At 36.6% G+C, this 115,343-nt stretch carries 124 protein-coding genes and 7 pseudogenes (2 of these 131 running past the window's edge); 118 read left to right on the top strand and 13 right to left on the bottom strand.

The annotated features are described in order from the left end of the window. Both LB888_RS04540 and LB888_RS04535 read left to right on the top strand, forming a co-directional pair. On the top strand, nucleotides 1–967 hold the 3' portion of the coding sequence (locus tag LB888_RS04540; RefSeq protein WP_318753754.1) for a neutral zinc metallopeptidase. 8 nt of this gene lie to the left of the window's left edge; 967 of the gene's 975 nt are visible here — the last part of the coding sequence; its start codon lies off the left edge, out of view; the stop codon is at nucleotides 965–967. Nucleotides 968–1,093: 126 nt separating this feature from the next. Beyond that, complete coding sequence (locus tag LB888_RS04535; RefSeq protein ID WP_318753753.1) at nucleotides 1,094–2,389, top strand: RNA polymerase subunit sigma-54; 1,296 nt, start codon at nucleotides 1,094–1,096, stop codon at nucleotides 2,387–2,389. 103 nt (nucleotides 2,390–2,492) lie between these two features. Here the strand turns inward: LB888_RS04535 and LB888_RS04530 are convergent, their stop codons facing one another. Beyond that, the gene (locus LB888_RS04530; protein ID WP_318753752.1) at nucleotides 2,493–3,188 is read right to left on the bottom strand and encodes a hypothetical protein; all 696 of its coding nucleotides are present in this window, start codon (nucleotides 3,186–3,188) and stop codon (nucleotides 2,493–2,495) included. A gap of 161 nt (nucleotides 3,189–3,349) precedes the next feature. Here LB888_RS04530 and LB888_RS04525 point away from each other — a divergent pair, with 161 nt between their 5' ends. The 9 genes from LB888_RS04525 to LB888_RS04485 all read left to right on the top strand — a co-directional run bounded on the left by LB888_RS04525 (nucleotide 3,350) and on the right by LB888_RS04485 (nucleotide 12,500). After that, a complete protein-coding gene (locus tag LB888_RS04525) occupies nucleotides 3,350–3,793 on the top strand; it encodes a MarR family winged helix-turn-helix transcriptional regulator (protein WP_311920632.1) in 444 nt (147 codons plus the stop codon). Nucleotides 3,794–4,293: 500 nt separating this feature from the next. Beyond that, nucleotides 4,294–5,001: a vancomycin high temperature exclusion protein gene (locus LB888_RS04520; protein WP_318753751.1), complete on the top strand. Its 708-nt coding sequence runs from the start codon at nucleotides 4,294–4,296 to the stop codon at nucleotides 4,999–5,001. Between the two features lie 361 nt (nucleotides 5,002–5,362). Further along, on the top strand, nucleotides 5,363–6,325 hold the full coding sequence (locus LB888_RS04515; RefSeq protein WP_318753750.1) for an ABC transporter substrate-binding protein: 963 nt from the start codon (nucleotides 5,363–5,365) through the stop codon (nucleotides 6,323–6,325). Between the two features lie 10 nt (nucleotides 6,326–6,335). After that, nucleotides 6,336–7,292 carry an ABC transporter substrate-binding protein gene (locus LB888_RS04510; RefSeq protein WP_066126702.1) on the top strand — a complete coding sequence of 319 codons (957 nt, stop codon included), beginning with the start codon at nucleotides 6,336–6,338 and terminating at the stop codon, nucleotides 7,290–7,292. Between the two features lie 267 nt (nucleotides 7,293–7,559). Continuing rightward, nucleotides 7,560–8,474 (top strand): ABC transporter permease, encoded by a 915-nt coding sequence (locus LB888_RS04505; RefSeq protein ID WP_245631302.1) that lies wholly within the window; start codon nucleotides 7,560–7,562, stop codon nucleotides 8,472–8,474. Beyond that, on the top strand, nucleotides 8,471–9,271 hold the full coding sequence (locus LB888_RS04500; RefSeq protein ID WP_078755462.1) for an ABC transporter ATP-binding protein: 801 nt from the start codon (nucleotides 8,471–8,473) through the stop codon (nucleotides 9,269–9,271). Before LB888_RS04505 ends, LB888_RS04500 begins: the two co-directional genes overlap by 4 nt. 14 nt (nucleotides 9,272–9,285) lie before the next feature. Then, nucleotides 9,286–10,743: an SLC13 family permease gene (locus tag LB888_RS04495; RefSeq protein ID WP_318753749.1), complete on the top strand. Its 1,458-nt coding sequence runs from the start codon at nucleotides 9,286–9,288 to the stop codon at nucleotides 10,741–10,743. Nucleotides 10,744–10,756: 13 nt separating this feature from the next. Then, on the top strand, nucleotides 10,757–11,035 hold the full coding sequence (locus tag LB888_RS04490) for a chorismate mutase (protein ID WP_318753748.1): 279 nt from the start codon (nucleotides 10,757–10,759) through the stop codon (nucleotides 11,033–11,035). A 181-nt stretch (nucleotides 11,036–11,216) separates the two neighbouring features. Continuing rightward, nucleotides 11,217–12,500, top strand: a complete 1,284-nt coding sequence (locus LB888_RS04485; protein ID WP_311920616.1) for a uracil-xanthine permease family protein — start codon at nucleotides 11,217–11,219, stop codon at nucleotides 12,498–12,500. An 81-nt stretch (nucleotides 12,501–12,581) separates the two neighbouring features. Here LB888_RS04485 and LB888_RS04480 read toward each other — a convergent pair whose 3' ends face one another. Beyond that, nucleotides 12,582–13,208, bottom strand: coding sequence for a hypothetical protein (locus LB888_RS04480; RefSeq protein WP_318753747.1), 627 nt, complete (start codon nucleotides 13,206–13,208; stop codon nucleotides 12,582–12,584). Nucleotides 13,209–13,402: 194 nt separating this feature from the next. On the opposite strand from LB888_RS04480, the gene LB888_RS04475 reads away from it, so the two are divergent. The 58 genes and pseudogenes from LB888_RS04475 to LB888_RS04190 all read left to right on the top strand — a co-directional run bounded on the left by LB888_RS04475 (nucleotide 13,403) and on the right by LB888_RS04190 (nucleotide 55,600). After that, nucleotides 13,403–14,281 carry a branched-chain amino acid ABC transporter permease gene (locus LB888_RS04475; protein ID WP_078755549.1) on the top strand — a complete coding sequence of 293 codons (879 nt, stop codon included), beginning with the start codon at nucleotides 13,403–13,405 and terminating at the stop codon, nucleotides 14,279–14,281. 9 nt (nucleotides 14,282–14,290) lie between these two features. Further along, on the top strand, nucleotides 14,291–15,259 hold the full coding sequence (locus LB888_RS04470; RefSeq protein WP_078755467.1) for a branched-chain amino acid ABC transporter permease: 969 nt from the start codon (nucleotides 14,291–14,293) through the stop codon (nucleotides 15,257–15,259). Further along, nucleotides 15,256–16,032: an ABC transporter ATP-binding protein gene (locus LB888_RS04465; protein WP_318753746.1), complete on the top strand. Its 777-nt coding sequence runs from the start codon at nucleotides 15,256–15,258 to the stop codon at nucleotides 16,030–16,032. The genes LB888_RS04470 and LB888_RS04465 overlap by 4 nt, the downstream gene beginning before the upstream one ends. Beyond that, a complete protein-coding gene (locus LB888_RS04460; protein ID WP_318753745.1) occupies nucleotides 16,032–16,736 on the top strand; it encodes an ABC transporter ATP-binding protein in 705 nt (234 codons plus the stop codon). The genes LB888_RS04465 and LB888_RS04460 overlap by 1 nt, the downstream gene beginning before the upstream one ends. 7 nt (nucleotides 16,737–16,743) lie before the next feature. Beyond that, complete coding sequence (locus tag LB888_RS04455; protein ID WP_276647353.1) at nucleotides 16,744–17,391, top strand: CBS domain-containing protein; 648 nt, start codon at nucleotides 16,744–16,746, stop codon at nucleotides 17,389–17,391. A 225-nt stretch (nucleotides 17,392–17,616) separates the two neighbouring features. Beyond that, nucleotides 17,617–18,033 (top strand): 30S ribosomal protein S12, encoded by a 417-nt coding sequence (rpsL, locus tag LB888_RS04450; protein ID WP_078755471.1) that lies wholly within the window; start codon nucleotides 17,617–17,619, stop codon nucleotides 18,031–18,033. Between the two features lie 52 nt (nucleotides 18,034–18,085). Further along, complete coding sequence (gene rpsG / locus LB888_RS04445) at nucleotides 18,086–18,556, top strand: 30S ribosomal protein S7 (RefSeq protein ID WP_066124410.1); 471 nt, start codon at nucleotides 18,086–18,088, stop codon at nucleotides 18,554–18,556. 101 nt (nucleotides 18,557–18,657) lie between these two features. Next, on the top strand, nucleotides 18,658–20,748 hold the full coding sequence (fusA, locus tag LB888_RS04440; protein ID WP_318753744.1) for an elongation factor G: 2,091 nt from the start codon (nucleotides 18,658–18,660) through the stop codon (nucleotides 20,746–20,748). 128 nt (nucleotides 20,749–20,876) lie between these two features. Next, nucleotides 20,877–22,064 carry an elongation factor Tu gene (gene tuf, locus LB888_RS04435; RefSeq protein WP_318753743.1) on the top strand — a complete coding sequence of 396 codons (1,188 nt, stop codon included), beginning with the start codon at nucleotides 20,877–20,879 and terminating at the stop codon, nucleotides 22,062–22,064. A gap of 301 nt (nucleotides 22,065–22,365) precedes the next feature. Continuing rightward, nucleotides 22,366–23,592, top strand: a complete 1,227-nt coding sequence (locus LB888_RS04430) for a mechanosensitive ion channel (RefSeq protein ID WP_318753742.1) — start codon at nucleotides 22,366–22,368, stop codon at nucleotides 23,590–23,592. Between the two features lie 290 nt (nucleotides 23,593–23,882). Then, complete coding sequence (gene rpsJ / locus LB888_RS04425) at nucleotides 23,883–24,191, top strand: 30S ribosomal protein S10 (RefSeq protein ID WP_066124402.1); 309 nt, start codon at nucleotides 23,883–23,885, stop codon at nucleotides 24,189–24,191. 25 nt (nucleotides 24,192–24,216) lie between these two features. Next, nucleotides 24,217–24,852, top strand: coding sequence for a 50S ribosomal protein L3 (rplC, locus tag LB888_RS04420; protein ID WP_318753741.1), 636 nt, complete (start codon nucleotides 24,217–24,219; stop codon nucleotides 24,850–24,852). 26 nt (nucleotides 24,853–24,878) lie between these two features. Beyond that, the gene (gene rplD / locus LB888_RS04415; protein WP_318753740.1) at nucleotides 24,879–25,502 is read left to right on the top strand and encodes a 50S ribosomal protein L4; all 624 of its coding nucleotides are present in this window, start codon (nucleotides 24,879–24,881) and stop codon (nucleotides 25,500–25,502) included. Then, entirely contained in the window at nucleotides 25,502–25,798 is a 297-nt protein-coding gene (locus LB888_RS04410; protein ID WP_071407915.1) for a 50S ribosomal protein L23, read from the top strand. The genes rplD and LB888_RS04410 overlap by 1 nt, the downstream gene beginning before the upstream one ends. A gap of 36 nt (nucleotides 25,799–25,834) precedes the next feature. Further along, nucleotides 25,835–26,665 (top strand): 50S ribosomal protein L2, encoded by an 831-nt coding sequence (gene rplB / locus LB888_RS04405; protein WP_066124395.1) that lies wholly within the window; start codon nucleotides 25,835–25,837, stop codon nucleotides 26,663–26,665. A gap of 42 nt (nucleotides 26,666–26,707) precedes the next feature. After that, the gene (gene rpsS, locus LB888_RS04400) at nucleotides 26,708–26,989 is read left to right on the top strand and encodes a 30S ribosomal protein S19 (protein ID WP_066124393.1); all 282 of its coding nucleotides are present in this window, start codon (nucleotides 26,708–26,710) and stop codon (nucleotides 26,987–26,989) included. 16 nt (nucleotides 26,990–27,005) lie between these two features. After that, on the top strand, nucleotides 27,006–27,362 hold the full coding sequence (rplV, locus tag LB888_RS04395) for a 50S ribosomal protein L22 (protein WP_066124391.1): 357 nt from the start codon (nucleotides 27,006–27,008) through the stop codon (nucleotides 27,360–27,362). 3 nt (nucleotides 27,363–27,365) lie between these two features. Then, the gene (gene rpsC / locus LB888_RS04390) at nucleotides 27,366–28,019 is read left to right on the top strand and encodes a 30S ribosomal protein S3 (RefSeq protein ID WP_078755475.1); all 654 of its coding nucleotides are present in this window, start codon (nucleotides 27,366–27,368) and stop codon (nucleotides 28,017–28,019) included. 3 nt (nucleotides 28,020–28,022) lie between these two features. After that, nucleotides 28,023–28,457: a 50S ribosomal protein L16 gene (gene rplP, locus LB888_RS04385; RefSeq protein ID WP_066124386.1), complete on the top strand. Its 435-nt coding sequence runs from the start codon at nucleotides 28,023–28,025 to the stop codon at nucleotides 28,455–28,457. Continuing rightward, the gene (rpmC, locus tag LB888_RS04380; RefSeq protein WP_066124384.1) at nucleotides 28,447–28,641 is read left to right on the top strand and encodes a 50S ribosomal protein L29; all 195 of its coding nucleotides are present in this window, start codon (nucleotides 28,447–28,449) and stop codon (nucleotides 28,639–28,641) included. Before rplP ends, rpmC begins: the two co-directional genes overlap by 11 nt. A 27-nt stretch (nucleotides 28,642–28,668) precedes the next feature. Beyond that, a complete protein-coding gene (gene rpsQ, locus LB888_RS04375; RefSeq protein ID WP_066124382.1) occupies nucleotides 28,669–28,935 on the top strand; it encodes a 30S ribosomal protein S17 in 267 nt (88 codons plus the stop codon). Nucleotides 28,936–28,967: 32 nt separating this feature from the next. Then, nucleotides 28,968–29,336 (top strand): 50S ribosomal protein L14, encoded by a 369-nt coding sequence (gene rplN, locus LB888_RS04370; RefSeq protein WP_318753739.1) that lies wholly within the window; start codon nucleotides 28,968–28,970, stop codon nucleotides 29,334–29,336. A 26-nt stretch (nucleotides 29,337–29,362) separates the two neighbouring features. Next, entirely contained in the window at nucleotides 29,363–29,665 is a 303-nt protein-coding gene (rplX, locus tag LB888_RS04365) for a 50S ribosomal protein L24 (RefSeq protein WP_066124377.1), read from the top strand. A 25-nt stretch (nucleotides 29,666–29,690) separates the two neighbouring features. After that, entirely contained in the window at nucleotides 29,691–30,233 is a 543-nt protein-coding gene (gene rplE, locus LB888_RS04360) for a 50S ribosomal protein L5 (protein ID WP_066124374.1), read from the top strand. Nucleotides 30,234–30,251: 18 nt separating this feature from the next. Continuing rightward, nucleotides 30,252–30,437 carry a type Z 30S ribosomal protein S14 gene (locus tag LB888_RS04355; protein ID WP_066124372.1) on the top strand — a complete coding sequence of 62 codons (186 nt, stop codon included), beginning with the start codon at nucleotides 30,252–30,254 and terminating at the stop codon, nucleotides 30,435–30,437. Nucleotides 30,438–30,470: 33 nt separating this feature from the next. Next, the gene (gene rpsH, locus LB888_RS04350; protein WP_066124370.1) at nucleotides 30,471–30,869 is read left to right on the top strand and encodes a 30S ribosomal protein S8; all 399 of its coding nucleotides are present in this window, start codon (nucleotides 30,471–30,473) and stop codon (nucleotides 30,867–30,869) included. Between the two features lie 41 nt (nucleotides 30,870–30,910). Further along, entirely contained in the window at nucleotides 30,911–31,447 is a 537-nt protein-coding gene (gene rplF, locus LB888_RS04345) for a 50S ribosomal protein L6 (RefSeq protein WP_318753738.1), read from the top strand. Between the two features lie 53 nt (nucleotides 31,448–31,500). Continuing rightward, the gene (gene rplR / locus LB888_RS04340; protein ID WP_078755479.1) at nucleotides 31,501–31,854 is read left to right on the top strand and encodes a 50S ribosomal protein L18; all 354 of its coding nucleotides are present in this window, start codon (nucleotides 31,501–31,503) and stop codon (nucleotides 31,852–31,854) included. A 21-nt stretch (nucleotides 31,855–31,875) separates the two neighbouring features. After that, entirely contained in the window at nucleotides 31,876–32,379 is a 504-nt protein-coding gene (rpsE, locus tag LB888_RS04335; RefSeq protein ID WP_318753737.1) for a 30S ribosomal protein S5, read from the top strand. A 12-nt stretch (nucleotides 32,380–32,391) separates the two neighbouring features. Beyond that, complete coding sequence (rpmD, locus tag LB888_RS04330) at nucleotides 32,392–32,571, top strand: 50S ribosomal protein L30 (RefSeq protein WP_066124361.1); 180 nt, start codon at nucleotides 32,392–32,394, stop codon at nucleotides 32,569–32,571. A 32-nt stretch (nucleotides 32,572–32,603) separates the two neighbouring features. Further along, nucleotides 32,604–33,044 carry a 50S ribosomal protein L15 gene (rplO, locus tag LB888_RS04325; RefSeq protein ID WP_078755480.1) on the top strand — a complete coding sequence of 147 codons (441 nt, stop codon included), beginning with the start codon at nucleotides 32,604–32,606 and terminating at the stop codon, nucleotides 33,042–33,044. A 1-nt stretch (nucleotide 33,045) separates the two neighbouring features. Then, the gene (gene secY, locus LB888_RS04320) at nucleotides 33,046–34,338 is read left to right on the top strand and encodes a preprotein translocase subunit SecY (RefSeq protein ID WP_318753736.1); all 1,293 of its coding nucleotides are present in this window, start codon (nucleotides 33,046–33,048) and stop codon (nucleotides 34,336–34,338) included. A gap of 19 nt (nucleotides 34,339–34,357) precedes the next feature. Further along, nucleotides 34,358–35,008 carry an adenylate kinase gene (locus LB888_RS04315; RefSeq protein ID WP_071407922.1) on the top strand — a complete coding sequence of 217 codons (651 nt, stop codon included), beginning with the start codon at nucleotides 34,358–34,360 and terminating at the stop codon, nucleotides 35,006–35,008. Nucleotides 35,009–35,063: 55 nt separating this feature from the next. Further along, the gene (infA, locus tag LB888_RS04310) at nucleotides 35,064–35,282 is read left to right on the top strand and encodes a translation initiation factor IF-1 (protein WP_023391463.1); all 219 of its coding nucleotides are present in this window, start codon (nucleotides 35,064–35,066) and stop codon (nucleotides 35,280–35,282) included. Between the two features lie 33 nt (nucleotides 35,283–35,315). Then, on the top strand, nucleotides 35,316–35,429 hold the full coding sequence (gene rpmJ, locus LB888_RS04305) for a 50S ribosomal protein L36 (RefSeq protein WP_022155406.1): 114 nt from the start codon (nucleotides 35,316–35,318) through the stop codon (nucleotides 35,427–35,429). 21 nt (nucleotides 35,430–35,450) lie between these two features. Further along, a complete protein-coding gene (gene rpsM / locus LB888_RS04300) occupies nucleotides 35,451–35,816 on the top strand; it encodes a 30S ribosomal protein S13 (protein ID WP_066124353.1) in 366 nt (121 codons plus the stop codon). A gap of 31 nt (nucleotides 35,817–35,847) precedes the next feature. Beyond that, nucleotides 35,848–36,240, top strand: a complete 393-nt coding sequence (rpsK, locus tag LB888_RS04295; RefSeq protein WP_066124351.1) for a 30S ribosomal protein S11 — start codon at nucleotides 35,848–35,850, stop codon at nucleotides 36,238–36,240. 80 nt (nucleotides 36,241–36,320) lie between these two features. After that, on the top strand, nucleotides 36,321–37,265 hold the full coding sequence (locus LB888_RS04290) for a DNA-directed RNA polymerase subunit alpha (protein WP_066124350.1): 945 nt from the start codon (nucleotides 36,321–36,323) through the stop codon (nucleotides 37,263–37,265). A gap of 31 nt (nucleotides 37,266–37,296) precedes the next feature. Further along, nucleotides 37,297–37,677 carry a 50S ribosomal protein L17 gene (gene rplQ / locus LB888_RS04285; protein WP_078755482.1) on the top strand — a complete coding sequence of 127 codons (381 nt, stop codon included), beginning with the start codon at nucleotides 37,297–37,299 and terminating at the stop codon, nucleotides 37,675–37,677. A 276-nt stretch (nucleotides 37,678–37,953) separates the two neighbouring features. Continuing rightward, complete coding sequence (locus LB888_RS04280; RefSeq protein ID WP_318753735.1) at nucleotides 37,954–38,793, top strand: energy-coupling factor ABC transporter ATP-binding protein; 840 nt, start codon at nucleotides 37,954–37,956, stop codon at nucleotides 38,791–38,793. Next, nucleotides 38,763–39,641: an energy-coupling factor ABC transporter ATP-binding protein gene (locus tag LB888_RS04275; protein ID WP_318753734.1), complete on the top strand. Its 879-nt coding sequence runs from the start codon at nucleotides 38,763–38,765 to the stop codon at nucleotides 39,639–39,641. The genes LB888_RS04280 and LB888_RS04275 overlap by 31 nt, the downstream gene beginning before the upstream one ends. After that, nucleotides 39,634–40,437 carry an energy-coupling factor transporter transmembrane protein EcfT gene (locus LB888_RS04270; protein WP_318753733.1) on the top strand — a complete coding sequence of 268 codons (804 nt, stop codon included), beginning with the start codon at nucleotides 39,634–39,636 and terminating at the stop codon, nucleotides 40,435–40,437. Before LB888_RS04275 ends, LB888_RS04270 begins: the two co-directional genes overlap by 8 nt. Nucleotides 40,438–40,447: 10 nt before the next feature. Further along, complete coding sequence (gene truA, locus LB888_RS04265; RefSeq protein WP_078755486.1) at nucleotides 40,448–41,224, top strand: tRNA pseudouridine(38-40) synthase TruA; 777 nt, start codon at nucleotides 40,448–40,450, stop codon at nucleotides 41,222–41,224. A 388-nt stretch (nucleotides 41,225–41,612) separates the two neighbouring features. Continuing rightward, nucleotides 41,613–41,927, top strand: a complete 315-nt coding sequence (locus tag LB888_RS04260; protein ID WP_000420682.1) for a YdcP family protein — start codon at nucleotides 41,613–41,615, stop codon at nucleotides 41,925–41,927. Nucleotides 41,928–41,942: 15 nt separating this feature from the next. After that, nucleotides 41,943–42,329 carry a YdcP family protein gene (locus LB888_RS04255; protein WP_000985015.1) on the top strand — a complete coding sequence of 129 codons (387 nt, stop codon included), beginning with the start codon at nucleotides 41,943–41,945 and terminating at the stop codon, nucleotides 42,327–42,329. 28 nt (nucleotides 42,330–42,357) lie between these two features. After that, nucleotides 42,358–43,743 carry an FtsK/SpoIIIE domain-containing protein gene (locus LB888_RS04250; RefSeq protein WP_000813488.1) on the top strand — a complete coding sequence of 462 codons (1,386 nt, stop codon included), beginning with the start codon at nucleotides 42,358–42,360 and terminating at the stop codon, nucleotides 43,741–43,743. A gap of 2 nt (nucleotides 43,744–43,745) precedes the next feature. Further along, nucleotides 43,746–43,896, top strand: a pseudogene (locus LB888_RS04245) (conjugal transfer protein). 22 nt (nucleotides 43,897–43,918) lie between these two features. Then, complete coding sequence (mobT, locus tag LB888_RS04240) at nucleotides 43,919–45,124, top strand: MobT family relaxase (RefSeq protein ID WP_318753732.1); 1,206 nt, start codon at nucleotides 43,919–43,921, stop codon at nucleotides 45,122–45,124. Nucleotides 45,125–45,166: 42 nt separating this feature from the next. Then, nucleotides 45,167–45,388, top strand: a complete 222-nt coding sequence (locus LB888_RS04235; RefSeq protein ID WP_001009056.1) for a hypothetical protein — start codon at nucleotides 45,167–45,169, stop codon at nucleotides 45,386–45,388. A 116-nt stretch (nucleotides 45,389–45,504) separates the two neighbouring features. Then, nucleotides 45,505–46,002 (top strand): antirestriction protein ArdA, encoded by a 498-nt coding sequence (locus LB888_RS04230; protein WP_000342539.1) that lies wholly within the window; start codon nucleotides 45,505–45,507, stop codon nucleotides 46,000–46,002. Nucleotides 46,003–46,090: 88 nt separating this feature from the next. Continuing rightward, a pseudogene (locus LB888_RS04225) lies at nucleotides 46,091–46,482 on the top strand (conjugal transfer protein). Beyond that, nucleotides 46,466–48,913 (top strand): ATP-binding protein, encoded by a 2,448-nt coding sequence (locus LB888_RS04220; RefSeq protein ID WP_000331160.1) that lies wholly within the window; start codon nucleotides 46,466–46,468, stop codon nucleotides 48,911–48,913. The pseudogene LB888_RS04225 and the gene LB888_RS04220 overlap by 17 nt, the downstream one beginning before the upstream one ends. A 2-nt stretch (nucleotides 48,914–48,915) precedes the next feature. Then, nucleotides 48,916–51,092 (top strand): annotated as a pseudogene (locus tag LB888_RS04215) (CD3337/EF1877 family mobilome membrane protein). Next, nucleotides 51,089–52,090 carry a lysozyme family protein gene (locus tag LB888_RS04210; RefSeq protein ID WP_000769868.1) on the top strand — a complete coding sequence of 334 codons (1,002 nt, stop codon included), beginning with the start codon at nucleotides 51,089–51,091 and terminating at the stop codon, nucleotides 52,088–52,090. The pseudogene LB888_RS04215 and the gene LB888_RS04210 overlap by 4 nt, the downstream one beginning before the upstream one ends. Continuing rightward, complete coding sequence (locus LB888_RS04205) at nucleotides 52,087–53,019, top strand: conjugal transfer protein (RefSeq protein ID WP_001224319.1); 933 nt, start codon at nucleotides 52,087–52,089, stop codon at nucleotides 53,017–53,019. The genes LB888_RS04210 and LB888_RS04205 overlap by 4 nt, the downstream gene beginning before the upstream one ends. 313 nt (nucleotides 53,020–53,332) lie before the next feature. After that, nucleotides 53,333–53,380, top strand: a pseudogene (locus LB888_RS12150) (hypothetical protein); the annotation flags it as partial. 15 nt (nucleotides 53,381–53,395) lie between these two features. Beyond that, a pseudogene (gene tet(M), locus LB888_RS04195) lies at nucleotides 53,396–55,314 on the top strand (tetracycline resistance ribosomal protection protein Tet(M)). A gap of 118 nt (nucleotides 55,315–55,432) precedes the next feature. Beyond that, nucleotides 55,433–55,600 (top strand): cysteine-rich KTR domain-containing protein, encoded by a 168-nt coding sequence (locus LB888_RS04190; RefSeq protein WP_318753730.1) that lies wholly within the window; start codon nucleotides 55,433–55,435, stop codon nucleotides 55,598–55,600. 59 nt (nucleotides 55,601–55,659) lie between these two features. Here the strand turns inward: LB888_RS04190 and LB888_RS04185 are convergent, their stop codons facing one another. Further along, nucleotides 55,660–56,013 (bottom strand): helix-turn-helix transcriptional regulator, encoded by a 354-nt coding sequence (locus LB888_RS04185; RefSeq protein ID WP_001227347.1) that lies wholly within the window; start codon nucleotides 56,011–56,013, stop codon nucleotides 55,660–55,662. A 502-nt stretch (nucleotides 56,014–56,515) separates the two neighbouring features. On the opposite strand from LB888_RS04185, the gene LB888_RS04180 reads away from it, so the two are divergent. Further along, nucleotides 56,516–56,938 (top strand): sigma-70 family RNA polymerase sigma factor, encoded by a 423-nt coding sequence (locus LB888_RS04180; protein WP_000804885.1) that lies wholly within the window; start codon nucleotides 56,516–56,518, stop codon nucleotides 56,936–56,938. Then, nucleotides 56,935–57,165 (top strand): helix-turn-helix domain-containing protein, encoded by a 231-nt coding sequence (locus LB888_RS04175; RefSeq protein WP_000857133.1) that lies wholly within the window; start codon nucleotides 56,935–56,937, stop codon nucleotides 57,163–57,165. The genes LB888_RS04180 and LB888_RS04175 overlap by 4 nt, the downstream gene beginning before the upstream one ends. 225 nt (nucleotides 57,166–57,390) lie before the next feature. On the opposite strand, the gene LB888_RS04170 is transcribed toward LB888_RS04175, so the two are convergent. Continuing rightward, the gene (locus tag LB888_RS04170) at nucleotides 57,391–57,642 is read right to left on the bottom strand and encodes a hypothetical protein (RefSeq protein ID WP_001845478.1); all 252 of its coding nucleotides are present in this window, start codon (nucleotides 57,640–57,642) and stop codon (nucleotides 57,391–57,393) included. Between LB888_RS04170 and LB888_RS04165 the strand changes: the two genes are divergently transcribed. The 4 genes from LB888_RS04165 to LB888_RS04150 all read left to right on the top strand — a co-directional run bounded on the left by LB888_RS04165 (nucleotide 57,626) and on the right by LB888_RS04150 (nucleotide 60,505). Next, the gene (locus tag LB888_RS04165; protein WP_000814511.1) at nucleotides 57,626–57,829 is read left to right on the top strand and encodes an excisionase; all 204 of its coding nucleotides are present in this window, start codon (nucleotides 57,626–57,628) and stop codon (nucleotides 57,827–57,829) included. The genes LB888_RS04170 and LB888_RS04165 overlap by 17 nt on opposite strands. Nucleotides 57,830–57,910: 81 nt before the next feature. After that, complete coding sequence (locus LB888_RS04160) at nucleotides 57,911–59,128, top strand: tyrosine-type recombinase/integrase (protein WP_001291561.1); 1,218 nt, start codon at nucleotides 57,911–57,913, stop codon at nucleotides 59,126–59,128. A 253-nt stretch (nucleotides 59,129–59,381) separates the two neighbouring features. After that, entirely contained in the window at nucleotides 59,382–59,963 is a 582-nt protein-coding gene (locus LB888_RS04155) for a xanthine phosphoribosyltransferase (RefSeq protein WP_318753728.1), read from the top strand. A 5-nt stretch (nucleotides 59,964–59,968) separates the two neighbouring features. After that, nucleotides 59,969–60,505 carry a TIGR00730 family Rossman fold protein gene (locus tag LB888_RS04150; RefSeq protein ID WP_318753727.1) on the top strand — a complete coding sequence of 179 codons (537 nt, stop codon included), beginning with the start codon at nucleotides 59,969–59,971 and terminating at the stop codon, nucleotides 60,503–60,505. A 119-nt stretch (nucleotides 60,506–60,624) separates the two neighbouring features. Here LB888_RS04150 and LB888_RS04145 read toward each other — a convergent pair whose 3' ends face one another. Next, a complete protein-coding gene (locus LB888_RS04145) occupies nucleotides 60,625–61,704 on the bottom strand; it encodes an iron-containing alcohol dehydrogenase family protein (RefSeq protein ID WP_318753726.1) in 1,080 nt (359 codons plus the stop codon). Nucleotides 61,705–61,882: 178 nt separating this feature from the next. On the opposite strand from LB888_RS04145, the gene LB888_RS04140 reads away from it, so the two are divergent. After that, nucleotides 61,883–62,734: an aldo/keto reductase gene (locus tag LB888_RS04140; RefSeq protein WP_311920566.1), complete on the top strand. Its 852-nt coding sequence runs from the start codon at nucleotides 61,883–61,885 to the stop codon at nucleotides 62,732–62,734. A gap of 105 nt (nucleotides 62,735–62,839) precedes the next feature. Here LB888_RS04140 and galT read toward each other — a convergent pair whose 3' ends face one another. The 6 genes from galT to LB888_RS04110 all read right to left on the bottom strand — a co-directional run bounded on the left by galT (nucleotide 62,840) and on the right by LB888_RS04110 (nucleotide 67,934). Beyond that, entirely contained in the window at nucleotides 62,840–64,327 is a 1,488-nt protein-coding gene (gene galT / locus LB888_RS04135) for a UDP-glucose--hexose-1-phosphate uridylyltransferase (protein ID WP_318753952.1), read from the bottom strand. A 167-nt stretch (nucleotides 64,328–64,494) separates the two neighbouring features. Further along, a complete protein-coding gene (locus tag LB888_RS04130; RefSeq protein ID WP_318753725.1) occupies nucleotides 64,495–64,647 on the bottom strand; it encodes a hypothetical protein in 153 nt (50 codons plus the stop codon). Nucleotides 64,648–64,993: 346 nt separating this feature from the next. Further along, nucleotides 64,994–66,055 (bottom strand): metallophosphoesterase, encoded by a 1,062-nt coding sequence (locus tag LB888_RS04125; protein WP_318753724.1) that lies wholly within the window; start codon nucleotides 66,053–66,055, stop codon nucleotides 64,994–64,996. After that, the gene (locus tag LB888_RS04120; RefSeq protein WP_318753723.1) at nucleotides 66,043–66,264 is read right to left on the bottom strand and encodes a hypothetical protein; all 222 of its coding nucleotides are present in this window, start codon (nucleotides 66,262–66,264) and stop codon (nucleotides 66,043–66,045) included. The genes LB888_RS04125 and LB888_RS04120 overlap by 13 nt, the downstream gene beginning before the upstream one ends. Before the next feature lie 105 nt (nucleotides 66,265–66,369). Beyond that, nucleotides 66,370–66,921, bottom strand: coding sequence for a biotin transporter BioY (locus LB888_RS04115; RefSeq protein ID WP_318753722.1), 552 nt, complete (start codon nucleotides 66,919–66,921; stop codon nucleotides 66,370–66,372). Between the two features lie 17 nt (nucleotides 66,922–66,938). Beyond that, nucleotides 66,939–67,934: a biotin--[acetyl-CoA-carboxylase] ligase gene (locus LB888_RS04110; protein ID WP_078755492.1), complete on the bottom strand. Its 996-nt coding sequence runs from the start codon at nucleotides 67,932–67,934 to the stop codon at nucleotides 66,939–66,941. Between the two features lie 516 nt (nucleotides 67,935–68,450). Between LB888_RS04110 and LB888_RS04105 the strand changes: the two genes are divergently transcribed. Further along, complete coding sequence (locus tag LB888_RS04105; RefSeq protein WP_318752279.1) at nucleotides 68,451–69,704, top strand: IS110 family transposase; 1,254 nt, start codon at nucleotides 68,451–68,453, stop codon at nucleotides 69,702–69,704. Nucleotides 69,705–70,082: 378 nt separating this feature from the next. Here LB888_RS04105 and LB888_RS04100 read toward each other — a convergent pair whose 3' ends face one another. After that, nucleotides 70,083–71,183, bottom strand: coding sequence for a Xaa-Pro peptidase family protein (locus LB888_RS04100; RefSeq protein WP_318753721.1), 1,101 nt, complete (start codon nucleotides 71,181–71,183; stop codon nucleotides 70,083–70,085). A 225-nt stretch (nucleotides 71,184–71,408) separates the two neighbouring features. Between LB888_RS04100 and LB888_RS04095 the strand changes: the two genes are divergently transcribed. The 7 genes from LB888_RS04095 to lepB all read left to right on the top strand — a co-directional run bounded on the left by LB888_RS04095 (nucleotide 71,409) and on the right by lepB (nucleotide 77,461). After that, entirely contained in the window at nucleotides 71,409–71,960 is a 552-nt protein-coding gene (locus LB888_RS04095; protein ID WP_318753720.1) for a TVP38/TMEM64 family protein, read from the top strand. 13 nt (nucleotides 71,961–71,973) lie between these two features. Next, nucleotides 71,974–72,222 carry a membrane protein insertion efficiency factor YidD gene (gene yidD, locus LB888_RS04090; protein ID WP_276647389.1) on the top strand — a complete coding sequence of 83 codons (249 nt, stop codon included), beginning with the start codon at nucleotides 71,974–71,976 and terminating at the stop codon, nucleotides 72,220–72,222. Nucleotides 72,223–72,508: 286 nt separating this feature from the next. Continuing rightward, nucleotides 72,509–73,360, top strand: coding sequence for a diadenylate cyclase CdaA (cdaA, locus tag LB888_RS04085; protein WP_276647391.1), 852 nt, complete (start codon nucleotides 72,509–72,511; stop codon nucleotides 73,358–73,360). Beyond that, the gene (locus LB888_RS04080) at nucleotides 73,360–74,463 is read left to right on the top strand and encodes a YbbR-like domain-containing protein (RefSeq protein ID WP_318753719.1); all 1,104 of its coding nucleotides are present in this window, start codon (nucleotides 73,360–73,362) and stop codon (nucleotides 74,461–74,463) included. Before cdaA ends, LB888_RS04080 begins: the two co-directional genes overlap by 1 nt. A gap of 32 nt (nucleotides 74,464–74,495) precedes the next feature. Beyond that, a complete protein-coding gene (gene glmM / locus LB888_RS04075) occupies nucleotides 74,496–75,854 on the top strand; it encodes a phosphoglucosamine mutase (RefSeq protein WP_276647395.1) in 1,359 nt (452 codons plus the stop codon). A 72-nt stretch (nucleotides 75,855–75,926) separates the two neighbouring features. Beyond that, nucleotides 75,927–76,811, top strand: coding sequence for a methyltransferase domain-containing protein (locus tag LB888_RS04070; protein ID WP_318753718.1), 885 nt, complete (start codon nucleotides 75,927–75,929; stop codon nucleotides 76,809–76,811). Between the two features lie 59 nt (nucleotides 76,812–76,870). Then, nucleotides 76,871–77,461, top strand: coding sequence for a signal peptidase I (gene lepB, locus LB888_RS04065; RefSeq protein WP_078755499.1), 591 nt, complete (start codon nucleotides 76,871–76,873; stop codon nucleotides 77,459–77,461). A gap of 293 nt (nucleotides 77,462–77,754) precedes the next feature. Here lepB and LB888_RS04060 read toward each other — a convergent pair whose 3' ends face one another. After that, nucleotides 77,755–78,111 (bottom strand): DUF6749 domain-containing protein, encoded by a 357-nt coding sequence (locus tag LB888_RS04060; protein ID WP_318753717.1) that lies wholly within the window; start codon nucleotides 78,109–78,111, stop codon nucleotides 77,755–77,757. A 309-nt stretch (nucleotides 78,112–78,420) separates the two neighbouring features. Between LB888_RS04060 and proS the strand changes: the two are divergent. From proS to alr, 34 genes and pseudogenes are all read left to right on the top strand, one after another. Beyond that, nucleotides 78,421–79,858, top strand: a pseudogene (gene proS / locus LB888_RS04055) (proline--tRNA ligase). Nucleotides 79,859–80,119: 261 nt separating this feature from the next. Further along, complete coding sequence (locus LB888_RS04050) at nucleotides 80,120–81,514, top strand: hemolysin family protein (RefSeq protein WP_276646073.1); 1,395 nt, start codon at nucleotides 80,120–80,122, stop codon at nucleotides 81,512–81,514. 167 nt (nucleotides 81,515–81,681) lie between these two features. Further along, nucleotides 81,682–83,076: a sugar transferase gene (locus LB888_RS04045; protein ID WP_318753716.1), complete on the top strand. Its 1,395-nt coding sequence runs from the start codon at nucleotides 81,682–81,684 to the stop codon at nucleotides 83,074–83,076. A 148-nt stretch (nucleotides 83,077–83,224) separates the two neighbouring features. Further along, nucleotides 83,225–84,358 (top strand): hypothetical protein, encoded by a 1,134-nt coding sequence (locus LB888_RS04040; protein ID WP_318753715.1) that lies wholly within the window; start codon nucleotides 83,225–83,227, stop codon nucleotides 84,356–84,358. Nucleotides 84,359–84,747: 389 nt separating this feature from the next. Continuing rightward, nucleotides 84,748–85,446, top strand: coding sequence for a metal ABC transporter ATP-binding protein (locus tag LB888_RS04035; protein ID WP_066123438.1), 699 nt, complete (start codon nucleotides 84,748–84,750; stop codon nucleotides 85,444–85,446). Further along, nucleotides 85,404–86,228, top strand: a complete 825-nt coding sequence (locus LB888_RS04030) for a metal ABC transporter permease (RefSeq protein WP_311920951.1) — start codon at nucleotides 85,404–85,406, stop codon at nucleotides 86,226–86,228. Before LB888_RS04035 ends, LB888_RS04030 begins: the two co-directional genes overlap by 43 nt. Before the next feature lie 164 nt (nucleotides 86,229–86,392). Further along, entirely contained in the window at nucleotides 86,393–87,226 is an 834-nt protein-coding gene (locus LB888_RS04025) for a hypothetical protein (RefSeq protein WP_318753714.1), read from the top strand. Between the two features lie 16 nt (nucleotides 87,227–87,242). After that, nucleotides 87,243–88,499 carry a UDP-N-acetylglucosamine 1-carboxyvinyltransferase gene (locus LB888_RS04020; protein ID WP_318753713.1) on the top strand — a complete coding sequence of 419 codons (1,257 nt, stop codon included), beginning with the start codon at nucleotides 87,243–87,245 and terminating at the stop codon, nucleotides 88,497–88,499. Nucleotides 88,500–88,545: 46 nt separating this feature from the next. Then, nucleotides 88,546–89,814: a transcription termination factor Rho gene (rho, locus tag LB888_RS04015; RefSeq protein ID WP_376713559.1), complete on the top strand. Its 1,269-nt coding sequence runs from the start codon at nucleotides 88,546–88,548 to the stop codon at nucleotides 89,812–89,814. 2 nt (nucleotides 89,815–89,816) lie between these two features. Beyond that, entirely contained in the window at nucleotides 89,817–90,275 is a 459-nt protein-coding gene (locus tag LB888_RS04010) for an aminoacyl-tRNA deacylase (protein ID WP_318753712.1), read from the top strand. A gap of 237 nt (nucleotides 90,276–90,512) precedes the next feature. Continuing rightward, nucleotides 90,513–91,187: an O-methyltransferase gene (locus LB888_RS04005; RefSeq protein WP_318753711.1), complete on the top strand. Its 675-nt coding sequence runs from the start codon at nucleotides 90,513–90,515 to the stop codon at nucleotides 91,185–91,187. Next, nucleotides 91,187–92,008, top strand: a complete 822-nt coding sequence (locus tag LB888_RS04000; protein WP_318753710.1) for a Cof-type HAD-IIB family hydrolase — start codon at nucleotides 91,187–91,189, stop codon at nucleotides 92,006–92,008. The genes LB888_RS04005 and LB888_RS04000 overlap by 1 nt, the downstream gene beginning before the upstream one ends. A gap of 92 nt (nucleotides 92,009–92,100) precedes the next feature. After that, nucleotides 92,101–93,483, top strand: coding sequence for a L,D-transpeptidase family protein (locus LB888_RS03995; protein WP_318753709.1), 1,383 nt, complete (start codon nucleotides 92,101–92,103; stop codon nucleotides 93,481–93,483). Between the two features lie 259 nt (nucleotides 93,484–93,742). Next, nucleotides 93,743–94,456: a response regulator YycF gene (gene yycF / locus LB888_RS03990; protein WP_276647560.1), complete on the top strand. Its 714-nt coding sequence runs from the start codon at nucleotides 93,743–93,745 to the stop codon at nucleotides 94,454–94,456. Between the two features lie 4 nt (nucleotides 94,457–94,460). After that, the gene (walK, locus tag LB888_RS03985; protein ID WP_318753708.1) at nucleotides 94,461–96,317 is read left to right on the top strand and encodes a cell wall metabolism sensor histidine kinase WalK; all 1,857 of its coding nucleotides are present in this window, start codon (nucleotides 94,461–94,463) and stop codon (nucleotides 96,315–96,317) included. Then, nucleotides 96,314–97,726 (top strand): hypothetical protein, encoded by a 1,413-nt coding sequence (locus tag LB888_RS03980; protein ID WP_318753707.1) that lies wholly within the window; start codon nucleotides 96,314–96,316, stop codon nucleotides 97,724–97,726. Before walK ends, LB888_RS03980 begins: the two co-directional genes overlap by 4 nt. Before the next feature lie 10 nt (nucleotides 97,727–97,736). Further along, the gene (yycI, locus tag LB888_RS03975) at nucleotides 97,737–98,576 is read left to right on the top strand and encodes a two-component system regulatory protein YycI (RefSeq protein ID WP_276647570.1); all 840 of its coding nucleotides are present in this window, start codon (nucleotides 97,737–97,739) and stop codon (nucleotides 98,574–98,576) included. A gap of 197 nt (nucleotides 98,577–98,773) precedes the next feature. Next, nucleotides 98,774–99,523 (top strand): tRNA (adenosine(37)-N6)-threonylcarbamoyltransferase complex dimerization subunit type 1 TsaB, encoded by a 750-nt coding sequence (tsaB, locus tag LB888_RS03970; RefSeq protein ID WP_318753706.1) that lies wholly within the window; start codon nucleotides 98,774–98,776, stop codon nucleotides 99,521–99,523. Next, the gene (rimI, locus tag LB888_RS03965; RefSeq protein WP_276647576.1) at nucleotides 99,492–100,070 is read left to right on the top strand and encodes a ribosomal protein S18-alanine N-acetyltransferase; all 579 of its coding nucleotides are present in this window, start codon (nucleotides 99,492–99,494) and stop codon (nucleotides 100,068–100,070) included. Before tsaB ends, rimI (LB888_RS03965) begins: the two co-directional genes overlap by 32 nt. A gap of 3 nt (nucleotides 100,071–100,073) precedes the next feature. After that, nucleotides 100,074–100,553 (top strand): ribosomal protein S18-alanine N-acetyltransferase, encoded by a 480-nt coding sequence (gene rimI / locus LB888_RS03960; protein WP_318753705.1) that lies wholly within the window; start codon nucleotides 100,074–100,076, stop codon nucleotides 100,551–100,553. Then, a complete protein-coding gene (gene tsaD / locus LB888_RS03955; RefSeq protein ID WP_318753704.1) occupies nucleotides 100,537–101,547 on the top strand; it encodes a tRNA (adenosine(37)-N6)-threonylcarbamoyltransferase complex transferase subunit TsaD in 1,011 nt (336 codons plus the stop codon). Before rimI (LB888_RS03960) ends, tsaD begins: the two co-directional genes overlap by 17 nt. Nucleotides 101,548–101,712: 165 nt before the next feature. Then, nucleotides 101,713–103,326, top strand: coding sequence for a peptide ABC transporter substrate-binding protein (locus LB888_RS03950; RefSeq protein ID WP_318753703.1), 1,614 nt, complete (start codon nucleotides 101,713–101,715; stop codon nucleotides 103,324–103,326). Between the two features lie 330 nt (nucleotides 103,327–103,656). Further along, nucleotides 103,657–104,505 carry an ABC transporter permease gene (locus tag LB888_RS03945; RefSeq protein ID WP_318753702.1) on the top strand — a complete coding sequence of 283 codons (849 nt, stop codon included), beginning with the start codon at nucleotides 103,657–103,659 and terminating at the stop codon, nucleotides 104,503–104,505. 2 nt (nucleotides 104,506–104,507) lie between these two features. Further along, on the top strand, nucleotides 104,508–105,431 hold the full coding sequence (locus LB888_RS03940; protein ID WP_318753701.1) for an ABC transporter permease: 924 nt from the start codon (nucleotides 104,508–104,510) through the stop codon (nucleotides 105,429–105,431). A gap of 11 nt (nucleotides 105,432–105,442) precedes the next feature. Then, on the top strand, nucleotides 105,443–106,501 hold the full coding sequence (locus LB888_RS03935; protein WP_318753700.1) for an ABC transporter ATP-binding protein: 1,059 nt from the start codon (nucleotides 105,443–105,445) through the stop codon (nucleotides 106,499–106,501). Next, a complete protein-coding gene (locus LB888_RS03930) occupies nucleotides 106,494–107,405 on the top strand; it encodes an ABC transporter ATP-binding protein (protein WP_078755523.1) in 912 nt (303 codons plus the stop codon). The genes LB888_RS03935 and LB888_RS03930 overlap by 8 nt, the downstream gene beginning before the upstream one ends. 95 nt (nucleotides 107,406–107,500) lie before the next feature. Then, nucleotides 107,501–108,055, top strand: a complete 555-nt coding sequence (locus LB888_RS03925) for a LemA family protein (protein ID WP_101813118.1) — start codon at nucleotides 107,501–107,503, stop codon at nucleotides 108,053–108,055. A gap of 246 nt (nucleotides 108,056–108,301) precedes the next feature. Beyond that, complete coding sequence (locus LB888_RS03920) at nucleotides 108,302–108,679, top strand: hypothetical protein (RefSeq protein WP_318753699.1); 378 nt, start codon at nucleotides 108,302–108,304, stop codon at nucleotides 108,677–108,679. A gap of 83 nt (nucleotides 108,680–108,762) precedes the next feature. Further along, nucleotides 108,763–109,050, top strand: coding sequence for a hypothetical protein (locus tag LB888_RS03915; protein WP_318753698.1), 288 nt, complete (start codon nucleotides 108,763–108,765; stop codon nucleotides 109,048–109,050). A 19-nt stretch (nucleotides 109,051–109,069) separates the two neighbouring features. Next, a pseudogene (locus LB888_RS03910) lies at nucleotides 109,070–110,157 on the top strand (D-alanine--D-alanine ligase family protein). A gap of 12 nt (nucleotides 110,158–110,169) precedes the next feature. Further along, nucleotides 110,170–111,585, top strand: a complete 1,416-nt coding sequence (locus LB888_RS03905; protein WP_318753697.1) for a UDP-N-acetylmuramoyl-tripeptide--D-alanyl-D-alanine ligase — start codon at nucleotides 110,170–110,172, stop codon at nucleotides 111,583–111,585. A gap of 571 nt (nucleotides 111,586–112,156) precedes the next feature. After that, nucleotides 112,157–113,773 carry a DEAD/DEAH box helicase gene (locus LB888_RS03900; RefSeq protein WP_318753696.1) on the top strand — a complete coding sequence of 539 codons (1,617 nt, stop codon included), beginning with the start codon at nucleotides 112,157–112,159 and terminating at the stop codon, nucleotides 113,771–113,773. Nucleotides 113,774–113,789: 16 nt separating this feature from the next. Further along, complete coding sequence (gene acpS, locus LB888_RS03895) at nucleotides 113,790–114,176, top strand: holo-ACP synthase (RefSeq protein ID WP_318753695.1); 387 nt, start codon at nucleotides 113,790–113,792, stop codon at nucleotides 114,174–114,176. Nucleotides 114,177–114,552: 376 nt separating this feature from the next. Then, nucleotides 114,553–115,343: the 5' portion of an alanine racemase gene (gene alr, locus LB888_RS03890; protein WP_318753694.1), read on the top strand. It continues 370 nt past the right edge of the window; only the first 791 of its 1,161 coding nucleotides appear in the window; its start codon is at nucleotides 114,553–114,555; its stop codon lies off the right edge, out of view.

Below are 115,343 nucleotides of genomic sequence, written 5' to 3'. Positions count from 1 at the left end.
GGAAGATGTTCGAAAGAGTAAGAATGTCCAGGACCGCCGTAATCAATCTAGAGGAACTTCTTTTCCAGGAACCTCAGGTAGTAGAGGAGGTTCTTCTGGCGGGGGATTAGGTGGCGGCCTAATATGGTTATTATTGTCTCGTACTTCAGGTAAGATGAAACTCATATTGTTAGTCTTGTTTTTATTTCTTACGTTTTTAGGGTCAGGTGGATTGGGAAATCTAAATAATAGTACGATTTATAATCGTGATATCATACCTTCAGAAGAAGTGAGTGTTGATAACTCAATCAATAGTACCAATACGGATAGCCAGACATTAAATGCTTCAGATGACGAAGTACAATTTTTCCAAGCGGTTCTAGCAACGACGGAAGATTACTGGCATAGTATGTTTGACTCAATGGGTAAAACTTATCGTGAGCCTAGTCTGGTTATTTATACAGACAGCATTTCTACTGGTGGTTGTGGTGTAGGTAGTACTCAAGCAGGTCCCTTCTATTGTCCAGCTGATGAAACGGTATATATTGACTTACAGTTCTATCGGGATTTAACCACTAAGTACAATGCACCCGGTGACTTTGCAATGGCTTATGTCATCGCGCATGAAGTAGGACACCATGTTCAAAAACTTGTGGGTACGATGGATGATTATAATAGTGTTCGTCAAAGAATGTCTACCAAACAAGCTAATGATTTAACAGTGCGTTTGGAATTACAAGCAGACTATTATGCGGGAGCATGGGCAGATTATGTAAAACGAGAAGGTTTACTAGAAATGGGCGATATTGAGGAAGCATTACAAGCTGCTCATAGTGTTGGCGATGATACTTTACAAAAAGAAGCTTATGGATACGTAGTGCCTGATAGCTTTACACATGGAAGCTCAGAGCAAAGAAGAACTTGGTTTTTAAGAGGTTTTGAATATGCTGACTTCCAACATGGAGATACTTTTAATACAGATATTTAATAACTTCGTTATTATATGTAAAACAGCTAATAACCGGTTTTTCCAAGTGAAAGGGAGATAGCCTTAACGCTGGGAAAACTGGTTTTTTGATTGAGAAAATATAATTATGGAATAGAGGTGTTATGATTGGAAAAAAGATTAAAAGAAAAGTGGCAAAGTTTATCAAAAATCACGACAAACGAGCTATTAAAAGACAATATTGAGAAAAGTCCAAATACAGATCAGTTATATGAAATTTTAGATTTGAATGCAGAACAATTAACCTATTATATTGAAGAAGCCATTATAGAAAATCCTTTTATAGAAATTGATTATGCACTTGAGACACGAGTATCCACAATAAAAAATGCTATTTACCAAAATATAGAAAATGAGGTAGAGCGTAATTCACCTGGGATGGCACAGAGCTTGATTATGTTTTTATTTGAACAAATTATGATGTATCGCCATACACCGATACGTGATGTTATGGTAAGATTAGTCGACTATCTAGATGAGAAAGGTTATTTACCTTATCGTTATCAAGAGTTAGCAACCAAACTGAATGAAGATGATATTTTAGTTCTTGATGCGATGACTTTGTTTAAACAGTTAGAACCAGCAGGTGTAGGTGCTTATGATTTACAAGAATGCTTAATGTTGCAAACAGAGCAAGATAGTCATGCTCCTAATATTGCATATCTTTTATTAGAAGAGTATTTTGATTTAGTTTCAAAGCAAGATGTTGAAGGCATTCATCAGGTGAGTGGTTTACCTAATGAGGAAATTGAAGCCAGCTTAAATTATTTTCATTCTTTAAGACCTGTACCAGCAGCCGTTTTTGACAAAGCGGATAAAGTGAATCTTATCCCAGATGTTTCGGTTCGTTATAATCAAGATGATATTGAACTACGTTATAATCGTCAATATTATCCAAGAATTATTTTTAATCAAAAATATTACGATGAGATGGCTCTCCAAAATGATACGCAATTATTCGAATACATTACAACTCATCGACAAAATTTTCAAGTATTAGCTTATAATCTTCGTGTTCGCGAACAATTAGTCTTAGCAGCAGTTAAAGCACTAGTATTGGCCCAAAAAGATTATTTAACGGAAATTAAAAACGAGAAGCGCCCTTATTTAATTAAAGATTTAGCGAGAGATTTGGATATACCCGAGGCACTAGCTCATTTAGTCGTTACGAATAAAAACCTTGAAATGAAATTTGGCATTATTCCATTAACTGATTTAATTAATGTTACTCATCATCAAGGACGTGGAGGGCTTAATACTGTTAATATTAAAGAAATTATGGCTAATATTATTGAGAATTCACCACAAGAACTTTCAGATAATGAAATAGTGTCCCAGTTAGCAGCACAAAAAATTATTATGAGTGAACAATTAGTAGCGGATTATCGTAAGGCTTTAGAATAGTTTAGTGGATAGTCTAGCTAAATAAAACTTCGAAATCAGTAGGTAGAAAAAGACCTTAATGTTAGTTTTATTCTAACATTTAAGGTCTTTATTATATCCAGAGTTACTCTTGAGTATATGTAAAGAGTGGTTTAGTCCAATTGGTTAAATGATAAACATAGAGTTCTTTCTCTTGAGGATTATAATAAGCAATCATTATTAATCGATTACCAATTTCCGTCATAACGTCTGATAGGATGTTAATATCATTATCCTCAGCAATCCTTTGAGCATTTTCATATGTTACAGGAACAATGACTCTAGGTATATAAACTTTTTCGTCGTCAAGATTCATAGTGACTTGGTCAACAGTTAAATCTAAGCCATTTAATGCATCTTTTTGATTTAATGCTTCTGTTAGGTTATCTAATTCAACGTCTGTTAAGGCTGTTTGGTTGGCAGCTTTTTCTTCTTCTGAATAATTAGCGATATAGTATTCGTTAATAGCGGTATAAATATCAACGTTTAGCAATTCTTCTGGTACATCTGCTTGAGGATAATCCCGATTATTAATAATCGCTTCGTTAAATAAAGAATCCACTGTCGTTTCAGCTTCAGATGGACTGGTCGTTTCAACTTCAGTAGATGCTATAGTGGTCTCAGATTCTGCTTGGTTGTCAGAGACAATTTCGACCTGCGATCCATTGGTATTATCGCTTAATGTTTTCATTTTATTTGAATTGAATGATTGAGGAATAAAGTTTATATATAATACACCGGCTAAGATAACCGTTAACAGTAATAAAATAAGTTTTTTCATAATAACACCTTTCTATCTATGTATCACACTATATTCTAACAGAAATTTACGAGACTTGTATCACATTTATGTAACAGTCTGATGTCAGAATATATGAGTTTACTTGAAATTTACCTACTTTTAACTTATTATTAAGGACGAAGGAATTCTGGAGGTATTACATGAAAGCAGAATTAATTAAAGAGGCATTTAAATTAAATTTAGACATTAGCCGATTGAGAAGAAAATTTTTTGATAGTAGTTATGAAATGTCTCGTAGTGAATTTGTATTATTAGATTATGTAGTGGAATTGGAAGAAAAAGACGAAAAACAAACCATTTCTGAAGTTGCAACGGAGTTGAATATTTCTAACGCTGCCGTTTCAAGAACAATTAAACATTTGTTAGCTAAAGGATGGTTGTTTAGAGAAACCTTAGAGGAGGACCGCCGCAATGGAATTATTAAAATCTCTGATGAAGGTCGCAAAATTTATGAAGTGACGAATGCAAGATTTAATAAACAAATTGAAGCAGGCTTTAAAAACGTTAAAGAAGAACAGTTAGAGCAGTTCATTGCGATAAGTCGTGAATTGATTGAGGGTTTAGGTAAATCAAGTGAGTGCTAAATTCATCTTGGGATATGGTTGAGCTTCAACTTGATTAATTCAATCAAGTTATTGTTCGTTAATTAAAAGCGCAGTGGTTGAGTGGCCTCAACCTGCGTCTTTCGACTTGTTTGAGGCCTACTCAACTTTGCGGGGGTGGACAGACGAAGCGAAAATCAATCGCTTTTCAACTTTTGGTCCACTCCCAACTTTGCGGGGGTAGGCTGACGAAGCGAAAATCAATCGCTTTTCTACTTCTGGTCCACTCCCAACTTTGCGGGGGTAGGTTGACGAAGCGAAAATTATTTCATTTTCAACTTCTGGTCCACCTCCAATGATGTTAGCAGTGATAAAGATAAAACTTTGGTTTAATTAAACTTAAAGATTGAATAAAATTATGCCTATTGAAATGGCCTTAATCAAAAAGGGAGTGGGTAGCGAGAGCGGAATTTATATTTTCGTTTGTTACCCACTTTTATTATTATTTGAAAAGGAGCGTTTTTAATAATAAGGGGAAAAAGATGAAAACAGTATGGAAATTTATCAAGGGGATTATTAAATTGATTTTATATGGAATGATAGCAGTTGGATTAGGCATAATCTTGATAAATGGCTTGGTCATTATAAAGGGAATGACGAATTTTCAAGAAATTGATACTCTTCAACAAGAACCGTTGATGCAAGATGAATCTGTTCCGGTATTAGTATTAGGGGCTGGGATTATTGATGCAGACACTCCTAGCACTATTTTAAAGTTAAGGTTAGATAAAGCAGTGGCGTTTCATCAGGCATTTCCGAATAATCCGATTATTATGAGTGGTGATCATATGGATATGTACTATAACGAGGTTGCCGTAATGAAAAAGTATGTAGTTAGTAAAGGGGTCAAGAGTGAAAAAGTCTATTTAGATCATGCAGGCTATTCTACTTATGACAGTTTATATCGATTAAAGCATGTTTTAAATCAAGAAAAAGTTATCATTATTACTCAAGGGTATCATTTGTCCAGAGCGTTATTATTAGCAGAAGGATTTGGTATGCAAGCGATTGGTATACCAGCTGATGAAGCAAGTTCAACACGATTCGAAAGAGAAACACGAGAATTATTAGCTAGAGTTAAAGATTTCTTCGTTGTTTATTTTAAATATGAATTACCGCAACCCGAATTAAATTATGGGTTTAATTTAAAAGATTCAGGTGATTTAACGAATGAAAAAGAGCTCTTATGAAATAAAGTTAAAATAAAATGAGATTTATGTTAAAAACCTATTGACTTTTATCATTTTATCTAATAAACTATGGATAAGAAATCAAAAGAAAGGTGATGTTAACGATGAATACGCACTTATTACAAAATGTATCATATTTTTACAGCTACTTTAGATAGTGTTTGTATCTACTATGGGTACAAACCGGAAACGAAAGTTTGTATCTATGGGAGCTGAAAAATTTTGATGCCCGCATAGATGTTGTAAAAATCTAAGCGGGACGTAATAAGAGAGCATCCAAGCATCTTTGTTTTGGTAGTGAGTCTTAAAAGACCTGTTTAGATTAACTAAACAGGTCTTTTAATTTTTAGGAGGAAATAAAATGAAAAAAGGTTATTATTATTTGCAGTTAATGAAGTTATTAGGAATTTTAGCTTTGGTGCTAGGATATGTTTCACCTGTTCTTGCAGAAGAAACTTTAAAGGTTGGTGTTTTACAATATGTTGAACATGAATCTTTAAATGCAACGTATCAAGGATTCATCGATGGATTAAAAGAAGCCGGTTATGAAGAGGGCAAAAACCTTGAAATTGATTTCTTAAATGCTGCTGCTGACAATGCTAATCTACAATCTATGAGTGAAAAATTAGTGAATAACAATGATGTACTTTTTGCGATTGCAACTCCTGCAGCTCAAGCATTAGCCAATGTAGCTGGAGATAAACCATTATATTTCTCAGCTGTAACGGATCCAGTCAGCGCTGGCTTGGTTGACAGTTTAGACAAACCAGGTAAAAATGTGACAGGTACCATCGATGCTGCCCCAATTGAAGAGCAAGTGAAATTATTACAAAAAGTTGCCCCAGAAGCAAAAACAATCGGTCTTTTATACAATTCAGGGGAGGCAAATTCGTTATCAGAAGCAGAGAACGCCAAAGAACAATTAACTGCAGTAGGGCTAAAGGTTGAAGAAGCAACTGTGACCTCTACTAATGATATTAGTCAGGTGATGGGTTCTTTAGTAAGTAAAGTGGATGCAATATTCACTGTAACAGATAATACTGTTGCGAGTGCAATGACCTTAGTAGGTGACTTAGCTATCGAAGCCAAGCTGCCAATCGTCGGTGGCTCAGAAGATATGATTAATGAAAATGGATTAGTAACATACGGATTAAATTATTATAACTTAGGTAAACAAACGGCAGCAATGGTTGTTAAACAGCAAGAAGAAAATTTAAATGTTTCAGAGGTGCCAGTAGAATCAGCGAGCGAAAATAATTTAATTATTAATGAGAAAGTTGCGGAAGCATTAGGGATTGATATTACAAATTTAAAAGTAGAGTAGGAGAATAAAGATGAAAACGAACAATAATTTCAGTCGATTTAGTTTAGTGGTGTTAGTTTTATTAAGTTTTATAACCGTGTTACCCTTACAACGAGTAACTGCCGAGGATACAATAAAAATTGGTGTTTTACAAACAGTTGAACATGAAGCACTAGATGCGGTATTAAAAGGGTTTGAGGAAACTTTAAATAACTCTGAATTAGCGGATAGAGTAGAAATCAATGTGCAAAACGCAAGTGGCGATATGGCAAATTTACAATCAATGAGTGAAAAATTAGCAAGAGAAAATGATTTGTTATTTGCTATTGCGACTCCTGCAGCTCAAGCTCTAGCTACGGTTGAGTCAACTAAACCTATTTTTATAGCAGCGGTTACTGATCCTGTTGAAGCAGGATTAGCAGAATCTTTGGAAAAGCCTGGACGCAATGTAACGGGGACGACCGATATGGCACCGATTGCTGAACAAGTGGCTTTATTACTCAATAATTTTCCCGATGTTAAAACTGTAGGGATGATTTTTAATTCGAGTGAAATTAATTCGGTAGTGTTAACCGACAAAGCGACTGAAGAATTTGAAGCCAAAGGTGTTAAGGTAGAAGTAGGGACAGTGACTAGCACTAACGATATTGCTCAAGTCATGGGCTCACTAGTTGAAAAAGTCGATGCGATGTTCATGGTCACTGACAATACCATTGATAGTTCAATCTCATTAGTGGGGGATTTAGCCAAACAGGCCGGAATTCCAACAATTGGTTCTTCCGATTCTGTGGTGCAAAAAAATGGCTTAGCAACTTTATCTAATTCTTATGAAGATTACGGCATTCAAACAGCAAATATGTTAATTAAGTTAGTTTCAGAAGATTTAAAACCTGCTGATATGCCGATTGAGACTGCTGACAAGTTACAATTAATTGTAAATGAGGAATTTGCACAAGCGATTGGCGTAGATCCAGATTCCATTAAATAAGTTATGAACAATTTACTCTCAACTTGTGGACAACCTGTGTATAACTAGCTTTTTTATGAAAAAGTTGTGCATAAGTTGAGAGAATTATGAAATAAAAGGAAAAATCTCAAATCGATATTGAAACTTAATCCACAAATGATTTACAATAAAACATAGAATATAAAACTTTTTTATAGATAGCACAGCTACCAAAAATAAAAACAGCTTCGTTTTTTGTGTTTAAGTTATTAAATGAATGATTTACTATGTGAAAGAAGGAAAAAAGAAATGTTGGAAATTATTACATCGAGTTTTACACAAGGTGTTGTCTGGGCCGTTATGGCTTTAGGCGTTTATATTACCTTTCGCTTGCTTGATATAGCTGATTTGTCTGCGGAAGGGAGCTTTCCTCTTGGTGCGGCTATTTGTGCTACCTTAATCACCAGTGGGGTACACCCCATTTTTGCAACCATTGCGGCTTTCTTTGGAGGCGGCTTAGCCGGAGTGGTTGCAGGGTGGATTCATACGAAATTAAAAATCCCTGCTCTATTGACCGGTATTTTACTGTTAACCGCGTTGTATTCCATTAATTTACATGTGATGACCGGCCGGCCTAATATAGCTTTATTGGGTCAATCAACCTTATATTCAATAGTTCAAGAAGCGACGGGATGGAGTAAAAATTTTAGTGTAACCGTGGTAACTTTATTAATTTTGGCAGTTATTATTATTTTACTAGTGACCTTTCTAAATACAGAGATTGGCTTAGCCTTAAGAGCCACTGGGGATAATGAAACGATGAGTTCGGCCAATGGCATTAATACTAAAAGAATGAAAACTTTAGGTTATATGCTAGGTAATGGGTTAATTGCGTTAGCAGGAGCATTGGTTGCTCAAAAAGATGGATTTAGTGATATTGGTATGGGAATCGGGACGATTGTCATTGGCTTGGCTTCTATTATTGTGGCTGAAGTCATCTTACCTAACAAACCGCTTGCTATTCGTATGATTTCGCTTATTTTAGGAAGTTTTGTGTATCGCTTAATCATTGACATCATTTTAAATCAGCAATTGATCAGTATTCGCGCAACAGACTTAAGATTATTCTCAGCAATCTTACTAACAATTGTGTTATATCTACCTGAGTTTCAAAGAAATCAGTTACAGAAAAAAGGTATTGCTAATGGAGGTCGTTCAAAATGAGTCAATTAGTTTTAAATAATATTCACAAAACTTTTGGGATGGGAACCGTGAATGAAAACCATGTTTTGAAAGGAATTGATTTAACCTTAGATAAAGGTGATTTCGTAACGGTTATCGGAGGCAATGGGGCAGGTAAATCTACTTTGCTTAATACCATTGCGGGTCATCATATTCCTGATCAAGGAACGATTATGATTGGAGAGGCGGATATCACTACTTTATCAAACCATCAAAGAGCTAATAAAATAGGCTATGTGTTTCAAGACCCTAAATTGGGGACGGCACGTCGTTTAACGATTCAAGAAAATATGGCACTAGCAAACCGTAGAGGGTTAAATCGTGGTTTATCATGGGGCGTAAAACGATCTGAACGCGAATTTATAAAAAATAAATTATCGTCTTTAGGTTTAGGGTTGGAAAATCGGTTAAATACAGATGTCGAATTTTTATCAGGTGGTCAAAGACAAGCCTTAACATTATTGATGGCCACCTTAAGAGAACCAGAATTATTATTGTTAGATGAACATACGGCTGCCTTAGATCCTAAAACGAGTGAAATGGTGTTAAACCTAACCGATAAAATAATTGCCGAACAGAATTTAACTGCCTTAATGATTACGCATAATATGGCGGATGCGATAAAATATGGCAATCGATTGATTATGTTACATCATGGAAAAGTCATTTTGGATGTTAAAGAGCATGAAAAGAAAAACATGACCGTGATTGATTTATTAGATTTATTTAAGCAACATAGTGGCGAAGCAGTAACTTCAGATGCAATGCTGTTAAGTTAGGAGAATCAAAACATATGAAAAAGAATAGTTTATTGCAAAAACTGGTTCTATTATTAAGTTTGATTATTTATTTAACCATTTTGGGTAATCAATACTTCAGTTGGAATTTATTAGGAATGAATCCGTTGACCCTTTCTATGTTAGGTATTTTTATCAGTAGCCTATTATTGTGGTTATTTATCGCAATTGATTGGCCAAGTCTCTTATGTTTATTTGGGATGGCTTTAATACCAGAAGTTGGATTCACAAAAATATTACCACTTTCTTTTGGTAATATAACCTTCGCATTTTTATTATTTACATTTTTATTGACCTATTCCTTGGAGCAAACTTATTTTATTAAACGAGTGACTGCATGGGCTCTTCACAGTCGATGGGCTCAAGCCTCCTCTTGGAAACTATTGATTGCCTTTTATTGTGTTATGTTATGTTTAGGCAGTTTTATTTCGCCGACTATTTTGTTTATGATTGCGTATCCTATTTTTGAAGAATTGGCTCATCAGTTCGGATTTGATAAAGGGAATCGCAATGCTGCGATTATGCTTTTTACATTATATACCACTATTGCAATAGGGACTGCAATGACACCGATTAATCATGTGTTTGCGATAACGGCCATTGGTTTGTATGAAGCTGCTTTTAAGGCTTCGATAAGTTATTTTCAATACATGATGATTGGTATTCCGACAGGTATCTTTATTTTTATCTTTTTATTAATTTTTATAAAATATGTTTGGAAATTAGAATTAGCAGAAGTCACAAGTCAACGTCTTGAATCACTAAAAAGTATTCCTAAAATGTCACGTGAAGAAAAATGGATTGTGACGGTTTTTGCAATGGTCGTAGCGATGTGGTTGTTACCAGAATTATTTGTGATGATTCTGCCTGGGCTTTCAGCTTTTTTTAAACAAGCAGGGATTGTGTTCCCGCCTTTAATGGGCGTGATTATGTTAGCAGTGATACGAATTTCAGGCAAACCGTTACTTGATATTAACAAGGCTATGAAAGAAGGCGTTTATTGGCCAAGTTTACTATTGGTGGCAGCCACTTTAGCGTTGGGGAGTATGCTCGCTAATGAGAATGTTGGGATTGTAGCACTCTTAAATAATGGGATATCTCCTATCTTTAATAATTTGTCAGGATTTGTAGTAGTATTAATTTTTGTTATTTGGGCAGGTTTGCAAACAAACCTAAGTTCCAATTTGGTTACCGTATCGGTTGTATCGGCAGTGGCCATTGCATTGGCTAATTCTTTGGATTTTAGCGCTAATTCAGCTTTAATTGCGGTATTTATTGGATTTATGTCATCGATGGCGATGATGACCCCACCAGCGATGCCTTATGTAGCCATTGCGATTGGTGAAAGATGGCTTACAAGTCGCCAGGCATTAATTATTGGTTTTTGGATACTGGTGGTGACGATTTTAAGCTGTATGTTAGTAGGATACCCAATAGGCAGTGGAATATTATGAAAGTAGGGATTGAATGTTAGAGCAACAACGTGCTGAAATTGATCGAATTGATCGCCAACTCGTTAAATTATTTGAAGAACGCATGAAAGTGGTCGAAGAAGTCATTGAGATAAAAATAGAATTGAATATGGATATACTTGATTCAAGTAGAGAATCAAAAGTAATTGAAACAGCAGTTAGTCGATTAGAAAACCCTGAACTAGCAAGTGAAACGCGCGAATTTTTTAGCGAGTTAATGAGTATATCCAGAAATTATCAGGCAAAAATCCGTCAAAATAAATTAAATTATTAATTGGACTAGTCAAGCTTTTGAATATATGATACACTATTGGAGATTTAAGGACTTTAAGGTGTACCGAGAGTATACTAAGGCTACATGTTAGTTAGCGATATTAGATCGTTAAAGCCCTTAAGCCAAAAATAAGGGCTATTTTTGTATGCATTTTTACGAAAATAGCGGAAAAGAGGGAAAGATGGAGACATCAACAAACAAACCATTATTATTAGACGTTCATGAAAAGCCGGCCTTTTTACCTGGAGTGTTGCTTAGTTTTCAACATGTATTTGCAATGTTTGGCGCAACAATTCTGGTGCCTTTAATACTGGGGATGTCAGTTTCTACCGCTTTATTTGCGAGTGGTATCGGGACGCTGATTTATATCTTTGCAACTAAAGCGCAAGTTCCAGTTTATCTTGGCTCATCATTTGCTTACATATCAGCCATGGCGATAGCAAAGGAAGCAATGGGTGGTGAAATAGATGCAGCTCAAACAGGGATTATGTTGGTGGGGATTGTCTATGTTTTAACGGCTGTATTAATTAAAAAAATTGGTAGCGAATGGGTTAATCGTATTCTTCCACCAGTCGTAATTGGTCCAATGATTATGGTAATTGGATTGGGATTAGCGAATTCAGCCGTAACCAATGCAGGGTTCGTTAAAGATGGTGATTGGCGCAATATTGTGGTTGCTTTGATGACATTTGGCGTATCAGTTCTGATTACTATCAAAGGCAAAGGCTTTATTAAAGTCGTACCTTTCTTAATTGCTATTATCGTAGGATACCTTTTTGCGATTGTTTTCGGATTAGTAGATTTTACTCCAGTGGTTAATGCCAATTGGCTAGCTATTCCTGACATAAGTTTACCTTTCGCGACTTCTTTTTCGAGTCTAAAACAATATAATCTTTATTTTGGACCAGAAGCTTTGGCAATTTTACCGATTGCTATCGTAACAGTTGCCGAACATATCGGCGATCATATCGTATTAGGAGAAATTACTAATCATGACTATGTTCAAAAACCTGGATTACACCGAACATTAATTGGTGATGGGGTAGCAACTTTTGTGTCAGCCTTAATCGGTGGACCAGCTAATACAACCTATGGTGAAAATACTGGCGTTATTGGTATGACTAGAATAGCGAGTGTGTCAGTTATTCGAAATGCCGCCGTAATTGCGATTATCTTAAGTTTCTTTGGTAAATTTACAGCCTTAATTTCAACCATTCCTAATGCGGTATTGGGTGGAATGGCCATCCTTTTATATGGGGTTATTGCAAGTAATGGATTAAAAGTCATGATAAAAGCAAGAACGAATTTTAATCACTCACGTAATCTTATTATTGCTAGTGCAATGTTAGTCATTGGTTTAGGTGGGGCTGTTTTAGAATTAGGATCAGCTTTAACCATATCAGGGACCGCTTTAAGTGCTATTGTCGGAGTTATTTTAAATCTAGTCTTACCAGCAGAAGATTAATAAAAAACAATAGACATTTTCTATTTGTCGCTATCTTAAGTTAGCGCGGTAGAAAATGTCTATTTTTGTATTTAGTATGATTCAGCGATGTCGCATTAAAATAAGCGCTGCTGCAATAGGGTCGAGTGGTAAACAAAGCTGTTCGAGGCTTTGAAGATTATAGAGTTTTAAACGATCTTGTTTTTGTAGCCAATCAATTAAAAGTGATTTGATAATAGGGATGGTTTTAACAACTCCCTCTACCTCAAAATGTAAGGTAGCGGCTAATGTTAAAGGAAACCAAGCAATGAGATTGAGTAATGATTGATGGATAATATATTCAGGCTCATCTTCGTGGATTACTAATAATTCATTACTTTTTAGTTGTTCTAGTCTCGTTTGTTGATGAAAAGAGTAGTGGTGAGAGAGTTTATGAAAATTTACAGGGAAATTATGATTTAGAAAAGATAATAACTCGTTAAAATATGATTGGCTTTCTATAATGAGATTTTGTTGGTAAGCAGTGACGATTTTAAAAATAGAACCGCTTAAAAAATCAACAGGTATTGAGTGGGATGGGTCTAGTAATTCTCGCTCAATAATTTTAGCATAAACCTCCAAGGTTTGTTTTAGTAGTAGATGTGTTGGAATCCCTATTTTGGATTGTGTCCCTTGCAACAAAGGATGAGTACTAATAGTGACAGCACAATTAACGATATGATGCGACATTCTCTAACCTCCTTAGGAAAACGTTTACTTTATTGTAATAAATTTAACAAAGGAAGTCTAGTCAGGAATTAATGACATGAAAAGGGTTTATTCCTTAAAAATGATAAAGTTTCTCATAATTCGATTGAATTAATTGCCGTTTTAAGGTATACTCCAACTACAAATTAAATTATAGTAAGAAGGGGTTAATGATTATGCAATTATTTATGCAACAACTCATAAACGGAATTGCCCTGGGGAGTATTTACGCGTTGGTCGCCTTAGGTTATACCATGGTTTATGGAACCATTAAATTAATAAACTTCGCTCACGGCGACATCTATATGGTGGGAGCTTTCTTTGGATATTATTTGGTCAGTGTTTTACAAATGAATGTTTATTTAGCGATGATTGTCGCAATGTTCTTTTGTGCCATTTTAGGAGTGGTGATTGAACGGATTGCGTATAAACCGCTGAGAAATTCAACACGTGTGGCAGCCCTCATTACTGCAATTGGTGTATCATATTTACTGCAAAATTCAATGATTTATTTCGTGGGACCTGAAGTTAAGGCCTTTCCAAGTACCGTTACGAACCAAATTTATAGAGTGTTCGGATTGGTAATTAATTCTAAACAAATACTTGTTTTTATCACAACCGTTATTTTTATGGTTTTATTACAAATCATTGTGAAATATACCAAGATGGGAAAAGCAATGCGTGCAGTAGCGGTTGATGCAGAAGCAGCTCAATTAATGGGCATCAATGTCGATCGGGTGATTTCTTTTACGTTTGCTCTTGGATCTGGTTTAGCAGGAATTGCGGGTGTATTAGTTGGTGTTTATTATAACTCAATTATCCCGACGATGGGGATTACGTATGGATTGAAAGCTTTCGTGGCAGCGGTGGTAGGTGGAATCGGTAGTATTCCCGGTGCGATGGTTGGTGGTTATTTGATTGGCTTATTAGAAACGATTGTAACTTTCTTAGGATGGTCAACTTATCGTGATGCGGCTGTTTATGGATTATTAATTGTTATATTATTAGTATTACCTTCTGGATTATTCGTTAAAAATGTGAGAGAGAAAGTTTAGGTGGTCAAGATGCAAAGATTACATTTAAAAAATATCATATGGTTACTGACCGCAATTTTAGGATTTGTATTATTGTCATTTTTAGTCAATAGAGGCATTATTAATCGTTTTTATCAAATTACCCTGGTTACTATTATGCTGAATATTATTTATGCTGTTGGACTAAATTTAGTCTTAGGAATTGCAGGGCAATTTTCTTTAGGACATGCTGCTTTTATCGCAATCGGTGGCTACTCCAGTGCCATCATTAGTAAATCATTCGAAAATAGTTTAATCGGCATGTTTGTAGGAATGGGGATTGGTGTTGTTTTATCTATTTTACTAGCTTTAATAGTAGGTATTCCGACATTAAGATTAAAAGGTGATTATTTAGCTATTGCGACTTTAGGTGTTGCAGAAATTGTTCGGGTAGTCATTAACAATATGAGAGATTTAACCAATGGGCCAGCAGGAATTAGTGGAATCCCTCTCGTTACAACATGGCAATTAGTTTATTTCTTTTTAGTTATAACGACCATATTTATTCTTAATTATGTCTATAGTAGTGCTGGGCGTGCGACAATGGCTATACAACAAGATGAAATTGCCGCTGAAGCAATGGGGGTTGATGTTACAAAATATAAAGTGCTAGCATTTGTCATTGGGGCAATCACCGCCAGTATCGCAGGGGCATTACAAGCGAATTATATTGGTATTGTGACGCCGAGTGATTATACTTTTGCTAAATCAATTGATATTTTAATTATTGTGGTGTTTGGTGGAATAGGTAGTTTTACCGGTACCTTTGTAGCCGCCATTATTCTAGGAGTATTAAATGTATTTTTACAAGATTTTGGCCAATTAAGAATGATCATTTATGGATTTGCGGTTATTTTAATCATGATTTTTAGACCTGGTGGTTTGTTAGGAACTTCAGAATTAAGAATCGGTCAAATAGTTGCTAATTTGTTTAATCGTCGTAAGGAGGTAGCTAAATGAGTTTATTAGAAGTAAATCAGTTGACTAAAAATTTTGGTGGTTTAGCAGCAGTCTCCAATGTATCGATGCATTTAGAAAAAAATGAATTAGTGGGACTTATTGGACCTAATGGGGCAGGTAAAACGACGTTTTTTAATTTGTTAACTGGCGTTTATGTGCCAAGCGAAGGCGAAGTGAAAATGCATACCCACCAAGGGGAGAAAATACTAAATGGACTAAAACCGGATAAAATAAGCAGTTATGGTTTAGCTAGAACATTTCAAAATATTCGTTTATTCAAAGATCAATCTGTAATTGAAAATGTCATGGTCGCCATGAATCGTGAACAAGGCAATTCGCTATTTTCAACGATCTTTAGAACCAATCAATACTACCAGACAGAAGTAAACTTAAGAGCCGAAGCAATGGAACTATTGAAGATTTTCAATTTAGATCAGTTAGCAAATGAAAAAGCAAAAAATCTCGCTTATGGACAACAGCGCCGATTAGAAATTGTTCGAGCGTTGGCGACTAAACCTAAAATTTTATTTTTAGATGAACCAGCGGCTGGAATGAATCCTAATGAAACCGCAGAATTGACCGAATTAATTGCACAAATTAGAAAGCAGTTTGATTTGACGATTGTTTTAATTGAACATGATATGTCATTAGTGATGAAAATCTGTCAAAGAATATATGTATTGGAGTATGGACGTTTAATCGCTCATGGTACTCCTGAGGAAATTAAACAGAATCCTGATGTTATCAGAGCTTACTTAGGAGGTGACGAATAATGCTTGTTGTAAATGATTTAGTTGTCAATTATGGTATGATTAAAGCAGTAACACAAGTTTCGTTTGAAGTTAAAGAAGGCGAAATCGTCACCTTAATCGGAGCAAATGGTGCTGGAAAGTCAACTATATTGAGAACAATCTCTGGATTGGTAAAACCTGCTTCGGGCTCAATGGTGTTTAACAATAGTGACTTGCTTAAAATGAGTCCACAAAATATTGTAAAAAATGGCCTAATACATGTGCCAGAAGGGCGTCACGTATTTAAAGGAATGACTGTTAAGGAAAATTTAGAAATGGGTGCTTTTCTAAGAAAGGATAAAGAAAACTTAGCGCAGGAAGTAGAAGAGGTTTTTGAGCGATTCCCAGTTCTTAAAGAGAGAATTAATCAAGATGCGGCGACCTTATCAGGTGGTGAACAACAAATGTTAGCCATGGGAAGAGCGTTGATGTCAAAACCAAAATTACTATTATTAGATGAACCATCAATGGGTCTAGCTCCGATTTTTATCCGAGAAATATTCAATATAATAACGGAAATTAATAAAAAAGGCACGACCATTTTATTAATCGAACAAAATGCCAAAATGGCTCTGTCCATTGCCGACCGAGGTTATGTTTTAGAAACAGGCAAAATTGTTTCAAGTGGAGCAGGTCAAGAGTTATTAGCAAGTGATGAAGTTCAAAAAGCCTATTTAGGAGGTTAAGTTAACGATGTATGTAAAAAATTATATGACCACCAATTTGATTGTGATTGGACCGGAAGCATCCATGATAGATGCAAATGATTTAATGAAGCAACATAATATTAATCGTTTGCCTGTAGTAGAAAATGAGCGTTTAGTCGGACTCATTACCCGCAGTATTATTGCTGAAAATTCACCATCAGGTGCGACAAGTTTAAGTAAGTTTGAACTCAATTATCTATTGGATAAAACAAAAGTGAAAGATATTATGGAAAAACAGGTTATCCAAATATCACCTGATCATCTGCTTGAAGAAGCAGCTGTCATTATGCGCAATTCAAATATTGGGGTATTAGTGGTAAGTGAAAACAACCAGATAAAAGGAATCATCACGGATAAAGATATTTTTAGAGCCTTTGCTGATATCTCAGGCTATAATATTCCAGGTTCTAGTGTCGTAGTGGCAGTGCAACAAGATCGTCGAGGGGTTATTGAGGAGATAGGTGATGCATTATTAGAATCAGATTCTAACCTGACAAACTTAGTGGTGTATCATACAGAGGATGGGATTCGAGTCGTTATTCACATTGATAGTGATAATCCTAGTGATTTAGTTGAAAAACTAAAAAATCGAAATTTAATCGTCAATTCAGTCCAAGTTAAAGAAATGGAATAGAAAAATGAGCATTTTTGCTCATTTTTCTGTTTTTTTAGTTGACGGCGCCTATAATTTATGATAAATTTATGTAGGTGTTTTTAATGACAGATTCCTGAATACCAGTCGTGCTGACTGCTTAAAAACCCTATCACTAGGAGGCAACAAAGGTTGCTGTAAATTTTTTATTCAAAAATGACACACTTGGATGTGTGGACTAAGATTTTAAGAGAGGAGGACCTTTAAATGCCAACAATTAATCAATTAGTTAATAAACCACGTAAGTCAAAATCAACTAAATCAAATTCACCGGCTTTAAATAAAGGTTACAACAGTTTCAAAAAAACCCAAATAGATACATTCTCACCTCAAAAACGTGGTGTTTGTACACGTGTGGGTACTATGACACCTAAAAAACCTAACTCAGCATTACGTAAATATGCCCGTGTTCGTTTATCAAACTTAATGGAAGTTACAGCTTATATCCCAGGGATTGGCCATAACTTACAAGAACACAGTGTGGTTTTAATCCGTGGCGGTCGTGTTAAAGACTTACCAGGGGTACGTTACCACATCGTTCGTGGTGCTTTAGATACAGCAGGGGTTAATAACCGTGCTCAAAGCCGTTCAAAATACGGTACTAAAAAACCTAAATCTAAATAATCAATTAAAATAGAGACTTAAATAAATACAATTTCAGAAAGGAGGATTTTGAATGCCTCGTAAAGGAGCAATCGCTAAACGTGAAGTTTTAGCAGATCCAATTTATAATTCAAAATTAGTTACCCGTACAATTAACCGTTTAATGGTTGATGGAAAACGTGGTAAAGCTGCAACAATCTTATATTCAGCTTTCGATATTATCCGTGAACAAACAGGCCAAGATCCATTAGAAGTTTTTGATCAAGCAATTGAAAACATTATGCCATTATTAGAAGTTAAAGCTCGTCGTGTCGGTGGTGCCAACTTCCAAGTACCAGTAGAAGTTCGTCCAGAACGTCGCTATACTTTAGCTATCCGTTGGTTAGTGAACTACTCACGTCTACGTGGTGAAAAAACAATGGAAACTCGTTTAGCTCGTGAAATCATGGATGCTGCCAACAATACAGGTGCTTCAGTTCGTAAACGTGAAGACACACATAAAATGGCAGAAGCAAATAAAGCATTTGCACACTACCGCTGGTAAGATTTTTATGTTAGAATTTTTAATGACAGCATTTTATTTAATGGTAAAATGCAGTCATTTGTTGACATCTACTCAGAAAATGAAAGAGGGGTATATTTCAGATGGCAAAACGAGAGTTTTCTCTTGAAAAAACACGTAATATCGGTATCATGGCTCACATCGATGCTGGTAAGACAACAACGACAGAACGTATCTTGTACTATACTGGTCGTATCCATAAAATTGGTGAAACTCATGAGGGTGGAGCTCAAATGGACTGGATGGAACAAGAACAGGAACGTGGTATTACCATTACTTCAGCTGCAACAACAGCTCAATGGAACAACCATCGTGTAAACATTATCGATACTCCAGGACACGTGGACTTTACTGTCGAAGTAGAACGTTCATTACGTGTATTGGACGGTGCGGTTGCATTATTAGACGGACAATCAGGTGTAGAACCTCAAACTGAAACAGTTTGGCGTCAAGCAAGTGCGTATAATGTTCCTCGTATTGTATTCGTCAATAAAATGGATAAAACCGGTGCTGACTTCTTATATTCAGTAGGAACAATCCATAACCGATTACAAGCGAATGCTCACCCTGTTCAATTACCTATTGGTGCTGAAGATAACTTCAGAGGTATCATTGATTTATTAAATATGAGAGCTTACGTATATAATAACGATTTAGGTACTGATATCGAAGAAATTGATATACCTGAAGAATACCAAGAATTAGCAGAAGAATGGCGTGGTAAATTAGTTGAAGCTGTTGCTGAAACAGATGAAGATTTAATGATGGCTTACCTTGAAGGTGAAGAGCTTGACGTGCCAACATTAAAAGCAGCCATTCGTAAAGCAACTGTAGCAGCAGAATTTTATCCAGTATTCTGTGGTTCAGCTTTCAAAAACAAAGGGGTTCAATTATTACTTGATGGTGTAATTGATTATTTACCTGCACCAGTCGATATTCCTTCAATTAAAGGAACTTTACCTGATACTGGTGAAGAAGTAGAACGTCATGCAGATGACTCAGAACCTTTCTCTGCTTTAGCATTTAAAGTTATGACAGACCCATTCGTTGGTCGCTTAACATTCTTCCGTGTTTACTCTGGAACTTTAGAAGCAGGTTCATACGTTAAGAACTCTACTAAAGGGAAACGTGAACGTGTAGGACGTATCTTACAAATGCACGCTAACTCTCGTCAAGAGATTGCAGAAGTATTCTCTGGAGACATTGCTGCAGCAGTAGGATTAAAAGATACAACGACTGGTGACACTTTATGTGATGAAAAAGAAGAAGTTATCTTAGAATCAATGGAATTCCCAGAACCAGTTATTGAAGTTGCAATTGAACCAAACTCAAAAGCAGATCAAGATAAAATGGGGATTGCTTTACAAAAACTATCTGAAGAAGATCCAACATTCCGTGCATCAACTAACCATGATACAGGACAAACAATCATCGCTGGTATGGGTGAGTTACACTTAGATATTATTGTTGACCGTTTGAAACGTGAATTTAAAGTTGAAGCAACTGTAGGTGCTCCACAAGTTTCATATCGTGAAACTTTCCGTGGTACTACTCAAGCAGAAGGTAAATTTGTTCGTCAGTCAGGTGGTAAAGGACAATACGGTCACGTATGGATTGAATTTACACCAAATGAAGAAGGTAAAGGATTCGAATTCGAAAACGCGATTGTTGGTGGGGTTGTTCCTCGTGAATATATTCCTGCAGTCGAAGCCGGCTTGAAAGATGCAATGGAAAACGGTGTGTTAGCTGGTTTCCCATTAGTTGACATTAAAGCTAAATTGTATGATGGATCATACCACGATGTCGATTCATCTGAAACAGCCTTTAAAGTAGCAGCGTCAATGGCGTTGAAAGCAGCTGCGAAAAAAGCTAATCCATCTATTTTAGAACCAATGATGGCAGTAGAAATTACCGTTCCTGAAGAGTACTTCGGTGATGTAATGGGTCACATCAACGCTCGTCGTGGACGTGTTGAAGGTTCAGAAATTCGTGGTAACGCACAAGTTGTTAAAGGAATGATTCCTTTAGCAGAAATGTTTGGATATGCAACTACATTACGTTCATCAACTCAAGGACGTGGTACATTCTCAATGACATTTGATCACTATGAAGATGTTCCTAAATCAATTGCTGAAGAAATCATTGCAAAATACGGTACTAAATCAGCTGAATAAGCCTGAATTAGCACACTAAAATCTAGAAGAACTGTATTATTGAAATTATGGTCCTTTCTAGGTATAATAATTATGATAGATTAATCATCTATAAAAATAGAACTCATTCTTAGGAGGAATTAACTAAAATGGCAAAAGAAAAATTTGACCGCTCAAAACCACACGTTAACGTTGGTACATTAGGACACGTTGACCACGGTAAAACAACATTATCAGCAGCAATCGCAACTGTGTTAGCAAAACAAGGATTCGGAAAAGCTCAAGCTTACGACCAAATCGATAACGCTCCAGAAGAAAAAGAACGTGGAATCACAATCAACACTTCTCATATCGAGTATGAAACAGCTAACCGTCACTACGCTCACGTTGACTGCCCAGGACACGCGGACTACGTTAAAAACATGATCACTGGTGCTGCTCAAATGGACGGTGCAATCTTAGTAGTTTCTGCAGCTGATGGTCCAATGCCTCAAACACGTGAACATATCTTATTATCACGTCAAGTAGGTGTTCCTTACATGGTTGTCTTCTTAAACAAAGTTGACATGGTTGACGATGAAGAATTATTAGAATTAGTTGAAATGGAAGTTCGTGATTTATTATCTGAATACGAATTCCCTGGAGACGACGTTCCAGTAATCGCTGGTTCAGCTTTAAAAGCTTTAGAAGGCGAAGAACAATATGAAGCTAAAGTATTAGAATTAATGGAAGCTGTAGATACATACATTCCAGAACCAGTTCGTGATACTGAAAAACCATTCATGATGCCAGTTGAAGATGTGTTCTCAATCACAGGTCGTGGTACAGTTGCTACTGGACGTGTTGAACGTGGACAAGTTAAAGTTGGTGACGAAGTTGAAATCGTTGGTATTGCTGAAGAAATTAGCAAAACAACTGTAACTGGTGTTGAAATGTTCCGTAAATTATTAGATTACGCTGAAGCTGGAGATAACATTGGTGCGTTATTACGTGGTGTTACACGTGAACAAATCCAACGTGGTCAAGTATTAGCGAAACCAGGAACAATTACACCTCATACTAAATTCGAGGCAGAAGTTTACGTGTTATCAAAAGAAGAAGGTGGACGTCACACTCCATTCTTCGCTAACTACCGTCCTCAATTCTACTTCCGTACAACTGACGTTACAGGTGTTGTAGAATTACCAGAAGGTACAGAAATGGTAATGCCTGGAGATAACGTAGCAATGACAGTTGAATTAATTCACCCAATCGCGATCGAAGATGGAACTCGTTTCTCTATCCGTGAAGGTGGACGTACTGTTGGTGCAGGTACTGTTACTAAAGTTGTTCAATAATTTTAATTAAATTATATAGGTGATTGATTTAGGTCAATCACCTTTTTTTACGCTTAAAGTTGAATCTCTCTGTAATGAGGAGGCACTTTCTTTATTGATACTAAAAACAAAAAGCTCTATTTCAAATGGTGTGGGTCAAAAAAATGACTCTGTTCACCCACACCAAAATGTATAGACATAAACAAAATTCGAATTAATAATTTCTTGCATCATGATTGAATATTTATAATTAAAACATGAGACGACTAGCAATTTATTGTTGGTATTGATATAATTGTTGAAGTTAGAAAGGAGCACCTATATGAAAATAAATGAACTATTTAATAAGATATATTCTGCATTACCAGGTCTTTTGGGCGCTGCCCTACTGTTAGTCATAGCCTTATTTATGGCTTTTTTAGCAAAAAAATTAACTACAAAAGGATTGGATAAAGTAGAGTTTGATAGCAAATTGCAAAAATGGGGAATGGCGAAGAATGACGAGGAATCGAACATCTTTATTGAAACAATAGGTTCTCTGGTATATTTTGTGACCATTCTATTATTTACACCTTTCATATTTACTGGCTTGAATTTATCTGGTGTAGCGGACCCTATTATTATAATGTTAAATAAATTTTGGGATTTTATCCCTAATTTACTAGTATCCGTGATGATTATTATCATCGGATCCTATTTATGTAAATTTATCAAAAAATTAAGTCGCAATTTATTCGAAGGAATTGACGTTGATCGTTGGTATAGAAAGTTAATCGGACAGCAGGAAACAGCAGAATTTGTAACAGAAACTCGGTTAGCTGATGTTTTATCTTCTATTATATATGTTTTAATTTACATCCCTATCATCACGGTAGCTCTACAAATATTAGGTGTATCGACCATCTCAGATCCCATTGTATCTGTTCTGAATCAAATTGTGAGTGTCATACCGAATGTATTGGCTGCGGTAGTTCTTGTAATCATTGGTAATTTTATTGCTAAATTGGTCGCTGACTTAATTGAGAGTATGTTAAAAACTTCAGGTATTGATAAATATTCTCAATATTTAAACTTTAAAGGCGAAACGAGTATTTTGATTTCAAATGTATCGGCTCAAATTATTCAAGCGGTATTGATGATATTTTTCATGGTTGAAGCCATTTCGGTTCTACAATTAGATGTATTAAACTCAATTGGCAATTCAATTATTGCCTACCTTCCTGCTGTGGTGAGCTCAGTTATTATCTTAGCAGTTGGGATCATTGGAGGGAATGTTTTAGCTACATTTTTAGCGAAAGTATCGGGCAGTAAATTGTTTGGAGAATTCATTCGATACGGTGTTATTATCTTTGCTGTTTTCATGACCTTGGATCAATTAAAATTTGCACAGACGATTGTCAATACTAGTTTTACCATGTTGCTCGGTGCATTTGCGGTTGCTTTTGCTTTAGCGTTTGGATTGGGTGGTAGAGACTTTGCGGCCAAGCAACTTGAAAAAGCAGATCGAGCTTTAAATAATGAAGCGGATCAGAATGAAGAGAATGAATAAATCAAGTAGAATAAGCCGATTAAAGGCTTATTTTATTTGATTAAAATTGAAAACGAAAACAAAAAAAGTTTAAAAAAGGCCTTGCTATTATACGTTGTTTTCCGTATAATAATAGCTGTGCCTATTTATAGGGATTATTATGCTCTAAAACAGGCCCCCTTATATAAGAGGGAAGACGGCAATGAAGCGAGAGGTTGTGACACACTAGGGTGAGTTGCCACGGCTTAGTTTAGTCAGAAATTCTTGTGGAGCAAGTCATATTAATTAAATTTGACGAAGGAGGAAACAAAATGGCAAAACAAAAAATCCGTATTCGTTTAAAAGCATATGAACATAGAGCTTTAGACGTATCAGCGAACAAAATCGTAGAATCAGCACAAAGAACAGGAGCGAAAACAGCTGGACCAATTCCATTACCAACTGAACGTTCTTTATATACTGTTATTCGTGCAACACATAAATACAAAGATTCTCGTGAGCAATTTGAAATGCGTACACACAAACGTTTAATCGACATTATTGAACCAACTGCTAAAACAGTAGATGCATTAATGAAATTAGACTTACCAAGTGGTGTGGACGTAGAAATTAAATTATAAAAATAAAACAAACGGAGGTGTACTCATGACCAAAGGAATCTTAGGAACAAAAGTAGGGATGACGCAATTCTTCACTGAAAATGGTGAATTAATTCCAGTGACTGTTGTCGAAGCTGCTCCAAACGTAGTTTTACAAGTAAAAACAGTTGAAACTGACGGATACGAAGCTATCCAATTAGGATATGATGATTTACGTGAAGTATTAACAAACAAACCTGCTAAAGGTCATGTAGCAAAAGCAAATGCTACTCCTAAGCGCTTCATTCGCGAATTTCGTGATGTTGAGCTTGGAGAATATGAAGTAGGGCAAGAAATCACAGTAGAAACATTCGCGGTGGGTGACATCGTCGATGTAACAGGAACATCTAAAGGGAAGGGTTTCCAAGGTGCAATTAAACGTCACGGCCAAAGTCGTGGACCAATGGCACATGGTTCTCGTTACCACCGTCGTCCTGGATCAATGGGTATGGCATCAGATGCTTCTAAAGTATTTAAAGGTAAAAAATTACCAGGACAAACTGGTGGCGAACGTGTAACAATTCAAAACTTAGAAATTGTTTCAGTTGACGTTGAAAACAATGTTATCTTAATTAAAGGTAATGTTCCAGGAGCTAAAAAATCTTTAGTAGAAGTTAAACAAGCTATTAAATCAGTTAAATAATATTGAGGAAGGAGGAACGAGATAAAATGCCAAAAGTTACATTATTTAAACAAGATGGTTCTACAGCGGGAGAAATCGAATTAAACGAAGCTGTCTTCGGTATCGAACCAAACGAAGGAGTTATGTTCGATGCGGTTATTATGCAACGTGCATCATTACGTCAAGGAACACACGCTGTGAAAAATAGAAGTGCAGTGCGTGGTGGAGGACGTAAACCATGGAGACAAAAAGGGACTGGTCGTGCGCGCCAAGGTTCTATTCGCTCACCACAATGGGTTGGTGGAGGAACTGTATTTGGTCCAACACCTCGTTCATATAGTTATAAATTACCAAGAAAAGTTCGTCGTTTAGCTTTACAATCTGTGTTATCACAAAAAGTATTAGACGGCAAATTAATTGTAGTTGATTCATTACAATTTGACGCACCAAAAACAAAAGAGTTCAACCAATTCTTAAATAACATTAATGTTGACTCTAAAACTTTATTAGTTTTAGAAGGAGAAAACACTAATGCGTTTTATTCAGCTCGTAACATCAATACTGTTAAAGTCATTGACGACAATAACGTTAACGTATTAGATGTCATGAATTACGATACAGTAATTCTTACACAAGCTGCACTTTCTACAGTAGAGGAGGCTTTAGCATAATGCAATTATCAGAAGTGATTTTACGTCCGGTTATTACTGAGCAATCAATGCGCTTAATGGATGAAAATAAATATACTTTCGAAGTTGATCGCCGCGCAGACAAACCTTATATTAAACAAGCGGTTGAAGCAATGTTCGAAGGAGTTAAAGTTGCTAAAGTAAACACTGTTAATGTTGATGGTAAATTAAAACGTATGGGCCGCTACCAAGGCTTCACCCGTAAGTATAAAAAAGCTATCGTAACATTAACACCTGATTCAAAAACAATCGAATTATTTGGCTCAGAAGCTGAATAATAATTAGTAAATATAGTAAAATAGGAGGGCATTTAAGTGGCTATTAAACATTACAAACCAACCTCTAATGGTCGTCGTAATATGACAGGCTACGATTTCTCAGAAATCACAACTTCAAAACCAGAGAAATCTTTATTAACTAGTCAAAAACAAAAAGCTGGTCGTAACAGTCAAGGTAAAATCACTGTTCGTCACCACGGTGGCGGTAACAAACGTGCATACCGTGTTATTGACTTCAAGCGTAATAAAGACGGTGTTGTTGGTACAGTTGCAACAATCGAATACGATCCAAACCGTTCAGCAAACATCGCTTTAATCCATTATGAAGATGGAGTGAAGACTTATATCCTTGCTCCAAAAGGTCTTAAAGTAGGACAAAAAATCCAATCTGGAGACGATGCAGATATCGTAATCGGTAACGCTTTAACATTAGCAAACATTCCAGTAGGTACAGTTGTTCATAACATCGAATTAAAACCTGGTAAAGGTGGACAATTAATTCGTTCAGCTGGTACAAGCGCACAAGTATTAGGACATGAAGGTAAATATACTTTAGTTCGATTAAATTCAGGTGAAGTACGTATGATTTTATCTACTTGTCGTGCAACAGTAGGTACAGTAGGAAATGAACAACACGAATTAATTAACATTGGTAAGGCAGGTCGTTCTCGTTGGTTATCTAAACGTCCAGAAGTACGTGGATCTGTAATGAACCCTAATGATCACCCACACGGTGGTGGTGAAGGTCGTGCGCCAATCGGTCGTCCAGCACCATTAACTCCTTGGGGTAAAAAAGCTCTTGGTATGAAAACTCGTGATGCTAAGAAAAAATCTAGCAAGTTAATCATTCGTGGTCGTAAAAAATAATAAATAGACAGTTTCGAAAAAATCGAAGGGAGGCTACACACTGTGAGTCGTAGTTTGAAAAAAGGACCTTTCGTTGATGCCCATTTAATGAAAAAAGTTGAAGAGCAAAACGAAAGCAGTAAAAAACAAGTAATTAAGACATGGTCTCGTCGTTCTACAATCTTCCCTAATTTTATTGGGTTAACTATTGCAGTATACGATGGACGCAAACATGTACCAGTGTATGTACAAGAAGATATGGTTGGTCATAAATTAGGCGAATTCGTACCAACTCGTACATATAGAGGTCATGCTGCCGATGACAAAAAGACTAAGAAACGTTAATTAAGGAGGAACTAAGATGTCAGAACAAATTACATCTGCAAAAGCAATCGCAAAAACAGTTCGTATTGCGCCTCGTAAAGTTCGTTTAGTAGTCGATCTTATCAGAGGTAAAAAAATTGGAGAAGCAATGGCTATTTTAAAATATACGCCAAAATCAGCATCTCCAGTAGTTGAAAAAGTTTTAAAATCTGCAATCGCGAACGCTGAACATAATTATGATTTAGATTTAGAAAACTTATATGTAAGTGAAGCTTATGTTAACGAAGGACCAACTATGAAACGTTTCCGTCCACGTGCAAAAGGATCAGCTTCACCAATTAACAAACGTACAAGCCACATTACAATCGTGGTATCAGAAAAAGAGGAGGCTTAATTAATGGGTCAAAAAGTACATCCAATTGGTATGCGTGTAGGCGTAATCCGTGATTGGGATGCTAAATGGTATGCAGATAAGCAATATGCAGACTTCTTACACGAAGATTTACGCATCCGCGAATTCTTATTAAGCAAATTATCAGAGGCCTCTGTATCAACTATCCAAATTGAACGCGCATCTAATCGTGTAGTTGTTTCAATTCATACTGCTAAACCAGGTATGGTTATCGGTAAAGGTGGTTCAGAAGTCGATGCAATTCGTGCTGAATTAAATAAATTAACAGGCAAAAAAGTTCACATTAACATTGTTGAAATTAAAAAACCTGAGTTAGATGCAAAATTAGTTGCAGAAGATATCGCAAAACAATTAGAAAACCGTGTTGCATTCCGTCGTGCACAAAAACAAGCAATCCAACGTGTTATGAAAGCTGGAGCACAAGGAGTTAAAACAATGGTTTCAGGACGTTTAAACGGAGCAGATATGGCTCGTACAGAAATGTATTCTGAAGGAACTGTTCCTTTACATACATTACGTTCAGATATCGACTATGCTTGGGAAGAAGCAGATACAACATATGGAAAATTAGGAGTTAAAGTATGGATTTGCCGTGGTGAAATCTTACCACAACGCAATACTGAGAAAGGAGGGAACTAATCAATGTTAGTACCAAAACGTGTAAAACACCGTCGTGAGTTCCGTGGGAAAATGCGCGGAGAAGCAAAAGGTGGAAAAAATGTAGACTTTGGTCAATATGGATTACGTGCAACAGAATCTTCATGGATTACCAACCGTCAAATTGAAGCAGCACGTATCGCGATGACAAGATTTATGAAACGTGGTGGGAAAGTATGGATCAAAATCTTCCCTCACAAATCTTATACATCTAAACCTATCGGAGTTCGTATGGGTTCTGGTAAAGGGGCACCTGAAGGATGGGTTGCACCAGTTAAACGTGGCAAAATCTTATTTGAAATTGCTGGGGTAAGTGAAGAAGTTGCACGTGAAGCATTCCGTCTAGCGTCTCACAAATTACCTGTCAAAACAAAATTCGTAAAACGTGAAGAATATGGTGGTGAATCGAATGCAAATTAAAGAAATTAGAGAATTATCCACTGCTGAAATGGTAGCGAAAGAACAAGAATTCAAAAAAGAATTATTTAACCTTCGATTCCAATTAGCTACAGGACAATTAGAAAACACTGCCCGTTTACGTCAAGTACGTAAATCTATTGCTCGTATCAAAACAGTCTTGCGTGAGCAAGAGTTGTCTAAGTAACCACAGGCAAAAGGAGGCATATAAACAATGACTGAAACACGCAATCAACGTAAAGTATACCAAGGTCGTGTCGTGTCTGACAAAATGGATAAAACCATCACAGTTCAAGTAGATACTCGTAAAACACACCCTAAATATGGTAAACGTGTAAAATACTCTAAAAAATATAAAGCACATGATGAATTAAACAGTGCAAAAGAAGGCGACATCGTACGTATCATGGAAACTCGTCCATTATCTGCTACGAAACGCTTCCGTTTATTAGAGATTGTTGAAGAAGCAGTAATCATCTAATATACAGTTAATCTGGAAGGAGGAAATCGAAAATGATTCAAACAGAAAGTCGATTAAAAGTTGCCGACAACTCAGGTGCACGTGAAGTTTTAACAATAAGAGTTTTAGGTGGATCTGGTCGTAAAACAGCTAATATCGGTGACGTAATTGTTGCGTCGGTAAAACATGCAACACCCGGTGGAGTTGTTAAGAAAGGTGACGTTGTTAAAGCTGTAATCGTTCGTTCTAAATCAGGAGCACGTCGTAAAGATGGTTCTTATATCAAGTTTGACGAAAATGCTTGTGTAATTATTCGTGATGATAAGAGCCCTCGTGGTACTCGTATCTTTGGTCCAGTTGCACGTGAATTACGTGATAACAACTACATGAAGATTGTTTCACTAGCTCCAGAAGTTCTGTAATACTAAACGAAGGAGGAAACCAAATTATGCGTATCAAAACAGGCGATAAAGTTCAAATTATAACTGGTAAAGATAAAGGTAAACAAGGTACAGTATTAAAAACTTTACCAAAGAAAGATCAAGTTGTAGTTGAAGGCTTAAATCTTGCTAAAAAACATGTTAAACCATCACAGACTGGTACAGGCGGAATCGAAGAATTCCCAGCACCAATTCACGTATCTAATGTTAAATTAGTAGACTCTAAAGGAGAGGCTACTCGTGTTGGATACCGCTTCGAAGATGGTAAAAAAGTTCGTTATTCTAAAAAATCAAACGAAACAATTAACTAATCTAAGAAGGGAGGAAAAATAATTTATGGTAAATCGTTTAAAAACTAAATTTACTGAAGAAGTAACACCAAAATTAGTTGAACAATTTGGTTATACATCAGTAATGCAAGTTCCAAAAGTTGAAAAAATCGTTGTTAACATGGGTGTTGGTGACGCTGTTTCTAATGCTAAAAACTTAGAAAAAGCTGTTGACGAATTAACCTTATTAACTGGTCAAAAACCAATTGTTACAAAAGCGAAAAAATCTATCGCTGGTTTCCGTTTACGTGAAGGTATGCCGATTGGTGCAAAAGTTACTTTACGTGGCGAGAGAATGTATGACTTCTTAGATAAATTAATCACAGTTTCTTTACCTCGAGTACGTGACTTCCAAGGTATCTCAAATAAAGCCTTTGATGGTCGTGGAAACTATACTTTAGGTGTTAAAGAGCAATTAATTTTCCCAGAAGTTAATTATGATAATGTAGATAAAGTGCGTGGTATGGACATTGTTATTGTAACTACCGCACAAACAGATGAAGAAAGTCATGCTTTATTAAAAGAATTAGGCATGCCATTTAAAAAATAATTAAGGAGGCGAATTTAATTGGCTAAAACATCAATGGTTCAAAAGAACAAACGTACACCTAAGTTTAAAGTGCAAGAGTATACACGTTGCGAACGTTGTGGACGTCCACACTCAGTTTACCGTAAATTCAAACTTTGCCGTATTTGCTTCCGTGAACTTGCTTATAAAGGTCAAATTCCTGGCGTTAAAAAAGCTAGCTGGTAATTTTTAAAAGTTAATATAGGAGGTAAACAAATTATGGTTATGACAGATCCAATTGCAGATTTTTTAACCCGTATTCGTAATGCGAATCGTGTGGGTCATAAAACTGTTTCTGCTCCATCTTCAAACATGAAAGTTGCCATTGCTGAAATCTTAAAAAATGAAGGTTTTATCAAAGGATACGAAGTAATCGAAGATGGCAAACAAAACGAATTGAAAATCCAATTAAAATACGGTCGTAATAATGAAAAAGTTATTACAGGTATTAAACGTATTTCTAAACCAGGTTTACGTGTATATGCTAAAAATGAAGATTTACCTAAAGTATTGAATGGTTTAGGTATTGCTATCGTATCGACTTCAAACGGTCTTGTAACAGATAAACAAGCTCGTAAAGAAGGTATCGGTGGTGAAGTATTAGCGTATGTTTGGTAATTTTAAATAAATAATTATAAAATAAAAGGAGGTGCAGCCCTGTGAGTCGTATCGGTAATAAACCAGTAACAATTCCAGCAGGCGTAACCGTAGAAGTAAAAGGTCATACAGTGACTGTAAAAGGTCCTAAAGGCGAATTAACTCGCGATTTAGTACCAAATATCCAAGTAGAAGTTAAAGAAAATGAAGTAGTTTTCACTCGTCCAAATGATTCAAAAACTAATCGTTCATTACACGGAACAACACGTTCTATCGTAAACAATATGATCGTTGGTGTTTCTGAAGGCTTCAAAAAAGAATTACAATTAATCGGTGTTGGGTACCGTGCTCAAAAATCTGGTAAGAAATTAACTTTAAACGTAGGTTTATCACATCCAGTTGAGTTCGAAGAATCTGAAGGTGTTGGATTCGAAGTACCAAACAATACTACTATTATTGTACAAGGATTTAATAAAGAAAAAGTTGGCGAATTAGCTGCTAACATTCGTGGCGTACGTCCACCTGAACCATATAAAGGTAAAGGTATCCGTTATGTTGACGAGTTTGTACGTCGTAAAGAAGGTAAAACAGGTAAATAATAAGCCTGTCTTACATATCATTTATACATATATTTTAATAAGAGGTGAAAATTGTGATTACTAAACCAGATAAAAATAAGTTGCGTAAAAAACGCCACGCTCGTGTAAGAAACCGTATCTCTGGTACTGCTGAGTGCCCACGCTTGAATGTATTCCGTTCGAATACACACATCTACGCTCAATTAATTGATGACGTAGCGGGTGTGACGCTAGCAAGTGCCTCTAGTAATGAAGAATCAATTTCCGGAACTAAAGTAGAACAAGCTACTGCAGTTGGGAAATTAATAGCTGAACGCGGAGCAGAAAAAGGACTTAAAGCTGTCGTATTTGATCGTGGAGGATATATTTACCATGGTCGTGTTAAAGCTTTAGCTGAAGCTGCACGTGAAAACGGCTTAGAATTTTAGAAAGAAGGAGGATGTCGATTCATGGTATTTATTAATCCAGCTAACTTAGAAAATTTAGAAGAACGTTTAGTTACGATTAACCGTGTTACTAAAGTAGTAAAAGGTGGACGTCGTTTACGTTTCTCTGCATTAGTAGTTGTTGGTGACCGTAACGGACATGTAGGATTTGGTACTGGTAAAGCTCAAGAAGTTCCAGAAGCTATCCGTAAAGCTGTCGAAGATGCTAAAAAGAATTTAATCGAAGTTCCGACTGTTGGAACTACAATTCCTCACGAAGTTATTGGTGAATTCTGTGGTGGTAAAGTGTTATTAAAACCTGCTACTGAAGGTTCTGGGGTTGCTGCTGGTGGACCAGTACGTGCCGTAATTGAATTAGCAGGGGTTGCCGATGTAACATCTAAATCATTGGGTTCTAATACACCTATTAACATGATTTCTGCAACTATTGAAGGATTAAAACAATTAAAAGTTGCAGAAGAAGTTGCCGCATTACGTGGGAAATCTGTTGAAGAAATTTTAGGTTAGGAGGACAATTTAATGGCGAATATTGAAATTACATTAAAACGTAGCCTAATTGGACGTCCTAAAAATCATATCGCTACTGCGAAAGCATTAGGATTAACTAAAACTTATAAAACAGTTGTTAAACCTGATAATGAGGCAGTTCGTGGAATGATTAGTACAATTAGTCATTTAGTAGAAGTTAAAGAAGCTTAATTATATAATTTAAAATAAGGAGGTGCCCAAGAATGCAACTACATACATTAAAACCTGTAGCTGGATCACGTAAAGAACGTAATCGTGTTGGTCGTGGACAAGGTTCTGGTAACGGTAAAACAGCTGGACGTGGTCAAAAAGGACAAAAACAACGTTCAGGTGGTGGGGTACGTTTAGGATTCGAAGGTGGACAACAACCATTATTCCGTCGTTTACCAAAACGTGGATTCACAAACATTAATCGTAAAGAATATGCGATTGTTAACGTTGAAACGTTAAACCGCTTTGAAGATGGCACAACAGTAACACCAGCATTATTAATTGAATCAGGAATCATTAAGAATGAATTATCAGGTGTTAAAATTTTAGGTGAAGGACAACTGGAAAGAAAATTAACTGTTCATGCAGCTAAATTCTCCAAAAGTGCAGAACAAGCAATCACTGCAGCTGGTGGATCTATCGAGGTGATCTAATATGTTTACAAACTTAAAAAATGCATTTGCGAACAAAGAAATCCGTAGTAGAATTCTTTTCACGCTTTTCATTTTTGCAGTATTCAGATTAGGTTCTCATATTCCAGTTCCTGGTGTGGATGCTTCGGCCATTCAACAATTAGCGTCAACCGGAGTATTAGGTTTACTTAATACTTTTGGTGGAGGAGCGCTTAAACGTTATTCAATTTTCGCTTTAGGTGTCTCTCCTTATATCACTGCGTCAATTATTATTCAATTATTGCAAATGGATATTGTCCCGAAATTTACTGAATGGGCAAAACAAGGTGAAGTTGGTCGTCGTAAATTGAATCAAGCAACAACCTACACAGGAATTGTTCTTGGCTTTATTCAAGCCTTTGGTTTATCCGCTGGATTTAACCAATTATCGGGCTTAGGCCTAATAAAAAATGCCACAATGACTACATATTTGACAATCGCTTTAGTCTTAACAGCTGGAACAATGTTTTTAGTGTGGTTAGGAGAGCAAATAACGCGCAATGGTATTGGTAATGGGGTCTCAATGATTATTTTTGCCGGTATCGTAGCAGAGGTTCCACAACAGTTTATCACTTATTTCCAAACTTATTTAAAAGGGGCAGGAAAAGAATTAAACCGTAACTTAATGTTATTAGGATTGTTAATTTTAGTCTTGATCATTTTAATTGTTATTGTAGTTATAATGGAACGTGCTCAATTACGTATTCCAATTCACTACTCAAAGAAAGCTTCAGGAGCTAAACAAACAGCACACTTACCATTAAAAATTAATTCTGCTGGGGTAATTCCAGTAATCTTTGCATCATCTGTTCTGACCACTCCGGCAACAATTATGAATTATCTAAATTTTGCCAACGATGGTGGATGGAAAGAAGTTGTCTTTAATTTATTTAACTTACAACATGTATATGGAGCAATCTTCTATACGTTCTTATTAATTGTATTTTCTTATTTCTATTCATTAGTTCAAGTTAATCCTGAAAAAGTAGCTGAAAACTTACAAAAATCAGGTGGTTATATTCCAAGTATTCGTCCAGGACATGATACTGAAAATTACCTTACAAGAACAATCAATAGATTGAGTGGTTTAGGATCATTATACTTAACATTAATTGCTGTCTTACCAATTGTCGGTGGGTTTTTATGGAACATTCCAAGTAATATTGCCTTAAGTGGAACAAGTTTACTTATCGTAGTGGGTGTTGCAATCGAAACAGCAAAACAAATTGAAGGTCGAATGGCTAAACGTCGTTACACTGGATTTTTACAATTATAAAAAAGGGTGCATAAAATCAATGAATATTTTATTAATGGGCTTACCAGGTGCTGGTAAAGGAACTCAAAGTGAATATATTTCTCGTGATTATGATATGATTCATATTGCAACAGGAGATATATTCCGTGAAGCAATTAAAAACGAAACCCCATTGGGTTTAAAAGCAAAATCATATACAGATCATGGAAACTTAGTTCCAGATGATATTACAAATGCTATTGTTCGCGAAAGATTAGCTCAATCTGATGTAACCGAAAATGGTTTCATGTTAGATGGTTATCCAAGAACAAGTGCTCAAGCAGAAGCTTTAGATACTAACTTAGAAGAATTAAATACTCAAATCGATGCAGTCATCTATATCGATGTGGATCAAGAAGTATTAAAAGATCGTTTGAGTGGAAGAATCATTTGCCGTAAATGCGGTGCTACATATCATAAGCTATATAATCCGCCTAAAGAAGCAGGTATCTGTGATCAATGTGGTTCAACAGATTTCTATCAAAGAGAAGATGACAAACCTGAAAAGGTTGCTCATCGTATAAATCTCCAAATGGAATCAATTCGACCAATACTTGATTATTATAACCAACGTGGAATTTTATATACCATTAACGGTGCTCAAGCTATTGAAGATGTTTATCGTGAAGTTCGTGCTATTTTAGAAAAATAGAGAGTTTGTTATAATGATTATCAGTATCAATTAAAGGTAAGAGGAGGAAGTATGAATGGCTAAAGATGATGTAATTGAAGTTGAAGGTACAGTCATTGAAACTTTACCGAATGCAATGTTTAAGGTTGAATTAGAGAATGGGCATGAAATTCTAGCCCACGTTTCAGGTAAAATTCGTATGAACTACATCCGAATCTTACCGGGGGATAAAGTTACGATTGAACTTTCTCCATATGATTTGACACGTGGTCGAATTACATACCGCTTTAAATAACCATTAGGTTAAAATTTAAGGAGGGAAATTAATATGAAAGTAAGAGCATCAGTAAAACCAATTTGTGAAAAATGTAAAGTTATCAAACGTAATGGAAAAGTTATGGTAATTTGCGAAAATCCAAAACACAAACAACGTCAAGGTTAAGAAAAGGAGGTATACTTAAATATGGCTCGTATTGCAGGAGTAGATATTCCGCGTGAAAAACGTGTAGTTATTTCTTTAACTTATATTTATGGTATTGGAAAAAATACTGCAGAGAAAATTTTAGCTGAAGCGAATGTTTCAGTTGATACTCGTGTTAAAGATTTAACAAACGATGAATTAGATCGTATCCGTGCTATTGTTGATGGCATTAAAGTCGAAGGAGATTTACGTCGTGAAGTTTCTTTAAACATCAAACGTTTACAAGAGATTGGTTCATACCGTGGTTTCCGTCATCGTCGTAATTTACCAGTTCGTGGACAAAATACCAAAAATAATGCACGTACTCGTAAAGGACCTAAGAAAATGGTCACAGGAAAAAGTAACTAATAAAATTTAGTAAGAAGGAGGTAAATAGTTCATGGCAAAGAAACAACAAGTTCGTCGCCGTCGTCGTGTGAGAAAAAATATTGAAAAAGGTGTAGCACACATCCGTTCAACATTTAACAACACTATTGTAATGATTACTGACGTTAATGGTAATGCAATTTCTTGGTCTTCAGCTGGATCATTAGGATTCCGTGGTTCAAGAAAATCTACTCCATTCGCAGCTCAAATGGCATCAGAAGTAGCAGCTAAAGGTGCTATGGAACATGGTATGAAGACAGTTGAAGTAACTGTTAAGGGCCCAGGTGCTGGTCGTGAATCAGCGATTCGTTCATTACAAGCTACTGGATTAGATGTTACTGCTATTCGTGATGTAACACCAATTCCTCATAACGGTTGCCGTCCTCCAAAACGCCGCCGTGTATAATGAGTTAGCTCATTAAGCTACATGTAATGCTACGATTTATCATTACAATTTGAACGTTTTGAAAGGGGATATATTAACCAATGATCGAGATTGAAAAGCCAGAAATTAGAACGATTGAAGTCAGTGACGATTCCAAATTTGGTAAGATCGTGATTGAGCCACTAGAACGTGGATATGGAACTACCCTTGGGAACTCATTACGTCGTATTTTGTTATCTTCGTTACCAGGAGCTGCTGTTACAAGCATCCAAATTGATGGAGTATTACATGAGTTTGCTACCGTTAATGGCGTTGTAGAAGACGTCCCAACGATGATTCTTCACTTAAAACAGTTAGCATTAAAACTACATTCAGACGAACCAAAAATTGTTGAATTGAATGTTGTGGGCCCTAAAACTGTTACAGCTGCTGATATTATCCATGATAATGAAGTGCAAATTTTAAACCCAGATTTATATATTTGTACTTTAGCTGAAGGTGCCGAATTAAACATGCAAATCAATGTATCGACTGGACGTGGATATGTTCGTGGAGAACATAATAAACGTGAAGATATGCCAATTGGAGTATTGCCAATTGATTCAATTTACACACCAATTCAAAAAGTGAATTATCAAGTTGAAAATACTCGTATTGGACAAAAAAATATCTATGATAAATTAACGATGGATATTTGGACCGATGGTTCAATTAGTCCTGAAAAATCATTAAGTCTTGCTGCGAAAATTTTAACTGAGCATTTAAATATCTTTGTTAACTTAAATGATGAAGCACGCCAAACTGAAATCATGGTTGAAAAAGAAGAAGCTGAGAAAGAAAAAATGTTAGTCATGACGATTGAAGAATTAGATTTATCTGTTCGTTCATACAATTGTTTAAAACGTGCAGGAATTAATACGATTCAAGAGTTAACTAACAAGACAGAAGCTGAAATGATTAAAGTTCGTAATTTAGGACGTAAATCATTAGAAGAAGTAAAACAAAAACTTGAAAATTTAGATTTAAGTCTACGTCAAGATGACTAGAATGTTGATAATGTAAAGGAGGAAACCAAGTATGGCATACCGTAAATTAGGACGTAAAAGTGCTCAACGTAAAGCTTTATTACGTGATTTAACTACTGATGTTTTAATTAACGAACGTATCGAAACAACTGAAGCTCGTGCTAAAGAAGTTCGTAAATTTGTTGATAAAATGATTACTTTAGCTAAACGTGGTGATTTAGCATCTCGTCGTCAGGCAGCTGCTTTCTTACGTAATGAAATTGCAGACGCACGTATTGAAGATGATGAAGTAGTGGTTGAACGCGTATTACAACGTTTATTCGACACATATGCTACTCGCTATGAAGATCGTAATGGTGGTTACACACGCATCCTTAAAAAAGGACCTCGTCGTGGAGATGGCGCACCAGTTGTTATTTTAGAGTTAGTTTAATAACAAGCTTTATGTAGATAACTTTTATGATGGGGAGCGTTATGATTGATGAATCATTCATTGGTCTAGCTCTATAGCACATAATACAAATGTATTATTTATGGCTAGGATAAGTTTTCCTAGCCGGGTGCTATTCATCGTAAAAGCTTTTTTTTGCGGAATTTTTCCGCTTTTTTTATTACCTTTTTCTGATAAAAAAGTACAAAATTCCCTAAGGATAATCATTATATGATATAATAGGCATTATGAAAATGACAAAGTAAAGGAGCAACAAATATGACTGAAAAGGTTATCGAAGTAAAAGATTTAACTTTTCGCTATTTTGAAAGTGAACAACTCGCTCTAAACAATGTATCTTTATCTATCAATAAAAATGAATGGGTAGCTATCATTGGACCAAATGGTTCAGGGAAATCTACACTTGCTAAAGTAATTAATGGATTGTTAGTTCCTGAAGCTGGGGAAGTTTATATCAATTCGCTTTTATTAAACGAAGAATCAGTTTGGGATATTAGAAGATTAGTAGGAATGGTTTTTCAAAATCCAGATAATCAATTTGTAGGGGCAACTGTTGAAGATGATGTTGCATTCGGGCTAGAAAATCATGGAGTAGAACGTGATGAAATGCTTGCACGTATCGAAGAGGCTTTGGAACAAGTTCGAATGACAGAGTACAAAAAAAGCGAGCCTGCTCGTCTTTCTGGAGGACAAAAACAAAGAGTCGCTATTGCTGGTGTATTAGCTTTAAGACCTGAGGTTATTATATTGGATGAAGCGACAGCGATGTTAGATCCAGTAGGACGCAAAGAAGTCATTGCAGCAGTGAAAGCTATTAAAGAGAAATATAATCTAACGGTGATTTCGATAACTCATGATATCGATGAAGCTAGTAATGCGGATCGTATTATTGTTATGAACCAAGGAAAACTAGTTCGTCAGGATGACCCGTATAATATTTTTATTTTAGGTGATGAGCTTATCAAAATGGGCTTAGATATTCCTTTTGCTCAAAAAATTCATATGGAGTTAGAACGAAGAGGAATTGAAGTGCCAAAAGAGTATTTATCAGAAGAGGAGTTATTTGAATGGCTAACAACATCGTATTTGACCAAGTAAGTTATACCTATAATGCTAATACGCCATTTGAATACACGGCATTACATAATATTAGTTTAGAAATACCAGCCAATAAAATAACGGCTATTGTTGGACATACAGGTTCTGGGAAGTCTACCTTATTGCAACATTTGAATGTTCTAGTGAGACCAACAGAAGGGGCAGTGACAATTGCTGGTGAACGAGTAACAGCTGATTCGAAACATCAATCATTAAAAGCCTTACGTAAAAAAGTGGGGGTTGTTTTTCAATTTCCAGAAGCGCAACTTTTTGAGGAGACCGTTTTAAAGGACGTGATGTTCGGTCCCTTAAATTTTGGTGCGACAGAGGCAGAAGCTGAGTCGATTGCTCGTGAAAAATTGACATTAGTCGGTTTAAATGAAAATTTATTTGAGCGCTCGCCATTCGATTTGTCCGGAGGACAAATGCGTCGTGTTGCAATTGCGGGTGTGCTAGCATTAGAGCCGGAAATTCTGGTGTTAGATGAACCGACCGCAGGACTAGATCCTCAAGGACATTTCGATATGCTCGAGATGTTTGTTGGTTTGCAAAAAGAACAGTCTTTAACCATGGTGATGGTCACGCATCATATGGAAGATGTTGTAAAATATGCTGAGCACGTGATTGTCTTAAATAAAGGGCATGTCATTCGTCAAGGAACGCCAAGAGAAATATTTGAAGATGAAGCTTGGTTAGATGAATTTCAATTGGGGTTACCTCAAACCTTGTCCTTCATTAAAAAAATTGAGGAACATTTAGGGGTTGATTATGAGGTTCATCCTTTAAATGTGGAGGAATTAGTGGATGTTTTAATTGAGATGAAGGAGGCGGAGAATAAAGATGCTTGATAAATTATTATTAGGGAGATATATTCAATCCGATTCCTGGATTCATCGTTTAGACCCTAGAACGAAACTTTTAGGAAGTTTTTATTTTATTGCCATTATTTTCCTGGCCAACAATATTTGGGGCTATTTATTGTTATTATTATTTACATTATTAACCATATCGTTAACTGGGATTAAATTATCCGTTTTTATTAATGGAGTAAAACCAATGTTGTGGATCATTGTATTTACAGTAGTGTTTCAAATGATTTTTACCACTGGTGGAGAAGTTTATTTCAAATGGGGACCTTTCACGGTCACCTCTTTAGGCTTATTAAATTCGTTTTATATCTTTATGCGTCTAGTGCTCATTATTATGATGTCAACGATTTTAACTTTAACGACGGCACCGCTTGAATTGACCGATGGTATTGAGCATTTACTAAGACCTTTATCCCGCTTTGGTTTTCCATCACATGAGATTGCGCTTATGTTATCGATTGCCTTAAGATATGTACCTACTTTAATTGATGAAGCTCAAAAAATTATGAATGCCCAACGATCAAGAGGGGTAGAATTTGATCAAGGTGGATTTGTCGATCGCATGAAGGCGATTATACCTATTTTAGTTCCATTATTTGTTTCTGCATTCAATCGTGCAGAGGAAATGGCGATTGCGATGGAAGCGAGAGGGTATCGTGGTGGTGAAGGTCGAACAAAATTCCGACACTTAGTGTATACGCGTAATGATCTGATTGCGGTATTGGCATTTATCGTGGTTACTGTGCTATTATTCTTGATTAGAATTTATCTATAAGGGGACTAGCATGCCGAAATATATCATTAAAATTCAATATGATGGGACCGGTTATGCTGGTTATCAAATTCAACCGAATGGCAATACGATTCAAGAGGAATTAGAAAAAGCGTTGAGATTGATGGCGAAATTGCCGAAGGGAGAGCATATTCCTACATCTAGCGCTGGTCGAACAGATGCTGGTGTACATGCACTTGGACAAGTCGTTTCTTTCGATTATCCAGCTAATATCGCACCCGATGCGCTTATCCGGGCGTTGAATAGTATTTTAGACGATTCTATTCGTGTGATTGATGCTAATCAGGTGGCGGATGATTTTCATGTTCGCTATATGGCAACGGCGAAAGAATATTGTTATCGCGTAGATATTAATCGTTTCCCTGATCCATTTAAACGCCTGTATACCACTCACCATCCCTATCGATTTAATTTAGAGGTGATGCAAGAAGCGATTCAAACAATTGTCGGAAAACATGACTTTACCAGTTTTTGTTCAACTAAAACAGACAAAGAATATAAAGTTAGAACAATCTATGAAGCGGAAGTAAATTTAGATACAAAGCAAAATGAACTGGTTTTTCGCTTTTACGGAGATGGCTTCTTATATAATATGATTCGTATTTTAGTGGGGACCTTATTACAAATTGGTGATGGTTTGAAACCGGTCGACGAATTACAAAGACTACTTTCAGTTAAAGATCGAAATCAAGCAGGACCGACTGCTCCACCACAAGGACTTTATATGATGCGAGTAGAGTATCAAGAGGATCCATTTAAAAAGCAATGATAATCAGAGCTTAAATTTTTAGAAGAGGACGAACGTTCCTCTTTTTTTATGTAAAAATAGCATAAAAATCTAGTTATCCGCATAAAAACTGGACTTATCACACTTTATCAAGGTCAAAACCACTCAATTTACTACTAATTTACTACTTATGAATGAGCTTTGATACGACGATTTATCCTTGAAAAGTGAAGATATAAAGATACTTCCAATAAAATTTGAATATTTAATAGGTAGACACTTCAAAAAATGAGGTGTCTATTTTTTTACCCGATTTTGAAAGGAAGTGAACTTATGAAAACAAAAAATCAAGAATCAAAAGGTCGTTCCCCACTCTTTAAGACCATCAAACATTCATTCAGCCAATAAAAAAGAAAGGATAGGTAAAAATATGGAACTTAAATTTGTGATTCCCAACATGGAAAAAACATTCGGCAATTTAGAATTTGCTGGCGAGGATAAAGTCGTTCAGCGAAGAATCAACGGACGGCTAACTGTCTTATCAAGAAGCTATAATCTCTATTCTGATGTTCAAAGAGCAGATGATATTGTGGTGGTGCTTCCTGCTGAAGCTGGCGAAAAACATTTCGGCTTTGAGGAACGTGTGAAGTTAGTCAATCCACGTATTACCGCAGAGGGCTACAAAATCGGCACTCGTGGTTTTACAAATTACCTTTTACATGCTGACGACATGATAAAAGAATAAAGAAAGAGAGGAAAAATGATGAGATTAGCAAATGGCATTGTATTAGATAAAGACACGACTTTTGGAGAATTGAAATTCTCTGCTCTACGTCGTGAAGTGAGAATCCAAAATGAAGACGGGTCGGTTTCAGATGAAATCAAGGAACGTACCTATGACTTAAAATCCAAAGGACAAGGACGCATGATTCAAGTAAGTATTCCTGCCAGCGTGCCTTTGAAAGAGTTTGATTATAACGCACGGGTGGAACTTATCAATCCCATTGCGGACACCGTTGCTACTGCCACCTATCAAGGAGCAGATGTTGACTGGTATATCAAGGCAGACGATATTGTGCTGACAAAGGATTCTAGTTCATTCAAAGCTCAACCACAAGCAAAGAAAGAACCGACACAAGACAAATAGTCGCTAGGTAGAAAGGAGACTTTTTCGCATGAAACAGCGTGGTAAAAGGATTCGCCCATCTGGTAAAGATTTAGTCTTTCATTTTACGATAGCGTCACTCCTGCCTGTTTTCCTGCTGGTTGTCGGACTGTTTCATGTGAAGACAATCCAGCAGATCAACTGGCAGGATTTTAACCTATCACAAGCAGATAAGATTGACATTCCCTATTTAATTATCAGTTTCAGTGTCGCAATTCTTATCTGCTTGCTGGTAGCGTTTGTATTCAAACGGGTTCGCTATGATACGGTTAAACAACTTTACCACCGTCAAAAACTGGCAAAGATGATACTTGAAAACAAGTGGTATGAATCTGAACAGGTCAAAACAGAGGGTTTCTTTAAAGATAGTGCTGGTCGTACAAAGGAAAAGATAACCTACTTCCCTAAAATGTATTATCGACTTAAAAATGGCTTGATACAGATACGGGTGGAAATCACGCTGGGAAAATATCAAGACCAACTCTTACACTTGGAAAAGAAATTAGAGAGTGGCTTGTACTGTGAGCTGACGGATAAAGAGTTAAAGGATTCCTATGTGGAATATACTTTGCTCTATGACACCATAGCCAGTCGTATTTCTATTGATGAAGTAGAAGCTAAAGATGGTAAACTTCGCTTAATGAAAAACGTATGGTGGGAATATGATAAGCTCCCTCATATGTTGATTGCTGGTGGTACAGGTGGCGGTAAAACTTACTTTATACTGACACTGATTGAAGCCTTGCTTCATACAGATTCAAAACTGTATATTCTTGACCCGAAAAATGCTGATCTTGCGGACTTAGGTTCTGTGATGGCAAATGTCTACTATAGAAAAGAAGACTTGCTTTCTTGCATTGAAACATTCTATGAAGAAATGATGAAACGTAGTGAGGAAATGAAGCAGATGAAGAACTATAAGACTGGCAAAAATTATGCTTACTTAGGTCTCCCGGCACACTTCTTAATCTTTGATGAATACGTCGCTTTCATGGAAATGCTGGGAACAAAAGAAAACACCGCAGTTATGAATAAGCTGAAACAGATTGTCATGTTAGGTCGTCAAGCTGGCTTCTTTCTAATACTGGCTTGTCAACGTCCAGACGCAAAATATTTAGGCGACGGAATCCGTGATCAGTTTAATTTCAGAGTGGCTTTAGGTCGTATGTCTGAAATGGGCTATGGCATGATGTTTGGCAGTGACGTACAAAAGGATTTCTTCTTAAAGCGAATCAAAGGTCGTGGCTATGTTGATGTAGGAACAAGTGTCATATCAGAGTTTTATACTCCCCTTGTACCAAAAGGATATGATTTCTTGGAGGAAATTAAAAAGTTATCCAACAGCAGACAGTCCACGCAGGCGACGTGCGAAGCGGAAGTCGCAGGTGTGGACTGATCTTGCTGGCTGGTGTGGCAATAGCCACGCCAGCACTTAACCCCCGTATCTAACAGGGGGTACAAATCGACAGGAAACAGTCAAAAAAACATTAGAAAATCCTTTGGTTACAAGGGATTTACAAAATTTCAGCGTATGTCAAATGGGCTTTAAAAGTTGACATACGCCTTTTTGATTGGAGGGATTTTTACTGAATGAACAAACTTGGTTACAGCATTTAAAAGAAAAACGCTTGGCTTATGGACTATCTCAAAACCGTTTAGCTGTTGCGACTGGTATTACAAGGCAGTATCTAAGCGATATTGAAACAGGAAAAGTCAAGCCATCAGAGGATTTACAGCAGTCCCTTTGGGAAGCTCTGGAACGCTTCAATCCCGACGCTCCCCTTGAAATGCTGTTTGATTATGTAAGAATTCGCTTTCCGACAACAGACGTACAGCAGGTGGTCGAAAACATCTTACAACTGAAACTGTCCTATTTTCTTCATGAGGACTATGGTTTCTATTCTTATTCAGAGCATTATGCTTTAGGCGACATATTCGTCCTTTGCTCCCATGAACTGGACAAAGGAGTTCTGGTGGAATTGAAAGGTCGTGGGTGCAGACAATTTGAAAGCTATCTTCTGGCACAACAAAGAAGCTGGTATGAGTTCTTTATGGACGTTTTGGTGGCTGGCGGTGTGATGAAACGCCTTGACCTTGCCATTAACGATAAGACAGGGATTTTAAATATCCCTGTACTCACTGAAAAGTGCCAACAGGAAGAATGTATCTCCGTCTTCCGCAGTTTTAAAAGCTATCGCAGTGGCGAACTGGTACGCAAAGAGGAAAAGGAATGTATGGGAAACACCCTCTATATCGGTTCATTACAAAGTGAAGTTTATTTCTGTATCTATGAAAAGGACTACGAGCAGTACAAGAAAAATGATATTCCCATTGAAGACGCAGAAGTAAAAAACCGTTTTGAGATTCGATTGAAAAATGAGCGTGCCTATTATGCAGTCCGTGATTTACTCGTCTATGACAATCCAGAGCATACCGCCTTTAAAATTATCAATCGGTATATCCGTTTTGTAGATAAAGACGATTCCAAACCTCGTTCTGATTGGAAACTGAATGAAGAATGGGCTTGGTTTATTGGGAACAATCGTGAACGATTAAAACTAACCACAAAACCAGAGCCTTACTCCTTCCAAGGGACGCTGAACTGGCTATCTCATCAAGTTGCCCCGACCTTAAAGGTTGCGATTAAACTTGATGAAATCAACCAGACGCAGGTTGTAAAAGACATTCTCGACCATGCGAAACTGACAGACCGACACAAGCAGATTTTGAAGCAACAGTCAGTAAAAGAACAGGACGTGATAACAACAAAAAAATAACTCAAATACAAATTCATTGAATATAGAGAGGAGAACATTTTTATGAATTTTGGACAAAACCTTTATAACTGGTTTCTATCAAACGCTCAATCACTGGTGCTTTTAGCAATCGTTGTGATTGGCTTGTATCTTGGCTTCAAGCGTGAGTTTAGCAAACTGATTGGCTTTTTAATTATTGCGATTATTGCGGTTGGCTTAGTCTTCAACGCTGCTGGAGTAAAAGACATTTTACTAGAGCTATTCAATCGCATTATTGGTGCTTAAATAAAACCGTTCTTTTGTGGAATATAAGTGGTTTTCTTATGTTCCGCAAAGGAATGGTACACCAAACGAAGTGCGGTAGGGATTTTTGAATCTCTACAAAGAAAGGACGTGAATATATGGACGATATGCAAGTCTATATTGCGAATTTAGGCAAATACAATGAGGGCGAATTGGTCGGTGCGTGGTTTACCTTTCCCATTGACTTTGAGGAAGTCAAAGAGAAAATCGGCTTGAATGATGAATATGAGGAATACGCCATTCATGACTACGAGTTACCCTTTACGGTTGACGAATACACTTCCATTGGCGAACTCAATCGACTATGGGAAATGGTATCGGAATTACCCGAAGAATTACAATCGGAGCTATCTGCTCTGCTCACTCATTTTTCAAGCATTGAAGAACTAAGCGAACATCAAGAGGATATTATCATTCATTCCGATTGTGATGATATGTATGACGTGGCACGCTACTACATTGAAGAAACGGGTGCTTTAGGCGAAGTACCAGCTAGTCTTCAAAACTATATTGATTATCAAGCCTATGGTCGGGATTTAGACCTTTCAGGAACGTTTATCTCAACCAATCATGGGATTTTTGAAATCGTCTATTAAATCTGTCGGTACATTACTACTGGCAGATTTTCTATTTTACGGGGTGGCTCAATCAGCTACCCCTATTTTTTATGAAAGGATTGATTACATGAAGAAAATACGAAGCTATACCAGTATCTGGTCTGTGGAAAAGGTACTGTATTCTATCAATGATTTTAGACTTCCGTTTCCCATAACCTTTACGCAAATGACATGGTTTGTCGTGTCACTCTTTGCAGTGATGATACTTGGCAACTTGCCCCCTCTTTCCATGATAGAGGGAGCATTTCTCAAATACTTTGGGATTCCTGTGGCTTTCACATGGTTTATGTCTACAAAAACTTTTGATGGTAAAAAGCCTTATGGATTTTTGAAGTCTGTCATTGCTTATGCACTGCGACCAAAGCTGACCTATGCAGGAAAAAAGTAACGCTTGGCAGAAACCAGCCACAAGAAGCCATTACAGCAGTTAGGAGTGAATTTTATGGCATATCCAATTAAATACATTGAAAACAATCTCGTCTGGAATAAAGACGGGGAATGTTATGCTTACTATGAGCTTGTTCCTTACAATTACTCATTTCTAAGTCCAGAACAGAAAATACAAGTGCATGATTCTTTCAGACAGCTTATCGCACAAAATCGTGATGGCAAAATTCATGCTTTACAAATCAGTACAGAATCCAGCATACGTTCTGCACAAGAGCGTTCCAAAAATGAAGTCACTGGCAAGCTCAAAGCGGTTGCCTATGACAAAATCGACCAACAGACAGACGCTTTAATATCCATGATTGGCGAAAATCAAGTGAACTACCGTTTCTTTATCGGCTTTAAGTTGCTTCTCAACGATCAGGAGTTTTCTATGAAAAGTCTTACCGTTGAAGCAAAAAATGCTTTGTCTGATTTTGTCTATGATGTGAACCATAAGCTGATGGGCGATTTTGTTAGTATGAGTAATGATGAAATCCTGCGTTTTCAGAAGATGGAAAAGCTCTTAGAAAATAAAATCTCTCGTCGTTTCAAAATCCGCAGGTTAGATAAGGACGACTTCGGCTATCTGATTGAACACCTTTACGGACAGACAGGCACTGCCTATGAAGAGTATGAGTACCATCTATCAAAGAAAAAGCTGGATAATGAAACGCTGATTAAATACTATGACTTGATTAAGCCTACTCGCTGTTTGGTGGAAGAAAAACAGCGATATTTGAAAATCCAGCAGGAAGATGAAACCGTCTATGTAGCTTACTTTACCATTAACAGCATTGTCGGAGAACTGGACTTCCCGTCCTCTGAAATCTTCTACTACCAGCAACAGCAATTTACATTCCCGATTGATACGTCAATGAATGTGGAAATTGTAGCGAATCGTAAAGCCCTATCTACTGTCCGCAATAAAAAGAAAGAACTGAAAGACTTGGATAACCACGCTTGGCAAAGTGATAATGAAACCAGCTCCAATGTGGCGGAAGCTCTGGAAAGTGTGAATGAGCTGGAAACCAATTTAGACCAAAGCAAGGAATCTATGTACAAGCTGTCTTATGTGGTAAGGGTATCAGCAAATGATCTTGACGAACTCAAACGTCGTTGTAATGAAGTGAAAGATTTTTATGACGATTTAAGCGTAAAACTGGTACGACCATTTGGGGATATGCTCGGCTTACATGAAGAATTTTTACCTGCCAGCAAGCGTTATATGAATGATTATATTCAATACGTGACCTCTGATTTCCTCGCTGGTTTAGGTTTTGGTGCTACTCAAATGCTGGGGGAAAATGAGGGGATTTATGTTGGCTACAGCTTAGATACTGGACGCAATGTCTATCTGAAACCTGCTCTTGCCAGTCAAGGGGTTAAGGGTTCAGTAACCAATGCGTTAGCGTCGGCTTTTGTTGGTTCGCTGGGTGGTGGTAAATCCTTTGCGAATAACCTTATCGTCTATTATGCGGTGCTTTATGGGGCACAAGCAGTGATTGTAGACCCAAAAGCAGAACGTGGCAGATGGAAAGAAACCTTGCCAGAGATTTCCCATGAAATCAATATCGTCACTCTGACTTCTGATGAGAAAAACAAAGGCTTACTTGACCCTTATGTGATTATGAAAAATCCCAAAGATTCTGAATCACTGGCTATTGATATTCTGACATTCCTTACGGGGATTTCCTCTCGTGATGGGGAACGCTTCCCAATCCTTAGAAAAGCCATTCGTGCAGTAACCAATAGTGAAGTACGAGGGTTGATGAAAGTGATTGAGGAATTACGGGTTGAGAATACGCCACTAAGTACCAGTATAGCCGACCATATCGAAAGTTTTACAGACTATGACTTTGCACATTTATTATTCAGTAATGGTTATGTGGAGCAGTCTATCAGCTTAGAAAAACAACTGAACATTATACAGGTTGCGGACTTGGTACTTCCCGACAAGGAAACTTCCTTTGAGGAATATACCACTATGGAGCTTTTATCCGTTGCTATGCTGATTGTCATTAGTACCTTTGCTTTAGACTTTATCCATACAGACCGAAGCATTTTCAAGATTGTAGATTTAGACGAAGCATGGAGCTTTTTACAGGTAGCACAAGGAAAAACACTATCTATGAAGCTGGTTCGGGCTGGTCGTGCTATGAACGCTGGGGTATATTTCGTGACCCAAAATACAGACGACCTCTTAGATGAAAAACTGAAAAATAACCTCGGCTTAAAATTTGCATTTCGTTCCACTGACCTTAACGAGATTAAAAAGACCTTAGCCTTTTTTGGTGTAGACCCAGAGGACGAAAACAATCAGAAGCGATTGCGTGATTTGGAAAACGGGCAATGCCTTATCAGTGATTTATATGGTCGTGTCGGTGTGATACAGTTCCACCCTGTATTTGAAGAACTGCTCCATGCCTTTGATACCAGACCACCTGTGCGAAAAGAGGTGTAAATGTGAAACCATCAATAGTAAACAGAATAAAATCAAACTGGACGCTGAAACGTCTAGGTAAAGTGGCAATGACAGTGGCTTTCACACTTGTGATTGCCATTTTTCTTTTAGCCATGCTGGGAACGGTGGTTCAAGCTGCGGGCTTGGTAGATGATACGGTCAATGTGGCAAATGAATACAGCCGATACCCACTTGAAAACTATCAACTGGATTTTTATGTGGATAATAGCTGGGGCTGGCTTCCGTGGAACTGGTCGGACGGGATTGGAAAACAGGTCATGTATGGACTATATGCCATTACCAATTTTATTTGGACAATCAGTTTGTATGTTTCCAATGCGACAGGTTACTTAGTACAGGAAGCCTATTCCTTAGACTTCATTTCCGCTACAGCAGATTCCATTGGTAAGAATATGCAGACCTTAGCTGGTGTGAGTGCAAACGGATTTTCAACAGAGGGTTTCTATGTTGGATTCCTCTTACTCTTGATTTTGGTTCTTGGGGTTTATGTTGCCTATACGGGACTGATAAAGAGAGAAACCACAAAGGCAATTCATGCCATTATGAATTTTGTGCTGGTGTTTATCCTATCGGCTTCCTTTATTGCCTACGCTCCCGACTACATTAAAAAAATCAATGACTTTTCATCAGACATCAGTAATGCCAGTTTATCACTTGGCACGAAGATTGTCATGCCCCATTCCGATAGTCAAGGCAAGGACAGCGTGGACTTAATCAGAGATAGCCTGTTTTCCATACAGGTTCAGCAACCGTGGCTACTGCTTCAATACAACAGTTCAGACATTGAAAGTATCGGTATTGACCGTGTGGAAAGCCTGCTCTCCACCAGCCCAGATTCCAACAATGGCGAAGACAGAGAAAAAATTGTTGCGGAAGAAATTGAAGACAGAAGCAATACCAATCTAACCATTACAAAGACCATTAACCGTTTAGGTACAGTCTTCTTCCTATTTGTCTTCAATATTGGGATTTCCATATTTGTATTCCTATTAACAGGAATCATGATTTTCTCGCAGGTACTTTTTATCATCTATGCTATGTTTCTGCCTGTGAGCTTTATTTTAAGCATGATTCCATCATTTGATGGTATGTCAAAACGAGCCATAACAAAGCTCTTTAATACCATTTTGACACGAGCTGGAATCACATTGATTATTACGACAGCATTTAGTATTTCAACCATGCTCTATACCTTATCGGCTGGTTATCCGTTCTTTTTGATTGCTTTTCTACAGATTGTGACCTTTGCAGGAATCTACTTCAAGCTGGGCGATTTAATGAGTATGTTTTCTCTACAGAGTAACGATTCTCAAAGTGTGGGAAGTCGTGTGATGAGAAAACCTCGTATGCTTATGCACGCTCACATGCACCGTCTACAGCGGAAACTTGGACGTTCCATGACTACTCTAGGGGCTGGGTCTGCCATTGTTACAGGTAAAAAGGACAGTCGGGTTCGGGGAGTTCTGCAAGGACACAAGCAGATCACTCCCGACCAGACGGAAAGGAAAAATCAACACTTGGAAAACGTATCGGTCAAACCATCGGTACAGTAGCTGATACCAAAGACAGAATGGTAGACACTGCTAGTGGTTTGAAAGAACAGGTTAAAGATTTGCCGACCAATGCAAGATATGCAGTATATCAAGGAAAATCCAAAGTAAAAGAGAATGTCCGTGATTTAACCAGTAGTATTTCTCAAACCAAAGCGGACAGAGCCAGTGGACGCAAGGAACAGCAGGAACAAAGGCGAAAAACCATTGCGAAGCGTCGCTCTGAAATGGAACAGGTCAAACAGAAAAAACAGCCTGCTTCTTCTGTTCATGAAAGACCGACTACAAGACAAGAACAATATCATGATGAACAGACCTCAAAACAGTCTAATATTCAGACTTCATATAAGGAATCTCAACAAGCCAAACAAGAGCGTCCAGCAGTTAAGTCCGATTTTTCAAGTCCAAAAGTGGAACGCCAAGGCAATACCGTTCAAGAAAAAACCGTTCAAAAGCCAGCAACTTCAACCACTACAGCAGATAGAACTTCACAACGTCCAATCACAAAAGAACGTCCGTCTACTGTTCAAAGAGTACCACTACAAAATACAAGAAGTAGACCACCAATCAAAACCGCCACCATTAAGAAAGTCGGTAAGAAACCATGAAGTTGAAAACTTTAGTGATTGGTGGTTCTGGATTATTCTTGATGGTCTTCTCACTGCTTCTGTTTGTTGCCATTTTATTTTCAGATGAACAGGACAGCGGAATTTCCAATATTCATTATGGAGGTGTGAATGTTTCCGCAGAAGTGCTGGCTCATAAGCCTATGGTAGAAAAATATGCCAAAGAATATGGCGTTGAAGAATATGTCAACATACTTCTTGCGATTATACAGGTGGAATCGGGCGGTACTGCGGAAGATGTTATGCAGTCCTCGGAATCCCTCGGTCTTCCACCTAATTCATTGAGTACAGAAGAATCCATTAAGCAAGGTGTGAAGTATTTCAGTGAATTATTAGCCAGTAGCGAAAGGCTCAGTGTAGATTTAGAATCGGTTATCCAGTCCTACAATTATGGTGGTGGTTTCTTAGGGTATGTGGCTAATCGTGGAAATAAATATACCTTTGAACTGGCTCAAAGTTTCTCAAAAGAGTATTCAGGTGGCGAAAAAGTGTCTTACCCCAATCCCATAGCCATACCTATCAATGGGGGCTGGCGATACAACTATGGCAATATGTTTTATGTGCAACTGGTAACGCAGTATCTTGTCACAACAGAGTTTGATGATGATACGGTACAAGCCATCATGGACGAAGCACTGAAATATGAGGGCTGGCGATACGTTTACGGTGGAGCTTCCCCGACTACTTCTTTTGATTGTAGCGGACTGACACAATGGACGTATGGAAAAGCTGGAATTAACTTACCACGAACCGCACAACAGCAATATGATGTGACCCAGCATATCCCACTATCGGAAGCACAAGCTGGCGATTTGGTTTTCTTTCATTCTACCTATAACGCTGGCTCTTATATTACTCATGTTGGGATATACCTTGGCAATAACCGTATGTTTCATGCAGGCGACCCAATCGGTTATGCCGACTTAACAAGCCCCTACTGGCAACAGCATTTAGTGGGAGCAGGACGAATCAAACAATGAGAAAGGAAGATTTAATGATGAAATTTAGAAAAAATCAGAATAAAGAAAAACAGATACCAAAGGAAAAGAAACCTCGTGTCTATAAGGTCAATCCTCATAAAAAGGTTGTGATTGCCTTGTGGGTACTTTTAGGGCTTAGTTTCAGCTTTGCGATATTCAAGCACTTTACAGCTATAGATACTCATACTATTCACGAAACAACTATCATAGAAAAGGAATACGTTGATACTCATCATGTAGAAAATTTTGTAGAGAACTTTGCGAAAGTCTACTATTCATGGGAGCAATCCGATAAGTCCATTGATAATCGAATGGAAAGTCTAAAAGGCTATCTGACAGATGAACTTCAAGCTCTCAATGTTGATACAGTACGCAAAGATATTCCTGTATCGTCTTCTGTAAGAGGATTTCAGATATGGACGGTAGAGCCAACTGGCGACAATGAGTTTAATGTAACCTACAGTGTAGACCAGCTCATTACAGAGGGAGAAAATACAAAGACCGTCCACTCTGCTTATATAGTGAGTGTCTATGTAGATGGTTCTGGAAATATGGTACTGGTTAAGAATCCGACCATTACCAACATACCTAAGAAATCAAGTTATAAACCAAAAGCCATTGAAAGTGAGGGGACGGTTGATTCCATTACAACCAATGAAATCAATGAGTTTTTAACGACGTTCTTCAAGCTCTATCCTACAGCGACAGCCAGTGAACTTTCCTACTATGTGAATGACGGGATATTAAAACCAATCGGAAAAGAGTACATCTTTCAAGAACTGGTAAATCCTATTCACAATCGTAAGGATAATCAAGTCACGGTATCGCTGACAGTGGAGTATATCGACCAGCAGACCAAAGCAACGCAGGTATCTCAATTTGATTTGGTACTTGAAAAGAACGGGAGTAATTGGAAGATTGTAAAATAACAAATATTGGTACATGATTACAGATACTTTGTAATCATGTACTCTTTTTGATAAAAAATTGGAGATTCCTTTACAAATATGCTCTTACGTGCTATTATTTAAGTGACTATTTAAAAGGAGTTAATAAATATGCGGCAAGGTATTCTTAAATAAACTGTCAATTTGATAGCGGGAACAAATAATTAGATGTCCTTTTTTAGGAGGGCTTAGTTTTTTGTACCCAGTTTAAGAATACCTTTATCATGTGATTCTAAAGTATCCAGAGAGTATCTGTATGCTTTGTATACCTATGGTTATGCATAAAAATCCCAGTGATAAAAGTATTTATCACTGGGATTTTTATGCCCTTTTGGGTTTTTGAATGGAGGAAAATCACATGAAAATTATTAATATTGGAGTTTTAGCTCATGTTGATGCAGGAAAAACTACCTTAACAGAAAGCTTATTATATAACAGTGGAGCGATTACAGAATTAGGAAGCGTGGACAAAGGTACAACGAGGACGGATAATACGCTTTTAGAACGTCAGAGAGGAATTACAATTCAGACAGGAATAACCTCTTTTCAGTGGGAAAATACGAAGGTGAACATCATAGACACGCCAGGACATATGGATTTCTTAGCAGAAGTATATCGTTCATTATCAGTTTTAGATGGGGCAATTCTACTGATTTCTGCAAAAGATGGCGTACAAGCACAAACTCGTATATTATTTCATGCACTTAGGAAAATGGGGATTCCCACAATCTTTTTTATCAATAAGATTGACCAAAATGGAATTGATTTATCAACGGTTTATCAGGATATTAAAGAGAAACTTTCTGCCGAAATTGTAATCAAACAGAAGGTAGAACTGTATCCTAATATGTGTGTGACGAACTTTACCGAATCTGAACAATGGGATACGGTAATAGAGGGAAACGATGACCTTTTAGAGAAATATATGTCCGGTAAATCATTAGAAGCATTGGAACTCGAACAAGAGGAAAGCATAAGATTTCATAATTGTTCCCTGTTCCCTGTTTATCACGGAAGTGCAAAAAACAATATAGGGATTGATAACCTTATAGAAGTGATTACGAATAAATTTTATTCATCAACACATCGAGGTCCGTCTGAACTTTGCGGAAATGTTTTCAAAATTGAATATACAAAAAAAGACAACGTCTTGCATATATACGCCTTTATAGTGGAGTACTACATTTACGAGATTCGGTTAGAGTATCAGAAAAAGAAAAAATAAAAGTTACAGAAATGTATACTTCAATAAATGGTGAATTATGTAAGATTGATAGAGCTTATTCTGGAGAAATTGTTATTTTGCAAAATGAGTTTTTGAAGTTAAATAGTGTTCTTGGAGATACAAAACTATTGCCACAGAGAAAAAAGATTGAAAATCCGCACCCTCTACTACAAACAACTGTTGAACCGAGTAAACCTGAACAGAGAGAAATGTTGCTTGATGCCCTTTTGGAAATCTCAGATAGTGATCCGCTTCTACGATATTACGTGGATTCTACGACACATGAAATTATACTTTCTTTCTTAGGGAAAGTACAAATGGAAGTGATTAGTGCACTGTTGCAAGAAAAGTATCATGTGGAGATAGAACTAAAAGAGCCTACAGTCATTTATATGGAGAGACCGTTAAAAAATGCAGAATATACCATTCACATCGAAGTGCCGCCAAATCCTTTCTGGGCTTCCATTGGTTTATCTGTATCACCGCTTCCGTTGGGAAGTGGAATGCAGTATGAGAGCTCGGTTTCTCTTGGATACTTAAATCAATCATTTCAAAATGCAGTTATGGAAGGGATACGCTATGGTTGCGAACAAGGATTATATGGTTGGAATGTGACGGATTGTAAAATCTGTTTTAAGTATGGCTTATACTATAGCCCTGTTAGTACCCCAGCAGATTTTCGGATGCTTGCTCCTATTGTATTGGAACAAGTCTTAAAAAAAGCTGGAACAGAATTGTTAGAGCCATATCTTAGTTTTAAAATTTATGCGCCACAGGAATATCTTTCACGAGCATACAACGATGCTCCTAAATATTGTGCGAACATCGTAGACACTCAATTGAAAAATAATGAGGTCATTCTTAGTGGAGAAATCCCTGCTCGGTGTATTCAAGAATATCGTAGTGATTTAACTTTCTTTACAAATGGACGTAGTGTTTGTTTAACAGAGTTAAAAGGGTACCATGTTACTACCGGTGAACCTGTTTGCCAGCCCCGTCGTCCAAATAGTCGGATAGATAAAGTACGATATATGTTCAATAAAATAACTTAGTGTATTTTATGTTGTTATATAAATATGGTTTCTTGTTAAATAAGATGAAATATTTTTTAATAAAGATTTGAATTAAAGTGTAAAGGAGGAGATAGTTATTATAAACTACAAGTGGATATTGTGTCCTTTATGTGGAAATAAAACACGATTAAAGATAAGGGAAGATACTGAATTAAAAAAATTCCCCCTCTATTGTCCGAAATGCAGACAAGAAAATTTAATTGAAATAAAGCAGTTCAAAGTAACTGTGATTACAGAGCCAGACGCAAAGACGCAGAGCCGATAAAATGAGATTAATACAATCTCATTTTATCGGCTCTTTCCGTTATGTATGGATTCTTTTAATTAGTCTTCGATGTTTCTTGCTTCGTTGATACCGCTGGCTAAAGATTCCATTAAGGATAGTTCTTTGTCTGTAAAGCTATCCATGTATTTCTCTATCTGTAATCGTCGGGTGCTTTTTACCAAGTTATTAGCAGGTAAGAAAAATTCATCAACGGAAACATGAAGTAACGATACAAGGTCATAAAGAACTTGTATGCTGGGGTGTTGCCCTTTATTTTCAATATTAGTTAAGTACCGTGGGTCAATTTCAATCAATGCTCCCACTTGTTCACGAGTTAAACCTCGTTTCAATCGAGCTTCTTTAATGGCTAAACCAAAGGCTCTAAAATCATATTTATCTTCTTTTTTACGCATAGTAGACCACCTCTATACATTTTATTGTTCCTACTGAATTAAAAACAGGTATAGAAAAACGTGTTATATGGTTTATAGGTTTATATTTAATAAAAAGCACTACTAAACGCCAATAAAAAAACCGTTATATGGTAGTGCTATTTACGCTGTTAAAATATTGTATATTACTTCCAAATGGCGGTTTGTTGGAGGTCAACGTCGCCATGAAGTACATCATATACAATAAATTTCCTTACATTGGGTTCTTGTCAAAAAAGTCGTCTATCTGCAATAGATAAGTACGTCCACCAATGTGGTTTTATAAATCATATAGATAGAATAACAGAAGCATGTAAACAGAGAAATAAATCTGTTTATATGCTTTTTTGGCTATTCAGAACTTTTTTACAAAGTTTATTTATCAGTAATGCAACAAATCCCCCTTTCACATTGGGACTAAGAGTGAAAGGAGATAAACGAGCAAGGCTCACTTCCTTTCCTAGACAGAAAGGGGGTGAGAAACATGAAACCATCTTCTTTTCAGACCACAATAGAAAATCAGTTTGACTATATCTGTAAACGTGCTATGGAAGACGAGCGAAAGAATTATATGCTTTATCTTTCAAGGATTGCAAAGCGTGAGGTGTCCTTTTCGGATGTTGGCGATTATCTTGTTAGCCAGTTTGCGACAACAGATAACTATTCAACTGACTTTCAGATTTTTACACTCAATGGGTTATCAGTAGGCGTTGAAAATGATTTGTTGAGTGAAGCATTACGTGAGTTGCCAGACAAGAAACGTGAAATTCTACTGCTGTTTTACTTTATGGACATGAGCGATTCAGAAATTGCAGACCTGTTGAAATTGAACCGTTCTACTGTCTATCGGCATAGAACCAGTGGACTAGCCTTAATTAAAAAGTTTATGGAGGAATTTGAAGAATGAAAACACAATATCCTATGATTCCCTTTCCTCTCATTGTAAAGGCAACAGATGGCGATACCGAAGCGATTAACCAGATTCTACATCATTACAGAGGGTACATAACGAAGCGTTCCCTACGACTTATGAAAGATGAATATGGCAATCAAAGTATGGTCGTTGATGAAGTCTTACGTGGAAGAATGGAAACCAGACTGATTACAAAGATTTTGTCATTTGAAATTAAGTAATATCCTCTCTCCTTTCGTGGAAGCGTGCTAAACCATTCCACGCTTCCCGAACAGGGAGGTTTGTTATTCCACCAAAGCATATTGAGCTTTCAATGTGTTTTGATAGGCTAACGAGCCATTGTTCTTTGAAAACTGAATAAAAGTAATCGAATACGTTTCGATAAGAAAAGAGCCAACGGAACTAACCGCCATGACCTATCTTATAAAGATAGCGAGCGATTCATGTTAGTGATCCGAGAAGCAATCTTTAGCAGGATTGCCTGCAACGACATTCTTATCGTGATAATGATACTCCCATACAGTCAATAGTCCGAGCGTGATAAAACCGTCGCAGGCAATGAGTATGGCTACATGAGAACCATGCAGGGGTGGAACTCCCGTGAGCTTTGCTAAAGCTGTTCGATTGCTGGTAAAACAACTTTTATGAAATCCAAATAAGTGATTTGGAAAGGAGGATTTTATGAAGCAGACTGACATTCCTATTTGGGAACGTTATACCCTAACCATTGAAGAAGCGTCAAAATATTTTCGTATTGGCGAAAACAAGCTACGACGCTTGGCAGAGGAAAATAAAAATGCAAATTGGCTGATTATGAATGGCAATCGTATTCAGATTAAACGAAAACAATTTGAAAAAATTATAGATACATTGGACGCAATCTAGCGTCGCCAAAGGGTCTTGTATATGATAAAATAGTATTAAGTCGTATCAAGGCTCTTTCCATAAAGGAAAGGAGCAAATGCCATGTCAGAAAAAAGACGTGACAATAAAGGTCGAATCTTAAAGACTGGAGAGAGCCAACGAAAAGACGGAAGATACTTATACAAATATATAGATTCATTTGGAGAACCGCAATTTGTTTACTCGTGGAAACTTGTGGCTACAGACCGAGTACCAGCAGGAAAGCGTGATTGTATCTCACTTAGAGAGAAAATCGCAGAGTTACAGAAAGACATTCATGATGGTATTGATGTTGTAGGAAAGAAAATGACACTCTGCCAGCTTTACGCAAAACAGAACGCTCAAAGACCAAAGGTTAGAAAAAACACTGAAACTGGACGCAAATATCTTATGGATATTTTGAAGAAAGACAAGTTAGGTGTAAGAAGTATTGACAGTATTAAGCCATCAGACGCTAAAGAATGGGCTATTAGAATGAGTGAAAATGGTTATGCTTATCAAACCATCAATAACTACAAACGTTCTTTAAAGGCTTCATTCTATATTGCTATACAAGATGATTGTGTTCGGAAGAATCCATTTGACTTTCAACTGAAAGCAGTTCTTGATGATGATACTGTCCCTAAGACCGTACTAACAGAAGAACAGGAAGAAAAACTGTTAGCCTTTGCAAAAGCTGATAAAACCTACAGCAAAAATTATGATGAAATTCTGATACTCTTAAAAACAGGTCTTCGTATTTCAGAGTTTGGTGGTTTGACACTTCCAGATTTAGATTTTGAGAATCGTCTTGTCAATATAGACCATCAGCTATTGAGAGATACTGAAATTGGGTACTACATTGAAACACCAAAGACCAAAAGTGGCGAACGTCAAGTTCCTATGGTTGAAGAAGCCTATCAAGCATTTAAGCGAGTGTTAGCGAATCGAAAGAATGATAAGCGTGTTGAGATTGATGGATATAGTGATTTCCTCTTTCTTAATAGAAAGAACTATCCAAAAGTGGCAAGTGATTACAACGGCATGATGAAAGGTCTTGTTAAGAAATACAATAAGTATAACGAGGATAAATTGCCACACATCACTCCACATAGTTTGCGACATACATTCTGTACCAACTATGCAAATGCAGGAATGAATCCAAAGGCATTACAGTACATTATGGGACATGCTAATATAGCCATGACGCTGAACTATTACGCACATGCAACATTCGATTCTGCAATGGCAGAAATGAAACGCTTGAATAAAGAGAAGCAACAGGAGCGTCTTGTTGCTTAGTAGTACAAATGAATTTACTACTTATTTACCACTTCTGACAGCTAAGACATGAGGAAATATGCAAAGAAACGTGAAGTATCTTCCTACAGTAAAAATACTCGAAAGCACATAGAATAAGGCTTTACGAGCATTTAAGAAAATATAAAAAGATAATTAGAAATTTATACTTTGTTTATATTAAAATATATAAAAAATGATAGCATCGTTGATAAGGTTCGGTATAATAGATATGTTAAAAAATGGAGGGTTATTAATGAGTTATTTAAAAGAGCGCATCTTAAAAGATGGCATAATTTTACCAAATAATGTAATTAAAGTAGATTCGTTTATGAATCATCAAATCGATCCGGAAATCATGCAAGAAATTGCGATTGATTTCTATTATCATTTTCGTCAAGAAGGTATTACCAAAGTACTAACAATTGAAGCATCTGGGATTGCACCAGCTATTATTACGGCTGCACACTTTAAAGTTCCGATGTTATTCGCAAAAAAAACACAACCATCAACATTAGGAAATAAAGATTTTTATGAGACCAATGTTTTTAGCTATACTAAAAATGTAACCAATCGTGTCATCATCTCAAAAAAATATATTAACGAAAATGATCGTGTCTTAATTATTGATGATTTCCTAGCCAATGGCGAAGCAGCACTTGGTTTAGTTGATTTAGTAGAGCAAGCAGGGGCCCAAGTAGCAGGTGTTGGTATTTGTATCGAAAAATCATTCCAAAATGGACGTCAAAAATTAATGGATAAAGGATTAGAGGTCTTTTCAGTTTGCCGTATCGGCTCTTTAGAAAATCAACAAATTGAATTTTTGGAAGGAAATTAATCGCGATGAATATTACAGTGTACTGTGGCTCTAATTTTGGTAATCAATCAATTTATGAAGAATTTGCTCGTGACTTGGGGCGTTTTATTGCCATGCATCAACATCAATTAATTTATGGTGGAGGTAATAAAGGGTTGATGGGAGTGCTAGCGAATAGTGTTATCAACACTGGTGGTCAAGCAATCGGGATCATGCCCAGTTTTCTAATCAATAAAGAAGTAGCCAATATTAATTTGACCGAATTTATTGAAGTAGACACCATGTCTGAAAGAAAAATAAAGATGATTGAATTAGGAGAAGCTTTTGTCGCTTTACCGGGAGGACCTGGCACACTAGAAGAAATTACTGAGGTCATCAGTTTAATTCGTCTAAATCTTATTAACAAAGAGTGCTATTTAATGAATATTCATGGTTACTACAATCATTTAGAAATATTTTTTGATACGATGGTTAAGGAAGGCTTCATGACCGCTAAAGAACGACAAAAGATTCATTTTGTTGAAAGCATTGGTGAATTAGAACTGTTAATTGAACAACATTAATAAAGAGGGACTTAATCATGAGTCGTGGTAATGAACCAGCACAAGTTAAAGGCTTTTGCTAGGGTTACTAAGACTATTGGTTAAGTCCACTTTTGTTTTAGCGATGAAAATAATTGTGTTTAAGTACGAGACGCTAAATTTTCTAAATAGGTCATCCCCTTTATAATATCATCTGCTGTCAGATCTGGTTTAGCTAAAATAAAACTCTCATTATTTGAAGCGGCATAGGTGGCAACTTGACTTATTTTGTTAGGTAAATCTTCCGTCACACCAAGTTGTTTTAAAGTAGTTGGAAAATGATTGGCATGGTAAAAAGGTAAGAGGGTATTCAGTTCTTCGCGATTACCTAATGTAGCAATTTGTACCAAAATACCATAAGCTACTTTGACTCCGTGTTCAATTGAAGCCGTTTCAGGTAGGAGTGTGAGACCATTATGAACAGCATGAGCCCCCGCGATTCGTCCATATGACCCAGCAAAGCCACCTACACTGGCAGCGATTAATAATATAGAATCCACAATTCGTTGAAACGCATCTGATAATTGTTTAGATTGTATACTTTCGATCGCTTTAGCACCATCATTTAACAAAGTTTCCCTAGATAATTGAGCGCTACTAAGGCCAAGGGCAATGCTAGTGGACCAAGGTAACGGTAATTTTTCTGCTAAGGCAATGGCTTCATACCATTTTGCAAGGGTATCGCCGATGCCACTTTGTAAATATTTTAGTGGAGATTCTATTAATAAATCTGTATCGACAATCGTTAAGAAAGCAGCTTTGGGGTAGTAGTCAACGGTTTTAAAGGTATGATCAGGGTGATAAATAACACTTAACGGTGTACAGGCTGCACACGTTCCAAGAACAGTTGGAATCATTACATACTCCACTTGAAGTTTGTTAGCAACGCCTTTTGCTGTATCAAGTGCTTTACCACCACCGACTCCAATAATAAGATCGGTACCTGAAGGGGCATTGTTTACTAAACTTTCAATGTTTTCATGGGAAGCACTCTGGTCATAGAATAAAACAGAGTAGCGACGACCTTGAGGATAGAATTTATTAAAAGCATGGTAAGCTTTATCACCAGTAATAATTAAAGGTTGTTTAAACAATTGAATGGAGCTGTCTAAAAAAGTTAAAGCTCCCGGGTGACTGATATATTGTCCAACACCTGGACGGGTTATTTCAGATAATTCCATACACATTCTTCTTTCTAAAAAAGTATAAATAAACATACTCTCATATTATTTTAATCAATATCTAATCTATCATAGTGAGTACAAGATTTCAAATGAAAAATAGAAGATAAAATATTGTCATTTAGAGAATATCTATTGTATGATATAGTTAACAACGTTAATATTTAGGAGGGTTCAGATGAAAAAAGAATTATCTTTAAACAATGGGACAAAGATTCCGATGATTGGATTTGGTACTTGGCGCTTAGAAGAAGGCGAACAAGCGTACAATGCTGTCAAATATGCTTTAGAAGTAGGTTATCGCCATATTGACACAGCACAAGGGTATCAAAATGAATCAAGTGTCGGGCAAGCTATTTTAGATAGTGGCATTGATCGTCAGCAATTATATGTAACCACAAAAGTAGTCAATACTGTAAGAGGCTACGATAATACTACACGTTCAATCGAAGCGTCTTTGGAAAAGCTGAAAATGGATTATTTAGATTTAGTTTTGATTCATTGGCCAAATCCAAAATCTGTTCGTGATAAAGGTGAGAATGCGTGGAAGGAAGCGAACGCAGAGACTTGGCGTGCGTTAGAAGATTTAGTAGAGGCAGGTAAAATTCGTTCAATTGGTATCTCTAACTTCTTAGAGCACCATATTGAAGAATTATTGAAAACAGCGCGTATTAAACCGGTATTAAACCAAATTAAAATTGCACCAGGTTGTTATCCTGAGGCATTAATTAACTATTGTCGTCAACATGAGATTGAATTAGAAGCTTATAGTCCATTAGGTGCGGGCGAACTATTTAGTCATGAAACAGTGCTAGAAATGGCTAAAAAATATGATTGTACGGCAGCGCAATTAGCCTTACGTTGGGTTATTGACCGCGGTTGTATCCCTTTACCACGATCGACTAATCCCAAAAATATTCAATCAAATCTCGAATTAGAAGGTATTGAGATTTCTGAAGAAGATTCCTTAGTGTTACAAAATCTTACGGGAATGAGTGGTGCGACTGATCCCGATAGCGCGACATTCTAATATAATTAAAAAGCAAAAGACGCATACTATTTTGAATTCATAAGCTAGATAAAAAGATACTGGCTTAAAGTTTTCATCATAGTATGCGTCTTATTTCAGTGATAGTTATTGTTGATTAAAGGCATCGATAAAACGTAGCATGGCTTGACGCCCAGATTCATCTTGTTTAAAGACACCTGCATCTTCAAGCACACGTCCAAATTTGTTGGTGATTGCTTGTTCGATAAAGCGGTCAATCGTGGTTTCATCATATTCTTTGTTTTTTAATTCTTTTGCCCATGTTTGGTGATATTCAGCCACTTGATTCAAGTCTGCCTGGTCTAATAAATAAGATTTGATACTATCGATTTCATTGACTAAACGAGGCGGTAAGATCGCTAAGCCCATCACTTCTATTAGTCCGATGTTTTCTTTCTTGATATGTTGGACGTCTTGATGTGGGTGGAAGATTCCATCCGGATGTGCTTCGTTAGTTCGATTATTACGTAAGACAATATCCAATTCAAAATTATTATTACGACGACGAGCCACAGGTGTTACCGTGTTATGGGGTGTATCGTCTGTATAAGCCAGAACATCGACTGATTCATCAGAATAATTTCGCCAAAAGTTAAGTAATGCTTCCCCAGCAGTTGCGACTTCTTCACGATTAGCACCATTTAAACGAATAACGGACATTGGCCATTCAACTAATTCCACTTTTAAGGAAGGAAAAGCGTTCAATTTAATTGTTTGATAGGCATTCGCTTTTTCCATAGGGAAGGTATAACGGCCCCCTTGATAATGGTCATGGGCTAAAATTGATCCCCCTACAATTGGTAAATCAGCATTTGAACCAGCAAAATAGTGTGGTAACTGTTCAACAATCGCTAATAAATTGTCCATCGCTTTGCGGTCGATTTTCATAGGGGTATGCTCTTCACTTAAAAAAATACTATGTTCATTGTAATAAACATAAGGCGAGTATTGCATTCCATAGTGACGATCATTCAAATTTAAGCGAACAAGACGATGTTGCTGTCTGGCTGGGTGATTATTTCGCCCTTGATACCCTTCATTTTCCATACAAAGTAAACATAAAGGATAATTAGATTGTTTAGCATTTTTTGCTAAAGCAATTTCTTTTGGATCTTTCTCAGGTTTCGAAAGGTTAATGGTAATATCTAAATTGCCATAACTTTTGTATGGTGCGTTAAATTGGATATTCTTGGCAATGTTTCGAGTTTTAATATAGTCATTACTTTTAGAGAGTTCATAAAAATAATCCGTTGCATCCGCAGGATTATTTTGATATAACTCCCAAAACTTATTGTTAAGTTGTGAAGGAGATGGTGTCAATAAATCCATTACAGCTGCTTCGAATTGTTCTCGTTGATAACCGATATTTTCTATGATACCCTGCTCAATGGCATATTGAGTTAATTGATCCATTAAGGAAAGTAAGTCATTAGAATCACTTACACCTTCTTCTAATTCATTGATTTGAATGAGAGACATCAGTCGATTAGTGGTGTATATCCGGTCTAAAGAATCAACCCAACCTTGTTCAATGGCGCTAGTGACAAAAGATCGGATGACGGATGAAATGTTAATTTGCATATGCAGCCTCCTAAAAATTTTTACCTACAATGTTATTATACCGTTTACCTTGGGAGTGGGCAAGAAGTAGAAAATCGAATGATTTTCGCTTCGTCGGCCTACCCCCGCACAGTTGGGAGTAGACCAGAAGTAGAAAATCAAATAATTTTCGCTTCGTCGGCCTACCCCCGCACAGTTGAGTAGGCCTCAAACAAGTCGTTAAGACGCAGTTTGAGACCACTCAACCACTGCGCTTTTAATTTAATAACAATAACTTGATTGAATTTATCACGTTTATGCCTAACCTCGTTAAGACGCAGTTTGAGACCACTCAACCACTGCGCTTTTAATTTAATAACAATAACTTGATTGTGAGTTTACCAAATTTATCTTTAACCTCATTAAGACGCAGTTTGAGACCACTCAACTACTGCGCTTTTAATTTAATAACAATAGCTTGTTTGAGTTTACCAAATTTATCTTTAACCTCACTAAGACGCAGTTTGAGAGCACTCAACCACTGCGCTTTGAATTAAATGGATATGCCTGAACAGAATTTCAAAGTTTTTGTCCAGCCTCTTTGAAAGTCGAATTGTGAGCGTTCAGCAAATTTCGAAAATGTCTCTGTTGATTACCAATGTATATTACGTATTTTGGTGTAGTCCGTTTGATTATCGAGAATCATTTTAAGATAGTCTTTGAAAAAACTTGCTGCATTATCATCGATAAGCTGTTGAATTTTTTCGATGTTTGGAATGTCTTGTAAATCCAAAGTATTGATTGGTTTTCCTGCAAAAAAGCTAAATTAAGTGCTGCGACATATTGTGCCACTTCTTCTAATAGTGGATCATTTTTTTGATACCAACCGCCTTCAATCATTTCGCCATAGGCCATTTTGTGACTACTATCGTCGAATAAATGTTTCATGTAGTTTGCATAATCTCGTAATTGCGGGTTGATAATGGAGTTGGTAATAGCATAATCAGTCATCGCTAAGGGTTCTGCTTTGTAAGTAATCGCATTATTTGTAAAGGATATTTTCCCGATGTAGGATGGATATGAAGCAAATGCCCCCGTTACAATATCGGTCAGTAGTTCGTGATTAGCGGACTCTATCGTTGCATAATGTTGAGTATGAATATGCCCACTTAAGGTAAAGGGAGTACCATATTTAAATAAGATATCACGTAATTCATCGGCATTGTCTAAAGTATAGTTACTGTCTAAAGCTTGATAATGTGTAATGGTATTATGATGAATCACGGGAATGATGCGCTTGTTTTTGTTTTGTGCTAGTTGAAAAATATTATCAATCCATTGGAGAGTCGTTTGGCTAAGTAAGCCATTGACTTTAGGAGCGCCAACCCCTTCAACATCACTATATAGATTACTATCAAGCATCAGTAGCCAGTAGTTATGGTTAAGACCGGCTACATAGCTTAGGCTATCTGAATCGCGGCTAATAGCTTTTTGATAGCCAAACTCATCAAATATCGTTGCAAATTCGTGATCCAAGACTTGCCTTGTTTTGATAAAGGATTCTCCTTTAAATTCACGGGCCCAACCACTTGCGATATCGTGATTGCCAGGAATGACAAACACGTCGGTTCCTAATGCTTCTATATTTTTAAAATATTCGGCTAGGTCGAGCATACTTTGGTATTCCCCATTTAAGGTGAGATCACCTGAAATGATAAGAACATCTGGTTTTTCTTGAGTAATTTCATGGGTTAGAGCTTGCATACGTTCAGCACCATAATCAAAGTCTTTTCCGGCACCCGTTTTTTTATATGTTGATAAGCTTCACCGTCCTTATCATGCAGGCGCTCAGACAAGTAGTGTAAGTCCGTAATGACCCAAGCAACTAGCTCGTTGTTGGTGGCATCAATGGTTACTGGAATGAATAATAGTATGGACCAGGCCCAACAAAGCCAGCATATAATGTTTTTCATACAATTCTCCTCATAGTGAATTATTTTCAATTATTGTATCATAAAAAACCTTCGCCATCGTATGATGAAGAAGGTTCGATTTGAATGCTAATAAAAATGGCCGGATTATAGTGGTCTATAATTTAATCTCACAATTTTAGTTAATCTGACAGCGACTAAACTAGCGAAGATTAATTTAATTGAATCACCGATTAAAAATGGTGTCATACCGATTTGCATAATTTGAGCAACAGATTTAGATAAATTAAGAACTTGATTGAGGATGAAGCCTAGGTAAGGTACTCCAATCGCATATATCACAATCGTTGCTACAATGCCTGCGATGATGAATTGTTTTAATGAACTGTTTGATTTACGTGATAACAATGAAGTGACATACGAAGCCGGAATAAAGCTGATAATAAAGCCAAATGATGGTGATAAAAAGCTGTTAATCCCACCAGAAAAACCACTAAAAACGGGCAACCCAACTAATCCTAAAATCATATAAAATGTGGTTACAATTAAAGCTTCTTGGGGTCTTAAAAGCATACCGATTAATAATACGGCGAATGTTTGTAAAGTGATGGCTACTGGCCACATTGGAATTGAAATTTGGGAACAAATAATTAATAGAGCTAACATAACAGCCATTAAAGTAATATCTCTTGTTTTCATAAAATTAACTCCTTTTTTTACTTACTAAATTGTGTACTAGAAAAATGAATTTCAGATCCGAATAATGCTTCTATGTTGCGATTATCATGTTCGACTAATAGATGGCCATCCTTATCGATTCCCCGAATAATCGCGCTTTGTGTTTGACCATTTTGTAGGTAAGATACTTTCTGATTCAGTCCCAACAAACGTTCTTGATAATAGTCAAGATGTTCCCGTTTATCTATGTTTTGTTCATATTCACAAAAGTACTCAATAAACAGAGCTAACATCTGATTATAATTAAAATTTGGTGGGATAGCATCACCGAAAATTGTTCCGGCAACTTGTTTGATTTCTTCAGATTCCTGTTCGAAGTTGCCGGCTAAATTTAATCCAATTCCTATAATAATGGAACTTACTTGATGTGACTCTATATCAATCATCGACTCACATAGAATCCCTGCTACTTTTTTATTTTGATAAAATAAGTCATTGACCCATTTGATTTCAAGAGGACTAGCAGTATAATGACTGATTGCTTTGGTCATGGCGGCAGCAGCTAGTGTGGTATACAAAGTAATATCATTTAAAGAATCTACTTTGGGGGTAAAAACTAAGGATAGATATAGACCATGATCTAAAGATGAAACAAAACTACGCCCATGTCGCCCGCGCCCCTTTGTCTGTTCTGTGGCAATAAATAATCCAGGTACCGTGGGAGATTGAGTGGCATGAATTTTAGCTAAGTCATTAGTTGAATTCACCTTTTCTTCAATTGTAATGGCTAACTCGGGCCAAATCGTCGCCAAACGTTGCTTTAGCTGAGTTAATTCTAAGTGATTGACACTATCAACGAGAACGTATCCTTTTCGGCCTTGCTGATTAATTTGGTAGCCTTCAGAGCGTAATTGTTCAATGGCTTTCCATATTGCATTTCGAGAACATGCTAGATGATCAGCCATAAACTGCCCAGAGATAGGTTCAGGTGCGGCCTCCATTAGAAAATCTAACACTTTTTGTCGTGTTGACATTGAGGTTCACTCCTCGTAATATATATTTAGAAGGTCATTTCACACCCTTCTGATCGTCTCTGTTTCTCTTGATTTACCGAACATTCTGTCATAAATAAGGGGCTATCCGTTGTTAGACTGGACGATTTCGAAGAAATCGAACAGGATGACAATGGCAAGCAAGCGAAGCGCGCTAGCTCAGCCTCATTTCAATTCATAAAATGTTCAATTGTCCCTTTATATTGCTTGGTTACTGTGAGATATTGTAGGATAATAAGTCTTGGAAAGGGACTTACGGGAATATGCTGTTCACTCCTGTGGCTTTGTCTACTTCTTAAGTCTGTAACCCAGACCATTGATGTCACAACCAACACACTAGCTGTTTCCACCCTGGTTCACACCCGCTAGTAGGCGAGTGGCAGCTTGAATCAGCGTGATAAGTATTCTATTAAGCGAGGCTGTTATAGGCAATGGTATCCTGGGATATCCCACAGTAACCAAGCAATTTCCAAATATTATCGAAAGGAGGTCCCTCACATGAACTTATATGTCGGTTTAGATGTTAGTCTAGCTAAGCTAGATGTCTGTTGTTTAACGGATGATGAACAATTTTCTGTTTTGTTAGAACGTTCTTTTAAAAATGATCACGACGGTGCCACTGAACTGAAAGAATGGATTCTTCAAGCTTATCAGGACTATCACTTTGATCGAATCGTCATCGGCATGGAATCCACATCAGCTTATAGCTTTCATCCCGGTTACTTCTTCAAAGAAGACCCGGAGCTGAGTGAGCTGAATGTGGTAGTCACAATTGAAGAACCAAGCAAAATCAAGAAATATCGTGAAGTTTTCTCCGAAAATAAAAACGATGCTTTAGATGCGTTCTATATTGCTGATTACTTGCGAATCCAAAGGTTTAATCTCTCTTTCTTAAAGGAAGACCAATACATCGCCTTACAGCACCTTACACGGTCTCGCTATCAATTAATCAAGCAACTCACCACAGTCAAGCAACACTTCCTAGAAAATCTTTACTATAAATGTAATACGCTTTCGATGAATCTTAAGGAAGATGGGCATTCCACGACTGCCCTCAGTGCTACCGTCATCTCACTCATGACCGAAGACTATTCACTGGATGACCTGGCTAATATGCCTTTAGAAGAACTTGGGCAATTAATTCAAAAACTAGGACGGGGACGCTTCAAAGCACCCGAAGACTTAGCTAAAACAATCCAAAAAGCCATTCGTTCTAGTTATCGTCTCTCTAAGGTCCATGCCCAATCCATTGATATCGTGCTGGCTGTCTTAGTCCGTGAGATTCGATCACTTGAAAAAGCAATCAAAGAGCTCGACAAAGGGATTGAAGATATTGTTCAAACCCTACCAGAATATCAGTGCTTAACTTCTATTCCTGGTATTGGTCCGGTCTATGCTGCTGGAATCATCGCTGAAATCGGACAGATTGAACGCTTTGATTCTCAAGCAAAAATCGCCAAGTATGCCGGGTTATCCTGGAAGGAAAATCAGTCGGGAAAACGTTCGTCCCAAAACACACCGATGATTCATCGGGGCAATCGGTTCTTGCGTTATTACCTAGTTGAAGCTGCCAACTCTGTTAAACGTTATTTACCTGAATATGCCCAGTTCTATCATAAGAAATTCCAAGAAGTACCTAAACATCAGCACAAACGTGCCCTCGTCTTAACCGCAAGAAAATTAGTGCGTCTGGTGGATGTGCTACTACGCAATCACCAACTCTATACGCCACCGGAGGTGTTGCATAGATAAAAGACGAACAAAATAGAGCTAATTATTAATAAAGTTCGTGAAAAAAACGCGATTTCACGAGTGTTTATTTAGTGCGCCCTTAAACATCTAAATGATCAAAAGCCGAGTCTAAAATAATTTATTTTTCTCTTGACTTATTACCACTAGACTTTTTTATCTTAATAACGATAGAATAATCGAAAACATTTTTTGTGTCAACCCAATAAATATAACAGGTGACATAAAAACAATAAAAAAACACGCTTGGTCAGTAGGATTGAATCGATAGACAATAAAGCTTGTCATTGTTTAAATAGCGGTATCGATTAAATAATCCGTTATCAAGCGCATAAGATTTAAGTTTTCTTAAGTATTGAAGTGTAACTTTTTTATAAGAGATTAAGCGAGTGAAGGTTGACAGCTGATGAGGTCTTTAGTGACATTGTTTATTACACGGCAGCCCTCTTCAGTGACAATGACCAAGTCTTCTATCCTAACACCTAATTCACCGGGAAGATAGATACCAGGCTCGATTGAGAAAACATTGCCTACTTCAACGATATCTTGATTAAAAGTCCCCACATCACCCGGTTCGTGGACTTCGATTCCGATACTATGGCCAGTTCGATGGGTAAAGTATTGACCATAACCTGCCTCTTCAATGACTTTACGGGCCGCTTGGTCAATAGAGGCGAAAGTGACACCGGGTCTAACTTGGTTGATGGCCGCTAGGTTGGCTTTTTTAACTAGTTCATAAATTTCACGAGCCTTTTTACTTGGTTCGCCATAAAAAACAGTACGAGTCATATCACTAGCATAGCCTTGATAAAAGCTTCCAATATCAATCACGACACTATCGCCAATTTTAGGTTGGTCATTATTCGTGGTGTGATGAGGATCAGCGCCATTGGGACCATAGGCAATAATAGGTTCAAATGAAAAACCATCACAATTAAGTTCCTGGTATTTTTGTTTTAATAAAGCAACCATTTCAGTCTCGGGTAATCCTTTTGCCACCAATTGAATGAGATATTCCATTGCGTGATCGTTCAAACGAGAAGCTTCAGCCATCATTTCTTGCTCCTCATTCGATTTAATAGAACGTAGCCGATCACTTAATGGACTCCCATTCTTAAATTGAGCGTGAGGCATTTGTTCCATTAAGCTTAATAAGAAATGACTCGGCCAATCTTTATCGACACCAATTTTGCCATTGTTATTTAAATGTTTGACCATTTCTTCAAAAATGTTTTCGCCATCACGGTACCAAATGATATTACAATCGATAGCAAGAGAGGATGGCTCTGGAAATAGTCGGTTGAGGTAAAGGGTGATATGCCCTTTTTCATTGAGGTGTAGAATAAATAAACGCTCACCGGGATCATAGTTTTGATAGGTGGTTAAGTAGGCTATTGTCGTTGGATTGCTAATTATTAAATCAGTGTAATGATTTTCTTTTATCGCTTTATTCAAGCTCTCAATGCGTGTATAATGAAGCATAGGGGAAACCTCCTTTTTTATTATAGAGATTATTATAATACAAAAAAGGGGAACATTCATTGTTTTAACAGTCGAAGGGTCTTAAAACTAAAAGATTTGAGACTAGAGACGGATAACATCATCTCGTTTTTATTGATATACTTACGTTAACACTGAATATAAGGGGTACAGCATGTCATTAATTTCACTTAAAAAAAGCGCTCATTAATTCGATATACGACCATTATGGGCATTATTTTTACCGTTATCGCCTCCTTTTTTATTGCACAGTCTTCTTTTTTTAAACCAGGCGGCGGATTTAATGAATTATTAGAAAAGTTAGGGATTATTGGACCTATCGTGTTTATCTTCCTACAAATTACGCAAACCATTTATCCAATCATTCCGATGGGGTTAACGAATGTCATCGGGAACTTAGTTTTCGGAACCTGGTTAGGTTTTTTATGTAATGTTACCGGAATGTTGATAGGATCTAGCATCAATTTTTATCTAGGGAGACGTTTTGGTGAATCGGTAGTTAAAGCCTTTATTTCTGATGAACAATATGAAAAATATATCAGCAAAATAGGCGATAGCAAAGCTTTCGAGCGGTTGATAATTATTGGGTTTATTTTACCAGTTTTTCCTGATGATATATTCTGTATGATTTCAGGAATGTCGAAATTAACTTTTAAACGATTTTTCATACTGGTATTATTATGTCGACCTATTTCATTATTTGTATTTACTTATGCCTGGGCTGAGATTATTCGCTTTGCAAGCACATTATGGGGTTAGGAGTCGATTATCATTGAAACAAATCATTATTAAATTAGTACAATTCTATCAAACTTACCTTTCACCTATGAAGCCACCTTCTTGTCGGTATTATCCCACTTGTTCTAGTTATATGTTACAAGCGGTAGAAAAACATGGTGCTTTCAAAGGGCTTATGATGGGGATTGCTCGAATTTTAAGGTGCCATCCGTTTGTCAAAGGCGGTAGGGATGAAGTACCGGAGCATTTTTCTTTACGTCGCAATCCTTCGCATCATCATTAATCGGAAGGATTAAGTGAGAAATAAATAGGAGAGGATCGTCTCTGCGGCTGAAAATGGCAGGATGGTTGGCATGTCAACTAGTTTAAGAAATTGGCATTTCTATGTGTCATATGCTAATAATATAAGACGGGACAGAATGGAAGTGAATCTCCCAAAGTGTTTAGATGTTGGTCTAAACTTGGGAGGATGCTCAAAATAATACTGACCGGTCTTTTTTTACACAAATTTTCCACAAAGAAATGATTTGTGATATAATTAAACGAGAATTAAGGGGGCGGTGACGCGATTGGTAGATTGGATAGTACGTTATATGGGGAATCAAACATTGGCTAAGATTTTAGACATTGTCATTGTCTGGTTTCTAATATACCAAGTTCTCTTATGGGCGCGAGGAACTCGCATGATGAATTTATTAAAAGGAATAGCCATCGTTTTTATTGCGAAAGCATTCAGTTCATTGATGGGGTTGCAGACCATAGACTGGTTATTAAATCAAATAATTTCATGGGGAGTAGTAGCCTTGATTATTTTATTCCAACCTGAAATTAGAAAAGCGTTGGAAAGCTTAGGGAAAAACTTATTCCGTAATCGTAAAAGTATGCAAAATCCTAGTGATAAGTTAATCACAGATTTAGAAAAATCAGTGCAATATATGTCAAAACGTAAAATCGGGGCGTTAATATCGATTGAAGCAGAAGATAGTTTGGAAGAGTATATTAATACCGGAATTGAAATGGATTCCTATGTAAGTAATCAATTGCTGATTAATATTTTTATTCCAAATACCCCTTTACATGATGGGGCGGTAATCATATCTGATTATCGAGTGGCATCAGCTTCAAGTTATTTACCTCTCTCAGAGAGTACATTAATACCCAAAGAATTAGGGACGCGGCATCGTGCAGCGATAGGATTAGGGGAAGTGACCGATGCGTTGACTTTAATTGTATCAGAAGAAACAGGGTCTATTTCATTGGTCAAACGAGACCATCTCCATCGAGATGTGTCGAATGAGGAACTGCATCAATTATTAACCCAATATTTAACCGTTGATGACGAAGATGATGAAGAAAAATCTCTACCTATGCTAATCAAAGAGTTCTTTCTGAATGGTTTTTCTCAAAGAGGTGATCAATAATGAAAAATAGTTTATTTGATAATAATTGGATGGTAGGCTTAATTTCATTATTCTTTGCCTTAGTATTATTTGTATCGGTAGCGAACGAAAATAACTCACTATCCTCTCTGGCATTGAATAATAATTCAGCGAGTATCGATTCAATAGTAACCATCTCGAACGTACCGGTGCATTTAGGTGAACATGATGAAGGGACTTTTGTTAGTGGGATGCCTGAAACCGTATCTGTGCGATTAAGTGGTCCTAAAAACATCATTAATCAAATTTCTGAAGAAGATATAACCGTTCAAACAGAATCTTTAGTTGGCAAAAAAGCAGGAGTCTCATCAATTCGTTTTGAAGTAATTGGTTTACCCGATTCAATTGTTTATAAAGTGACACCCGATTTATTTTATGGCACGATTTCTACGAAAGAGACTTTAACGCAACCAGTTGAGTATGAAATTGCTGATGGGACTTTGGCAGCAGGTTTTGAAATAGATAGCGTTGAATTAAATGTTAATGAAGTAACCTTGTCGGGTTCAGCCGATGAAATCAATAAGGTAGCACGCGTTTTAATTCAAATTTTTGCGGATAAACCACAAAGTACCTCCTTTACAAAAAATTATCGGGTTCAAATTTTAGATAAGGATGGTAATCCATTGGATGTTAATCCATCAGAAACGGAAATTACAGCAACGGTCAATTTAAGAGAAAAGACCAAAACGGTAGGTTTAAACATTGTACCGGTTGGTGAAAATGAAAGCTTTCAATATCACTATACACTATCGAATATCCAGACAGTATCGATTAGCGGGGATAATATAGCGAATATTGACAGTTTGAATGTGATTGTAGATGTTTCAGACTTAGTAACGAGTGGTAATGTGTTAGGTGTCATTGAGCTAATAGATGGCATTAGTGTTTCACCCGAGACGGTCGATGTAACCGTCACAGTCAATAATCTGCAGACGGAGACCGATGTAGAGTCTAATGAAACAACTGTTTCACAACCATCTTCAGTGGAAGAAACAACAGCACCCGTTGAAACATCACCAACGAATGAACAAACGACAGTAATAGAAGAAGAAACAACGCAAAGTAATCGTACAAATAATGAATAAAATAGAATAATAGCGATAAAAGGAGCAATATAATGGGAAAATATTTTGGAACTGATGGGGTACGCGGTGTCGCAAATGAGGAATTAACACCGGAATTAGCATTTAAATTAGGACGTTTTGGTGGATATGTATTACGTCAACACGCAGATAATATTGAGCATCCACGTGTATTAGTAGCGCGCGATACAAGAATTTCAGGACAATTACTAGAAAATGCTTTAATTGCAGGATTATTATCAATTGGAATTGAGGTAATGCAATTAGGAGTCGTACCAACGCCAGCGGTTGCATACTTAACTCGCACACAAGGTGCGGTGGCAGGTGTTATGATTAGTGCTTCTCATAACCCCGCACAAGATAATGGCATTAAATTCTTTGGTGCGGATGGTTTTAAATTATCAGATGATCAAGAGTTAGAAATTGAAGCCTTATTAGATGCGGATGAAGATACCTTGCCACGTCCAAGTCGCGATGGCTTAGGAACTTTAGAAGAATTTAATGAAGCATCAAGCAAATATATTCAATTTTTACAAACAACAATTCCTAATGACTTATCGGGGATTACAGTATGTATTGATGCTGCTCATGGTGCGACTTCACCATTAATCAGTCAATTATTTGCTGATTTAGAAACAGAATTTTATACCATGGGTGATCGTCCAAATGGTGTTAACATTAATGATGGTGTAGGATCGACACATCCAGAAGCTTTACAAAACTTTGTTAAAGAGAAAAAAGCGATGGTTGGTTTAGCATTTGATGGCGACGGTGACCGTTTAATTGCTGTTGATGAAAATGGTGAGATTGTGGATGGCGATAAAATTATGTACATCTGTGGTAAACACTTAAAAGCTAAAGGACGTTTAGCTCATGATACCATTGTTTCAACTGTTATGAGTAATATTGGGTTCCATAAAGCAGTTGAAGAAGCCGGCATGGTTGCTTTAAAAACAGCTGTGGGTGACCGTTATGTAGTGGAAGAAATGCGTAATGGTGGCTATACATTAGGTGGGGAACAATCTGGACATATTGTCTTTTTAGATTTAAATACTACTGGTGATGGTTTACTTTCTGCCATTCAATTACTATATGTAATGAAAGAAACAGGTAAATCATTATCTGAACTGGCTGCTGAAGTAACGATTTTTCCTCAATTATTAGTGAATGTTCGTGTGCGTGACAAGCATACCGTAATGGATGAACCAGCTGTCAAAGCGGTGATTGATGAAGTGGAAGCGGAAATGAACGGTGATGGTCGTATTTTAGTTCGTCCTAGTGGAACAGAACCATTGTTACGGGTAATGGCAGAAGCTTCTACCGATGAAAAATGTGCTAATTATGTTCATCGTATTGCGGATGTTATTCGTGAAGTTCGTGGTTTAGAAGACTAAATTAGATAGTTGAAAAAACGGCTAGGACTGGGAGTCCCGGCCCTTTTTCATACATAAAGATAGGAAAAACAAATGAAATTATCAAAAAAACAATTAACAACACAATGGTTACACAGTTGGCCAATTGAAGATTGGGGTGCTTGCATTCACTGCGGTTTACCTCTTCATCAAGAGGATAGTAGTTTTGTTTGCCCTCATCACCATCGCTTTGACGGCGCTAAGCAAGGTTATTATTACTTATCAAAAACGAAATTATCACCAACAAAGTATGATAAGGAATTATTTAACGCTAGAAGACACATCATTCAAAATACTGCCTTATATGATGCGCTGCATCGTCAATTTGACACGATTATTTCAACTCAATTGACTAAAGCACCAACATTAGTAATAGATGCTGGAAGTGGTGAAGGGAGTCATTTGATGCGTATGCGACAATATCTACCTAAGAGTACCGCATTCATCGGGGTAGATTTAGCAAAAGATGGTATTCAATTGGCAACAGAGTATAATGGAGCGATTTTTTCAATAATTGCTGATTTAGCTAATTTACCGATTCAAGATGAAACAGCAGAGATTATTTTTTCAATACTTTCGCCAGCTAATTATCAAGAATTCAAACGAATTTTGAAGCCACATGGCCTAGTTATTAAAGTCATTCCCAATGCGAATTATTTAGTGGAAGTGCGCGAAGCACTAGCACAATATCATTTAGTAGAGCCAACGGTTTATGATAATTCCAAAGTCTTAGAAGTATTTACACACCATTTTCCTGATTGTCACCGCTATCTCATTCATGATAAAGTTCATCTTTCTTATCAAGGTAAGCAAGCTTTATTAAAAATGACACCATTAGCGTGGCAACTGAGTGAAGAACAAAAGGAACAGCTTGTGCAATCGTTGTCTAATCAAATAACGCTCGATTGTACAGTATTAGTCGGTCATAAGTTGGATTGATTTTAACTCATAATCAAGTTAAAATAATATAGAAACTAATTTAGATTTGAGGAATTAAGATGGATATAAAAGTAATCTTACGTGAAATTGTGAGTACCTTATTTACCTTTGCCATTGTTTTTGCGATTGTATGGGGAGTCCAACAAGTGGCTTTACAACCGTTCATGGTCGATGGACATTCGATGGATTATACTTTAGCTGATAGAGAACGATTATTTATGTGGAAGTTAGGAGAAGTTGATCGCTTTGATGTGGTCATAATCAACGCACCGAACAATCCAGAAAAAATGTATGTTAAGCGTGTTATCGGCTTGCCAGGTGATACTGTCGAAGTGAATAATGATCAATTGATTCTTAATGGGAAAGCTTTAGATGAACCTTATTTAAAGGCGAAACAAGATGAATTTAACGGCAACTTTACCAGTGATTTTACTTTAGAACAAATCACTGGTTCAACAACAGTACCAGAAGGAAAAATATTTGTAATGGGAGACAATCGTCAAAATTCACTAGACGGACGTGATTTTGGTTTTGTCGACATTGAGAGTGTTGTTGGTGAAGCCAATATTATTTATTGGCCACTAAATAAAATGGGCTTACTGGATACCTATAAACTTAACGATACTGGCGATGCGATTATCAATCGTTAGTGAACGCAATGAGTTCGAAAGAATACATCAAATAAAAGCGAGTAAACAATAAAAGTTGTTTTTAAAAAGCGGCATCAGCACGCATTACTCGAATTGTTTAGGAGACTGGGAAAACTATAATAATTTTGTTTCAATCAAACTCTTTTATTTATAGCGCAGTGGTTGAGTGGCCTCAACCTGCGTCTTAACGAGGTTAAAGATAAATTTGGTAAACTCAATTAAGTTATTGTTATTAAATTAAAAGCGCAGTGGTTGAGTGGCCTCAACCTGCGTCTTAACGACTTGTTTGAGGCCTACTCAACTGTGCGGGGGTAGGCCGACGAAGCGAAAATCATTCGATTTTCTACTTCTGGTCTACTCCCAACTGTGCGGGGGTGAACAGACGAAGCGAAAATCATTCGATTTTCTACTTCTGGTCTACTCCCAACTGTGCGGGGGTGAACAGACGAAGCGAAAATCATTCGATTTTCTACTTCTGGTCTACTCCCAACTGTGCGGGGGTGAACAGACGAAGCGAAAATCATTCGATTTTCTACTTCTGATCTACTCCCAACTGTGCGAGGGTGGATAGACGAAGCGAAAATCATTCGATTTTCTACTTCTGGTCTACTCCCAACTGTGCGAGGGTGGATAGACGAAGCGAAAATCAATTGCTTTTCTACTGCCGGTCCACTTCCTTCTGCTCGAAGTAATATTATGTTCTTGTTTTTTAATAAGTTTGTCGCTATAATAAAGGTGATATAGACTAGTATTTTAGTTCCGGCATTTTAAGAGAGGTTGTCCCGGCTGCAAGCAACTAATGTCCCCTAAAAGAACCTACTATAATGTGTCTTTGGGTCGCCCCCTTATCGGCAAAGAGTTGGCTTTATAGCAAATAAGGTGGTACCGCGGAGTAGCTGTTCTTCGTCCTTAACACAGGATGAAACAGCTATTTTTATATTTTAAAAAGGAGTAAAAAAATGGTAACGCGTAAAGAAGATTTTTCAAAATGGTATTTACAAACAATTCAACAAGCAGATTTAATGGATTATTCACCGGTTAGAGGATGTATGATTTTTAAACCAGATGGTTTTGAAATTTGGGAACATATTCAAGCCGCTTTTAATGCTCGCTTTAAAGAAGAGGGCGTTCGCAATGCTTATTTCCCAATGCTAATTCCTGAAACTTTCTTTAGTAAGGAAAAAGATCATATTGAAGGATTTAGTCCGGAATTACCTTGGGTAACGGAAGCTGCAGGGGAACCTTTAGAAGAACGTTTAGCTTTAAGACCAACATCCGAAACGATTATTGGTGATGCCTATAGTAATTGGATTCAATCTTATCGTGATTTGCCAATGCAAATTAACCAATGGGCCAATGTGTTTCGTTGGGAAAAGAAAACCTTACCGTTTTTACGTACGTCTGAGTTTTTATGGCAAGAAGGACATACCGCACATGCGACAGCTGAAGAAGCGAAAGAACGTACGATGAGAATGTTAACGATTTATCGTGAAGTTGTCGAAGGGCTATTAGCGGTTCCAGTAGTGGCAGGTGAAAAGACACCTTCAGAACGTTTTGCCGGTGCTGAAAATACTTATTCAATCGAAGCAATGATGCAAGATGGAAAAGCTGTTCAAGCAGGTACCTCTCATTATATGGGAACAAAATTCGCCGAAGCGTTTGATATTCGTTATTTAAATACCGATAATGAACATGTTTATGCTTATACCACTTCTTGGGGTGTTTCAACCCGTTTAATTGGTGCTATGATTATGACGCATAGTGATGATCAAGGATTAGTGTTACCACCAAAAGTGGCGCCAATTCAAGTTGTATTAGTACCAGTTGGACCATGGCAAAAAATCCCGCAATTTTAGAAAAAATTGAGGAATTGAATACTCAGTTAAAAGCTAAAGGGATTCGTACAAAAATAGACGATACTGATAATTCACCAGGTTATAAATTTAATGAATGGGAATTAAGAGGAGTGCCTTTACGTATTGAGTGTGGGCCAAGAGATTTACAAAATGAGCAAGTAATAATTAAATTACGTGATGAGAGTGAGAAAAAGCTGTCCCATTCGCTGACTTTGTTGAGACGATTGAAGGTGAATTAACAACCATGCAAACACGTTTATTAACAACAGCGCGGGCGATGAATCAAGCTAATTATCATACAAATATTAATACGCTTGATGAATTAGTCGAACATATTGAAACAAAACGTGCAGCTGGAGAATTGCCAGGCTGGGTATTAGCTGGCTGGGATGGTACTGAAGAAAGTGAAGCTAAAATTAAAGAGTTAACCGGATTTACCACCCGTAATATTCCATTTGCAGGTCAAGTTGAGGAAAAAACGACCTGTATCGTAACAGGCCAACCTGCAAAACATACGGTATGGTTAGCAAGAGCATATTAAAATTAAAAGAATTGTGTTTAGAAACTGACTCATTATCTGCCAACAAAAATATGATATCCAGGTAATGGCAGAATCGGATTAATAGCATCTTTTAAAGACAAATTTGGTATCTATCAAACACTGTTAGAGTGGGTAATTGAAACGAATATCATAACATTTTATTTTTATTATCCGCTTTCTTTAAAAAATTTGATTTTTCAATAAAAAAAGATTATTATTGTTTTATATTATATATTTTAATACACAAAGGAGAGAACAAATATGGACCCCTCGGGGAATTCATTATTTAGTCAGATATTAACTATTCTGATACTGACTGCAATAAACGCATTTTTTGCCGCTAGTGAAATGGCTTTTGTTTCATTGAATCGTAAAAAAATCGATACTTTAGTTGAAGAAGGTAACAAACGTGCAGTTAAAGTGCAAGCATTATTAGATAAATCAGAAGATTTTTTAGCGACGATACAAGTAGCAATTACCTTAGCAGGATTCTTATCATCTGCTTCGGCTGCGACAAGTTTTGCTAAATATATTGCTCAGTGGATACCGCAATTTCCGGGTGTTAATACACTGGCAATTGTTTTAGTGACGATACTTTTATCTTATATTACATTAGTCTTTGGAGAACTATTTCCAAAACAAGTGGCGCTGCAAATGCCCGAGAAAATTGCGATGTGGACCGCAGGGACCATTCAATTCGTTCAAACAGTATTTAAACCATTTGTACGATTATTATCTGCTTCAACAGGATTACTTAGAAGCGTGACACCGATTGATTTTTCAAAAGAAGAAGAAAAATATACGCGAGATGAGATGCGAGCAATCTTGGCTGAAAGCCGTTTAGAAGGAACGATTGACGCTACTGAATTGACGATGTTAGAAGGTGTCTTATCTTTAGATAGTAAGTTAGCCCGTGAAGTAATGGTGCCTAGAACCGATACACAAATGGTAGATATTGAAGATTCCAAAGAAGATATCTTAAATACTTTATTATCTAGTCCATTCTCCCGTATTCCATTATACGAAACTGAAAAGGATAATGTTATCGGGGTTATTCATATGAAAAATGTGATGAAGGCAGCCCGTGAAGTCGGTTTTGATAATATTGAATTTAGAGAGATTGCCAGCGAACCACTATTCGTTCCGTCAACGATTTATATTGATGATTTACTCGTTGAATTTAAACGTGAACAAACCCATATGGCTATTTTACGAGACGAATATGGGGGAGTCGAAGGAATTGTGACCTTAGAGGATTTACTAGAAGAAATCGTTGGAGAAATTGAAGACGAGACTGATATGGGGAATGCTGGAGATATCCGCAAAATAGATGATCAAAATTATTATATTAATGGTGGCTTATCGATTGATAAATTTAATAATTACTTTAATCAAAGTTTAAGTGATGAAGAAGTGGACACAATTGCCGGTTCGATTATTTATGAAATTGGTTATGTGCCAGAAGATGATGAAAAAGTTTCAGTACGTGCTAATGAGTACGTATTAACGACAAGTCATGTTGAAAATGGTCGTATTCGTGGTGTACTAGTGCAATTGGATCCAGATTTTACCGTAGAAACGCTTTATAATTTATATGATGAAGAAACGGAAGCGTATGTTCCAATGAAAGAGGTATTAGAAGAGTTGACGGATTAATCACTTGTATAGTTGAGTTATTCTAAAAACTTTCATTATTTGTCTAGATGAATGATGGAAGATATAGCAATAACTCAGCTTTTTTTGATTAAAATAACAACTACTAGATAATTTTATCTAATATCGTTATAATAAGACAGATAGAAATAGAAAGAAAGGATGATTTTATGAAAAGCCGCTATGAATGGAATACGCTAATCAAATTTGGTGCGGTAACGGTGGGTTCTTTAGTAAGCCTAATCGCTATCTACATTTCCTTTTATATTAAATTCATGGGGAAAATTCCTGCGCGTAACTTTTTAGCATTTGAAAGCAGTTATCCTTGGATTGTTATCGGTTTTATCATCATTAATATATTATTTGGTACCTATATATTTTATAATAAATCCAAAATTGACATATTATTTTTTACAATTTTAAGTCAAATTATGTTAACCGTTTATTTAATGGCCTTGACTTATGCAGGAAGCTGGTTAACTTTTCCTCGTTCCGTTGTTTTATGGAACTTATTAATCGGTTCGATTGTGATGTTTCTTTATAACTATAGTGTTTATTTGTTATATCATAAGTTAAGAGGACAAAAAAGAATTCTAATAGTAGGGAAGAATGAACGGGTTTTAGAAGCGGTTCATAATTTTGATTTAATGGATAGTCCTCGTCATAAAGTAACCCATGTAGCTTTATCTAATTATTATCAAAATGTAAAAAGATTAGCTGATGAAGTCGATATTGTTTATGTAACTGGACATATTGATGAAAAAGAACGCTTAAAAATTTTTGAGTACTTAATGAAAGAAAATAAACAATTATTTATTAGTACTGAATTTGAGAACTTAATGATGGTTAATCCTAATATTATGAATTTTGAAGATGAAAGTATCATCGAAGTTTCACCGTTTACCATACCGGCTGAAGAAGCATTTGTAAAGCGGATGATTGATATTGCTGTTTCCTTAGTGTTAATTGCTGTGACAGCGCCGATTATGTTGATTACGATGATTGCAATCAAACTAGATTCACCGGGACCAATATTTTACAAGCAAGAACGTATCACAATGGATCACCGAACGTTTAATATTTTAAAATTCCGTTCGATGAATGCAGCGGCTGAAAAAGATTCAGGCCCTGTTTTAGCAACATCGAATGATAGTCGTGTGACAAAAGTGGGACAATTTATTCGCAGTACGCGAATTGATGAATTACCACAATTATTAAATGTTTTAAAAGGCGATATGTCTTTAGTTGGCCCTCGTCCTGAACGACCATTCTTTGTAGACCAATTTAAAGAGGCTAACCCTTACTATGCTCTACGTCATCATGTACGAGCAGGAATTACAGGGTATGCACAAGTCTACGGTAAGTACAGTACAGACTTCAATAATAAACTGAACTTTGATTTACTTTATATCAAAAATTATTCATTAGCATTCGATTTTAAATTGTTATTTCAAACAATCAAAATTTTATTTGATAAAGTAAGTGCAAAAGGTGTTGATGAAGAAGAAGCGATGATACCACCAAGTTGGCAAAATTACCAGGAAAAAATCCAAATTATTGAATAAAGATTTAAGAAATAGCGCTGATACCTTGATATATCAGCGCTTTTTTGCTGTTTTTAGTGAATAATCATAGTATCTCAAGTGTTATTAGTAGAAGATAGCAAAAAACTTATGCTATACTTAGGTTAGAATTTCTAAGGAGGAATTTAAGATGAAGAAAACAATGAAGAAATTTTTTGCATTAGCCGCTTCGACGTTATTATTCACTGGGCCAGTTGCTACAACAACTATGGCGCAAACAACAATTGATGAAAATGTTTTAACTGAAATTCAAGAAGCTAATAAACACTTTGAATCTGTAAAATGGGATGGCTTTATTAAAGTATCGGCAGTTTCTGATAATCAAACAGCTGATATGGGGCAATTAAATTTTAACGGTACCTTTAATGGTATTCCTTTACAAGGTAGTTTTGAAGGAAATGTTTCAAGCCTGTTTTTAGGTGGACAAGAAATTGGTCTAAAAGCATTTTATCAAAATAGTACTGCTTATATCGGAACAATGGAAGGTGAAGCAGGATCTGGAATTAATTGGACTGCTTATGATTTCACAACATTAGAAGCCGATATGATTAAGAGTTTCCAAGATGCTTATAGCCAATCAAGTAATGTAGACCCACAAAAAACAACAGAGTTTACTAGCAAATATATGGACGTAACCGAAACAGACACCGATTATGTTTATACATTAAAACAAGACATTAATGCAGAAGAAATGTGGAACGATATGGATGCATTAGTTGACTTAGAGAAAGTTAAAGAAGATATGATTGCTAATATGGAGGAACAATCTGGTGAAGCACTTGACGAAGAATCACGTGCTCAATTAGATAAATCGTTCAATAGTGAATCATTAGCAAAATTCTTACAAATGAAACCTGTTATTGAAGTTTCATACAATAAAGAAACGAAATTCATTTCAAAACTTCTAATGGATTTAACAGTTAATATGCAAGACTTCATGGGCGAAGAAGAGCTTGCTGAAAATGCAGAAAGTGGTATGCCACAAAGCTTCTCAGTTCATGTAGAGATGAACTTTAGTGAGCATAATGTTCCACAAGAAGTAACAGTACCAGAGGAAGCATTAGCAGTAGAAGTACAACAACCTTCTTCACCAGAAGAAGCTGCCGATGAATTAGAAGATTTAGGCGAAGATTTAGAATCAGTGGAAGAATCAGCAATGGATGAAAATGCTGAATCAGGCACTGAAGAATCTGCAGCAGACGAAACTGCAGCAGACGAAACTACAGCAGACGAAACTGTAGAAGAAACGACTGCAGCAGAATAATCATTATATAGTTATTATGATGTTTGCAAAATAGAATCAGGCAGCAACTTAATCTGAATTGTGATTATTAGTAGCTTACCAAATAACAAGATTGGACCATGTGTAATTTCGGTTACGCATGGTTTTATTTTCTATTTCTTGCCCACTCCTGGAGTGATATTGTAATACGTATTTAAAACTAATGAATGTAAGAGGCTTCACTGTCTAAGGTGGTAAAAGCTTGGTTATTATTTTTGCATCATTGATGGATCGACACTACTACTAGATGGTGAAATAAATTCAAAGATTATTCTTGACATTCATAAAAAGAACTCTTATCATATACCTGTTAAAAGTAATAGTTACAGATTTTCAAAAATATATCAAAGATTTTAAGATAGGAGCAAACAATGAGACTATTAACGGTAAAAGAATTATCTTTTTACTATGATCAAGAAAAAGTCCTCCATAATGTGAATTTTCATGTTGATGCTGGAGAATTCGTCATACTAACCGGTGAAAATGGGGCAGCCAAATCCACCTTAATTAAAAATATTTTAGGTTTATTGAAACCCGCCACTGGAACCATTGAGTTGTCTGATGTCAATGCCGAAGGTGAAAAATTATCGATTGGCTATGTTCCACAAAATGTGGCCGCTTTTAATGCTGGTTTTCCTTCGACCGTTCAAAAGTTAGTTGAATCAGGACGTTATAGTAAAAATCGCTGGTTTAAAAAATTAGATGCCAATGATTTAGAGCATGTAGAAAAAGCTTTGAATGCAGTTGGGATGGCTCATTTAGCTAATAAAAAAGTTGGCGAATTATCAGGAGGGCAAAAACAAAGAATTAATTTGGCTCGAGTTTTTGCCACAGACCCTGATTTTTTTGTATTAGATGAACCGACGACCGGAATGGATGTCGAATCAAGACGCTCTTTTTATCAATTATTACAACATAGTTGTAAAGCGCATGGCAAAGCGATATTGATGGTGACACATGCTGATAAAGAAATTGAAGGTTATTTTGATCGCGAAATACGATTAATTAGAGGGGAGGGGACGTCACCATGGAGATGTTTCAGTATGACTTCATCCAAAGAGCATTTCTAGCAGGTGCTGCTATTTCATTGATTACGCCCATATTAGGATTATTATTAATTCTACGGCGTCAATCTTTATTAGCTGATACCTTGGCTCATATCTCTTTAGCAGGAGTAGCCTTAGGTCTATTGCTTAAAGTAGCACCGACTTATACTACTTTAATTGTGGTGGTGATAGCATCCGTTCTGATTGAATATTTAAGAATGGCGTATCGTGATTTTTCAGAAGTATCGGTGGCATTAATGACAGCGACTGGTATGGCAGTAGCCTTAGTACTAGTTAATTTAAATCCTGATGCCGCTTCTTTTAGTATTGAGCAGTACTTATTTGGATCCATTATTTTAATTACCGACCAAGAAGTAAAATTATTAATAGGTTTAGCCATTGGGTTAGTGGTATTATATACCATTTTTAGACGCCCACTCTATGCTTTAACATTTGATGAAGCGACTGCACAAATATCCGGTTTGCCTGTTAAATTAATTTCAATTCTATTTTCTGTGATTACAGGGGTAGCAATTAGTATCATGATGCCGATTGTAGGTAGTTTGTTAGTATCTGCTTTAATTGTGATTCCATCTGCGACAGCGATTAAAGTATCCAATTCATTTTTAAAAACGATTATCATTGCGATTGTTATCAATGTTATCGGTGTTTTCTCTGGTATTACCTTATCTTATCAGTGGGATACACCTCCGGGTGCCTCGATTACCTTGATGTTTGTAGCAGCATTTGTCATTGTGTCGTTATTTAATCGTATTTGGATTTATTTTAAAAAAGGGCGTTCTTAAATGATTAATGTGTAAATGATTAAAAAGGGGTTAGACTTTTTCGCTAACCCCTTTTTGCCTGTCTTTAGCCTATACAAGCAAGATTGTTTTTGATAAAATCAAAAAGTATGAATGTTTTTAGACTTATGATAAACTAAAATAAATACGAATTAGGAGGCATCCAAATGGATGAAATAACACAAACACAAAGACATCATCACGATGTATTGTTGGTCCTCTTAAATTATGATCATTTTCAAGCGTTAGAACTTGAATTAAAGCGTTTGGCTTTTGATGGTAAAGACGAGATTTTATTATTAGTCCAATTAGCCAATGCTATTTTACAAGTAGACAATGAAAATGTAAAAAAACTTGCACAAAACACTCCGTTTCAAAGTGTTTTAGATGCATCCCAATTAGAACGTAAAGCCTATTATTACTTACAAACACTGACTTTGCAATTGAACCGACAAGAGTATGGTGATTACTTAAGAGGACTGACTCCTTTATTGGTCGATGTTTTTCGTATTGCAATTGAACGTGATTTTTTACCAAATCTTGCGGAATATATTCAACCAATAAAAAAAGAGACGACTAATGGTGCCCATCTGTATCGAGGGCTTCAATGGTCACAAAATAAAATTGAAAGTCATTCCAATATTATTGCTGATACTTGGAAAAAGTATTACGGAAACTATTTCAATTATGACCACTATGTTAGTTCTAGTCATTTAATGAAATTAATCGAGGCTAATTCATCAAATGACCAATTAATTGAATTGACCTCCACGATGCGTAAAATTGAAAAATATTTAAGAAATCTAGTTGCCCATGAAGTATTAACCGTTAATCAACAATTCTTTGTGGATCGTATACAAAGAACACCACTGCAAGTTCATCAAGTGTTATTAGATTTATATGATGAAGTAGGATTAACTCATCCGTTACAAAGAACTATTATTGAACAAATAAAACAAAAAATTACTTTACTGTTACAACAAACGAAGGAAAAGAACTAAAAGAGGAGCACAATCAATGAAAAAGCTAGTCATTCATGGAGGAAAACCTTTAAAAGGTGAAATTACAATCAATGGAGCAAAAAATAGTGTAGTAGCTTTAATTCCGGCTGCAATTATGGCCAATTCTGAAGTGACATTAGAAGGCGTTCCAGATATCCAAGATGTACACTCATTAATTGAAATTTTAAATGATTTTAACGTTAAAACTCATTTTGAAAATAATGTTTTAAAAATAGACCCGACTGATATTATTTCAATTCCAATGCCTACTGGAAAAATTCAAAGTTTACGTGCATCCTACTATTTTATGGGTGCTACTTTATCGCGTTTCGGTGAAGGCGTCATCGGATTACCAGGAGGATGTTTTTTAGGGCCACGTCCGATTGATCAACATATTAAAGCATTTCGTTCTTTAGGAGCAAATGTTAAGGATGAATATGGTGTCGTAACCTTATCGACACCAGAGGGCTTAAACGGCGCTCGGATTTATATGGATGTTGTATCAGTGGGCGCGACTATCAATGCTATTTTGGCTTCGGTTAGAGCACAAGGACGTACCATTATTGAAAATGCAGCCAGAGAACCAGAAATTATTGATGTGGTTACTTTATTAAATAAAATGGGTGCTAAAATTCGTGGAGCAGGTACGAGTGAAATCCGAATTGATGGCGTAGAAGAGTTAAATGGTGTGACTCACACCATCATTCCTGACCGAATTGAAGCAGGCACCTATATGGCGGCGGCCGTCGCAATGGGCGAAGGAATTAAAATAAACAATGTTATTTATGAACATTTAGAAAGTTTTATTGCTAAGTTAATTGAGATGGGCGTAAAATTAGATATTTTTGAAGATAGCATTTACGTTCATCCTTCAAAAGATTTAAAAATGGTGAGTTTAAAGACATTACCTTATCCCGGCTTTGCTACGGACTTACAGCAACCAATTACGCCGTTAATGGCGATTACCAATGGTCATGGTACGATTATGGATACTATTTATCCAGCGCGAGTAAAACATATTCCTGAATTAAACCGTATGGGAGCAAATATTCGTGTTGATGGGGATATGATTCGCCTTGAAGGACCAAGTAAATTAACTGGCGCTCAAGTGAAAGCCAGTGACTTAAGAGCGGGAGCAAGTTTAGTCATTGCGGGCTTAATAGCAGAAGGTGAAACTATTATCACAGGAGTGGATAATATCTTAAGAGGTTATACGAACATTGTTGGTAAGCTACAAGCATTAGGCGCAGATATTCAAATGATTGAAGATTAAGAAAGTAGGAAAAATAGTGTCAGATGCATTTTCACTAAAAACATTAATGGCTGCGGAAGTAAAGCAGTTATATGTTTATGCGAAAGAATTAGAGATTCCCAACTACAGTCAACTAAGTAAGAAAGAACTTGCACTCGCTGTCATGCGTACACAAGAAGAAAAACAAGGTTTTTATCAAGTTGAAGGTGTCTTGGATATTGTAGGCGGCGATGGGTTTGGCTTTATTAGACCTATCAATTTTTCTCCAAGTCAAGAAGATATTTATATCTCTAGTTCTCAAATTAGACGTTTTGATTTAAGAAATGGAGATAAAGTAGCAGGACCAGCACGGCCACCAAAATCTAATGAACGTTATCCCGGCTTAATGCAAGTAAGTTCAGTGAATGGTAAAAATCCTGAAGAGGCTAAAAATCGCGATCATTTCCCAAGTTTAACGGCTATCTACCCGGATCAACAAATAAAATTAGAGAGTGGTTCTAAACGGATTGCTAATCGAATGATTGATATTTTAGCGCCTATTGGTTTTGGGCAACGTGGTATTATTGTTTCGCCACCAAAAGCGGGTAAAACAACTGTTTTGAAGGAAATTGCTAATGGGATTACAAGCAATTATCCAGATACAGAATTAATTGTTCTTTTAATTGATGAACGACCTGAAGAAGTAACGGATATTGAACGTAGTGTTGAAGGAGAGGTAGTATCTTCAACCTTTGATCAATTACCAGAAAATCATGTTCGGATTAGTGAACTCGTGTTGGAAAGAGCTATGCGTTTAGTCGAAGATGGACGTGACGTCGTGATTCTGATGGATAGTATTACTCGCTTGGCACGAGCCTATAATTTAGTAGTCAAACCAAGTGGTCGTACTTTGAGTGGAGGGGTGGATCCTGCGGCATTTTATCTACCTAAACGCTTCTTTGGTGCTGCGCGTAATGTTGAAAATGGTGGCTCGTTAACGATTTTAGCAACCGCATTAGTTGACACTGGTAGCCGAATGGACGATGTTATTTATGAAGAGTTTAAAGGGACCGGTAATATGGAATTACATCTATCGCGTCAATGGGCAGAAAGAAGAATTTTTCCTGCGGTGGATATATTACGTTCTGGTACACGTAAAGAAGAACTCTTAATGTCTGAAGAAAAATTACAACATATTTGGAAATTACGTAATTTAATGGGTGAAGATGTTTTACAATATACACAACAAGTAATTGAATTGCTTGAAAGAACAGATAATAATGAAGTAGCCTTTCAACAATTGACGGCTTTTTTAAACGCGATGTCGCCCAATAAGAAAAGTAGTAAGAAGGGTTAAAATTGTCAAAACAACATAAAACCAATGTGATGAGATTGTTAGAGCAACATCAAATAGCTTATCAACCTCATGAATTTACTAATAAAAAAGCAGCCAGTGAATTACCAATTTATAAAACACTGGTGACGGTTGCGAAATCAAAAGAACATTATGTGTTTGTCTTACCCGTAACGCATGAACTAGATTTAAAAAAAGCAGCTAAAGCAGTCAATGAGAAATCAATCGAAATGATTAAAGAAAAAGAACTCTTACCTTTAACGGGATATGTTCATGGCGGCTGTTCACCGATTGGGATGAAGAGGTCTTTTTATACGACTTTTGACCAATCGATAGATAATCATACGTCGATTTTATTTAGTGCAGGTAAAGTAGGGTTTTCCGTTGAAATTGCAGTGTCAGATTTAGAACAATTAAATCAAATGATTGACATGCAAAAGGCTGAAGTAGCCAAAGAAAAGTGATGAGATAGTAACTGGCAGTATGGGAACATTAGATCCTAACACAGTAGCATCAATCATCTATCCTTTATTAATAGTAAATGAAACCCATTATGGGGGTGGTTACCTGAAGGCAGAATTCAACGATGTTCTACTTCTAATCCACTCCCAATTTCTTTTGTCTTGAAAACGGAACCTTATTTTACATCTTATTCTAGGGAGTGTACAATATAGATGAATAAATAAAGAAAGAGGCAACGAATGTTAAACGAAATGATGCATCGACCAGTAGTCATGAAAGAACTGGTTGATTATATGCGAAGTGCTCAATTACCATTTGAAGGTAAGTTAGGTGAAATTGAAAAATATGCAAACGAAAGAGGAATCCCAGTGATTCCTCATGAAACAGCGAAATTTATCGACTTTTTTTGTGCAACCATTCAACCAAAAGATATTTTAGAAATCGGAACAGCGATTGGTTTTTCAGCCAGTCTAATGGCTAGACACTTACAAGCAGATGGGCACTTAACAACCATCGATCGCTATGAATTAATGTATGAAAGAGCCAAGGAAAATTTCAAAAAAATTGGATTGAGTGACCGCATTACTTTAATCGAAGGTGATGCGAATGATGTGTTACCAACTTTAGAAGGTTCTTATGATTTAATTTTTATGGACAGTGCTAAAGCGAAATATATTGAATTTTATCCTGAATGCATGCGCTTATTAAAAATGGGCGGCGTATTAATTATCGATGATGTCTTCCAAGGTGGCACTATTTTAGATGACGAAGCTGACATACCAAAACGTGTTCGTAAAATTCATCGTAAATTAAATGAATTACTGGATACCGTTTTATCCGATCAAACACATCGTTCATGTTTAGTTCCTTTAGGTGATGGCTTATTGATGGTCAGAAAGGAAGCGGAAGTATAATGGATAATATTAAGTTAGTGGCAATTGATTTAGATGGCACTTTTTTAACAGATACTAAAGAAATTCCTAAGGCTAATATCGAAGCGGTTCATCGCATTATGGATAAGGGGATTAAAGTGGTCATTTGTACTGGACGCACGTTACCAGGAACCCGACGCTTTATCGATCAAATTGATTTTGGACATGAGAATGAGTATGCAATCATTCAAAATGGTGCGGCGACACATCGTTTACCAGAATACGATGTCGTGGCTGCTACTTATCAACCGTTAGAGAATCGCAAAAAATTAGTGCGATTTTTCTTTGAAAGTCGTATCGATACATTGCAATTAGTAGCATTTGATCAAGAGAATCTTTTTCTAATTGATGACCAAAATCCAAGTGAGTTTGTGCAAAAAGATGCTGAAACATTGGCAACGCCTATTACATTTATTTCTCAAGCGGATTTTGATCAAGTTGAAGGCATTTTTAAAATGATGGTCTTAGGACCGAAAGCCGATCTTGATGCATGGAATGAGTTAATTACCCAAGAAATAAAGGAAGCTTTCGATGTGGTTCGTAGTCAACCCATCATTATTGAATTTTTATCGAATGATACGAATAAAGCGACAGCGTTAAAAGCATTGAGTGAAGACCTTGGTATTGCTCGAACTGAAATAATGGCCATAGGCGATGAACAAAACGATGTTGAAATGTTAAAATGGGTTAAACATTCGGTTGCGATGGGCAATGCTTCGCCAGCGATAAAAGAACTTTGTTTATATGAAACCGTGAGTAATAATGAGGGTGGAGTAGCAGCTGCTCTTCGTAAGTTATTCTAATATATATTTGAATACTTACGATAAAATTCAAAATATTTTCACATTTCTATGCTATTATTTAAAATGAAAAAAGAAAGAAAAGAGGCAACGATATGAAAAAGCTACTTTTTACGAGTATCGCTTTAGTCTTATTGTTGGGAATTGGTTATGGGGCTGGGATTGGCTATTATGCTGAGAAGTTCCAAGCGAATACCACATTTGGCTCGGTTGATATTAGTAACTTAACATTAGAAGAAGCCAAGCAAAAAATTTCTGATGATTTAAGTCAAAAGGAAATTACATTAACTGAAAATGGGCAAGAATTAGGTAAATTTACCTTAGCACAATTAAATGGGCAAATTAATGCCGATGAAGTGTTAACGGCCGCTTATCAAGCTCAAGATCCATCACAATGGTTGGCAGGATATTTCTCATCAGTGGAGTATGAGAATTTATTAATGAATAATGTAAAAATAGATGACGCTGCTTTAACCGAAGCTTTGGCTACAATTGGTTTAAACAATAGTGAACGGACGGCTTCAACGGATGCTTATATTGAATACACGGATGCAAGAGGATATTATGTTGAGCCTGAAACGGTTGGTAATCAACTAGATTTAGATTTAGTAAAACAAATGGTCGTTGAAGGATTACAGTCTGGACAAACGACGGTTGAATTGAATACGGCTTATTTACAACCGGAGATAACCAGTGAAAGTGAAAAAATCACTACTTTTATGGATCAAATCAATTCTTATATTGAGACTAAAATCAATTTAGAAATTGCGGGAGATACTGTTACGATCCCGAAAGAAGAAATTATTAAATGGATTTATTTCGATCACAGTAACCAAATTGTTGTAGACCAAGCATTAGTTCAAGAATATGTGTCAACACTTAATGATAAATATGCAACATTTAATAAGCCACGTGAGTTCGCAAGTACATTAAGTGGAACCGTCACCGTGCAACCGGGTACTTTAGGTTGGTCGATTGACAGTGAATCAGAAGCGGCACAAATTGCTGCTGATTTAGCTGAAGGTCAAGAAGTAACCAGAACACCGGCAATCGTAGGGTCAGGGTATTCAACAGATGGAACAAATGACATTGGTAGTACTTATGTTGAAATTGATATCGCCAATCAAATGATGTTTGTTTACGTAGACGGCACCCAAGTTATTTCGACACCAGTTGTGACGGGTAGAACCGGAACAGCAGATACTGTACCGGGTGCTTATGCTGTTTGGAATAAAGAAAAAGATACTGAATTAAAGGGATATAATGTCCATACTCAAAGAGATTATGTCCAACCCGTTTCTTATTGGATGCCATTTGATGACACCGGTCAAGGAATTCACGATGCAAGCTGGCAAGCTTCTTTTGGTGGGGATGCTTATTTAACAGCCGGATCTTTAGGTTGTATTAACACGCCACCTGATGTGATGGCACAAGTTTTCAATACTGTGGAAGTAGGAACACCGGTCATTATATTCTAATTAAATAAGTAAATAACACGTGACATAGCTATGCGACTATGTTGCGTGTTTCTTTATTTTAGAGTTTACTAAAGTAGTATTTAACTCAGTAGTGAGTAGCTTATCAAGAAAAATGTAAAAATAGCACACACTTGTCAAAAGGTAAATATTCATGCATCTAGATAAAAAAAGAATTGTTGTTATAATGGACAGAGATAAAACCCTTTAATGAAAGAACAATTAAAGGAATTGTAGTAAATTTAAATCCTACGAGGAGGATATGATAATGAAAAAAGTTCTCGTTGTTGACGATGAAAAAACAATATCAGATATCATCGTTTTTAATTTAGAGAAGGAAGGCTTTGAAATTAAAGTTGCCCATGATGGTGAAGAAGCACTACAGAAGTTTCATGATGAATCTCCAGATTTGATTGTCTTAGATTTGATGTTACCCAAAATTGATGGTTTGGAAGTTTGCCGTGAAATCAGAAAAGAGAGTAGTGTACCGATTATTATGCTAACGGCCAAAGACTCCGAAATTGATAAAGTTCTAGGATTAGAATTAGGCGCGGATGATTATGTAACTAAGCCGTTCTCTAATCGAGAATTAGTAGCACGTGTTAAAGCTAACTTACGACGTCATAGCGCTCGTGAACAAAGTGATAATGCGGATGCTAATGCGAATGAAATCGTAATCGGAGATTTAATTGTTCATCAAGATGCCTATATTATTTCTAAACGTGGTGAGGAAATTGAATTGACACATCGTGAATTTGAATTATTGCATTATTTAGCCAAACATATTGGTCAAGTGATGACGCGTGAACACCTCTTAGAAACTGTTTGGGGATATGACTATTTTGGGGATGTGCGTACGGTGGACGTGACCATTCGTCGTTTAAGAGAAAAAATTGAAGATGCACCTAGTCATCCGGTGTATATCGTGACTCGAAGAGGTGTAGGATATTTCTTAAAGAATCCGGATCAGGACTAGTTGTATGAAGCGAGGATTTAGTTTTTTTCAATCCATTTACTTTAAAATACCGATGCTGTTTATTTTTATTTTACTGATTTCGTTTCAGTTTATTGGGGTCTTTTTTATCGACCAATTACAATCACAATCGGTCACAACTTTTAAAGAAACGTGGAATACACAGTCGAATTTTTTAATTAATAATGTTAGACCTATTTTAGAGTCGTCTGGTGATCCTAACCAGACGACTACTATTGAGTTACAGCTAACTCAGACCTTAGCTACTTTTACGGCCGACGAAGCAACTAAAATTCAAATATTGGATAATGAGGGCTATGTTAGGGCGATTAATCAAAGTGGACTGGCTAACACGGTGGGGCAAAGAGTGGATAATGATAATGCTTTAGCTGTTATAACATCAAGACAAGCTTATGCCCAAGAGTATCATGATTATGTACGTAATAACCGTAGTTATTTATTAATACGTCCTGTCATGTCACAAGATAATAATCAACTATTAGGTGTCGTAATGGTAGAAGCGAGTATGAATAATATTTACAATCAAACACGTTCTGTTATGGTTATTTTTGTGCAATCCGCAATTGTCGCAATTGGGGTCGCTTTCGTGATTGCGTTATTCCTTTCCCAAGCGATTACCAATCCTATTGAGCAAATTAGACAACAAGCGATGCGTATTTCTGATGGGATATATAATTATCCAGCAACCGTCAATGGCAAAGATGAACTGGGTGAATTAGCTAATACAGTCAATGAATTAGCAATTAAAGTTAAAGATGGACAAGAATCCATTGAATCCGAACGTCAGCGTTTAGACGGGATTTTAAGACATATGACAGATGGTGTTATTGGAACAGACCGTCGTGGTAATGTTTTGCTAATTAATGAACGTGCATTAGAGTTATTGAGTATTCATCAACAAGATGCTTTAGGCATTTCAATTATTGAGTTATTAGGTATTCAACAAACACATCGCATCAAAGAATTGCTTGCCGGAGAAAAAGAAGTAATGATCGAGCGCGAAGATGACACGATCCTTAAGGGAGAAATCTCAATCATACGTCGTGAGACAGGGTTTGTAACCGGACTCGTTTGTGTTTTGACTGATGTGACAGAGCAGGAGAAAACAGATCGCGAAAGAAGAGAATTCGTTTCGAATGTTTCCCATGAATTACGAACACCATTAACTAGCGTTAAAAGTTATACGGAAGCATTGGCAGATGGCGCTTGGCAAGATGAAAATATTGCTCCGCAATTTATTGAAGTGATTCAATCAGAGACGAATCGGATGATTCGGATGATTGGCAACTTACTGGATTTATCGAAAATTGATGGAGGTCAAATTAAGCCACAAATGGAATTAATTGACTTTAAACGGATTGTCAACCATATTGTTGATCGTTTTGAATTTACTTTGGATTCACAGGAGAAAAAATATACGATTAAACGTCAATTTACGCCAAGAGAAATATATTTAGAAATTGATCAAGATCGCATGACACAGGTCATTGATAATATTATGAGCAATGCGATTAAATATTCTCCTGATGGTGGGGAAGTAATTGTTAAAATTGTTGATAATCCTCATACGGTTGTGTTAAGTATTACCGATGAAGGATTAGGCATTCCACAAAAAGATTTACCACATCTGTTTGAACGGTTTTATCGAGTGGATAAAGCTCGTTCAAGAGACCAAGGGGGAACCGGTCTAGGTTTAGCCATCTCTAAAGAAGTGATAGAGTTGCATGGAGGTAAAATTTGGGTTGAAAGTAAAGAAAATCAGGGTTCAACTTTCTTTGTAGAATTACCATATGAGCCATTTGAACTAGAGTTTTCAGATGAAGAAGGGTGGGATGAAGCGTGAGAAAATTTTCCTTTCAAACGTTCTTTTTAACGCTCTCAATTGTGGTGAGTTTGTTACTAAGTTATATTTTGATCTTTGATAATAATGCTTTATTATCCCGTTTCTCTTCTAATCCGGAAACAGCACAAGTCAATATTCAAATTGATAGTAATAATAAAGTTTCTGACTACTATCAATTGGCTAATGTAAAATTAGCAGAAATCATCTATCCGACCAATGTGATTATTTCTGAAGGCGATAATGCGTATTTATTGAATGATTATTCGGGATTACATTCACTGGCGTCGAGTTTAAGTCAAAAGCGTATCTCCTTAGTTGAGAAAATCGTGGTACCTCCAGAAGAGAAATATATCGAATTAATATCACAGGAAAGAGTCGAGTTTGAATTTTCAACAGCCTTACCATTTGAACTAGTGGATAATTTTATTAAAAATGAAAGTGAAGAAACGGAATTTGAATTTAACCGTATTATTTTTCCTAAAAATGAAAAGAATACCGCCTACTTATTAAATACTTTTGAACAAGTATATATGAAGGCTAAATTGCCAGAAGGGAACACAACGGACGATTATTTTAAAATAGCGCGAGTTTCAAAAGAGAAATGGATTGTTGCTGAACGCTATAATTTAAGTAATGGCAATCATGTTTATTTACCGTTAAAAACCATGACGGTGCCAAGTCAACTTTATACTTTAAATTTAGTCCCTGAAACCAATGTGATTGATTCTTTATTTGGAAATGTCCGATCATGGCGATCTGTTTCTACCAACGAAGACAGTAGCAGTGGGACCATTATGTATTACAATTCAAATATGGAGCTTCAGATTAACCCTTTTGCTCAAATGCTTGGAATAAATTACAAAAACACCAATCAGTTTGAAGCTAAAACATATAGACAACGAATTGAGCAAAGTTATAGTCAAATGCGACAGTTTGAATATTGGAAAAATGGGATACGTATTGGAACCCAGTCAAATGGCACAACCATTGTCTATCAACGTTATCTTGATGGTTATCCTACTTTTTCTAGTTCGACGGTCAATCATTATGCTAGTAGTCGTGTTTATTTCCGTGGAGGTAATTTGACTACTTCTATTACGCGCTTAGCATTACCGATGGTTTACTTGGAAGCGCATATTGCCGATCAAAGTAGAGAATATGAATTGATGAGTGTGGATGAATTGACATATGAATTGAATATGGCGGGATATTCTGTTAGTGACTTTACCAATGTAGTGATTGGCTATGAATGGCAAGATAATATGTCTGAATTTCAAAAAGTGAACTTTGTTCCTAAATGGTTTTTTGAAATTAATAATGTTTATTATTCCATTGATCAAATTCGTGATGGTGAGCTCGAAGCCCTGGGGAATATTAGTGATAGTCGTCACTATTTTACAAGAAGGTAGGTGACAAACAATGGATTTTAAACGAATTATGTTAATGTTAACTTTGTTTTTTTTAATCTTTGATATTTATTTAGGGTTTAGAGTCTATCAACAAGTTCAATCTACTACCATTCGTCAAAGTGATTTTCAGCAACAAAGCATTGAACAGAGACTTCAAGCTCGTGATATCACTTTGTTGTCACCACTAAACGAAGAAGAAGTTGAAGGCATCTTAATTAAAACTGAAGATAATACCGTATTACGTGATGGATTGAATCAATTAACTCATCAGCAAGTGAATTTATCAGACGAAAATGTATTAACAGCTACTTTTGATGAACCGTTAAATATGGAAGGGCAAATAACGCCTGAAACGAGCACTTTACCAAGCGAAGTGGCAAAATTTATTCGTGATCAATATTTATTGAATGATGAGTTATTTATTGAAGGTGGGGCTTATACGCAATATTGGTATTTACCAACCAATCGGACCATTGTTTTTTGGATGACAGCTATTAATAATACCCCCATTGTAGATGGGAGTGCTGAGATTAAATTACAATTAGATGAAAACTATAATATTGCGTCCTACACTCAAACGTATCAGCATAATTTTGTGACTTTAGATGAGGATAAACCTTATAAATTAATCACAGCACGTGAAGCAATTGAAGTACTCGATACCCGTATTCAGACGAACTTGCCTTCTAATTCAACCATTATTCATGTGACTTTATCTTATATTAAATATAAAGAATGGGACGAGATAAATATTTACCTTCCAGTTTGGAATGTCGTTTATCAACGTTCTGAAGGTCAAACAGGTTCAATGTTAGTGGATGCCATCAAAGGTCAAGTGATGGAACGATAGTTTATAAAGTTTAGTAGCATTGTCAATGTAAGCAAACGGACTGTTACCCTAGAATACACAGGTATTTTCAGGAAATGCAGTTAAAAGTGCAAAGCATTGGCAATGTTTTTTTATTAAATGATCGATATGAACGAAAAATTATTAAGTGAAATATGGCCGTGCTTATGATAAGATAGACAAATGAAAGGGGCGATCATATGCGTTTATTAGCCATTGATACATCTTCAAATTTACTTAGTTTAGCCTTGTTTAACAATCAAAACATTATAGCATTTGAAAATAATCAATCACAAATGCAACATGGCGTATTATTATTACCCAAAATTAAAGAGCTTTTAGCAAGCAATCAAGTGACGGCAAAAGAGGTTGATGGCATTATTATTGGAATGGGACCGGGGTCTTATACGGGCTTAAGAATAGGTGTTACAGCGGCAAAAATGTGGGCTGTTAGTCAAAATATACCCGTTTATCCTGTTTCGAGTCTAGCCGTAATGGCTTTAAGCGTTGACCCGTCTGACAAAATAGTAGCCATTGTGCCAATCGTGGATGCACGTCGAGAGAGTTGCTATACTGCTATTTACCAAATAGATATGACGGGTAATCTTAACACTATTCTTGAAGATAGTCATAGTGATTGGCGATTGTGGTTAGTAAACAATGCGTCTATCTTAAGTCAGTATGATGAGATTGTTTTCGTAGGGCATCAAATCGCAAATTTTGAGCCGCTAGTCAAAGAGGTGTTGCCTGATTCAAATTATCGATGGGTTGACGATGTGTCAGCTTTACCACGTATGGAACGTTCAATGGGTTTAATAAAAGAGCCTATTGTAGATATTGATTTATTATCTCCAAATTATGCTCAGTTGACTTTAGCTGAGCGAGAATGGTTAGAGAAAAAAGAGCAGGTAGACGGTTATGATACATTGGTTGATACAACAATTAACTAAATTCAAAACACGACTATCAGGCAAGCACTTAGTAACGCCTACCATGCCCAAAATAATGGAACAACTGGATTGGCAAGCAAAAACCCATCCTGAGGGCTTTGTATTACGACTGTGTCACCAATCGGATCTTGAATTTTTTGAACAAATTGAAAAACAAACTTACGACGGTTATTTGGCCTGGCGTAAAGCTGATTTTTTAAATGATTGGCGAAAAAATCCTTATGCCTTGTATTTAGTGATTGAGTTGCAAGGAAAGTTAGTAGGAGTAATCACTGGTAGAGTCCTGTATCGAGATTCACATATCAGTCAGTTGATGGTGCTGCCAAGATACCAATCAAAAGGGTTAGGTCAGTGGCTAGTGAGTGAATGGCTATCTATCGCTAAACAATTTAAGACAAAGCAAATCACTTTGGAAGTACGAGAAAGTAATCAACGTGCTCAAAAATTATATCAAAAAATGGGTTTTCAAGTCATTAATCAAAGGGAAAACTATTATTACAATAATCACGAAACGGCTTTAATTATGTGTCGTAGAGAGAAGGAATAAGGATTGATAGAGTACCATGTTGTACCGATAAAAGGAAAACTAATGATGTCGCCAATAAAAGAACAAATTATCGAAGCTAATCGACATTTTGGGTGGAATGAAGCCCAAACGTTAATGGATTTTAATAATGAACATAGTGAATATTATTGTTTGGTTAATCAAGACAAATTATTAGGTTATGTCGCTTTGCATCATATTTTAGATGAAGCGTCGATCAATATGGTCTACATTGATAAGACCTTTCGACAACAAGGGTTAGCAACGGAATTACTCGTCTTTGTATTAAACCAATTAAGTCAGCGTCAAGTAAAAAATATCTTTTTAGAAGTACGAGCGAGTAATCATTCGGCAATTCATTTATATCAAAAAACCGGCTTCGATTTATTAATTAATCGCAAGAATTATTATCAAAATCCCATGGAGGATGCTTATATTTTCCAAAAAAATTTGACGAAAGGAGATCAAGATGAGTCAAAAGAATAATCTCATTTTAGCATTTGAGTCAAGCTGTGACGAAACAAGTGTTGCCGTCATTGAAAATGGTTCGATTATACGCAGCAATATTGTGGCTTCGCAAATTAAATCACATATGCGATTTGGTGGTGTCGTACCAGAAGTAGCCAGTCGTCATCATGTTGAACAAATCACTCAAATTTATCAACTGGCATTAAAAAAAGCACAAGTGTCAATAGATGAGATTGATGCGATTGCCGTCACCAAAGGTCCAGGACTAGTTGGGGCTTTACTGATTGGCATTACTGCTGCTAAAACATTAGCCTTCGTTCATGATAAACCATTAATTGAAGTTAACCATTTGGCAGGGCATATTTATGCATGTCAATTAGAAAATCAATTACAATTCCCATTATTAGCCTTAATCGCAAGTGGCGGTCATACTGAGCTCGTTTACATGGAAAACCATAACCAGTTTGAAGTTATTGGCGAGACACAAGATGATGCGGTTGGAGAAGCTTATGATAAAGTAGGGCGGATATTAGATTTACCTTATCCAGCTGGAAAATACTTAGATCAATTAGCACAAACAGGACAAACAACCTATCCAGTTCCTAGAGCGATGATTCATGAAGATAATCTTGATTTTAGTTTTAGTGGCATGAAAAGTGCTATTATGAATCTCGTTCATAATGCTCAACAACGTGGTGAGACAATTGTGAAAGAAGATTTAGCGACTAGTTTCCAAACAGCAGTTATTGAAGTTCTAACGACTAAAGCGGCGAAAGCAGTGGCGAAATATCCTTCAGTTAAACAATTTATCTTAGCTGGTGGGGTGGCAGCTAATTCCGGATTAAGAAAAGAATTAGTGGCAACCTTAGATCCAATCGAAGTATTGATTCCTTCATTACCTTTGTGTGGTGACAATGCCGCAATGATTGGGGCTGCTGCTTATCAAATGTATCTACAACAACAAATGGGTAGTTTAGATTTCAATGCTCAACCTAGTTTAGATTTATCATAATTTAATGAAACCCTGAAACAAATAAAATGTTTCAGGGTTTCATTTTTAAAAATTAAAAATTAATTAAAAATAATCTTGATTTTTAATTTCATTTAGTGTATTATCTCATTTAAAGAGGTAATCTTTAATGCAGCTATCATAAATACCAAATAGGAGGAAACATTAATGAGAAAATTCTTTAAAAAAGCAGCCCTTTTAGGTACGGCACTATTATCATTTAACGCAATGTCTCCATTATTCGTAACCAAAGTTGGCGCTCAAGCAGAACAAACCTTAACCTTATCAACGACATCTGAGCCACCTACTGTGGACCCTGGGATTGCAACTGATAGTACGTCAGGTGCGATTGTTAAAAACGTCTTTGAAGGTTTAACAGCTATCGAAGACAATCAACCAGTACCAGCAGTGGCTGAGTCTTGGGAAGTAAGCGAAGACGGCTTAACTTATACGTTCAAATTACGTGAAGGTTTAACATGGTCAAATGGTGACCCAGTGAAAGCAAGTGATTTTGAATTTGCATGGAAACGTGTTTTAAATCCGGAAACTTTATCAGAATATGCGAACTTACTTTATGTGATTGAAGGAGGGGAAGCTTATAATACGGGAGAAGGCCAAGAAGATGCTGTCGGTGTTAAAGCACTAGATGATACGACTTTAGAAGTTAAATTAAACGCTCCAGTAGCCTATTTCCCTGAATTAATTGCGCACTATACCTTTATGCCAGTTAATCAAGCAGTAGTAGAAGCGAACCCTGATTGGGCAATGGAAGCGGGAGAAGATTACGTAACTAACGGACCATTCGTCTTATCTGAATGGAACCACTCTAGTGACTATGTATTAACTAAGAATGAAAATTACTGGGATGCAGCCAATGTATCATTAGAAACTGTCAATGTCCAAATGGTGGAATCTGAAGCGACTGCTAATGCTATGTATCAAGCAGGGGAATTAGATTACTTAGGATCACCTTATAATAGTGTTTCATTAGATGCGATTGATACTTATAAAGCAGACGGATCCTTAGATATCTCTGACTATGCTGCTATTTATTGGTACAAAATTAATACAACCGATGAAGTAATGTCTAATGTGAATATTCGTAAAGCTTTAGCTCTAGCAATTGACCGTCAAGGTTTAGTAGACAATATTACTAAAGGTGAACAAGAACCAGCATTAGGTTATGTTCCACAAACCATTGCTGGTTTTGAAGAAGACCGTGGTTACTTCAAAGATGCTGATTTTGAACAAGCTAAAGAATATTTAGCAAAAGGATTAGAAGAATTAGGATTACAAGATCCTAGTGAATTAACTGTAAAAATTTCAATTAATACATCAGAAGCGCATTCAACAATTGCGCAATATATCCAAGAAGGTTGGGCAAGTAATTTAGGCATTAACGCTGAAATTGATAACTCTGAATGGCAAGTTTATTTAGATAAATTATCCGCTTTAGATTATCAAATTGGACGTTTAGGTTGGATTGCAGACTACAACGACGCTTCTTCATTCTTAGGTATGTATGATTCAGTAGACAATGGTAATAATGATACTGGTTGGACTAATGAAGAATACACTAAATTATTAAAAGAAGCTGAGTTAGAAACGGATCTTGATAAACGTACAGAATTATTAAAACAAGCTGAAGCTGTCATGATTGAAGAAATGCCAGTTATCCCATTGTATTACTACACTAACTTATCAGTTAAGAAAGACAACATTAAAAATATGGAACCTGATGCATTAGGTAATATTGATTTGAAAAATGTCGTAGTTGAATAAAATATAACGGAATGACTTGAAACTGGGCAGAAACTTAATAATTTCTGTCCAGTTTCATATCGTTATATCATTGCGCAGTGGGTGAATGGCGTGAAACGGTATTTTTCTAACTTGTTTGATTCCTACTCCATACTGTGCGGGGGTGGGCATACGAAGCGAAAATCAGTGATTTTCTACTTCTTGCCTACGCCCATTTCGTGTTGCTTTATTAAACGGTGGCGCAAACTTTTGATAATATAAGGAGGAATATTAGATGAAAAAGTATATCTTTAAGAGAATCGTTTATATACTGATTGCACTTTTTTCATTATAACACTAACGTTTTTCTTAATGAGAATTGCACCCGGTAGTCCTTTTGCTAGTGAAAGAGCACTAACGCCTGCGATTGAAAAACAATTAAATGAAACCTATGGCTTAGATAATCCATGGTATGTGCAATACAAAGACTATTTATTAAACATTTTAAAATTTGATTTTGGTGAGTCTATGAAGTATAAAGGTCGTTCGGCTAACGATATGATCTTTAACTCATTTCCTATCTCATTAGCCTTAGGGGCCCAGGCGCTCTTTTTAGCAGTCGGTTTTGGGGTTTTATTAGGGGTCATTTCTGCTATGTACCATAATAAATTAGGTGATTATATTTCAACTATAATTGCTGTCTTAGGAATTTCAATTCCTTCATTTATTTTAGCAGGATTAATGCAATATTTTTTAGGATTGAAATTGGGATTGTTCCCTTTAAGTGGTTGGAAAGGATTTAGTTACACCATCATGCCTTCATTTGCGATGGCTTTAAGTTACATGGGAAATGTGGCCAAAATGGTCCGATCTAGTATGCTGGAACAAAATACATCTGAATATGTAAAATTAGCTCGAGCAAAAGGATTAAGAAAATGGAATGTGGTCTTCAAGCATTCACTGCGCAATGCATTATTACCTGTTATTACATACTTAGGACCTTTAACTGCCGGCGTGGTAACGGGGAGTTTTATTGTTGAAAATATTTTTGCGATACCTGGACTCGGTAAACACTTTGTTACTAGTATTAATAACCGTGATTATACGATGATTATGGGAACCACTGTTTTCTATTCTATTCTATTATTATTCGCGGTCTTAATTGTGGATATCATTTATGTAATGGTTGATCCACGAATTAAGTTGGAAGGAGCTGAATAATAATGACTCATGAAGAAAAATTAAATCCCAAAGATTTTGAAATAGTAGGGATTTCTGAAGATCAAACTGATATTTTAAGTAATAAAACGGTATCGTTTTGGGGAGAAGTCTTTCATACTTTTAGCCGTAATAAACTAGCGATGTTTGGGGTTGGGTTATTAATTGTAGTGGCCTTAATGGCGATTTTTGTGCCAATGGTGTCACCATTTAGTTTTAGTCAACAAACCAAAAATTATAATATGCCACCCAATGCGACCCATTGGTTTGGTACTGATAACTTAGGGCGAGATATTTTTGTCCGGATTTGGGTTGGAGCACGTATTTCCTTATTTATTGGATTAGCAGCTGCTGCTATTGACTTAATTATCGGAGTATTATGGGGCAGTATTGCCGGGATTGTAGGTGGACGTGTCGATAATATTATGATGCGTATTGCTGATATTTTAACGGCGGTCCCTTATTTATTGATTGTTATTTTACTATTAGTTGTTATGGATAAAGGGTTAATGCCAATGATTGTGGCCCTTTCGATAACAGGTTGGGTACGAATGGCTCGCATTGTCCGTGGAGAAGTATTATCTATCAAGAACCAAGAATATGTTTTAGCGGCGCGTACATTAGGGGCGAATACCACTCACTTGATACTAAAACATTTGATTCCAAATGCGATGGGAGCGATTATTGTCACGATGACACTATCGATTCCTTCAGCAATCTTTACGGAATCATTTCTTAGTTATTTAGGTCTTGGGGTGACACCGCCAATGGCCAGTTGGGGAACGATGGCTTCAGAAGGAAACGAAGCCATTATGACGGCACCGTGGCGTTTAATATTTCCAGCGTTATTAATTTCATTAACAATTTTTGCATTTAATGCGGTCGGTGATGGTTTACGTGATGCACTCGATCCAAAACTTAGAAAGTAGAGGTGACTAATATGACAGAAAAATTATTACAAGTAAATGATTTGCGTATTAGTTTTAAAACTTTTGCGGGTCGTGTTCAAGCCGTTCGTGGGGTTAATTTTTCTTTAGAAAAAGGAGAAACCTTAGCCATTGTAGGAGAATCAGGCTCAGGAAAATCAGTAGCGTGTAATGCGATTATGCGTTTAATTCCACAGCCACCTGGACATTTTGATGCGGGAGAAATTTTATTTAATGGACAAGATTTATTGCAATTAACCGAAAATCAAATGAGCGATATCCGTGGGAAAGATATTGCGATGATTTTCCAAGATCCGATGACTGCTTTAAACCCAACAATGAAAGTTGGCAAACAAATTGCCGAAGTCATTTTACGACATAAAAAAGATATCTCTAAAGCACAAGCCAAAGCGCGTTCGATAGAGTTATTAAAAGAAGTCGGAATTCCATTTCCAGAGCGCCGTTATGAACAATACCCTCATGAATTTTCAGGTGGGATGAGACAACGGGTAGTCATCGCGATTGCCTTAGCAGCGGAACCTAAGCTATTAATTGCTGATGAACCTACTACGGCATTAGATGTAACGATTCAAGCACAAATATTAGAATTAATGAAAGAGATTCAACAAAAAAATGGCAATTCGATTATCTTTATTACGCATGACTTAGGCGTAGTGGCGAATGTTGCCGATAAGGTAGCGGTGATGTATGCGGGCCAAATTATAGAGTACGGTACCGTCAATGAAATTTTTTATAATCCTAAACATCCTTATACTTGGGGACTACTAGGTTCAATGCCTGATTTGGAAAATGATGATGCCCAAGAACTTTATACTATCCCAGGTTCGCCACCGAATTTAATAAATCCTCCTAAAGGGGATGCTTTTGCTCCACGTAATCGCTATGCAATGAGGATTGATTATGAAAAAGAGCCCCCAATGTTTAAAGTCAATGAGAACCATTTCGTTAAATCTTGGTTAATGGCTGAAGGGGCACCTAATATCGAAGTACCAGAAATGATTCAGAAAAGAATTCAACGATACTTAAAAGAAGGAGGCGTTACAAATGAGTAAGAAAGTACTTTTAGAAGTAAAAGATTTCAAACAATATTTTGGAAACAGTCAACAACCGATTAAGGCCGTTGATGGTATTTCATTCGAAGTTTATGAAGGCGAAACGCTAGGTCTTGTAGGAGAGTCTGGTTGTGGTAAATCTACAACGGGACGCTCGATAATTGGACTGTATGATATTACGGGGGGCACGATTACTTTCGACGGGAAAGTCGTCAGTGGTAAGCAAAGTGCTAAAGATAAAAAAGATTTGGCCCGTCAACTACAAATGATTTTCCAAGATCCTTATGCTTCCTTAAATCCGCGTATGACCGCTGGCGAAATTATTAGTGAAGGTTTTGATATTCATGGACTTTATAAAAACAAAGCTGAACGTCGTAATCGAATTGGCGAATTATTAGAAGCGGTAGGGTTAAATAAAGAGCATCAAAATCGTTATGCTCATGAATTTTCAGGAGGTCAAAGACAACGTATTGGTATTGCGCGAGCTTTAGCGTTGCAACCCAAATTCATTATCGCGGATGAACCTATTTCAGCACTAGATGTTTCGATTCAAGCGCAAGTCGTTAACTTATTGAAAAAATTACAAAAAGAACGTCAATTAACCTATTTATTTATTGCCCATGATTTATCAATGGTAAAATATATTAGCGACCGAATTGCGGTGATGTATGCAGGAAAAATACTTGAAGTAGGGCCAGCTACTGAAATTTATCAAAATCCTATTCATCCTTATACGAAATCCTTATTATCAGCAGTTCCTCAACCAGATCCGATTAGTGAAAGTGTTCGTCAACGGGTTCCTTATCAGCATCAAGAACCGACTGGAGATGTAAGAAAATATGAAATATCCCCAGAACATTTTGTCTATGCAGACGCAGAACAATTGCAAGCGTGGACTAAATAAAGGTTGTTAACATCTTCTGTTTAGTGTTTTCAATCGACTTTTTCAAAGGGATTAAGTATAATTAAGATATACGAAAAAAGAAAGGTTGATGTACCATGCCATTTTTAATCATACTAGGAATTTTAGTTTTAATTGCCTTAGCTTGGGTTGGAATTTATAATAATTTAATTAAAACAAGAAACTGGGCTGAAGAAAGTTTTAGTCAAGTCGATGTGCAGTTACAACGACGCAATGACTTAATCCCTAATTTAGTCGAAACAGTCAAAGGATATGCGGCTCATGAAAAAGAAACTTTAGACTCCGTAATCAAAGCCCGTCAACAATTAATCGATGTCGCGAATGCGTCACCCGAACAAATTAATGCGGCCTCAAATGCTTTAACAGGTGCTTTGTCTCGTTTATTAGCAGTAGCCGAATCTTATCCGGATTTAAAGGCAAATACTAATTTCGCTGAATTGCAACGTAGCTTAACCGATACAGAAGATAAAATTGCTAAAGCTAGAATGTTATATAACTCTAGCATTAATCAATATAATACTAAGATTGAAACGATTCCTAACAATATCGTTGCGGGTGTTCATGGCTTTACTAAGAAAGTGTTCTTAGAAACACCCGAAGAAGCTCGTGTAGCACCAAAAGTAGAGTTTTAAAGCAAATCTTCAATTCCAATAATGGATGGATACCATGATGTTTTATTTTAGTGTGTCGATTTGGACCCCTAAAATAGGAGAGGTGAAAAGAGAACAAATTTCAAAATGAAGTTTGCCATCTTTCCTCTCCTTTTTTGTGTTAATTTAGTGATTTATTATTGAATTACACTTTAACTTTATAAAAAAAGAGAGTAGAATATAGGGTGATTGTATATTATGGTAAAAAACCAGAAGGGGGGCAAAAAAATGAGAATTAATTTGTATGTACATTATGATTCGGTAACGAGTCATATCATGACACGGGGAATTAATTTGATGCCGACGGATTTTGATGCAAAATACGTACCCAATAATATGATATTGGCAGAATCGCCTTCTAATTTTGGAAAATATGATGTGAGAACCAACTTTAAGATATTAAGAGGGAAACCAGAAGTTTTAGAATACTTGAATTATTGTCGCAAAGAAAAAGTGCGTGTGTCTAATTGGATGGATTTTGAAAGTGTCAGTATGATGCACCAATTAACTCCTAATGAGATTGCAGAAATATTATATTTATTCCATGCAAATCAAACCTTAAGATCAGCTTTTTTTATAAATTACAAAATAATTATGCGTTTCTAACCTTGCCGAACGGCTTAATAAAAACCTATTATCGTTATTCCCAACATTTTAATTTGCGATTTCAAAGAGTGTTACAAGAGCAGATGCAAAATTTATTAAATGAAGGACGCTCTTTCTTTTTTAAGAAGAAAGAAATCGCTAAGCCGGTTCCGGAAGCCATTGTAGAACAAATAGCACCACTATTCACGAAAGGATTGAAAATTGACTTTGCTCAAGCCTATGATACGGCTGGCCAGTGGTTTGTACCGTTATTTATCATTGAAGATGAATTAACACTTTTAACTTCTAATCAAAGTCAGACGGATCAAGTCGGTCAATTGGTGTACAATTATCAAGAAAAAATTTGGCAAGTAGAATTTGTTTCTAACTAGCATGCATTTGGAGGAAAATATGAAAATAATTTTACTATATGGTGGTCAAAGTGCGGAACATGATATATCAGTCATTTCAGCACACAATATTGCCCAACAAATTATGTATAACTATTACGACGTCCAACCTATTTTTATTCGACGTGATGGGGTTTGGATTAAAGGAGCCCCCTAACTGAAGCACCTAGCACTTCAGGCGAACTCATTTTAGAAGCCGCTGAAATAGCTCAATGGTCGCAAAAAGCTGATACGGCTTCAACAGGTATAGTGATTCAGCCAGGTTCAATTTATGAGGAAGACACCATTGTCTTTCCGGCGCTTCATGGACCAAATGGAGAAGATGGTACTATTCAAGGGTTTTTAGAAGTGTTAAACATGCCTTATGTTGGCGCAGGCGTCACAGCTAGTGCAGCTGGCATGGATAAAACAATTAGTAAGTATATTTTTAGCCAAGTAGGTATTCCGCAAGTACCATTTGAAGCATTTGACCGTCAAGCATGGCTCAATTCAAAGGATGAGCTGATTAAAAAATGTGAAGGTAGCTTGCTATATCCAATGTTTGTCAAACCAGCCAATATGGGGTCAAGTGTAGGAATTAGTAAAGTTGAAAATGTTGAAGAATTAGCTAATGCGGTTGAATTAGCTTTAAAATACGATTTTAGAATTGTAGTTGAACAAGGAATTAATGCCGATGAAGTGGAAGTAGCGATTTTAGGTAATGCCGATGCTCATGTGAGTGTGGTCGGGAAACTAGTAAAAGAACAAAGTTTTTATGATTATGATAATAAATATTTAAACAATAGTGTTTCAATGCAAATTCCAGCTGAATTACCTGAAGCGGTTGCCGAAAAAATTCAAGAGTATGCTTTATTAGCGTATCGTGCAATTGACGGGCGTGGATTATCTCGTTGTGACTTTTTTGTAACGGCCAATAACGATATTTATATCAATGAAATTAATACCATGCCAGGTTTTACGCCATATAGTATGTATCCAGTGCTATGGCAAGGAACAGGCTTAGGTACTCGTGACCTAGTTGAAGAGTTGATTCAGTTAGGGTTACGTCATTTTGAAGCAAAAAAAGCGTTGACTGCTGACAGATTTTAGTGGAGGTACAAGATGAAACCGATAAAATTAATGGACGTTGTAAAACACGTTCATGCGATTGATTACACAGCAAAAGATCGCACAATTTCGATTTCTAATGTCGAATTTGATTCTAGAAAAATTACCCCGGGATCATTATTTGTGCCATTGCAAGGGGCAACCGATGGTCATGATTATGTAGAAAAAGCAATTGAAATGGGTGCTGTAGCAACATTTTGGTCTAAAGAGGAATCGGCTGCGCCAAGTGATCGGATTGCGATTATTTTAGTAGATGATACATTAAAAGCATTACAGGATTTAGCTCATTATTATCGTCAGGTCATCAATCCCATCGTGATTGGTATTACTGGTAGTAACGGGAAGACCACCACTAAAGATATGACCGCTTCAACATTATCAGCTAAATATCGAGTTCATAAAACGCAAGGAAATTACAATAATGAAATCGGTGTTCCGTATACTTTGCTAAAAATGCCAGAGGATACGCAAGTCTGTGTAACTGAAATGGGAATGAGTGGCTTTGGCGAGATTGAAGTGTTGAGCAAAATAGCAGAACCGAATATTGCGGCCATTACTTTAATTGGCGAAAGTCACTTAGAATTTTTAGGATCACGCAAAGGGATTGCCCAAGCTAAGATGGAAATTTTAAACGGGTTAAAACCGGATGGATTATTCGTCTATCCAGGCAATGAACCATTAATAAGCGAATTATTAGATGAAAAAGCGCCAACCATTCAAATCAGTAGCTTTGGTTTCGATAGTTCTTATGATGTTTATGCTTATGATTTAGTTGAGGAACAAAATAAAACGTTCTTTAAAACAAATGTCGATTCTAATATTGTGAGTACGATACCTGTTATTGGCGCTTATAATGTATCGAATGCGTTGATTGCTTTAACCATTGCCAAACATTTAGAAATCCCAATGGAACAAGCCATTTTTCAATTGGCTCAATTTGAATTAACGGCCCATCGTTTAGAATGGATTAAGACTTTAAATGGGGCAGATTTATTAAATGACGCCTATAATGCAAGTCCAACTTCAATGAAAGCCATTTTGAAAACTTTATCAACGGTTCCTGTGGAACATACTGGCCGTAAAATAGCGGTTTTAGGGGATGTTAGAGAGTTAGGTCCTGAAAGTGCTAATTTGCATCGAAGTATTAAAGAGGCGATTGATCCAGATAAGATTGCCCGTGTCTACTTATTTGGAACGGAAATGAAAGCTTTATATAATGAGTTAGTAACGGAGTATAGTCAAGAGTCATTATATTATGTTGAATCGGATCACGATGAGTTAATTGCATTATTACAACGTGATATTCAACCGGAAGATGTCGTGTTAGTTAAATCGAGTTTAGGGGTGGATTTATTAAAAGTCGTCACCGCTTTAACTGGCCACGAAACACATAATATGTTAAGAAAATAAAGAATTACATGGGAGTGGGCTAGAAGTTGATAATCAGACGACTTTCTATATGTCTAATCAGCCCGTCGCCCAGTGGAGTAATTATCCTCACATTAGTCTTTAAGACACTGCTTGATGCTAGTTAACCAATGCGCTTACTATTACCGAGCAATAGTTTGACTGAATGAATCAAGGATTGCCTACCTCCGTATGAAAATTCCAATTTTTTACTCTGTTAAAAGCTAATTTTCTGAAAAGAAGATGACATTACGGGCTTCTAAATAATGAATCATTACCTATTTGAATCAGTTTGTTTTCAAGTTTTTAGTAGCTAAAACATAAATAGCTTGTTTATCAATCTTATTTGTGTTAATCTAAGCAATGGAAAGTTAACGATGTATCATTAAGTCAACCGTTCTATGGAAGTTTGACCCGCATGGCACCTAGCGCATTTTGCTATTTCTTCGCCAAGCGGTTTTTTTATTTGTAACTTACCCACCATAACATCTCTTGCTCGATACAATAAAAGATAGGTATCACGGGTAAGCTATGTTAAATAAAAAGTCTTAAAGACAAGAAAAGGAAGAAGATATTGAAATTTTCAGAATTAAATTTATCACCATTATTAGTAACCTCACTTAAGGAGTTAGGTTTTGAAGAACCGACTCCGATTCAACAACAAGCAGTGCCTGTGGCTTTAGAAGGAAAAGACTTAATTGGTCAAGCTCAAACCGGAACTGGTAAAACAGCGGCTTTTGGTTTACCGATGTTGAATAAATTAAATAGTCAAACCCAATCGGTTCAAGGTTTAGTTATTGCACCGACGCGTGAATTAGCGATTCAAGTACAAGAAGAATTATTCCGTTTAGGCAAAGAGCAAAGAGCACGTGTCTATGTTGTTTATGGCGGAGCCCCAATTGGGAATCAAATTAATCGTTTAAAACGAAATGCCCCTCAAATAGTAGTTGGGACACCAGGACGTATTTTAGACTTGATGCGTCGTAAAGCTTTAAAATTAGATGAGTTACAAACATTAGTATTGGATGAAGCGGATGAAATGTTGAATATGGGTTTTATTGACGACATTCGTGCCATTATTGAGACAACCCCTGAAACCCGCCAAACATTACTATTTTCTGCAACCATGCCTAAAGAAATTCGTAATTTAGCCGATCAATTTTTAAAAGAACCAGCACATATTAAAATTGAAACTAAGCAAATTACTGCTGACTTAATTGAACAGTTTTTTATTAAATGTCGTGACGATGAAAAGTTTGATGTGCTAACGCGTTTATTAGATGTACAGTCACCCAAACAAGCGATTGTCTTCTGTCGTACTAAAAAGCGTGTGGATGAAGTGGGACGAGGATTATCCTTAAGAGGATTTAATGCGGAATTAATTCATGGTGATATTACGCAACAAAAACGTACCACTGTTATTAATCAGTTCCGTAACGGAGAAATTGAACTATTAGTAGCCACGGATGTAGCGGCACGTGGTTTAGATATTTCAGGAGTAACGCATGTCTATAACTATGATATCACCCAAGACCCTGAAAGTTATGTTCATCGAATCGGACGTACCGGTCGTGCAGGGAATGAAGGTGCTTCAATTACCTTTGTCACGCAAAATGAGATGCCATATTTAAGAACGATTGAAACATTAACTCGAAAAACAATGACACCAATGAAACCGCCGACCGTCCAAGAGGCACAGTGGGGACAAGTTCAACAGTTAATTGATCAAGTCAATGAAATGTTAGAAGAAGGTAATGCACAACAACATCGTAATACCGCAAAAATATTATTAGAACATTACCAAGCGAATGACTTAGTCGCTGCTTTATTAGGAACGATTATTAACGATAATAGTAATATTGAAGTACAAATCTCACCACAAAGACCATTACCAAATGCTCAGCATAAAAAAGGGTATAAATCGGGTAATAAAGGTCGTGGTGGCAGAAGAGATAATCGTCGTCGTGACGGTGGTAGTCGTCGCGATGGAGGTAAATATGGTGGAGAACGCCGTGAGGGTGGACGCAATCGTGACCGTCGTCATGACAGTGACCAAGATTTTAAACGTAAGGATAAAAAGAAAAATCAAAAATTTGATAAAAACACGCGTGGTAAAGACCAAGGAAAAAGCAACAAGTCTTCTAAAAAAGTGAATATCAATAAAAATTTTAAAATGATGAAAAAAGATTAAAATGGAGTTATTTTAAATGCGCCTAGGAACGGATATTGTAGAAATTGAACGAATAGCAGCAGCGGTTGAACGTAATGCGCAGTTTCCAACTAAAATATTATCAGAAAAAGAATTAGTTTTATTTCAGGATATGAAAGAGCAACGTCAATATGAATTTTTGGCCGGTCGTTTTAGTGTGAAAGAAGCTTATGCAAAAGCATTAGGTACCGGCATCGGTAAAATAAAATTTACCGACATTGTTGTACTTCCCAATGAAATGGGTGCGCCTAAAGTGGTAGAAGGGCCGATAGTAGAAAGTGTGATCGTGTCGATTAGCCATTCAAAAGCTTATGCGACAGCAACGGTTATCATTGATTTACCAGATTTTGTTATTAATTCACAAATAACCTCCTTTCTCAATTAATTTTATTTAATGTCGGCTAAGACAAGGTGATTAAACCGTACTTACTCAATATTTAGAGTAACGTACGGTTTTTCTAGTAGCTAACATTTTTTCTAGTAGCTAACATTTTTGTTCGGGGTCAATTGTTGCTTGGGGTACAAAGCGATAGGGATATAGAGTCAATCCTAATCCAAGACAAGTTATCAATGAACAAAGTTAAGAGCTGAACTTTAAAGGATGATTGAAAGCGTCCACTTTAAACTTTTTAATAAAACTTTCGTGGTAAGTGTTGAGCAAACTTTCGCTTCTACGAGGGATGCACCATCATACTGAAGCTACTTTTTAAGCCGAGCTGAATATGTTACAATTATAACCATACTATGAAGAGGTGAAATCTATGTTTGAACCAAGTGAACATCGACCAACGGAAGCGATTGTCGATTTAAATGCAATCCAACATAATGTTCGATTAATGTTAGACCAATTAACATCAGAACAAAAACTATATGCAACAGTAAAAGCCAATGCCTATGGGCATGGTGCCGTCCCAGTGGCAAAAGCGGCGCTAGAAGCTGGAGCTAAAGGATTATTAGTGGCAACGGTGGATGAAGCAATTGAATTAAGAACGAATGGACTGAGTCAAGTACCGATTTTAGTGCTAGGCTTAACAGACCCACGTGGAATTGCTGAATTATTGCATTATAATATTACGATTACTGTTAGCGATAGTGATTTCTTTAGACTTGCTTATCAACAATTAGAAGCAACCAACCAATTATCGCTATTGGACTTATATCATTTGAAGTTCCATTTAGCTTTAGATACGGGCATGGGACGAATTGGGTTAAGAACCGTCGCTGAGGTTGAACAATTTATCGAGGATGTATCAGCATTCAAATGGGTTGAATGGGAAGGCGCATTTACTCATTTTGCTACCGCAGGAGGTGGACCGCAAGACTATATTGAGTATCAGTTTGAACAATGGCAACAATTAATTGCGGTGGTACCAGACACTGTGCCGCTTAAGCATTTTGCTAACACAGCGATGGGTATGTGGCATCCTTATGAACCTAAATCGGATATTATTCGTTTTGGGATTGGAATGTATGGCATTGATCCATTAGACCGACCATTAGCGGAATTACCAGAATTTGAACGTCAGTTACAACCGGCTTTACAATTAATTTC

Origin of the sequence: Globicatella sp. PHS-GS-PNBC-21-1553, from assembly GCF_033564055.1 — a bacterium.
GTDB classification, from domain to species: Bacteria; Bacillota; Bacilli; order Lactobacillales; family Aerococcaceae; genus Globicatella; species Globicatella sulfidifaciens.
Note: the sequence above shows the minus strand (reverse complement) of the source record. Positions and strands in the feature narration are given on the sequence as shown.

Coding starts and splice junctions, on each gene's coding strand:
- LB888_RS04530 (WP_318753752.1), bottom strand. CDS start 3,188: ATGAAAAAACTTATTTTATTACTGTTAACGGTTATCTTAGCCGGTGTA.
- LB888_RS04525 (WP_311920632.1), top strand. CDS start 3,350: ATGAAAGCAGAATTAATTAAAGAGGCATTTAAATTAAATTTAGACATT.
- LB888_RS04520 (WP_318753751.1), top strand. CDS start 4,294: ATGAAAACAGTATGGAAATTTATCAAGGGGATTATTAAATTGATTTTA.
- LB888_RS04515 (WP_318753750.1), top strand. CDS start 5,363: ATGAAAAAAGGTTATTATTATTTGCAGTTAATGAAGTTATTAGGAATT.
- LB888_RS04510 (WP_066126702.1), top strand. CDS start 6,336: ATGAAAACGAACAATAATTTCAGTCGATTTAGTTTAGTGGTGTTAGTT.
- LB888_RS04505 (WP_245631302.1), top strand. CDS start 7,560: ATGTTGGAAATTATTACATCGAGTTTTACACAAGGTGTTGTCTGGGCC.
- LB888_RS04500 (WP_078755462.1), top strand. CDS start 8,471: ATGAGTCAATTAGTTTTAAATAATATTCACAAAACTTTTGGGATGGGA.
- LB888_RS04495 (WP_318753749.1), top strand. CDS start 9,286: ATGAAAAAGAATAGTTTATTGCAAAAACTGGTTCTATTATTAAGTTTG.
- LB888_RS04490 (WP_318753748.1), top strand. CDS start 10,757: ATGTTAGAGCAACAACGTGCTGAAATTGATCGAATTGATCGCCAACTC.
- LB888_RS04485 (WP_311920616.1), top strand. CDS start 11,217: ATGGAGACATCAACAAACAAACCATTATTATTAGACGTTCATGAAAAG.
- LB888_RS04480 (WP_318753747.1), bottom strand. CDS start 13,208: ATGTCGCATCATATCGTTAATTGTGCTGTCACTATTAGTACTCATCCT.
- LB888_RS04475 (WP_078755549.1), top strand. CDS start 13,403: ATGCAATTATTTATGCAACAACTCATAAACGGAATTGCCCTGGGGAGT.
- LB888_RS04470 (WP_078755467.1), top strand. CDS start 14,291: ATGCAAAGATTACATTTAAAAAATATCATATGGTTACTGACCGCAATT.
- LB888_RS04465 (WP_318753746.1), top strand. CDS start 15,256: ATGAGTTTATTAGAAGTAAATCAGTTGACTAAAAATTTTGGTGGTTTA.
- LB888_RS04460 (WP_318753745.1), top strand. CDS start 16,032: ATGCTTGTTGTAAATGATTTAGTTGTCAATTATGGTATGATTAAAGCA.
- LB888_RS04455 (WP_276647353.1), top strand. CDS start 16,744: ATGTATGTAAAAAATTATATGACCACCAATTTGATTGTGATTGGACCG.
- rpsL (WP_078755471.1), top strand. CDS start 17,617: ATGCCAACAATTAATCAATTAGTTAATAAACCACGTAAGTCAAAATCA.
- rpsG (WP_066124410.1), top strand. CDS start 18,086: ATGCCTCGTAAAGGAGCAATCGCTAAACGTGAAGTTTTAGCAGATCCA.
- fusA (WP_318753744.1), top strand. CDS start 18,658: ATGGCAAAACGAGAGTTTTCTCTTGAAAAAACACGTAATATCGGTATC.
- tuf (WP_318753743.1), top strand. CDS start 20,877: ATGGCAAAAGAAAAATTTGACCGCTCAAAACCACACGTTAACGTTGGT.
- LB888_RS04430 (WP_318753742.1), top strand. CDS start 22,366: ATGAAAATAAATGAACTATTTAATAAGATATATTCTGCATTACCAGGT.
- rpsJ (WP_066124402.1), top strand. CDS start 23,883: ATGGCAAAACAAAAAATCCGTATTCGTTTAAAAGCATATGAACATAGA.
- rplC (WP_318753741.1), top strand. CDS start 24,217: ATGACCAAAGGAATCTTAGGAACAAAAGTAGGGATGACGCAATTCTTC.
- rplD (WP_318753740.1), top strand. CDS start 24,879: ATGCCAAAAGTTACATTATTTAAACAAGATGGTTCTACAGCGGGAGAA.
- LB888_RS04410 (WP_071407915.1), top strand. CDS start 25,502: ATGCAATTATCAGAAGTGATTTTACGTCCGGTTATTACTGAGCAATCA.
- rplV (WP_066124391.1), top strand. CDS start 27,006: ATGTCAGAACAAATTACATCTGCAAAAGCAATCGCAAAAACAGTTCGT.
- rpsC (WP_078755475.1), top strand. CDS start 27,366: ATGGGTCAAAAAGTACATCCAATTGGTATGCGTGTAGGCGTAATCCGT.
- rplP (WP_066124386.1), top strand. CDS start 28,023: ATGTTAGTACCAAAACGTGTAAAACACCGTCGTGAGTTCCGTGGGAAA.
- rpmC (WP_066124384.1), top strand. CDS start 28,447: ATGCAAATTAAAGAAATTAGAGAATTATCCACTGCTGAAATGGTAGCG.
- rpsQ (WP_066124382.1), top strand. CDS start 28,669: ATGACTGAAACACGCAATCAACGTAAAGTATACCAAGGTCGTGTCGTG.
- rplN (WP_318753739.1), top strand. CDS start 28,968: ATGATTCAAACAGAAAGTCGATTAAAAGTTGCCGACAACTCAGGTGCA.
- rplX (WP_066124377.1), top strand. CDS start 29,363: ATGCGTATCAAAACAGGCGATAAAGTTCAAATTATAACTGGTAAAGAT.
- rplE (WP_066124374.1), top strand. CDS start 29,691: ATGGTAAATCGTTTAAAAACTAAATTTACTGAAGAAGTAACACCAAAA.
- rpsH (WP_066124370.1), top strand. CDS start 30,471: ATGGTTATGACAGATCCAATTGCAGATTTTTTAACCCGTATTCGTAAT.
- rpsE (WP_318753737.1), top strand. CDS start 31,876: ATGGTATTTATTAATCCAGCTAACTTAGAAAATTTAGAAGAACGTTTA.
- rpmD (WP_066124361.1), top strand. CDS start 32,392: ATGGCGAATATTGAAATTACATTAAAACGTAGCCTAATTGGACGTCCT.
- rplO (WP_078755480.1), top strand. CDS start 32,604: ATGCAACTACATACATTAAAACCTGTAGCTGGATCACGTAAAGAACGT.
- secY (WP_318753736.1), top strand. CDS start 33,046: ATGTTTACAAACTTAAAAAATGCATTTGCGAACAAAGAAATCCGTAGT.
- LB888_RS04315 (WP_071407922.1), top strand. CDS start 34,358: ATGAATATTTTATTAATGGGCTTACCAGGTGCTGGTAAAGGAACTCAA.
- infA (WP_023391463.1), top strand. CDS start 35,064: ATGGCTAAAGATGATGTAATTGAAGTTGAAGGTACAGTCATTGAAACT.
- rpmJ (WP_022155406.1), top strand. CDS start 35,316: ATGAAAGTAAGAGCATCAGTAAAACCAATTTGTGAAAAATGTAAAGTT.
- rpsM (WP_066124353.1), top strand. CDS start 35,451: ATGGCTCGTATTGCAGGAGTAGATATTCCGCGTGAAAAACGTGTAGTT.
- rpsK (WP_066124351.1), top strand. CDS start 35,848: ATGGCAAAGAAACAACAAGTTCGTCGCCGTCGTCGTGTGAGAAAAAAT.
- LB888_RS04290 (WP_066124350.1), top strand. CDS start 36,321: ATGATCGAGATTGAAAAGCCAGAAATTAGAACGATTGAAGTCAGTGAC.
- rplQ (WP_078755482.1), top strand. CDS start 37,297: ATGGCATACCGTAAATTAGGACGTAAAAGTGCTCAACGTAAAGCTTTA.
- LB888_RS04280 (WP_318753735.1), top strand. CDS start 37,954: ATGACTGAAAAGGTTATCGAAGTAAAAGATTTAACTTTTCGCTATTTT.
- LB888_RS04275 (WP_318753734.1), top strand. CDS start 38,763: ATGGCTAACAACATCGTATTTGACCAAGTAAGTTATACCTATAATGCT.
- LB888_RS04270 (WP_318753733.1), top strand. CDS start 39,634: ATGCTTGATAAATTATTATTAGGGAGATATATTCAATCCGATTCCTGG.
- truA (WP_078755486.1), top strand. CDS start 40,448: ATGCCGAAATATATCATTAAAATTCAATATGATGGGACCGGTTATGCT.
- LB888_RS04260 (WP_000420682.1), top strand. CDS start 41,613: ATGGAACTTAAATTTGTGATTCCCAACATGGAAAAAACATTCGGCAAT.
- LB888_RS04255 (WP_000985015.1), top strand. CDS start 41,943: ATGATGAGATTAGCAAATGGCATTGTATTAGATAAAGACACGACTTTT.
- LB888_RS04250 (WP_000813488.1), top strand. CDS start 42,358: ATGAAACAGCGTGGTAAAAGGATTCGCCCATCTGGTAAAGATTTAGTC.
- LB888_RS04235 (WP_001009056.1), top strand. CDS start 45,167: ATGAATTTTGGACAAAACCTTTATAACTGGTTTCTATCAAACGCTCAA.
- LB888_RS04230 (WP_000342539.1), top strand. CDS start 45,505: ATGGACGATATGCAAGTCTATATTGCGAATTTAGGCAAATACAATGAG.
- LB888_RS04220 (WP_000331160.1), top strand. CDS start 46,466: ATGGCATATCCAATTAAATACATTGAAAACAATCTCGTCTGGAATAAA.
- LB888_RS04210 (WP_000769868.1), top strand. CDS start 51,089: ATGAAGTTGAAAACTTTAGTGATTGGTGGTTCTGGATTATTCTTGATG.
- LB888_RS04205 (WP_001224319.1), top strand. CDS start 52,087: ATGAGAAAGGAAGATTTAATGATGAAATTTAGAAAAAATCAGAATAAA.
- LB888_RS04185 (WP_001227347.1), bottom strand. CDS start 56,013: ATGCGTAAAAAAGAAGATAAATATGATTTTAGAGCCTTTGGTTTAGCC.
- LB888_RS04180 (WP_000804885.1), top strand. CDS start 56,516: ATGAAACCATCTTCTTTTCAGACCACAATAGAAAATCAGTTTGACTAT.
- LB888_RS04175 (WP_000857133.1), top strand. CDS start 56,935: ATGAAAACACAATATCCTATGATTCCCTTTCCTCTCATTGTAAAGGCA.
- LB888_RS04165 (WP_000814511.1), top strand. CDS start 57,626: ATGAAGCAGACTGACATTCCTATTTGGGAACGTTATACCCTAACCATT.
- LB888_RS04170 (WP_001845478.1), bottom strand. CDS start 57,642: ATGTCAGTCTGCTTCATAAAATCCTCCTTTCCAAATCACTTATTTGGA.
- LB888_RS04160 (WP_001291561.1), top strand. CDS start 57,911: ATGTCAGAAAAAAGACGTGACAATAAAGGTCGAATCTTAAAGACTGGA.
- LB888_RS04155 (WP_318753728.1), top strand. CDS start 59,382: ATGAGTTATTTAAAAGAGCGCATCTTAAAAGATGGCATAATTTTACCA.
- LB888_RS04150 (WP_318753727.1), top strand. CDS start 59,969: ATGAATATTACAGTGTACTGTGGCTCTAATTTTGGTAATCAATCAATT.
- LB888_RS04145 (WP_318753726.1), bottom strand. CDS start 61,704: ATGGAATTATCTGAAATAACCCGTCCAGGTGTTGGACAATATATCAGT.
- LB888_RS04140 (WP_311920566.1), top strand. CDS start 61,883: ATGAAAAAAGAATTATCTTTAAACAATGGGACAAAGATTCCGATGATT.
- LB888_RS04125 (WP_318753724.1), bottom strand. CDS start 66,055: ATGCAAGCTCTAACCCATGAAATTACTCAAGAAAAACCAGATGTTCTT.
- LB888_RS04120 (WP_318753723.1), bottom strand. CDS start 66,264: ATGAAAAACATTATATGCTGGCTTTGTTGGGCCTGGTCCATACTATTA.
- LB888_RS04115 (WP_318753722.1), bottom strand. CDS start 66,921: ATGAAAACAAGAGATATTACTTTAATGGCTGTTATGTTAGCTCTATTA.
- LB888_RS04110 (WP_078755492.1), bottom strand. CDS start 67,934: ATGTCAACACGACAAAAAGTGTTAGATTTTCTAATGGAGGCCGCACCT.
- LB888_RS04105 (WP_318752279.1), top strand. CDS start 68,451: ATGAACTTATATGTCGGTTTAGATGTTAGTCTAGCTAAGCTAGATGTC.
- LB888_RS04100 (WP_318753721.1), bottom strand. CDS start 71,183: ATGCTTCATTATACACGCATTGAGAGCTTGAATAAAGCGATAAAAGAA.
- LB888_RS04095 (WP_318753720.1), top strand. CDS start 71,409: ATGGGCATTATTTTTACCGTTATCGCCTCCTTTTTTATTGCACAGTCT.
- LB888_RS04080 (WP_318753719.1), top strand. CDS start 73,360: ATGAAAAATAGTTTATTTGATAATAATTGGATGGTAGGCTTAATTTCA.
- glmM (WP_276647395.1), top strand. CDS start 74,496: ATGGGAAAATATTTTGGAACTGATGGGGTACGCGGTGTCGCAAATGAG.
- LB888_RS04070 (WP_318753718.1), top strand. CDS start 75,927: ATGAAATTATCAAAAAAACAATTAACAACACAATGGTTACACAGTTGG.
- lepB (WP_078755499.1), top strand. CDS start 76,871: ATGGATATAAAAGTAATCTTACGTGAAATTGTGAGTACCTTATTTACC.
- LB888_RS04050 (WP_276646073.1), top strand. CDS start 80,120: ATGGACCCCTCGGGGAATTCATTATTTAGTCAGATATTAACTATTCTG.
- LB888_RS04045 (WP_318753716.1), top strand. CDS start 81,682: ATGAAAAGCCGCTATGAATGGAATACGCTAATCAAATTTGGTGCGGTA.
- LB888_RS04040 (WP_318753715.1), top strand. CDS start 83,225: ATGAAGAAAACAATGAAGAAATTTTTTGCATTAGCCGCTTCGACGTTA.
- LB888_RS04035 (WP_066123438.1), top strand. CDS start 84,748: ATGAGACTATTAACGGTAAAAGAATTATCTTTTTACTATGATCAAGAA.
- LB888_RS04030 (WP_311920951.1), top strand. CDS start 85,404: ATGGAGATGTTTCAGTATGACTTCATCCAAAGAGCATTTCTAGCAGGT.
- LB888_RS04025 (WP_318753714.1), top strand. CDS start 86,393: ATGGATGAAATAACACAAACACAAAGACATCATCACGATGTATTGTTG.
- LB888_RS04020 (WP_318753713.1), top strand. CDS start 87,243: ATGAAAAAGCTAGTCATTCATGGAGGAAAACCTTTAAAAGGTGAAATT.
- rho (WP_376713559.1), top strand. CDS start 88,546: ATGGCTGCGGAAGTAAAGCAGTTATATGTTTATGCGAAAGAATTAGAG.
- LB888_RS04005 (WP_318753711.1), top strand. CDS start 90,513: ATGTTAAACGAAATGATGCATCGACCAGTAGTCATGAAAGAACTGGTT.
- LB888_RS04000 (WP_318753710.1), top strand. CDS start 91,187: ATGGATAATATTAAGTTAGTGGCAATTGATTTAGATGGCACTTTTTTA.
- LB888_RS03995 (WP_318753709.1), top strand. CDS start 92,101: ATGAAAAAGCTACTTTTTACGAGTATCGCTTTAGTCTTATTGTTGGGA.
- yycF (WP_276647560.1), top strand. CDS start 93,743: ATGATAATGAAAAAAGTTCTCGTTGTTGACGATGAAAAAACAATATCA.
- walK (WP_318753708.1), top strand. CDS start 94,461: ATGAAGCGAGGATTTAGTTTTTTTCAATCCATTTACTTTAAAATACCG.
- yycI (WP_276647570.1), top strand. CDS start 97,737: ATGGATTTTAAACGAATTATGTTAATGTTAACTTTGTTTTTTTTAATC.
- tsaB (WP_318753706.1), top strand. CDS start 98,774: ATGCGTTTATTAGCCATTGATACATCTTCAAATTTACTTAGTTTAGCC.
- rimI (WP_276647576.1), top strand. CDS start 99,492: ATGATACATTGGTTGATACAACAATTAACTAAATTCAAAACACGACTA.
- tsaD (WP_318753704.1), top strand. CDS start 100,537: ATGAGTCAAAAGAATAATCTCATTTTAGCATTTGAGTCAAGCTGTGAC.
- LB888_RS03950 (WP_318753703.1), top strand. CDS start 101,713: ATGAGAAAATTCTTTAAAAAAGCAGCCCTTTTAGGTACGGCACTATTA.
- LB888_RS03945 (WP_318753702.1), top strand. CDS start 103,657: ATGAGAATTGCACCCGGTAGTCCTTTTGCTAGTGAAAGAGCACTAACG.
- LB888_RS03940 (WP_318753701.1), top strand. CDS start 104,508: ATGACTCATGAAGAAAAATTAAATCCCAAAGATTTTGAAATAGTAGGG.
- LB888_RS03935 (WP_318753700.1), top strand. CDS start 105,443: ATGACAGAAAAATTATTACAAGTAAATGATTTGCGTATTAGTTTTAAA.
- LB888_RS03930 (WP_078755523.1), top strand. CDS start 106,494: ATGAGTAAGAAAGTACTTTTAGAAGTAAAAGATTTCAAACAATATTTT.
- LB888_RS03925 (WP_101813118.1), top strand. CDS start 107,501: ATGCCATTTTTAATCATACTAGGAATTTTAGTTTTAATTGCCTTAGCT.
- LB888_RS03920 (WP_318753699.1), top strand. CDS start 108,302: ATGAGAATTAATTTGTATGTACATTATGATTCGGTAACGAGTCATATC.
- LB888_RS03915 (WP_318753698.1), top strand. CDS start 108,763: ATGCAAAATTTATTAAATGAAGGACGCTCTTTCTTTTTTAAGAAGAAA.
- LB888_RS03905 (WP_318753697.1), top strand. CDS start 110,170: ATGAAACCGATAAAATTAATGGACGTTGTAAAACACGTTCATGCGATT.
- acpS (WP_318753695.1), top strand. CDS start 113,790: ATGCGCCTAGGAACGGATATTGTAGAAATTGAACGAATAGCAGCAGCG.